The organism is Kitasatospora sp. NPDC085895 (genome assembly GCF_040702125.1).
GTDB lineage: Bacteria > Actinomycetota > Actinomycetes > Streptomycetales > Streptomycetaceae > Kitasatospora > Kitasatospora arboriphila.
Window position 1 is genome coordinate 113472 of the sequence record NZ_JBFBJY010000003.1, and the last position, 100305, is coordinate 213776.

The 100305-nt window shown below is 73.6% G+C and carries 81 protein-coding genes, 1 tRNA gene and 5 pseudogenes (1 of these 87 cut by a window edge); 46 read left to right on the plus strand and 41 right to left on the minus strand.

Features of this window, described 5'->3' with window-relative positions:
• The 7 genes from AB0442_RS03075 to AB0442_RS03105 all read left to right on the plus strand — a co-directional run.
• Positions 1-573, plus strand: the end of a protein-coding gene (locus AB0442_RS03075; RefSeq protein ID WP_366160234.1) for an ROK family transcriptional regulator. The gene continues 621 nt to the left of window position 1, outside the view; the window shows 573 of its 1194 coding nt (coding positions 622-1194); its start codon lies beyond the left edge, outside the window; the stop codon is at positions 571-573.
• 165 nt (positions 574-738) lie between these two features.
• Complete coding sequence (locus tag AB0442_RS03080) at positions 739-1155, plus strand: TOBE domain-containing protein (protein ID WP_359988571.1); 417 nt, start codon at positions 739-741, stop codon at positions 1153-1155.
• Between the two features lie 35 nt (positions 1156-1190).
• Entirely contained in the window at positions 1191-1889 is a 699-nt protein-coding gene (locus tag AB0442_RS03085; protein WP_366160235.1) for a glycerophosphodiester phosphodiesterase, read from the plus strand.
• Positions 1886-2995, plus strand: a complete 1110-nt coding sequence (locus tag AB0442_RS03090) for a winged helix DNA-binding domain-containing protein (protein ID WP_366160237.1) — start codon at positions 1886-1888, stop codon at positions 2993-2995. Before AB0442_RS03085 ends, AB0442_RS03090 begins: the two co-directional genes overlap by 4 nt.
• A gap of 58 nt (positions 2996-3053) precedes the next feature.
• Positions 3054-4796, plus strand: coding sequence for an ABC transporter ATP-binding protein (locus AB0442_RS03095; RefSeq protein WP_366160238.1), 1743 nt, complete (start codon positions 3054-3056; stop codon positions 4794-4796).
• Positions 4793-6520 carry an ABC transporter ATP-binding protein gene (locus AB0442_RS03100; RefSeq protein ID WP_366160240.1) on the plus strand — a complete coding sequence of 576 codons (1728 nt, stop codon included), beginning with the start codon at positions 4793-4795 and terminating at the stop codon, positions 6518-6520. The genes AB0442_RS03095 and AB0442_RS03100 overlap by 4 nt, the downstream gene beginning before the upstream one ends.
• A 187-nt stretch (positions 6521-6707) precedes the next feature.
• Complete coding sequence (locus tag AB0442_RS03105; RefSeq protein WP_366160241.1) at positions 6708-7817, plus strand: AI-2E family transporter; 1110 nt, start codon at positions 6708-6710, stop codon at positions 7815-7817.
• A gap of 15 nt (positions 7818-7832) precedes the next feature.
• Here AB0442_RS03105 and AB0442_RS03110 read toward each other — a convergent pair whose 3' ends face one another.
• On the minus strand, positions 7833-8738 hold the full coding sequence (locus AB0442_RS03110) for a hypothetical protein (RefSeq protein WP_366160243.1): 906 nt from the start codon (positions 8736-8738) through the stop codon (positions 7833-7835).
• A 243-nt stretch (positions 8739-8981) separates the two neighbouring features.
• On the opposite strand from AB0442_RS03110, the gene AB0442_RS03115 reads away from it, so the two are divergent.
• The 7 genes from AB0442_RS03115 (at position 8982) to AB0442_RS03145 (ending at position 15094) form a co-directional block, all read left to right on the plus strand.
• The gene (locus tag AB0442_RS03115; protein WP_363540650.1) at positions 8982-9947 is read left to right on the plus strand and encodes an alpha/beta hydrolase; all 966 of its coding nucleotides are present in this window, start codon (positions 8982-8984) and stop codon (positions 9945-9947) included.
• Positions 9944-10813 carry a fused MFS/spermidine synthase gene (locus AB0442_RS03120; protein ID WP_363540649.1) on the plus strand — a complete coding sequence of 290 codons (870 nt, stop codon included), beginning with the start codon at positions 9944-9946 and terminating at the stop codon, positions 10811-10813. The genes AB0442_RS03115 and AB0442_RS03120 overlap by 4 nt, the downstream gene beginning before the upstream one ends.
• A 137-nt stretch (positions 10814-10950) precedes the next feature.
• Positions 10951-11826, plus strand: coding sequence for a class I SAM-dependent methyltransferase (locus AB0442_RS03125; protein ID WP_363540648.1), 876 nt, complete (start codon positions 10951-10953; stop codon positions 11824-11826).
• 119 nt (positions 11827-11945) lie between these two features.
• On the plus strand, positions 11946-12677 hold the full coding sequence (locus tag AB0442_RS03130) for a DedA family protein (RefSeq protein ID WP_366160245.1): 732 nt from the start codon (positions 11946-11948) through the stop codon (positions 12675-12677).
• Positions 12678-12736: 59 nt separating this feature from the next.
• Complete coding sequence (locus AB0442_RS03135; RefSeq protein ID WP_366160246.1) at positions 12737-13405, plus strand: O-methyltransferase; 669 nt, start codon at positions 12737-12739, stop codon at positions 13403-13405.
• 51 nt (positions 13406-13456) lie between these two features.
• A complete protein-coding gene (locus AB0442_RS03140) occupies positions 13457-14392 on the plus strand; it encodes a Gfo/Idh/MocA family oxidoreductase (RefSeq protein ID WP_366160247.1) in 936 nt (311 codons plus the stop codon).
• A gap of 135 nt (positions 14393-14527) precedes the next feature.
• Positions 14528-15094, plus strand: coding sequence for a GNAT family N-acetyltransferase (locus AB0442_RS03145; RefSeq protein WP_344627515.1), 567 nt, complete (start codon positions 14528-14530; stop codon positions 15092-15094).
• A gap of 18 nt (positions 15095-15112) precedes the next feature.
• Here AB0442_RS03145 and AB0442_RS03150 read toward each other — a convergent pair whose 3' ends face one another.
• Both AB0442_RS03150 and AB0442_RS03155 read right to left on the minus strand, forming a co-directional pair.
• Positions 15113-15481, minus strand: coding sequence for a YkvA family protein (locus AB0442_RS03150; protein ID WP_344627514.1), 369 nt, complete (start codon positions 15479-15481; stop codon positions 15113-15115).
• A gap of 165 nt (positions 15482-15646) precedes the next feature.
• A complete protein-coding gene (locus AB0442_RS03155; RefSeq protein WP_366160249.1) occupies positions 15647-16207 on the minus strand; it encodes a hypothetical protein in 561 nt (186 codons plus the stop codon).
• Positions 16208-16363: 156 nt separating this feature from the next.
• On the opposite strand from AB0442_RS03155, the gene AB0442_RS03160 reads away from it, so the two are divergent.
• Positions 16364-16594 (plus strand): hypothetical protein, encoded by a 231-nt coding sequence (locus AB0442_RS03160; protein WP_030273247.1) that lies wholly within the window; start codon positions 16364-16366, stop codon positions 16592-16594.
• A gap of 15 nt (positions 16595-16609) precedes the next feature.
• On the opposite strand, the gene AB0442_RS03165 is transcribed toward AB0442_RS03160, so the two are convergent.
• Positions 16610-17683 (minus strand): nitronate monooxygenase, encoded by a 1074-nt coding sequence (locus tag AB0442_RS03165; RefSeq protein ID WP_366160250.1) that lies wholly within the window; start codon positions 17681-17683, stop codon positions 16610-16612.
• A 114-nt stretch (positions 17684-17797) separates the two neighbouring features.
• Between AB0442_RS03165 and AB0442_RS03170 the strand changes: the two genes are divergently transcribed.
• From AB0442_RS03170 to AB0442_RS03185, 4 genes are all read left to right on the plus strand, one after another.
• Positions 17798-18424 carry a hypothetical protein gene (locus AB0442_RS03170; protein WP_366160252.1) on the plus strand — a complete coding sequence of 209 codons (627 nt, stop codon included), beginning with the start codon at positions 17798-17800 and terminating at the stop codon, positions 18422-18424.
• Between the two features lie 131 nt (positions 18425-18555).
• A complete protein-coding gene (locus AB0442_RS03175) occupies positions 18556-20487 on the plus strand; it encodes a hypothetical protein (protein WP_366160253.1) in 1932 nt (643 codons plus the stop codon).
• A gap of 91 nt (positions 20488-20578) precedes the next feature.
• Positions 20579-21169: a TetR/AcrR family transcriptional regulator gene (locus tag AB0442_RS03180; RefSeq protein WP_366160255.1), complete on the plus strand. Its 591-nt coding sequence runs from the start codon at positions 20579-20581 to the stop codon at positions 21167-21169.
• A gap of 92 nt (positions 21170-21261) precedes the next feature.
• Positions 21262-22650 carry a hypothetical protein gene (locus AB0442_RS03185; RefSeq protein WP_366160257.1) on the plus strand — a complete coding sequence of 463 codons (1389 nt, stop codon included), beginning with the start codon at positions 21262-21264 and terminating at the stop codon, positions 22648-22650.
• On the opposite strand, the gene AB0442_RS03190 is transcribed toward AB0442_RS03185, so the two are convergent.
• Positions 22613-24703: an amino acid adenylation domain-containing protein gene (locus tag AB0442_RS03190; protein ID WP_366160259.1), complete on the minus strand. Its 2091-nt coding sequence runs from the start codon at positions 24701-24703 to the stop codon at positions 22613-22615. The genes AB0442_RS03185 and AB0442_RS03190 overlap by 38 nt on opposite strands.
• 273 nt (positions 24704-24976) lie before the next feature.
• On the opposite strand from AB0442_RS03190, the gene AB0442_RS03195 reads away from it, so the two are divergent.
• Together AB0442_RS03195 and AB0442_RS03200 are read left to right on the plus strand one after the other, a co-directional pair.
• A complete protein-coding gene (locus AB0442_RS03195) occupies positions 24977-25333 on the plus strand; it encodes a DUF1330 domain-containing protein (protein ID WP_366160260.1) in 357 nt (118 codons plus the stop codon).
• 195 nt (positions 25334-25528) lie between these two features.
• Positions 25529-26173, plus strand: a complete 645-nt coding sequence (locus AB0442_RS03200) for an HNH endonuclease family protein (RefSeq protein WP_366160262.1) — start codon at positions 25529-25531, stop codon at positions 26171-26173.
• 92 nt (positions 26174-26265) lie between these two features.
• Here the strand turns inward: AB0442_RS03200 and AB0442_RS03205 are convergent, their stop codons facing one another.
• A complete protein-coding gene (locus AB0442_RS03205) occupies positions 26266-26754 on the minus strand; it encodes a glutathione peroxidase (RefSeq protein ID WP_344623375.1) in 489 nt (162 codons plus the stop codon).
• Between the two features lie 215 nt (positions 26755-26969).
• On the opposite strand from AB0442_RS03205, the pseudogene AB0442_RS03210 reads away from it, so the two are divergent.
• Positions 26970-27257 (plus strand): annotated as a pseudogene (locus tag AB0442_RS03210) (flavodoxin family protein); the annotation flags it as partial.
• Positions 27258-27535: 278 nt separating this feature from the next.
• Entirely contained in the window at positions 27536-28252 is a 717-nt protein-coding gene (locus AB0442_RS03215) for a flavodoxin family protein (protein WP_366160263.1), read from the plus strand.
• Between the two features lie 126 nt (positions 28253-28378).
• On the opposite strand, the gene AB0442_RS03220 is transcribed toward AB0442_RS03215, so the two are convergent.
• From AB0442_RS03220 to AB0442_RS03240, 5 genes and pseudogenes are all read right to left on the minus strand, one after another.
• Positions 28379-29995, minus strand: coding sequence for a hypothetical protein (locus AB0442_RS03220; protein WP_366160265.1), 1617 nt, complete (start codon positions 29993-29995; stop codon positions 28379-28381).
• Positions 29992-31095, minus strand: a complete 1104-nt coding sequence (locus AB0442_RS03225) for an ATP-binding domain-containing protein (protein WP_366160266.1) — start codon at positions 31093-31095, stop codon at positions 29992-29994. The genes AB0442_RS03220 and AB0442_RS03225 overlap by 4 nt, the downstream gene beginning before the upstream one ends.
• Positions 31096-31130: 35 nt before the next feature.
• Positions 31131-31889: a UvrD-helicase domain-containing protein gene (locus AB0442_RS03230; RefSeq protein ID WP_366160267.1), complete on the minus strand. Its 759-nt coding sequence runs from the start codon at positions 31887-31889 to the stop codon at positions 31131-31133.
• Between the two features lie 93 nt (positions 31890-31982).
• Positions 31983-32414 carry a hypothetical protein gene (locus AB0442_RS03235; protein ID WP_366160268.1) on the minus strand — a complete coding sequence of 144 codons (432 nt, stop codon included), beginning with the start codon at positions 32412-32414 and terminating at the stop codon, positions 31983-31985.
• A gap of 238 nt (positions 32415-32652) precedes the next feature.
• A pseudogene (locus tag AB0442_RS03240) lies at positions 32653-32824 on the minus strand (transposase); the annotation flags it as partial.
• Between the two features lie 706 nt (positions 32825-33530).
• Between AB0442_RS03240 and AB0442_RS03245 the strand changes: the two are divergent.
• Positions 33531-38789 carry a DUF6531 domain-containing protein gene (locus AB0442_RS03245; RefSeq protein WP_366160269.1) on the plus strand — a complete coding sequence of 1753 codons (5259 nt, stop codon included), beginning with the start codon at positions 33531-33533 and terminating at the stop codon, positions 38787-38789.
• Here AB0442_RS03245 and AB0442_RS03250 read toward each other — a convergent pair.
• Positions 38703-40871, minus strand: coding sequence for an IS4 family transposase (locus tag AB0442_RS03250; protein ID WP_366160270.1), 2169 nt, complete (start codon positions 40869-40871; stop codon positions 38703-38705). The two genes, AB0442_RS03245 and AB0442_RS03250, sit on opposite strands and share 87 nt — an antisense overlap.
• Before the next feature lie 133 nt (positions 40872-41004).
• Here AB0442_RS03250 and AB0442_RS03255 point away from each other — a divergent pair.
• Positions 41005-41277: pseudogene (locus AB0442_RS03255) on the plus strand (flavodoxin family protein); the annotation flags it as partial.
• A gap of 46 nt (positions 41278-41323) precedes the next feature.
• Here the strand turns inward: AB0442_RS03255 and msrA are convergent.
• From msrA to AB0442_RS03270, 3 genes are all read right to left on the minus strand, one after another.
• Entirely contained in the window at positions 41324-41830 is a 507-nt protein-coding gene (gene msrA / locus AB0442_RS03260) for a peptide-methionine (S)-S-oxide reductase MsrA (protein ID WP_366160271.1), read from the minus strand.
• A gap of 1108 nt (positions 41831-42938) precedes the next feature.
• Positions 42939-43118 (minus strand): hypothetical protein, encoded by a 180-nt coding sequence (locus AB0442_RS03265; RefSeq protein WP_366160272.1) that lies wholly within the window; start codon positions 43116-43118, stop codon positions 42939-42941.
• A 906-nt stretch (positions 43119-44024) separates the two neighbouring features.
• The gene (locus AB0442_RS03270; RefSeq protein WP_366160273.1) at positions 44025-44471 is read right to left on the minus strand and encodes a hypothetical protein; all 447 of its coding nucleotides are present in this window, start codon (positions 44469-44471) and stop codon (positions 44025-44027) included.
• 259 nt (positions 44472-44730) lie between these two features.
• On the opposite strand from AB0442_RS03270, the gene AB0442_RS03275 reads away from it, so the two are divergent.
• Positions 44731-45150 carry a VOC family protein gene (locus AB0442_RS03275; RefSeq protein ID WP_366160274.1) on the plus strand — a complete coding sequence of 140 codons (420 nt, stop codon included), beginning with the start codon at positions 44731-44733 and terminating at the stop codon, positions 45148-45150.
• 280 nt (positions 45151-45430) lie between these two features.
• Complete coding sequence (locus AB0442_RS03280; RefSeq protein ID WP_366160276.1) at positions 45431-45979, plus strand: GNAT family N-acetyltransferase; 549 nt, start codon at positions 45431-45433, stop codon at positions 45977-45979.
• A gap of 149 nt (positions 45980-46128) precedes the next feature.
• Here the strand turns inward: AB0442_RS03280 and AB0442_RS03285 are convergent, their stop codons facing one another.
• Both AB0442_RS03285 and AB0442_RS03290 read right to left on the minus strand, forming a co-directional pair.
• Positions 46129-48237, minus strand: coding sequence for a cellulose binding domain-containing protein (locus AB0442_RS03285; RefSeq protein WP_366160277.1), 2109 nt, complete (start codon positions 48235-48237; stop codon positions 46129-46131).
• A gap of 320 nt (positions 48238-48557) precedes the next feature.
• Positions 48558-48788 carry a DUF6458 family protein gene (locus AB0442_RS03290; RefSeq protein ID WP_366160279.1) on the minus strand — a complete coding sequence of 77 codons (231 nt, stop codon included), beginning with the start codon at positions 48786-48788 and terminating at the stop codon, positions 48558-48560.
• A gap of 663 nt (positions 48789-49451) precedes the next feature.
• Between AB0442_RS03290 and AB0442_RS03295 the strand changes: the two genes are divergently transcribed.
• Together AB0442_RS03295 and AB0442_RS03300 are read left to right on the plus strand one after the other, a co-directional pair.
• Positions 49452-51137 carry a GAF domain-containing SpoIIE family protein phosphatase gene (locus AB0442_RS03295; RefSeq protein ID WP_366160280.1) on the plus strand — a complete coding sequence of 562 codons (1686 nt, stop codon included), beginning with the start codon at positions 49452-49454 and terminating at the stop codon, positions 51135-51137.
• Between the two features lie 480 nt (positions 51138-51617).
• Positions 51618-52322: a metal-dependent hydrolase gene (locus AB0442_RS03300; protein WP_366160281.1), complete on the plus strand. Its 705-nt coding sequence runs from the start codon at positions 51618-51620 to the stop codon at positions 52320-52322.
• Between the two features lie 60 nt (positions 52323-52382).
• Here the strand turns inward: AB0442_RS03300 and AB0442_RS03305 are convergent, their stop codons facing one another.
• Both AB0442_RS03305 and AB0442_RS03310 read right to left on the minus strand, forming a co-directional pair.
• Positions 52383-52817, minus strand: a complete 435-nt coding sequence (locus tag AB0442_RS03305) for a DUF5959 family protein (protein ID WP_366160282.1) — start codon at positions 52815-52817, stop codon at positions 52383-52385.
• A gap of 142 nt (positions 52818-52959) precedes the next feature.
• On the minus strand, positions 52960-53943 hold the full coding sequence (locus tag AB0442_RS03310; RefSeq protein WP_366160283.1) for a LysR family transcriptional regulator: 984 nt from the start codon (positions 53941-53943) through the stop codon (positions 52960-52962).
• 65 nt (positions 53944-54008) lie between these two features.
• Here AB0442_RS03310 and AB0442_RS03315 point away from each other — a divergent pair, with 65 nt between their 5' ends.
• Entirely contained in the window at positions 54009-55109 is a 1101-nt protein-coding gene (locus AB0442_RS03315; RefSeq protein ID WP_366160284.1) for a putative sulfate exporter family transporter, read from the plus strand.
• An 18-nt stretch (positions 55110-55127) separates the two neighbouring features.
• On the opposite strand, the gene AB0442_RS03320 is transcribed toward AB0442_RS03315, so the two are convergent.
• From AB0442_RS03320 to AB0442_RS03350, 7 genes are all read right to left on the minus strand, one after another.
• On the minus strand, positions 55128-57131 hold the full coding sequence (locus tag AB0442_RS03320; protein WP_366160286.1) for an acetoacetate--CoA ligase: 2004 nt from the start codon (positions 57129-57131) through the stop codon (positions 55128-55130).
• A gap of 97 nt (positions 57132-57228) precedes the next feature.
• Entirely contained in the window at positions 57229-57813 is a 585-nt protein-coding gene (locus AB0442_RS03325; RefSeq protein WP_363540622.1) for an alpha/beta fold hydrolase, read from the minus strand.
• The gene (locus tag AB0442_RS03330; RefSeq protein ID WP_366160287.1) at positions 57810-59144 is read right to left on the minus strand and encodes an MFS transporter; all 1335 of its coding nucleotides are present in this window, start codon (positions 59142-59144) and stop codon (positions 57810-57812) included. The genes AB0442_RS03325 and AB0442_RS03330 overlap by 4 nt, the downstream gene beginning before the upstream one ends.
• Positions 59145-59175: 31 nt before the next feature.
• On the minus strand, positions 59176-60090 hold the full coding sequence (locus AB0442_RS03335) for a TauD/TfdA family dioxygenase (RefSeq protein ID WP_366160288.1): 915 nt from the start codon (positions 60088-60090) through the stop codon (positions 59176-59178).
• 100 nt (positions 60091-60190) lie between these two features.
• On the minus strand, positions 60191-61165 hold the full coding sequence (locus AB0442_RS03340; protein WP_366160289.1) for a quinone oxidoreductase: 975 nt from the start codon (positions 61163-61165) through the stop codon (positions 60191-60193).
• 50 nt (positions 61166-61215) lie between these two features.
• Positions 61216-62274 carry a 3-keto-5-aminohexanoate cleavage protein gene (locus AB0442_RS03345; RefSeq protein WP_366160291.1) on the minus strand — a complete coding sequence of 353 codons (1059 nt, stop codon included), beginning with the start codon at positions 62272-62274 and terminating at the stop codon, positions 61216-61218.
• A 351-nt stretch (positions 62275-62625) separates the two neighbouring features.
• Complete coding sequence (locus tag AB0442_RS03350) at positions 62626-63639, minus strand: AraC family transcriptional regulator ligand-binding domain-containing protein (RefSeq protein WP_366160292.1); 1014 nt, start codon at positions 63637-63639, stop codon at positions 62626-62628.
• A 163-nt stretch (positions 63640-63802) separates the two neighbouring features.
• On the opposite strand from AB0442_RS03350, the gene AB0442_RS03355 reads away from it, so the two are divergent.
• The 5 genes from AB0442_RS03355 (at position 63803) to AB0442_RS03375 (ending at position 70278) form a co-directional block, all read left to right on the plus strand.
• A complete protein-coding gene (locus AB0442_RS03355) occupies positions 63803-64900 on the plus strand; it encodes a TauD/TfdA family dioxygenase (RefSeq protein WP_366160294.1) in 1098 nt (365 codons plus the stop codon).
• Positions 64897-66399, plus strand: coding sequence for a long-chain fatty acid--CoA ligase (locus tag AB0442_RS03360; protein WP_366160296.1), 1503 nt, complete (start codon positions 64897-64899; stop codon positions 66397-66399). The genes AB0442_RS03355 and AB0442_RS03360 overlap by 4 nt, the downstream gene beginning before the upstream one ends.
• Before the next feature lie 339 nt (positions 66400-66738).
• Entirely contained in the window at positions 66739-68451 is a 1713-nt protein-coding gene (locus tag AB0442_RS03365) for a glycosyl hydrolase family 18 protein (RefSeq protein ID WP_366160297.1), read from the plus strand.
• 242 nt (positions 68452-68693) lie between these two features.
• Complete coding sequence (locus tag AB0442_RS03370; RefSeq protein ID WP_366160298.1) at positions 68694-69485, plus strand: maleylpyruvate isomerase family mycothiol-dependent enzyme; 792 nt, start codon at positions 68694-68696, stop codon at positions 69483-69485.
• Between the two features lie 109 nt (positions 69486-69594).
• The gene (locus AB0442_RS03375) at positions 69595-70278 is read left to right on the plus strand and encodes a DUF998 domain-containing protein (RefSeq protein WP_366160299.1); all 684 of its coding nucleotides are present in this window, start codon (positions 69595-69597) and stop codon (positions 70276-70278) included.
• Positions 70279-70359: 81 nt separating this feature from the next.
• Here AB0442_RS03375 and AB0442_RS03380 read toward each other — a convergent pair whose 3' ends face one another.
• A complete protein-coding gene (locus tag AB0442_RS03380) occupies positions 70360-70947 on the minus strand; it encodes a GNAT family protein (protein ID WP_344623332.1) in 588 nt (195 codons plus the stop codon).
• Between the two features lie 232 nt (positions 70948-71179).
• On the opposite strand from AB0442_RS03380, the gene AB0442_RS03385 reads away from it, so the two are divergent.
• Complete coding sequence (locus AB0442_RS03385; protein WP_366160301.1) at positions 71180-72322, plus strand: acyltransferase family protein; 1143 nt, start codon at positions 71180-71182, stop codon at positions 72320-72322.
• A 475-nt stretch (positions 72323-72797) separates the two neighbouring features.
• Here AB0442_RS03385 and AB0442_RS03390 read toward each other — a convergent pair whose 3' ends face one another.
• Positions 72798-73580 carry a hypothetical protein gene (locus tag AB0442_RS03390; protein WP_366160302.1) on the minus strand — a complete coding sequence of 261 codons (783 nt, stop codon included), beginning with the start codon at positions 73578-73580 and terminating at the stop codon, positions 72798-72800.
• A 230-nt stretch (positions 73581-73810) separates the two neighbouring features.
• Positions 73811-75138 (minus strand): annotated as a pseudogene (locus tag AB0442_RS03395) (L-serine ammonia-lyase).
• Positions 75139-75587: 449 nt separating this feature from the next.
• Between AB0442_RS03395 and AB0442_RS03400 the strand changes: the two are divergent.
• From AB0442_RS03400 to AB0442_RS03415, 4 genes are all read left to right on the plus strand, one after another.
• Positions 75588-76484, plus strand: a complete 897-nt coding sequence (locus AB0442_RS03400; protein WP_366160303.1) for an alkaline phosphatase family protein — start codon at positions 75588-75590, stop codon at positions 76482-76484.
• A 339-nt stretch (positions 76485-76823) separates the two neighbouring features.
• The gene (locus AB0442_RS03405; RefSeq protein ID WP_366160304.1) at positions 76824-77855 is read left to right on the plus strand and encodes a glycosyltransferase family 2 protein; all 1032 of its coding nucleotides are present in this window, start codon (positions 76824-76826) and stop codon (positions 77853-77855) included.
• A gap of 128 nt (positions 77856-77983) precedes the next feature.
• Positions 77984-78787: a glycerophosphodiester phosphodiesterase gene (locus AB0442_RS03410; RefSeq protein ID WP_366160332.1), complete on the plus strand. Its 804-nt coding sequence runs from the start codon at positions 77984-77986 to the stop codon at positions 78785-78787.
• Positions 78784-80157: an MFS transporter gene (locus AB0442_RS03415; protein WP_366160306.1), complete on the plus strand. Its 1374-nt coding sequence runs from the start codon at positions 78784-78786 to the stop codon at positions 80155-80157. Before AB0442_RS03410 ends, AB0442_RS03415 begins: the two co-directional genes overlap by 4 nt.
• Positions 80158-80257: 100 nt before the next feature.
• On the opposite strand, the gene katG is transcribed toward AB0442_RS03415, so the two are convergent.
• From katG to AB0442_RS03460, 9 genes and pseudogenes are all read right to left on the minus strand, one after another.
• On the minus strand, positions 80258-82417 hold the full coding sequence (katG, locus tag AB0442_RS03420; protein ID WP_366160333.1) for a catalase/peroxidase HPI: 2160 nt from the start codon (positions 82415-82417) through the stop codon (positions 80258-80260).
• 154 nt (positions 82418-82571) lie between these two features.
• On the minus strand, positions 82572-82784 hold the full coding sequence (locus tag AB0442_RS03425; RefSeq protein WP_366160307.1) for a hypothetical protein: 213 nt from the start codon (positions 82782-82784) through the stop codon (positions 82572-82574).
• A gap of 147 nt (positions 82785-82931) precedes the next feature.
• Positions 82932-84062: a nucleotide disphospho-sugar-binding domain-containing protein gene (locus tag AB0442_RS03430; protein WP_366160309.1), complete on the minus strand. Its 1131-nt coding sequence runs from the start codon at positions 84060-84062 to the stop codon at positions 82932-82934.
• Between the two features lie 151 nt (positions 84063-84213).
• Positions 84214-85187: pseudogene (locus AB0442_RS03435) on the minus strand (ABC transporter substrate-binding protein).
• A gap of 38 nt (positions 85188-85225) precedes the next feature.
• Complete coding sequence (locus AB0442_RS03440; protein WP_366160310.1) at positions 85226-85993, minus strand: amino acid ABC transporter ATP-binding protein; 768 nt, start codon at positions 85991-85993, stop codon at positions 85226-85228.
• Complete coding sequence (locus AB0442_RS03445) at positions 85990-86958, minus strand: amino acid ABC transporter permease (RefSeq protein WP_366160311.1); 969 nt, start codon at positions 86956-86958, stop codon at positions 85990-85992. The genes AB0442_RS03440 and AB0442_RS03445 overlap by 4 nt, the downstream gene beginning before the upstream one ends.
• Before the next feature lie 31 nt (positions 86959-86989).
• Positions 86990-87919: an ABC transporter substrate-binding protein gene (locus AB0442_RS03450; protein ID WP_366160312.1), complete on the minus strand. Its 930-nt coding sequence runs from the start codon at positions 87917-87919 to the stop codon at positions 86990-86992.
• Positions 87916-88437: a GNAT family N-acetyltransferase gene (locus AB0442_RS03455; RefSeq protein WP_366160313.1), complete on the minus strand. Its 522-nt coding sequence runs from the start codon at positions 88435-88437 to the stop codon at positions 87916-87918. Before AB0442_RS03455 ends, AB0442_RS03450 begins: the two co-directional genes overlap by 4 nt.
• On the minus strand, positions 88434-89585 hold the full coding sequence (locus AB0442_RS03460) for an LLM class flavin-dependent oxidoreductase (RefSeq protein WP_366160314.1): 1152 nt from the start codon (positions 89583-89585) through the stop codon (positions 88434-88436). The genes AB0442_RS03455 and AB0442_RS03460 overlap by 4 nt, the downstream gene beginning before the upstream one ends.
• A gap of 563 nt (positions 89586-90148) precedes the next feature.
• Between AB0442_RS03460 and AB0442_RS03465 the strand changes: the two genes are divergently transcribed.
• The 5 genes from AB0442_RS03465 to AB0442_RS03485 all read left to right on the plus strand — a co-directional run bounded on the left by AB0442_RS03465 (position 90149) and on the right by AB0442_RS03485 (position 94979).
• Complete coding sequence (locus AB0442_RS03465; protein WP_366160316.1) at positions 90149-91099, plus strand: amino acid ABC transporter permease; 951 nt, start codon at positions 90149-90151, stop codon at positions 91097-91099.
• On the plus strand, positions 91096-93081 hold the full coding sequence (locus AB0442_RS03470; protein WP_366160318.1) for an FAD/NAD(P)-binding protein: 1986 nt from the start codon (positions 91096-91098) through the stop codon (positions 93079-93081). The genes AB0442_RS03465 and AB0442_RS03470 overlap by 4 nt, the downstream gene beginning before the upstream one ends.
• 104 nt (positions 93082-93185) lie before the next feature.
• Positions 93186-94277 (plus strand): vWA domain-containing protein, encoded by a 1092-nt coding sequence (locus AB0442_RS03475; RefSeq protein WP_366160320.1) that lies wholly within the window; start codon positions 93186-93188, stop codon positions 94275-94277.
• Between the two features lie 96 nt (positions 94278-94373).
• A complete protein-coding gene (locus AB0442_RS03480; RefSeq protein WP_366160321.1) occupies positions 94374-94925 on the plus strand; it encodes a hypothetical protein in 552 nt (183 codons plus the stop codon).
• Positions 94903-94979: transfer RNA gene (locus AB0442_RS03485), tRNA-Met, on the plus strand. The genes AB0442_RS03480 and AB0442_RS03485 overlap by 23 nt, the downstream gene beginning before the upstream one ends.
• A 336-nt stretch (positions 94980-95315) precedes the next feature.
• Here the strand turns inward: AB0442_RS03485 and AB0442_RS03490 are convergent.
• The gene (locus tag AB0442_RS03490; RefSeq protein WP_363540747.1) at positions 95316-96365 is read right to left on the minus strand and encodes a helix-turn-helix domain-containing protein; all 1050 of its coding nucleotides are present in this window, start codon (positions 96363-96365) and stop codon (positions 95316-95318) included.
• Positions 96366-96503: 138 nt separating this feature from the next.
• Here AB0442_RS03490 and AB0442_RS03495 point away from each other — a divergent pair, with 138 nt between their 5' ends.
• Complete coding sequence (locus tag AB0442_RS03495) at positions 96504-97427, plus strand: NADP-dependent oxidoreductase (protein WP_366160322.1); 924 nt, start codon at positions 96504-96506, stop codon at positions 97425-97427.
• A 52-nt stretch (positions 97428-97479) separates the two neighbouring features.
• On the opposite strand, the gene AB0442_RS03500 is transcribed toward AB0442_RS03495, so the two are convergent.
• A complete protein-coding gene (locus AB0442_RS03500) occupies positions 97480-98886 on the minus strand; it encodes a multicopper oxidase domain-containing protein (protein WP_366160324.1) in 1407 nt (468 codons plus the stop codon).
• Between the two features lie 102 nt (positions 98887-98988).
• Entirely contained in the window at positions 98989-99900 is a 912-nt protein-coding gene (locus AB0442_RS03505) for a hypothetical protein (RefSeq protein ID WP_366160326.1), read from the minus strand.
• Positions 99901-100305 lie beyond the last annotated feature (405 nt).

The window sequence follows — 100305 nt, forward strand, 5'->3', positions numbered from 1 at the left end:
TTCGTGCTGATCTGGCTCAGCCACGGCGTCGGCGCCTCCGTCGTCCTCGACGGCCGGCTGCGGCGCGGCGCCACCGGCGGCACCGGCGAGATCGGCTACCTCCCGGTGTACGGCTCCGGACTGCCGAGCGGCGACGGCGGCTGCGACTCCGGCGGCTTCCACACCCTCGTCTCCTCCGCCGCGGTCTGCGACCTCGCCCGCGCCCACGGCCTGCCCGTCCCCGAACCGGCCGGCCCGCCGACCAGCGCCCCGCTCGGCGAGGACGTGGTGCGGCGCGCCGCAGCCGTCGGGGGCCCCGCGGCCGACGCCTTCCTCGACGAGTACGCCCGCCGGATCGCGCTCGGCGCGGCCTCGGTCTGCGCGGTGCTCGACCCCGGCTGCGTGGTGCTCGGCGGCGAGATCGGCCGGGCCGGCGGTGATCGGCTCGCGAGCCGCGTCGAACGCGAGATCGCCCGGCTCGTCCCGCTGCGCACCGGGGTCCGGGCCGGCACCGCGGGCGGCGGCGCCGTCCTCGCCGGCGCCGTGCTCACCGCGGGCGACGCCGTCCGCCGCGACCTCTTCGGCGGCGCCTGACCGGCCCGGGGCCGGGAGGTGCCCCACACGCACCCGAGGTGCTGCCCGCCCGCCCCCGCCGCCGGTTACCCGCAGGGCCTCGGGGTAGGGCAGGATGGCCCGCGGACATCCGGCGCGCACCCCTGTACCGGTGTCACCGCCCGAACCGAACGCCAGGAGAGCCCCATGGCCCAGCCCGACCGGCCGGTCCACCCGTACCGCATCGGCGAGGCCGCCGCGATGCTCGGCGTCAGCGCCGACACCATGCGGCGGTGGGTCGACGCGGGCCGGCTCGACGCGACCAGGGACGACCACGGCCACCGGATCATCCCCGGTGACCGGCTCGCCGCCTTCGCCCGCGAACTCGCCAAGCCCGAGAACGCCGAGGCCGAGGGCCGGCCGTCGTCCGCCCGCAACCGCTTCCCCGGCATCGTCACCGACGTGGTGCTCGGCGACGTCGCCGCGCAGGTGGAGATCCAGGCCGGCCCGTTCCGGGTGGTGTCGCTGATCAGCCGGGAGTCGGCCGAGGAGCTCGCCCTGGTGCCCGGAGCGCCCGCGACCGCCGTCATCAAGTCCACCAACGTGGTGATCGAACGGCGCTGACGCGGCGCCACCCCGTCCGAGGAGACGTCCGCCCCATGAGCCGCCCGCCCGTGCTCGCCGTCGCCCACCGCGGCGACCCCTACCGGTACCGCGAGAACACCCTGCGCTCCGTCGAGTCGGCCGCCGCGGCCGGTGCCGACGCCGTCGAGGTGGACGTCCGGCTGACCCGCGACGGCGTGCCCGTCCTGCTGCACGACCCCACCCTCGAAAGGCTCTGGGAGGACCCGCGGCCGGTGCACCGGCTCACCCTGGACGAGCTCGCCGAGGTCGGCGACCCCGCCGGCCCCCGGGTGCCCACCCTCACCGAGGCGCTGAAGGCGGTCGCCGAGACGCCCGCCACCCGCCTGCTGATCGACCTCGACGAGCCCGGCCCGGCCGCCGCCGCGCACCGCGCCGTCGCCGACCTCGGCGCCGCGCACCGGGTCGCCTACTGCGGGCCGACCGCCGCCATGCTCGCCGTCCGCGCCCTCGACCCGGACGCCGAGATCGCCCTGACCTGGCGTCAGCCGCGGCTGCCCGGCCGCCCGCTCCTCGACGACCTGCGGCCCCGCTACCTCAACCCGCCCTTCGGCATGGTCGAGCCCCGGATCGTCGACGCGGCGCACGACGCCGGCCTGCTCGTCTCCACCTGGACGGTCGACCTGCGCCGCACCGTCCGCCGCATGCTGAGGACCGGCGTCGACTCGGTCACCAGCAACCGCATCGACATGCTCCGCCGGGAGCTCGACGCGTGAGCGCGCCGCTGACCGCCCGCGCCCTCGGCCGGGCACTGCTGGCCCGTCAGCACCTGCTGGAACGCAGCACCCTGGACGCCGCGGCGATGGTCCGCCACCTGGTCGGCCTGCAGGCCCAGGCCGCCCCCGAACCGCCCTACCTCGGCCTGCTCAGCCGGATCGAGGGCTTCCGCCCCGAGCAGCTGACCGCCCTGCTGGAGGAGCGCGCGGCCGTCCGGATCGCCCTGCAGCGCGGCACCATCCACCTGGTCACCGCCGAGGACTGCCTGACCCTGCGGCCGCTGCTGCAGCCGGTGCACGACCGCTGGCTGCGCACCTCGTACGCCGAACGGCTGCCCGACCTCGACCTCGCCGACCCGGCCGGCGACCTCGCCGCGCTCGCCGACCGGGCCCGGGCGCTCGTCGAGGCGGAACCGCTGACCTTCCAGCAGCTCGGCCCGCTGCTCGCCCCGGCGTACCCGGCGAGCGAGCCGGCGGCGCTCGCCCAGGCCGCCCGGTGCGCGCTGCCGCTCGTCCAGGTGCCGCCGCGCGGCCTGTGGGGGCGGGGCGGTCCGGCCGCGCACACCACCGCCGAGCACTGGCTCGGCCGGCCGCTCGACCCGGCACCGGACCTGGACGGGCTGGTGCTGCGCCACCTCGCCGCCTTCGGCCCGGCGACCGCCGCCGACGTGCAGAAGTGGTCCGGCCTCACCCGGATCGGCCCGGTGCTGACCCGGCTCGGCGACCGGCTGGTGCGGCTGCGCGACGATCAGGGCCGCACCCTGTACGACCTGCCCGGGGCGCCCCGCCCGGACGCCTCGGTGCCGGCCCCCGTCCGGCTGCTCGCCCCCTTCGACAACCTGCTGCTCTCGCACGCCGACCGCAGCCGGGTGCTGCCGGAGGAGTACCGCACCCGGGTGATGACGGTGAACGGGATCGTGCTCGGCACCGTGCTGGTGGACGGCCTGGTGGCGGGCAGCTGGAAGACCGAGGACGGGGTGCTGACCGTCCGTCCGTTCGCGCCGCTGCCGCGCGGTGCGCGGGCCGGCGTCGAGGAGGAGGCCGCCCGGGTGCTGGCCTTCACCGGCGCGACGGACGGCCGGACGGTGATCGCACCGGCCGGGTAGGCCCCGTCCCGCCGTTCCCGTCCGACTCCGCGCCGGGGGCAGCACGTATGGTGCGACGGTGCACGATCGACATGACGGTCCGGGGACGCCGGACATCCGCAGCGCCGTCCGCTACCTGTGCTGGCTGACCGCCCGGCAGAAACGGCGGGTGGCCACCGGGGCCGTGCTGAGCATCGTGTGGATGCTCATGCTGACCCTGCAGCCGTACCTGCTGTCCCGCGCCGTGGACGACGGGCTCCGGGCCGGCAGCCCGCGCACCCTGGTCGGCTGGACCGCCGCCATCCTGGTGGCCGGCCTGTTCAACGCCTGGATCAGCATGCTGCGCCACCGGACCATGACCAGGCTGCGGATGGACGCCACCTTCCGCACCGTCCGGCTGGTCGTCCGGCAGTCCGTCCGGCTCGGCGCGGCCCTGCCCCGGCTGGTCACCTCCGGCGAGGTGGTGACCATCGGCATCGGCGACGTCGGACAGATCGCGCGGACCCTGACCTTCGTCGGCCCCGGCGTCGGCTCGCTGATCGCGATCGGCACGGTCGCCGTCCTGCTGCTCTCCGTGTCCCCGCTGCTGGCCGCCGTCGTGCTGCTCGGTGTCCCGCTGATGGCGGTGCTGGTGGGGCCGCTGCTCGGCCGCCTGCGCGGCGCGGAGACCCGCTACCGCGAACGGCAGGGCCGGCTCGCCTCCCGGTTCGAGGACATGGCGGGCGGGCTGCGGGTGCTGAACGGCCTCGGCGGCAAGGAGACCTACGTCGGGCGCTACCGGCGCGACTCGCAGGAGCTGCGCGCCGACGGCTACCGGGTCGGCGCCGTGACCAGCTGGCTGCAGTCCTTCGGCGTCGGCCTGCCCACGCTGTTCCTCGCCGCGGTGACCTGGCTGGCCGCCCGACTCGCCGCCACCGGCGAGATCACGGTGGGTCAACTGATCGCGGTCTACGGCTACGTGGCGGTGCTGGTCTTCCCCGTCCAGTTCCTGCTCGAGAGCGGACAGGACATCAGCCGCGGCCTGGTCGCCGCCGCCCGGGTGGTCCGCTTCCTGGCGCTGGACCCGGGCATCCGCCCGGACGGTGCCGACGCACCCGAGGCGTCCGCCGTGCTGCGCGACCCGGACTCCGGCGTCGAGCTGCTCCCCGGCGGGCTGACCGTCCTGGCCTGCGCCCGGCCGCAGGACGCCGCCGCCGTGGTCGACCGGCTCGGCCGCTTCGCCGAGACCGCCGTCGAGTGGGGCACCGCCCGGCTCGACTCCTTCGCCCTGCCCGCCGTCCGGGACCGGATCCTGGTCGCGGACAACGAGGCCGCCCTCTTCGCCGGCCCGCTGCGCGAGGTCCTCTCCGGCCGCCACCGGACCGACGACGCGGCCCTGCTCGCCGCCCTGGAGGCCGCCGCCGCCCTCGACGTCCTGCGCGGACTGCCGGACGGCCTGGACTCCCCGATCGAGACGGACGGCCGCAACCTGTCCGGCGGCCAGCGGCAGCGCCTGCGGCTGGCCCGGGCGATCGCCGCGGACCCCGAGGTGCTGCTCGCCGTCGAACCGACCTCCGCCGTCGACGCGCACACCGAGGCGGCGATGGCCGCCGGCCTGCGCCGCGCCCGTGCCGGACGGACCACCCTGGTCACCGGCGTCTCGCCGCTCCTGCTGGACCGGGCCGACACCGTGCAGTACCTGGTCGACGGCCGGGTCGCCGCCACCGGGCGCCACCGCGACCTGCTCCGTGACCACCCCGGGTACCGCGCCCTGGTCTCCCGTGCCGACGTCGAGGAGACCGCCGTACCGGCCCCCCGGCACACCGAGGAGACCGTCCGATGAGCGCCCGCCTCCCCGTCGCCGGCCCCGCCGCCGTCCGCCGGGCCACCCGGGCGCTGATCCGCCGGGACGTCCGCGGCTTCACCGCCCTGCTCGCCCTCAACGCGCTGGCCGCGCTCGCCGGGCTGGCCGGCCCGTGGCTGCTCGGCCGGATCATCGACGAGGTGTCGGCCGGCACCGGCACCCGCACCGTCGACCTGCTGGCGCTCGCCATCGTGGCCGGGGCGCTCGCCCAGCTGCTGCTGTCCCGGCAGGCCCGGTACGTCGCCCACCGGTTCGGGGAACGCACCTCGGCCCGGGTCCGCGAGCAGTTCGCCGACCGTGCCCTGGCCCTGCCCCCTGCGACCGTCGAACGGGCGGGCACCGGCGACCTGGCCACGCGCGGCACCACCGACGTCGCCGCCGTCGGCACCGCACTGCGGGACGCCGCCCCGGACGTGTTCGTCTCCCTGGTGCAGATCGTGTTCGTGGTCGGTGCGATCATCGCCGTCCAGCCGCTGCTCGGCGCCTGCGGGACGCTCGGAATGGCCGGCGTCTGGTTCGGCGCCCGCTGGTACCTGCGCCGGGCCCGCTCCGGCTACCTGGACGAGGGCGCCGCCAACTCCGCGCTGGCCGAGGTCCTCGCCGCCACCGTCTCCGGCGCCCGGACGGTGGAGGCGCTCGGCCTGCAGGAGCAGCGGATCGCAGCGGGCGAGGCCGCCGTCGAGGAGTGCCGCCGGACCCGCGAGCGGACCCTGTTCCTGCGCAACGTCTTCTTCCCGATCGTCAGCGCCTCCTACACCGTGCCGGTGGTGGTGGTCCTGCTGACCGGCGGTCTGCTGCACGCGCACGGCATGGTCAGCCTCGGTTCGGCAGTCGCCGCCGCGCTCTTCGTCCGCCAGCTGGAGCCGCCGCTCGACACCATCGTGGTCTGGATCGACCAGTTGCAGAGCAGCGGCGCCGCCTTCGCCCGGGTCGAAGGACTGGCCGACGCCCCGCAGATCCCGGCGGCCCGCTCGGCCGCGCCGGTCGACGACCGGATCGAGCTGACCGACGTCCGCTACGCCTACCACGGCCGGGACGACGTCCTGCACGGGGTCGGACTGACGATCCGTCCGGGCGAGCGGCTGGCCGTGGTCGGCCCGTCCGGCTCGGGCAAGACCACGCTCGGCCGGCTGCTGGCCGGCATGGACGAGCCGCGCACCGGCACGGTGACCGTCGGCGGCGTCCCGATCGCCGGTCTCGCCCCCGACCGGCTGCGGCGCCAGGTCGTCCTGGTCACCCAGGAGCACCACGTCTTCCTCGGCACCCTGCGCGACAACCTGCAGATCGCCGCGCCCGACGCCGGCGACACCGAACTGCTCGCCGCCCTGGCGGCCGTCGGCTGGTCGCACGACCTGCCGGACGGCCTGGACACCGAGCTCGGCGCCGGCGGGCACCGGCTGGACGGCGCCCGGGCACAGCAACTCGCCCTGGCCCGGGTGGTACTGGCCGATCCGCACACGGTGATCCTGGACGAGGCCACCGCGCTGCTCGACCCGACGGCCGCCCGCCGCACCGAGCGCGCCCTGGCCGCCGTCCTGAAGGGCCGCACCGTCATCGCGATCGCCCATCGCCTGCACACCGCCCACGACGCCGACCGCGTCGCCGTGATGGAGGACGGCCGCCTCACCGAGCTGGGCCCGCACGAGGAACTGGTCGCCGAGAACGGCCCCTACGCCGCCCTCTGGCAGTCGTGGAACCGGTAGCGGCGTGAGAGGGACTGCGCCACCGCGCCCCCACCGCCGGGGTGCACGGCCGGTGGCGCGGTCCCTCCCGCCCCTGCGAACCGGCGGTCGTGCGGGGCGCGCCGATCGCAGCCGGGGACCGGCCGATTCATCCGCTCATGTGCTGACATGGGGATGAGCGAGGGTGACCGTCGACCCCGGAGGTGCCATGCCGGCCGAGCCCCCGGAGGACGGCCGACCGGCCGCGCTGCCCCGTCCAGTGCGCCTCGCCGCCGCCTGGTCGGCCACGGTGCTGCTGGTCGTCGCGGTCGCCGCCCTGCTCGTCTGGGCACTGGTCGAACTGCAGGCCGCCACCGTGCCCGTCGTCGTGGCCCTGCTCGGCACCGCCCTGCTCGAACCGGTGATGCCCTGGCTGGTCCGCCGCGGCCTGCGCCGCGCCGCCGCCGCCGGGCTCACCTGCACCGTCCTGGTGCTCGCCGTCAGCGGGGTGATCGCCCTGCTGGTCAACTCGCTGGTGCACAGCGCACCCGACATCGCCGCCGCCCTGAGCGAGGCCGGCCGGCGGATCGCCGACCGGCTCGGCCCGCTCGGCGAGAGACTGCAGTACGCCCTCCAGCAGAGCTCCGGCTCCGGCAGCGACCTGGTCAACTCGCTCGCCAACGGCGTGCTCTCCGGCCTCGGCCTGGCCACCCAGCTGCTCACCGGCGCGGTCCTCACCCTCGCCCTGGTGTTCTTCTTCCTCCGGGACGGCCACCGCACCGCCGACGCCGTCCGCGCCTGGCTGCCGCCCGGCCCGGCCGAGACCGTGATCGCCTGCGCCCGGCAGGCCTTCGCCGCCACCGCCGGCTTCATGCGCGGCACCACCCTGATCGCCCTGATCGACGCACTGTTCATCACGATCGGACTGGTGGTGCTCGGCGTCCCCGGGGCGGCCGGCCTCGGCGCACTGGTCTTCATGGGCGCCTACATCCCGTTCGTCGGCGCCTTCCTCTCCGGCACGGTGGCCGTGCTGGTCGCGCTCGCCGACGGCGGCTTCGCCAAGGCCCTGTGGGTGCTCGGCGTGGTGCTCGCCGTGCAGGCGGTCGAGGGCAACGTGCTGCAGCCCTTCATCCAGAGCCGCACCGTCGCGCTCCACCCGGCCACCATCATGGTCGCGGTGGTGGCCGGGGCCGGCGTGGCCGGGATCATGGGCGCCCTGCTCGCCGTGCCGCTCTGCGCGGCCGGCCTCGGAGTGATCACCGTGCTGCGGCGCCCGGCCGGACCGGACGCGGCAACGGCCGCCGACGCGGGGGACGGGCCGGGCGCCACCCCGCCCTGACTCCCGGCCCGGCCCTCACTCCACCAGCGCCTGGTCCTGCCAGAACGCGAACTGCTGCACCGCGTCGCCGTCCAGCCCCCACGGCCAGATGGTGACCACCCCGTCCAGCGCCCCGAACACCCCCGCCGCCTCGCCGATCCGGCCCGCCTGGCCGAGCGCGTACGCCAGCACGTTCAGGTCCGACAGCGCCGCCGCGTGCCGCAGGAAACCCGGCTCCGGCCAGTCCGCCACCGCCCGGGCCAGCGCCGCCTCGGCGTCCGGCATCGCCCAGCGCCGCCGCGCACCCAGCGAGGTCACCCCGCCGGCCGCCATCGCCGCCCGGTAACGGTCCGTCAGCATCACCAGCTCCAGCCCGGCCACCGGCGACCCCGGCGGGGCCGCGTCCCGCACCGCCGCCACGAAGTCCAGCACCTGCCCGTGCGAACCGCACTCCTCCGGCGACAGGTAGCGCAGCATCTCCAGGTGCGCGACCCGGTTCCAGGCGTCCCGCGCACCGATCTCCCGGCACAGCGGGTACATCTCCTGCTCCGGACGCCGCAGCAACCGGTGCGCCGCCAGCAGCGCCACCCACGGCGCCGGGTCGTCCGGGCGCATCTCGGCCGCCCGGCGGCACCGGTCCACCGTGCCCTGCGGATCCTCCAGCGCCCCCGCCAGCCGGGCCTGCGCCACGTCCACCCAGGCGTGCAGCACCAGCGCGTCCGCCTCCTGCGGCCGCTGCCGCCGCCACACCCGCGCCAGCGCCGGGGACGCCACCTGGGCCAGCACCGCCAGCCGGTGCGTACGGCGGTCCCAGTCCCGGCCGGCGTCCCGCAGCACCTGCTCCACCAAGCCCGCCGACAGGTCCAGCTGGCCCTGCAACTGCGGCCCGGACAGCTGCCGCCGGACCCGGCCGAGTTCGGCGTCGTCGAGCTCAGGAGCCAAGCGCGGTGCGGTACTTCGGCGTCGTCCAAAGATCGGCATGCCCCCGGAGGCTAGCGAAAGGGGCCCCCGCCCACAAAAGCCCGGCGGCACCCCGCGGGCCGCTCCGTGCCACGCCCGGCTGCTCGGTGTACGCCCTGATCAGGGGCGGTGCGCGGCCCGTCCGGCGGGCTGCCCGTCCACCGAGGGCTACCGGGCGGTATGGTCGGGCTCGGAGACCGACCACGAGGGGAACGGGGAAGCGGCATGGACTTCCGGACGGACATCCTGGGCGAGCCGTACGAGGCCGTCGAGCTGCCGCTCGCCGACGACGAGGAGGGCGCCGTCAGCGCGACCCTGGTGCGCCGCCTGGTGCCCGGGTCGACGCGCGCCGTGCTCTACGTGCACGGCTACGTCGACTACTTCTTCCAGACCCACCTCGCCGACCACTACACCGCGGCCGGCTACTCCTTCTACGCCCTCGACCTGCGCAAGTACGGCCGGTCGCTGCGCCCCCACCAGTCGCCCAACTTCGTCCGCGACCTCGGCGCCTACGACGAGGAGCTCGACGAGGCGGTGCGCGTGATCCGCGAGGTCGACGGCCACACCCGGCTGCTCGTCAACGGCCACTCCACCGGCGGTCTGGTCACCGCGCTCTGGGCCGACCGCCGCGCCGGCCGCGGCCTGGTCGACGCGCTCTTCCTCAACAGCCCGTTCCTCTCCATGCCCGCCGCGGCCGCCGTCCGCACCCTCGGCGCCCCCGCCGTCGAGGCCCTCGGCCGGGTCGCCGGCCTGCGCAAGCTGCCCGCCCCGCTCAACCCGCACTACGTGCACAGCCTGCACCGCGCCCACAAGGGCAGCTGGGAGTTCGACCTCTCCCTCAAGCCCGCCGAGGGCTTCCCGCTCTACGCCGGCTGGCTCGCCGCCATCCAGCGCGGCCACCGCGCCGTCCGCCGCGGCCTCGCCGTCGACTGCCCCGTCCTGCTGATGGCCTCCACCGCCTCCACCGTCACCAACCGCTGGGACGACGCCCTGCGCACCACCGACGGCGTGCTGCGCGCCGACGACATCGCCGCGCTCGGCCCCCGCCTCGGCCGCAACGTCACCGTCCTGCGGATCGAGGGCGGCGTGCACGACCTCGTCCTCTCCGGCGAGCAGGCCCGCGACCAGGTCTTCACCGAACTCGACCGCTGGCTCGCCGCCTACCTGCCCGAGCAGGTCGCCGCCGCATGACCCACCACGAGCAGCCGGGCCCGCCCGAGGACGAACCGCTCCCCGTCCACCGGGAGACCGCCCTCGGCACCGCCCGGCTCCTGCCCGACATCGACCGGCCGCAGGCCTGGCTGCTCACCCTCGACGGCACCCCGCAGTCCTACGTCGACCTCGCCGACCCCACCCACCTCGAATTCGAGTACACCCGGCGGATCGGCCACCTCGCCGACACGATCGCCCCCGCCGGGCAGCCGCTCGACGCCCTCCACCTCGGCGGCGGCGCGCTCACCCTGCCCCGCTACCTCGCCGCCACCCGCCCCGGCTCCCGGCAGCACGTCGTCGAGGCCGACGGCCCGCTCGTCGACCTCGTCGCCGACCGCCTGCCCTGGCCGGACGGCATCCGGGTGACCGTCGGCGACGCCCGCACCGCCCTCGCCGCCGCCCCGCCCGCCGCCGCCGACCTCGTCGTCGCCGACGTCTTCCACGGCTCCCGCACCCCCGCCCACCTCACCTCCGTCGAGTTCGTCGCCCTCGCCGCCGCGGCCCTGCGCCCCGGCGGCTGCTACGCCGCCAACCTCGCCGACGGCCCGCCGCTCGCCTTCGCCGCCGCCCAGGCCGCGACCCTGCGCGCCGTCTTCCCGCACACCTGCCTCGCCGCCGAACCCGCCGTGCTCCGCGGCCGCCGTTACGGCAACGTCCTGCTGATCGGCTCCACCGCCCCGCTGCCCACCGCCGAACTCGCCCGGCGCCTCGCCGGCGACCCCTTCCCCGCCCGGCTCGCCGACGGCCCCGACCTGGACGCCCTCACCGGCGCCGCCCGCCCCGTCCACGACACCCACGCCGTCGACTCCCCACCACCCCCCGACGGCGCCTTCAGCGTCGGCTGACCACCGGCCGCCGCCCCGACCCCGCCCCGATCCGGCCGCCCGCCCACGGCGCGTTCAGCGCCGGACGGACCACCGGGCGGGCAGAATGCCAAGCCGGGCCCGGCGACCGCCGCCGGACCGCCGGAGGGAGCCGCACGATGACGGGCCAGCAGCCGCAGAAGATCGGCGCCGCCCTGGGCGCGGTCCCCGAGACCGCCCTGTGGACGCTCTACCACCGGGCCGTCGAGGCCCGCCGGTGGGACACCGTGCTGCCCGACCCGCGGGCCGTCGAACTCGTCGAACGGATCGACTACCCCTTCGAGGAGCGCTTCGGCCCCGACGGCGGCGTCATCGGCCAGATCCAGGCCCTGCGGGTCCGCGCCTTCGACCGCGAGGTCGCCGACTTCCTCGTCCGCCGCCCCCGCGGCACCGTCGTCTGCCTCGGCGAGGGCCTGGAGACCCAGTACTGGCGGGTCGACAACGGCCGCGCCCGGTGGCTCTCCGTGGACCTGCCCGAGGCCGTCGCCCTGCGCGAACGCCTGCTGCCCCCCGCACCCCGGCAGCGGCTGCTCGCCTGCTCCGCCACCGACCCGGCCTGGACCGACGAGGTCGACCCCACCCACGGCGTGCTCATCACCGCCCAGGGCCTCCTGATGTACCTGCGGCCCACCGAGGTCCGCGACCTCATCGCCCGCTGCGCCGAACGCTTCCCCGACGGCACCTTCGTCTTCGACGCCGTACCGCGCTGGTTCAGCCGCGCAGCCTCGCAGGGCAAGCTCCACGACCGCGGCTACACCGCCCCGCCGATGCCCTGGGGCATGGACGCCGACGAGCAGTGGAAGCTCGCCACCGCGCACCCCGCGGTCGCCGAGATCCGCGACGTGCTGCCGACCGGCGGCCGCGGCCCGGTCGGCGCACTGCTGCCCTACGCGGCCCGGCTGCCCGTCCTGGGCGCGTTCAGGCCGTCGGTGGTGGCGCTGCGCTTCTCCGCCCGGGCCGGCCGCGACGGGGCCGCGGGAACTGCCGTCCGATGATCGGCGTATAAGGTAAAGGCCGGGTCAACCCGTTACCCTGCCCTGAGGGCGCCGGGCGCGCCCGCGGCCCAGCCAGTCCGGCCGAGACGCGGTCTCGTCCCGCCACGGAGGTACCCGCCTTGCACATCGACCAGTGGATCGAGAGCGTCCCGCCGACCTCGGTGTACGCCCTCGTCGCCCTGATCATCGGCCTGGAGAGCCTGGGCATCCCGCTGCCCGGCGAGATCGCGCTCGTCTCGGCCTCGCTGCTGTCGGCCCGCGGCGTGGTCAGCCCCTGGTGGGTGGCGGCCTGCGCGATCGCCGGCGCGGTGATCGGCGACTCCATCGGGTACTCCATCGGCCGCCGCGGCGGCAAACCGCTGTTCGAGAAGCTCGGCCGGCGCTTCCCCAAGCACTTCGGGCCCGACCACCTCGCCACCGCCGAACGCTCCTTCCAGAAGTGGGGCATGTGGGCGGTCTTCTTCGGCCGGTTCATCGCCCTGCTGCGGATCTTCGCCGGCCCGCTCGCGGGCGCCCTGCGGATGCCCTACTGGAAGTTCCTGATCGCCAACGTGCTCGGCGGCATCGCCTGGGCCGGCGGCACCACCCTGCTGATCTACCAGGTCGGCAAGGTCGCCGAGCACTGGCTGAAGAGCTTCTCCTGGGCCGGCCTCGTGGTGGCCGCCCTCGCCGGCGCAGGCTCCGCCTGGCTGGTCAAGCGCAGGGCCGCCAAGGCCCGGGCCGAACACCCCGAGCAGTCCGGCGGCAAGAGCGTCCCCGAGGGCGCCACCGACACGCCCGCACCCGCCGTCCTGGCCGCCGGGAACCCGGCCACGGTGACCGCGGCCGCGGCCGAGCCCGCCGCCGACTGACCGTCAGCTCCGTCGGCTAGGCTCGGCACGCGTACACCGACGACGGACCGGGAGACGGCGTGAGCCAGCAGCAGTGGACAGCGGTCGACGACTACTTCACCGACGTCCTGATCGGCGACGACCCGGTGCTGGACGCGGCCCAGCAGGCCGCCGACAAGGCCGGACTGCCCCGGATCGCCGTCTCCGCACCCCAGGGCAAGCAGCTCCAGCTGCTCGCCGAGACGCTCGGCGCCCGCCGCATCCTGGAGGTCGGCACCCTCGGCGGCTACAGCGCCATCTGGATGGCCCGCGCCCTGCCCGCCGGCGGCCGGCTGGTCACCCTGGAGATCGACCCGGTGCACGCCGAGGTCGCCCGCGACAACCTCGCGAACGCCGGGTTCGCGGAGGTCGCCGAGGTCCGCCTCGGCCCCGCCGCGGACACCCTGCAGCAGCTCGCCGACGAGGGCACCGACCCCTTCGACCTGGTCTTCATCGACGCCGACAAGCCCGGCAACCCGGTCTACTTCGCCTGGGCGCTGCGCCTCACCCGGCCCGGCTCGCTGATCGTCGTCGACAACACCGTCCGGGGCGGCAAGGTCGCCGAGGCCGACTCCACCGACCCCGCCGTGGTCGGCGTCCGCCGCCTCCACGACGCGATCGCCGCCGAGCCGCGGGTCTCCGCAACCTCGATCCAGACCGTCGGCTCCAAGGGCTACGACGGCTTCACCCTGATCCGCGTCCGGGCCTGACAGAACCCGGCACGGCGAGCGACCCCACACCGAGAAAGCACAGGGAACACCATGCGGATAGGACTGCTCGGCACCGGTCCCTGGGCACGCGGCGTGCACGCACCCGCACTGGCCGGCCACCCCGGCGTCGAGTTCGCCGGCGTGTGGGGCCGCCGGCCCGAGGCCGCCGCCGAGATCGCCGCCGAGCACGGCGTCCCGGCCTACGAGGACGCCGACAAGCTGATCGCCGACGTCGACGCGGTCGCCGTCGCGCTCGCCCCGCAGGCCCAGGCCGAGCTGGCGCTGCGCGCCGCCGAGGCCGGCCGGCACCTGCTGCTGGACAAGCCCGTCGCGCTCACCGTGCCGCAGGCCCGACGGATCGCCGACACCGTCGCCGCCGGCCGGCTCGCCTCGGTGGTCTTCTTCACCCTCCGGTTCGGCGGCGAACGCGTCGGCTGGCTCGCCGAGCAGGCCGCCCGGGACGGCTGGTTCACCGCCCGCTGCGACTGGCTCGGCGCCGTCTTCACCACCGACAGCCCCTACGCCGCCTCACCCTGGCGGCGCGAGAAGGGCGCACTGTGGGACATCGGCCCGCACGCCCTGTCGCTGCTGCTGCCCGTCCTCGGCGACGCCGCCACCGTGACCGCGGCCGCCGGGCCCGCCGACACCGTGCACCTGGTGATCGGACACACCGGCGGCGCGTCCAGCAGCACGACGGTCAGCCTCACCGCACCCCCGCAGGCCGCCGGCGTGGCGCTCGAACTGCGCGGCGAGGCCGGCGTGCACCGCCTCCCCGAGGCGGGCGTCCCGCCCGTGGAGGCCTTCGGCCACGCCGTCGACGGACTGCTCGCCGCCGCGCGGAGCGGCACGCCGCACCCCTGCGACGCCGCCTTCGGCCTGCGCGTGGTCGAGATCCTCGCCGCAGCCGAACAGTCCCTCACCGAGCGCGCCACCGTCCCGCTGCAGCCCCTCCCCGTCACCCCGCAGCCCCCGACCACCGGGGCCTGACCTCGGGCGCTGCGTTGATGCACCATCAGGCTGCGCCCGGGAGCGCCCGCCCCCGGCCGCGCACGCCCACCCGCCGCCGGCGTACCACCCACCCACCCCGACGCCCTTTCCGTGCGCACACCCGCGCATGGCACGATGGCAGGGACCAGCCCGCCGCCGACCCCGGAGCAGCCCGTGCAGCCCGAACCCGCCTTCCGTGCCGCCGGACCGGCCGACGTACCCGCCGTCGTCGCCCTGGTCGAGTCCGCCTACCGCGGGGAGGCCAGCCGGGCCGGCTGGACCACCGAGGCCGACCTGCTCGACGGGCAGCGCACCGACGAGGCCGGCGTCGCCGAGGTCGTCGCCCGCCCCGGGTCCGTGGTGCTGCTCGCCGAGGCGGAGGGCGACCTGCTCGCCTGCTGCCACCTGGAACGCCGCAGCGCCGCCGCCTACTTCGGCATGTTCTCCGTCCGTCCGGCGATGCAGGGCGGCGGCATCGGCCGTGCCGTCCTCGAGCGCGCCGAGCGGCACGCCCGCGAGGAGTGGGGCATCGACCGGATGGAGATGACCGTCATCGAGCAGCGCGCCGACCTGATCGCCTGGTACGAGCGGCGCGGCTACGTGCGCACCGGCGAGTACGAGCCCTTCCCCTACGGCGACGAGCGCTTCGGCGTCCCGCTCCGCCCCGACCTGCGCTTCGAGCGCCTGGTGAAGGCGCTCTGACGCGGCCGCCGGGCGGACTCAGTCCGCCCGGACCTGCTTCTGCGACCACTCCAGGTAGCGGCCGGACTCCCGGGTCAGGCCGGCCAGGAACCACACCAGCACCGCGGTGTCGTCCGTCCAGCCGACGAACGGGATGATGTCCGGCACCGCGTCGATCGGGCTCAGCAGGTAGACCGCGCACAGCACGGCGAGCGCCGCCAGCTTGCCCGGCCCGACGCCCGGGTAGCGGCCGGTCAGCGCGTCGCGCACCAGCCGGGGCGTGGCCGCGACCCGGGCTCCCAGCCCCGGCGCGCCCGGCCGCTGGGTCTCCCGGTACAGGCCCCACGCCGACCGCGACACCGCGGCCCGGTCGATCCCCTGCAACCGCTTCGGAACGGGCTTGGCCACGGCGTCCTCCTCACTCTCCGGTGGGACGCGCCTGCCGCGCCCGCCGATCCACGGTACGGGACGCCGCCCGTTCCGCCGTAGGGTCTTCTTCCCCCGTGTCAGCCAGGACAACGGGGGAGTCCGGCCGGTTCCCGCGGCCCCTCCTCCCCCGGTGACCGCCGGGGCTCAGCCGCCGTAGAGGTTGCGGCAGATCCTGGCCCGTTCGGAGCCGGGTGCCCACTGGCCCTGGCGTTCCGCCTCGGCGCACACCTTGATCGTGGTGGGGTGTGGTACGACGGCCGTCGCCCGGGGACGGGTGCCCGGGCGGGGGTGGAGGGGTGAGCGGGCCGGGCCCGGTCGGGCCGTCCGGCTCGGGGCGGCGGCCGGGACGTCCTCGGCCGAGGGGGCCGCGCTCGGGTCGGCCGTGGGCGATGCGGCGGCCGTGTCGCCGGTGCCGTCGGGGGAGGGGCCGGCGGGCCTCCCGTTCCAGGGTGGGGCCGGCACGGACGCGGCCGGGGCGGCGGGCGGGGCCGCACTGGCCAGGACGCCGGTGAGCTCACCGGATCCGTCCGGGCCGCCGGGCCCGCAGGTGGCCAGCATCCCGCCGAGCAGGGCCGCCCCGCCCAGTACGGCCGCCGCGGCGCCGACCGCCCTCCGCGGCCGGCGCCGCGCCGGGACCGGGGGAGCGGGCGGCGGCTCCGGGGTCTCCCAGCCGTACGTCCACGGCGCCTTCCACTGTTCGTCCATCCCGGTCTCCCGTCCGCGCGGCGGGCCGCCCCGCGGGTCGCGGCGGGGCCCGCCGTGCCCAACGAGGCGGCCCGCCGGCGCGGAACGGCACCGGGCGGCGGACACGGTGGTGCGGTGCGGGTGCGCGCCCCCGGGCCCCGGACGATGCTGGGGGGCATGAACAGCAACAGCACCACCGAGCCCCTGGTCGAGGTCGCCGAGTTCCGCACCGACAGCCGCTACCGGCTGGTTCACTTCAAGGGCAGCGGCTGGAAGCCGCTCGCCCCCGAGGAGTTCGAGCCCGAGGTCAAGCACGCCTTCCCCGAGCTCGACCCGCACGACCCCGTCCTGGTGCACTGGGTCGACCGTCCGTGGGAGTGGCCCGCCTGGCACCCCGGCGAGGCCTGACCGACCGTCGGCGGGTCAGAGCGGACGGCCGAGCAGCCGCCCGGCCTCCGCCAGCACCCCCGACAGGTAGTCGGCGGCGGCTCCGCCGACCGCGAGCCCGGCGGCCTGCCCGGACCACAGGTTGACCAGATCCGACCTGCCCCGGGCGGCCGCCTCGGCGCGCAGCGGCAGCATCAGCGCGTTCTGCACCGGATAGGGCGGGACGGTCTCCTCGTGTGCGGCCATCTCGCGGACGAAGCGGTTGGCGATGCCGCGCGCCGTCCGGCCGGAGAACAGCCGGGTGAGCACGGTCGTCCGGGCCTCCGGCGAGAGCAGGGCGCGGCGGTGCACCTCGCTCGCCGCGGACTCGGTGCAGGCCAGGAAGCCGGTGCCGATCTGCACCGCGTCCGCACCGAGCAGCAGGGCGGCGGCCAGGCCCCGGCCGTCGGTGATCCCGCCCGCCGCCACCACCGGCACCCGGACCGCGTCCACCACCTGCGGTACCAGTGAGAAGGTGCCGACCAGCGACTCGCGCACCGGCGCCAGGAAGGCGCCGCGGTGCCCGCCGGCGTCGCTGCCGGAGGCGACCACCACGTCGGCACCGGCCCGCTCCAGCGCCTCGGCCTCGGCGACGGTGGTCGCGGTGCCGATCAGCGGGATGCCGCGGCGCCGTGCCCCGGCCACCAGCCGCTCCGGCGGCAGGCCCATCACCAGGCTGATCACCGGCGGAGCCGCCTCCAGCAGGGCGTCGACCTGCTCGTCGAAGTCCGGCCGGCGCAGCTCGGTGGACGGGTCGGGCAGCCCCAGTTCGGCGTAGTACGGGTGCAGCCGCTCGACGTCCTCGGCGGTGGCGCGGGTCTCGCCCTCGCCCGGCTGCGGCACCCAGAGGTTGACCGCGAACGGCCGGGAGGTCGCGGCGCGGAGGTCCTTCACCAGCTGCGTCAGCGCGTCCGGCTGCAGGTGGTGGGCCCCGAACGAGCCGAGTCCGCCGGCCTCCGAGACGGCGGCGGCCAGGGCCACCGACGACGACCCTCCGCCGAACGGGCCCTGCACCACCGGGTGCTCCAGGCCCACCAGCTCGCAGAACCGGCCCACGGCGCGTGTGTTCATGACGATGCGCTCCCTCGCTGTCGACGTTCCCGTCATGCTAGACGACCGGTCAACTATTGGTGGTGACCGCCCCGGACCCGGCCGTGTCGGAGGCGGGCCCTACCGTGTCCGTCCATGGGACTCTCGATCACCGTCGGCCTGCTCGACGACCTCGACCGCCACGACCCGGAGGGCGCCGCCCACCACGCCCGTGAACTCGCCGTGCTCGCCGACGCGCTGCAGGCCAAGGGCGTCGACTGGCAGGAGCCCGCGCCCGCGGGCACCGGTCGCGCCGCCCACAGCGGCGGCTTCCCCTACGGGTACCTGCACCACCTGCGGCGGGCGTTCGTGCTGCGCCGCCGCGGTGCCGTCACCCCCGCCGCGAGCACCGACCCCGAGCAGTACGACTGCGACCGCGGCGAGGTCGAGGAGGAGGCGCTGATGTTCTCCTCGCACCTGCTCTGCCACTCGGACTGCGCCGGCTACTACGTGCCCGCCGACTTCGACGATCCGGTGTTCCTGCCGGAGGAGGCCGCGGTCGCGGGCGGCGGGATGGTCGGTTCCACCGGGCAGCTGCTCGCCGAACTCCGGCGCCTGGCACCGGCGATCGGCATCTGCCCCGAGGCCGCCGACGCCGCCGCGGACACCGGCGCCGCCGGGACGGCCGGCGGTCCGTACGAGGCGGAGCAGTTCGCCTGGTACGTGCTGCACGGTGCCTGCCGGCAGAGCCTGGCCACGGGACGGGCGATCGTCTTCCACTGAGGCCCGCCCGTCGCCGCGCCCGCCGGCCCACCCGCCCGTTCGCGGGCCGTGGCGGTCGGTGGCGGCCGTCGGAGTGACACTCCGTCGAGTCGTGACGGAGTGTCGTCAATGTCCTGCCTAGCGTGACGGGCATGACTGCAGATCGTTCCCTCGCCGCCCCGGACGGGCCGGGCCTCGCCGGGGCGCCCCGGCGAGGGGGGCTCGCGGCGCTCTTCGTCCTGGTCCTGGCCCTGCTCACCGTCGCCGCGGCCATCACACCGGCCGCGGCCGCGCGCCGAGTCGGCGGCACCGTGTCCGTGCAGTTCGAGAACAAGAGCGACCGCGACCTGACGGGCTTCGCCGTCAACGTGCCCGAGGGGTGCCTCATCCCCTTCGCACCGGCGACGATCCCCGCCGGGACCACCGCCACCTGGTCGGTGGGGCCGTGCAACTCCGCGTACGGAACCAGGGGGACGGTCGACTACACCGTGCAGGGGGAGAACGGCGCGACCACCCGGATCGGCTGGGACGTGCCCTTCACCGGGGCCAACGCCTACACCGAGTCGGCGCCCACCGGCTACGTGATCGGCCGCACCGGCGGCACCGATCCGCAGACCCCCGTCCGCTGGACCTTCGACTGCAACTCCAAGACCTGCGACGGCATCCCGGACGCGTGGAAGCTGAACGGCGTCACCCTCGACCCGGGCGACGGCAGCGGCGCCAAGTTCATCGACCTCAAGGCGATGGGCGCCGACGTCAACCGGCCCGACGTCTTCGTCCAGCTGGACTGGATGGCCGGCACCGCGCACAGCCACGCGATCGACCCCGCCGCGATCAAGAAGGTCGTGGACGCCTTCAAGAACGCGCCGTACAACAAGCGGGGGCAGACCGGCACCGGCATCAACCTGCACATCGACGCCGGGCCCACCAGCATCATGAACTTCACCACCAACACCACCTGGGGCACCCTCAGCCGGGCCAGGCAGCTCACCGAGACGGCCAACCTCGGCACCGCCGTCAACGGCCTCTACCAGTGGGACGCCTTCACCACGCTGAAGAACGCCACGGGCGGCTTCCGCAGCACCGCGCGGGGGCCGATCTTCCACTACGCGATCTCCGCCCACAACCTGGAGTCCGGCTCCTCCTCCAGCGGGATCTCGGCCGGCACGCCCGGCAGCGACCTCATCGTCAGCCTGGGCAGCTTCACCGACAACGTCGGCACCGTCGACGAGCAGGCCGGCACGCTGATGCACGAGCTCGGCCACAACCTCGGCCTGCGGCACAGCGGCGACTCCGACGTCCCGAACCACGAGCCGCAGTACTTCAGCGTGATGAACTACAGCTACCAGTTCGGCCTGACCGTGGGGACGACCAAGGGCTTCGTCGACTTCTCGCGGCAGGACCTGTCGCTGAACGAGACCGCCCTGGACGAGCGGGTCTACCCGCCGACCAGCCCGCTCTACGACGTCAGCCACTTCTGCCCCGGCATCGACGGGACGGTCGGCAAGTTCGTCACCGTCCAGTCGAGCAAGGCCACCGTCGACTGGAACTGCGACGGCCGGATCTCCGACACCGAGGTCGCCGTCGACGTCAACGGCGACGGCAGCCGGACCGCGCTCGCCGGGCACGACGACTGGAACGCCCTCGTCCTGCGCGGCGGCGCGGTCGGGCACTCCGGCGCAGAGTCCGCCGGCGTCCCGGCGCCCACCGTCGAGAACGAGGCGACGCCCCAGGACGAGGCGATGGACCTCCCCGTGGACGTCACCCCGCCGGTCACCACCGCCCGGACGAGCGCGCACCCGCACAAGGACGGCGGCCACCAGGGCGAGGGCGGCCACAAGGGCGAGGTGCGGGTCGTCCTCACCGCCACCGACGACCTCTCCGGCGTCGCCATGACCGAGTACAACCTCGACAGCAGGGGCTGGCAGACCTACACCGGCCCGATCGTGGTGACCGGCGAGGGCAAGCACCGGCTGCTCTACCGGTCCGTCGACCACGCGCAGAACCAGGAGACGGACGAGTACCTCGTCCTGCGGGTCGACCGGAACTCCGGGTGGCACCAGGAACCGACCGCCGAACACTGAGCGCACGTACGGACGCCCCGGACCGGGACCTCCCGGTCCGGGGCACCGGCATGCCGCGGGCGGAGTAGTTGACCGACCGTATACTCGCCGCATGGGACGGAGCAGCACGGCACAGGAACGACTGCTCGACGCCGCCGGCGACCTGCTGCACACCCGCGGCTACTCGGCCGTCGGCGTCGCCGAGATCTGCGCCCGGGCCGAGGTCAAGAAGGGCAGCTTCTACCACTTCTTCGCCTCCAAGCAGACGCTGACCCTCGCCGCCGTCGACGCGCACTGGACGCAGCAGCGGCAGGTCTGGCAGACCCTGCTGGGCACCCCCGGACGGCCTCCGCTGGAACGCCTGCGGCACCTGCTGGACGCCCAGGCGGCGGCGCAGCGGGCCGACAAGGCCGGCGGCGGCAGCGTCCGCGGCTGCCTGCTCGGCAACCTCGCCCTCGAACTCAGCGGCCGCGAGCCGGAGATCCAGACCCGGCTCGCCGAGATCTTCGACGAGCAGGCAGCCCTGGTACAGGGCGTCCTCGCCGAAGCGGCCGCCACCGCGCCGGTCGCCGCCGACACCGGGACGGCCCGCGCGGTCGTGGCCCAGCTGGAGGGCGCGGTGCTGTTCGCCAAGCTCGCCGACGACCCGGCCCGGCTCGACGGCCTCTGGCCCGCCGTGCAGCGCCTCGTCCGGTCCGACTGAGCGCGGCCCCGCCGGCTCCGGCTGGGCGGCGCCCCTCCGGCTTCCGCCCGGACACGCCGTGCGAGGTCCGGCCGGGGCCGTAGGCTCGACCGATGGGGACCCGGCAGGTGGACGCATCGCAGTGGCAGCAGGCCTGGACGGACGGCGGACGACGCGCCGTCCACATCGGCGACGTCGCCGACTTCAACGCCCAGTTCGTCCCGCAGAGCCCGGCCGCCCGCCGACAGGCCCACCACTACTCCTGCCTCGCCGCCTTCTACACCCCCGACCCGGCCGCGCTGTTGCTGCCCGGCGAACCCGACGCGGAGTGGACGGCCTGGCTGGCACGGGAGTTGGCCTGGGGTCCGGTCGAGCTGCACACCGGACTCGCAGACGAGCACGGCACCGTCCGCGGCACGCTCGCCGCCCGCCCGGCCCTGCGTGAGGGCGTCGAGCGGCTCGGTCTGCCCGTCCGCCCCTGGGGCCGCACCGCCGGGCCGGGCCTGGAGGCCGTCCACCACTACGAGTCCAAGGCCGCCTCGCACGAGCTCTTCGCCCGCACCGCGGCCGGGCACCCGGGCGTCCTGGTGCCCCGTCAGCGACCGGCCCGCTCGGCCCGGCGGGCCGCCCGGCTGCTCGCCGCCCTGGCCCGCCGCGGCGAGACCGCCGTCCTCAAGGCCCACCACGGCGTCGGCGGGTACGGCACCGCCGTCGTCACCCCGCGGGAGACCGCTGCGGCAGGCGGCGCCCGGGCGCTGCTGCGCGGCCTCGCCGCCGAGGGCGTCCTGCCGCCCGGCGGCGGACTGCTGGTGGAGGAGTACGTCCCCGGGCGGGGCCGGCTGCGGAACCTCACCTTCGACGCGGTGATCGCCGACGACGGCACCGTGCACCCGGTCGGCACCGCCGTGATGCACGTCGACGGCACCAGCTACCGGGGCGCCACCGCAGGCCCCGGCGCGGTGCCGCCGCGGGCGGCCGCCACCGCGGAGGCGTTCGGCCTCGCCGTCGGCGCCGAACTCGCCCGGGCGGGCCACCGCGGCTGGTACGACGTCGACTTCGTCACCGACCCGGCCGGTCGGCTCGCCCCGACCGAGGCCAACCTGCGGCTCACCGGCCCCGCCGTCGCCTTCGTGCTCGCGGCCCGCCTCGACGCGGTGCACGGCCCGGGCCACCGGGTCCGCACCCTGGACATGCTGCCGCTCGGCGCCCGGCTGCCGCAGCAGGCGCTGCTCGCGCACCTGGCCCAACTCGCCGAGCGCTGCGAGCGGTTCGGTGTGCGCCTGCTGCCGACGATCCCCACCGCGAGCTGGGAGGAACTGCCGACCGCGGGGGTGGCCCTGGCCGCCCGTGCCCCCGACACGGTGACGGCCCTGGACGCACTGGACGCGGCGGAGGCGGTCGCCCGGGCGGCCTGCGAGGCCCTCGCCGACCCCTTCGACGCCGTCGCCCCCGGCGTGCCCGGCGTCAGCGCCCGTTCTCCGAGGGGCCGCGCCGCCCGGTGACCGTCCGCGCGGCCGCCGACCCCTGCGAGAGCATGAACGATCCCACGATCGCCGCGGCGACGATCAGCGTGACGTTGAACGTGTAGACCATGAACGCCTGCCGTCCCCAGTCGGTCGGGTTCGTCAGCCGGTACATGTTGTCCTGCGGCCACCAGGCGGCGAGCAGCCAGACGATCGCGAGATGGGTGAACCGGGTGAGCACCGGCCCCCGGCCGAGCCGCGCGACCGCGGGGCGCCCGAAGAGGAGGAACGCCGTTCCCAGGGCGAAGCCCAGCCACTCCGCCCCGTACAGCACCGAGAACGCGAGGGTGTAGCTCCCGGGCACCGCCGAGAGGTCGGTGGAGCCCGGCCAGAGAGTGGAGGTGAGGGACGCACTGCCGAAGAAGGCGAAGACCACGACCAGCACGACCAGGCACCCCCGGGTGAAACCGTCCGCCTCGACCCGGCCGCCACCGCCCTTGACGGAGCCCGAGGTCTTGCCCGAGCTCTTGCCCGCGCCGTCGGCGTGGCCGCGCGGCGCGGGCAGCGGCAGCGCCGCTCGGTCCAGCTTCCCGGCGCGGGTGCGCGGCAGCGCCGGGACGGGGACGACGGCCTCCGGCACGAGCTGCTTCGGCAGCCGCTCGGCGAGGTACTCCCGGACGGCGGAGGCCTCCGGCCGGGTGCCCTCCGCCGCGACCACGTAGGCCACCAACGGTCGCTTCGCGGAACCCTGTTCGGGACCGAGGGCGGTCACCGCGCACTCCCGCACCTCCGGGTGGCCGCGCAGCACCGCCTCCGCCTCGGCCGCGTTCGCGGTGCCCGCCCCGGAGTCCCGGCCGATGTACTCCAGCAGCCCGTCGGCGCGCCGCCGCGCCAGATCGCCGGTGCGGTACGCGCGGTCGTCGATCCCGGGCAGGAAGGCGAAGCGGGACCCGGTCAGGTCGGGCAGGCGCGGGTAGCCGCGGCCGACGCCCGGCCCGGTGAGGCAGATCTCGCCGATGTCGCCGTCCGGGACGGGCCGGTCGTCCGGGCCGATCAGGTGCACGCCGTTGCCGGGGAACGGCCGGCCGATCAGGGAGATCCGCTCGGGCTGCTCCACGTCCCCGCCGAGGTCCGCCGGATCGAAGTACGTGCTGTCGACGCCCGCCTCGGCGACGCCGTACACGTTGATCACCCGGACACCGGGGCCGAGGTAGCGTTGCATCCTCAACTGCTCGTCCAGGTACCACTTCTCGGCGCCCACCGTGAGCAGCCGCAGCGCCCCGAGCTCCAGGCCGCGCGGCTGCAGGTGGTCGAGCAGGCGGCGCGCGGTGTGGACGTTGGTCTCCATCACGGTGATCCGCTCGTCGACCACCAGCCGGTGCAGCTCGGAGAGTTCCGCGGTGCGGTCGAGCGTGAAGTTGCGCTTGGCCATCACCAGGGTGCCGCCGGTGCACAGGGCACGGATCCAGTCCGCGGTGAAGACGTCGAACTCCAGGGTGGCGGTCTGCAGGAAGCGGTCCGCCGGGGTCAGCCCGTACACCTCGCACCAACCCCGGTGCGAGTGCAGCAGATTGCGGTGCTCGACCAGGGCGCCCTTGGGCAGCCCGGTGGAGCCGGAGGTGTAGAAGACGCAGGCCGGGTCGCCGGACGTCAGCCCGACGGCGAGCGGCCCGTCGTCCTCGGCGGCGACCGCGGCCGCCGAGGTGTCCAGGCAGAGCAGCGCACCCTCGCCGGAGTCGGCCAGCCGGACCCGGTGCACCTCCTCGGTCACCACCACGGCCGGAGCCGCGTCCGCCAGCACGTGCCGGATCGTCCGGTCCGGTCCGGTCGGCTCCAACGGCACGTACGCGGCACCGGTCTTGAGCACCGCCAGCAGTGCCGTGATCAGTTCGGTGCTGCGGCCGAGCGCGACCGCGGCGCAGCCGCCCGGGCCGAGCCCGAGGCCGGCCAGGTGCCGGGCCAGCCGGTTCGCCCGCCGGTCCAACTCCCCGTAGGTGAGCCGGACCTCGCCGCAGACCACGGCCGATGCGTCCGGTGCGCGCACCGCCTGCTCCTCGAACAGGCCGTGCACGGTCTGCGCCTCCCCCTGCATGGTCCAACCCCTCCCTCGTCGGCGGTACCGCCCTGAGCCTGCCCGCCCCCACTGACAGTGTGCAGCCAGTACGCCAGGGTGACCGGCCGGGAGCGCCGGGTAGTTGCGGGTCCGTCACCGGATCGGGACGTGCCGCGGACCTGCGTCGGCTACCGGTGGGTGCCGACGGGCTACCGATGGGTGACCGATGCGGCGCCAACTCCCGCCGCCTACGGTGGAGTCCACCGGCAGCCGTCACCGGCGGACCGGACACCGCACCCGAGGGGGACCACCATGACCGCCTACGCCATCGCCCGGATGCGCGCCATCGACTTCGGCCCGGACATCGTCCAGTACCTGCGCCGGATCGACGCCACCCTGGAGCCCTACGGCGGCCGCTTCGTCGTCCACGGCGGCGCCTACCGGGTGCTGGAGGGGGAGTGGTCGGGCGACACCATCGTCATCGCCTTCCCGGACGGCGAGCGCGCCCACGCCTGGTACGACTCACCCGTCTACCGGGAGATCATCGCCCTGCGCACCGACCACTCCACCGCCGACCTGATCATCGTCGAGGGGGTGGGGGAGGGCTACCGCGGTGAGGACGCGCTGGCCAAGCTGCTGCCCGCCCACGAGGGCGACGGAGGAGCCTGACCGGCCGTCCGGTCGAAGCGGACTGACTGTCCATCAGATCTTGGCGGTGGCGTGCGCGCGCGGTGCGCACGCCCGCCGCGAAGAATTAACCTCCTCGGTCTACTCGCGTAAACCCTGGGAGCAGCAAGCTTGTTGAGCGCCCGGAACCAGTCCGTCCGGGTGCTCTTCGCGCTTCCCCCATCCCTGGAGTCACGCATGCGCTCGATACGCCCGCTGCGCCGCACCGCCGCCGCGCTCGGCGCCGCCGCCCTCGCCGCCACCGCGCTGATGACCAGTGCCGGCACCGCCGAGGCCGCACTGCCCACCCCCGTCTCCACCAGCACCGCGAAGACCTACCTGGCGAGCCTCACGGTGGCCGCCGAGTCCCACGAGTCCACCTACGACCGCACCCTCTTCCCCCACTGGATCACCATCTCCGGCACCTGCAACACCCGTGAGACCGTGCTGAAGAGGGACGGCGTCGGCGTCACCACCGACTCCGCCTGCGCCGCCACCGCCGGCACCTGGACCTCCGCCTACGACAACGTGGTGACCACCAGCGCGTCCACCTTCGACATCGACCACCTGGTGCCGCTCGCCGAGGCCTGGCGCTCCGGCGCCTGGGCCTGGACGACCGCCCAGCGCCAGAACCTCGCCAACGACCTCACCCGCCCGCAGCTGATCGCCGTCTCCGCGAGCTCCAACCGTTCCAAGGGCGACCAGGACCCGTCGACCTGGCTGCCGCAGGCCTCCTACCGCTGCACCTACGTCCGCGCCTGGGTGCAGGTGAAGTACTACTACGGCCTGTCCGTCGACAGCGCCGAGAAGTCCGCCCTCACCTCGGTGCTCAACGGCTGCTGAGCCGTCCCCGTCCGCTCCGTGCCCGGAGAGGGCGGACGCCCGGACGCTCCCTCGGGGTGGGAGCGCCCGGGCGTCCGGACGTAGCCGTGGCCTCAGGCCGGCAGCTGCGCCTCGATCGCGGCGACCAGCTCGTCCGCCTCGGGCTCGGTGCGCGGACGGAACCGGCCGACCACCGTGCCGTCCGCGGACAGCAGGAACTTCTCGAAGTTCCACTGCACGTCGCCGGCCGTGCCCTCGGCGTCCGCCACCTCGGTCAGCCGGGCGAACAGCGGGTGCCGCTCCTCGCCGTTCACGTCGATCTTCTCGAACAGGGGGAAGGACACCCCGTAGGTGGTCGAGCAGAAGGTCTGGATCTCCTCGGCGCTGCCCGGCTCCTGCCCCAGGAACTGGTTGCACGGGAAGCCGAGCACCGTGAAGCCGCGGTCGGCGTAGCGCTGCTGCAGCCGCTCCAGCCCGGCGTACTGCGGGGTCAGACCGCACTTCGAGGCGACGTTGACCAGCAGCAGCGCCTTGCCCTTGTGGTCGGCGAGCGAGGTCGGCTCACCGGCGAGGGTGCGCAGGGGGATGTCGTACAGGCTCAACGGAGGGTCCCTTCGGGGCGTTGTCGTGCGGCTTGTCGTGCGGCTTCGGCACGAGGCTTCGGCACGCGGCGCACGGGATGCGTCACAGGGCACAACCCGGCGCGGACCCGATCTGTTCCCGCACCCACCGGCGCGCCGCCGCGGCGACGCGCCCCCGCCACCCGGACGGCGGAGGGTGCTCGGCCGGTCGCCCTACGTGTGCTGTGCTGACCGCCATGACCAACCCCGACGGCGTCGCCCACTACGAGGACCTGCGGGCCCTCTTCGTGAACTGCACCCTCAAGCGCTCCCCGGAGCGCAGCCACACCCAGGGCCTGATCGACATCAGCCGCGGGATCATGGAACGGCAGGGCGTCACCACCGAACTGCCGCGCGCCGTCGACCACGACATCGCCACCGGCGTCTGGCCCGACATGACCGAGCACGGCTGGGAGACCGACCAGTGGCCGGTGATCTACTCCCAGGTGATGTCCGCCGACATCCTGGTGCTGTGCGGCCCGGTCTGAGTCGGGGATACACCTCATGAGTGGGTGACTGGCCGGGGTCTTCGGCCGCCGCCCTCATACCGGTGGTGCTGCACGGTCTTGCGCTCTCCCGGTGCCTTGGACGGTACCCGGCGTTTTCGGCCGGACCAACCGAGTCTGCGGGAGCAGAGCCCATGCTGGCGAGTCGGACGACTCATAGCTGTCTCTTGCAGCTCACACCTGTTCATTGATTCAGCGCTTCAGCGAATCGCAGCACCGTCATGCGACCTGTGAACCTGACCTGGAGGAACACTTCGATGACCGACACCGCCGCGTCCTACGGTGACTTGCGTGCCCTGGTGATCAACTGCACGCTCAAGCGCTCCCCGGAGCGCAGCCACACACAGGGCCTGATCGATATCAGTACCGGGATCATGGAGCGCCAGGGCGTCGAGGTTGAGGTGCTGCGGGCGGTGGACATCGACATCGCGACCGGCGTGTGGCCGGACATGACCGAGCACGGGTGGGAGACGGACGAGTGGCCGGTCATCTACTCGAAGGTGATGTCCGCGGACATCCTTACCTTGGCTGGGCCTGTGTGGCTGGGGGACAACTCCTCGGTGATGAAGCAGGTGGTCGAGCGGCTCTACGCGTGCTCGTCGCTGCTGAACGAGCGGGGCCAGTACGCCTACTACGGCCGGGTCGGCGGCTGTCTGATCACCGGGAACGAGGACGGCGCGAAGCACTGCGCGATGAACGTCCTCTACAGCCTGCAGCACCTCGGCTACGTGATCCCGCCGCAGGCGGACGCGGGTTGGGTGGGCCCGGCCGGTCCCGGCCCGTCGTATCTGGACGAGGGATCGGGCGGCCCGGAGAACGACTTCACCAACCGGAACACCACGTTCATGACGTGGAACCTGCTGCACCTGGCCCGGATGCTCAAGGACGCCGGCGGCATCCCGGCGCATGGCAACCAGCGCTCGGAGTGGGACGCGGGCTGCCGCTTCGACTTCGAGAACCCCGAACACCGCTGAGATCAGCGGAGCCCGGGCTAAGGGACGAAGCCGGTCGATGGGCGGACTTGGCCACCCTAGGCCCGACCGCTCGAGTACCCGAGGCGGAACCTCGCGGTCGGGCGCTCGTACCGGACGACCAGCCGCTCAGTCGTCGGTGGCGGAGGAGCTTCCCGGGCCCTGCCAGCCGCTGGCCGAGGGCCAGAGGACGGAGATGCCGAGGACCCGCTCGACGAGGTCGGGGATCCACGGCTCGTCGGGCGGCGAGGTGAGGACGACATGGAGCCGCTCGGGAGTCCCGCCCACCACTTGTCCGATCTCCCGGACACGTACGGCGCCGGACCGCACGGCGTGGTACGAGGTATGGCCGGCTGGGAGGACCTCGTAGACGATCGGACCCTGCTCTCCGGGCCGGAGGACATCGACGATCGACGAGTCCTGCGGCTTGTGGCCTGCCCCGAAGAGAGCCGCCATGAGCTGGTGGCGTACCGCCTCGTGCTGGAGGCACGTCCGGTCGGTCTCGGCCGCAGCCGCGAGCTCGGCCGTCAGGACGGTGGCTGGCGCGGCCACGGAAGACACCTCAGGAGAGTCCTTGCCCGCGAGCTTTGCCAGGGCGGCGATCGCCCGGTCCAGCCAGCCGCTGCTCTGCAGCACCTCGCCGAGCTGCTCCAGCTCGGTTGCGTCCGCTGACTGCACGGCGTCCGGAAGGTTGCGGGAGATGTCACGCAGTACCGTCAGGTCGGCAGAGGACGGGGATCCCAGGAGCCGCCAGACGGAGAGCCAGTCGGCCTGGTCGCGGCGGAAGCAGCAGCTGACCAGACCGTCGAGTGCCAAGACACTGGCGTGGGGCGGTTCGGTCGGGGAGTCGCCACCGATGGCAGTCAGCACTGTCAGCGCGCTCCTGCACCGCTCGGCCGAGCGTTCGGAGATCTCGTGGCGCCCGAAGTCGCTCGCCGACACGACATATACGCCGGAGCGGCGTCGCACGACCCAGACGTCCAGTTCCTGCCCGGCCCCGGGCACTCGGTCATCGGGCCTCAGCTTCAGGAGGTACCGCCGCTGCCGGTCCTCCGGCACCGGGGTGACCCTCCAGTGGAAGTGGTCGCCATGGGCGAGGGCGCGTACCCGCAGTTCGGTACCGGGTGCGAGTTCGTCCGCCTCTCCCAGACCGACCGCGGCAAGGGTCTCCGCGTCCAACGGGGTGGGCCTGCGGACGAAGAGCACCGAACTGCCGTCCGGTGAGAGGTTCCAGGTGCGAGAGGAGCCGAGGACGAGGTGATTACCTCGTGGCTGGGTCTCGATGTGACCGCCGGACAGGTCTGCCGCGAGCGCGTTGCGGAGCCGGTCCAGGAAGACGTCCGTCTGATCCGGCCGGTCCGAGGTGAGGTCGGCGAATGCGCTTCGGGTTTCGGCGCTCACCTGGATCTGTTCGACCGGCAGGGCGCGTACCGCCGCCACGTCCTGGAGAGCCGGGCCGCGGTCGGTGACAGCGAGCCTGGAGAACCTGTACCGGGACGGGACTCCGGCCAGGTACTGCGCCGGGCTCCGCTCGCCGTGCATGCTCCGGTAGCCGGTCAGGGCCGTTCCGTCGTGGCTCAGGACGAACCGGTAGCCGTTGAGATCGACGAGTCGGTAGCCGTCCGTCTGTTGTGCTTGGCGTCCATCAGTCAGAAACGTGGCGATCACGCCACGGATCTCGGCCTCGGCCTCCTGGTCGCTGCCGCTGTGCGCGGCCACGAAGGCCCGCACAGCGGCTCTGGTCACCCGGAGCCTGCCCAGGAACGCTTCCGTCGCGTCCAGCCCGGCCCCTGGGTCGGCGTCGGCAGGCACCCTGGGCAAGAAGCGAGGTGCCGCCCGGTCCGGAATCGAGCTCGTCCGGAAACCGCCGCAGGAACTGTCACGGCACCAGCCGTCGGCATTCTTCGTGGCAGCTCGCAGCGCTCCCCGTCGAGATGGAAGCGCGAGCAGACACAGCCCTGCGCCGGGTCGGAGGGGGACTCCGGGGCGGCATCGTCCGGTCCAACGGATGGTGACAGATCGGCGGCTGGCAGCATGACCGAAGGCAAGGGAGAGGTGTGCAGCACCATCAGTGTCTGGGTGCTTCTGGTCAGGGCCACGTACAGCTGACGCGGACCCTCGGCCCCGCGAGCCGTGATGGTCGCGGGTTCCAGTACGAGGACGTGGTCGAACTCCATGCCCTTTGCCTCACCGGCGGTCAGGACGGTCACCGCTTCCCGGACCTCGTCTGTCATCGCCTCCGCGGAGTCGACCAGGAGCCGGACCTGCTGGAGCCAATCCGAATCCTCAGGAACGACCAAGGCGATCGAGCGCTGGATGTGACCGTCCGATCCAGCCAGTCGTGCCGCGTGCGCGACCGCCTCGGCGAGGAGCTGCCAAGGCGTCGTCTCCACGATCCGCACGGGCTCCCCGTCCGCTTCCTTCACCGCAGCCGGGAAAGGAACGGAGGGGGCCACTGCCCACGCGAGCGGAGCGACGAACTCCATGATCTGCGCTGGCACCCGATAGCTGGTGGTGAGCTCTTCGAGGTGCCAGCCGCCCTCGCCCGCCAGGATCCGGCCGATCCGCTCCCAACTCGAATAACTGTGCGGTCCGGTGGCCTGCGCGAGGTCGCCGAGCACCGTCATCGACCCCTTCGGATTGCGTCGCCGCAGTGATCGGGCCTGCATGGGAGTCAGGTCCTGGGCCTCGTCCACCACGATGTGAGGGTAACGCTGCGGCGTATCACCCGAGATGAGGGTGCGTAGCTCTTCCAGGCACACCAGGTCGTCCAAGGTCCACGGCTCGTCCTCGGCACGCTCGGCGGCCGGGCGTGAGAGCAGCGCCTGCTCTGCCGCGTCGAACACTTCGGTAGCGCACTCGGCCAGCCTGCCCGACGAGTTCAGCAGGCTCCGCAGGCCTCCTCCGGGCTCAGGGGAGGCCAAGCGCGTTCGACGAGCGCGGCCACTTGGCGATGGCGCTCGATGCCCTGCCGAACGCCCCGGTCACGAGCGCGCTGGGGGAAACCCTGCCGCAGCGCGGCCAGCAGGAGGTCGACCAACACGTCGCGGAAGCGGTCCCGGCGGGCCCGGTAATGGCCGGGCCCGCTGCGGGCGGCCTCGAAGACGCGGCGGACCTCGGATGCCGGAACCCTCAGGGGTGCGCTGCCCAGGACGATGGTGAACATCGGCTCGTGGTGCTCGTCAGTTCCGGCGGTGATGGCGGCATCGACGGCGGCCGGCCGGCAGTTGCTCTCGACCCTGCGTCGCAGCACTTCCGCCATGCGCTCGTCCGACTTGATCCGCCGCACCGGCGGCGCGTCCTCGGCTCGCACCGTCCCATCCCAGAGGAGGGAGAGCTCGACGGCGGTGACGTTGCGCGTGCCCAGGGTGGGGAGGACCCTACCGACGTACTCCAGGAACCTCCGGTGCGGGCCGACTACCAGGATGTCCTGCGCCTGGAAGCGCTTGTTGTCGACGAGCCAGGTGACCCGGTGGAGGCCGACAGCCGACTTCCCGGTGCCCGGACCGCCCTGGACGACCAAGACATCCGTGGACGGGCCGGCCACCAGCGCCATCTGGTCGGGCTGGATGGTTTCGACGATGTCGCGCATGCGGCTGCGGCGGGCGCGATCGAGGTCCCGGAGCAGCAGGTCGTCCACGGCGGGCTGCCGGAGGCCGGAGCCGGGGGGCGAAGACGTCTCCGGGGGTCGGCACACCCGTCCCCGCGCCGGTGGCGGCCGGGACCGGCGGGGCTATCTCGTCGCGATAGTCCCGGACCCTCCGCTGGTCACAGTCCAGCCGCCGCCGCAACCGGACCTCTCCCGGGGCGTCCGGCGTGGCCAGGCGCCACGCAGTGGCGAGCTCGTTTGTCCAGGAGATGACGACGGTGTCGCGGTCTCGGCATCGTGCACTGTCCGACGTCCGATGTAGAAGCCCTCCGGCTCACCCGTCTCGTCCGACCGGGTGTCAACCCGCATCGTGACGAGGTTCTCGTCTTCCAGCCGGAACGCCTCCGCCCTGGCCAAGGACTCCACCCTGGCCGTGATGCCGTCCTTTCCGCTGGCTGCCGCCCGGGCCGACGCGTCGCCGGACAGTTCGGTGAGCTTGGCTTCGTAGCATGCGTACGCACGGTCGACCGCCCGCTGTTCGGTGGCGATGACAGCCAACCTCGATGACGTGCTCATGTGCGCTTCCCCTCCTGCGGGGGCAGCACTACGCGGCCACCCGCCTGCAGCCGCCACCTTGCCTACCAGGGCGTGCACGTACGTCGGGCCGGGAAAGCCACATTCGTTGTGGAAGCGTAGGGTTCCGGCTTCCGCGCCGCTGCAGCGGCTTCGGCTCCCTAAAGTCCCCGCTCACGCGGGGATGCCCCCGGGCGAGACGCCAACGTGTTGCTGGTCCTCGGTCTCCGGTGCCTAGGGTGAAGTACCAGTACACCGTCGGCCAGGGTGGGAAATCCTTCGGCAGCTGCCGCCACGCGCACCCGGTCCGCACCGCGTAGAAGATCGCGTCCACGATCCGCCGCCGCGGGTGCTTCTCCCCGCCGTCCGCCCTTCGGCCCCACCCTGGCTGGTGGCAGCAACGGCTCCACCAGTGCCCACTGCTCGCCTGCCTCATGGCACGGCAGATCTCAAACGCGGTCTGAGACACGAAGGGTCGAATTTCGGCCTGCGTCATTCGTTCCCTTCTCGCGCCGTGACTTCCTAGACGAACATCGCTCAAGCCTTTGGGTGCGTGCAATTTTTCCTACACGGAGCGGGGTTGATGGCGGCGTGAAAGACCATATTCGCCGATTGGTCGTGTCTGTCTTGTTGGCGGCGCTCGTGGCCAGCGGGGGCGCGCCCGCAGCCTCGGCGCGTCCCGGCCTGGGTCTGGCCGGTCCTTCGTCGAGTACTGGCAAGCCGCCCAAGGCAACGCCGGAGCCGCCCGTGCTGACGATGAAGCAGAAGCAGGAACAGGCAGGGAAGCTTGGAGGCGCCTCTGCTCCTGATCGGCCCACGCTTGCAGCGGCAGCACGTGTCGCCGGGCCGAAGACCCCGGGATACCGGCAGTTGACGGAGGCCGAGGTCCGCGTCGGCGGCAAGGGCGCGTCACAGAAGGCGACACCCAAGGCGGTGGCCCCCGCCGCGGCCGAGGCTGTCGCGGCGTGGGGTCCCGGGCATCCGTACATCGCGAATCTGCGTTCCTATGCAGACAATCTGCAGAGCGGCAGCACAGGGCTTTCTTGGTGCGCAACCTGGGATTTCAATCCTGACACTCCTTCCGGAATTCTCGGTGCCGGTCGCGGCGCGGTATCGGTGGTGTTCTACCGCGCGTCGGACAACGCGCAGATCGACGCCGCGCAGTGGTCGGTGTACGAGGCTACCGGCTGGTGCTCGCTGACGGCGCAGATCCAGCGGGACGTCAACTACTACGCGGTCGTCACGTACGCCTACAGTGACGGGACCTCCGATCAGCTCGTTTCGCCGTCGGCTCCGCCGGTGCCGATCTATGGGGTTCCGGCGAACGTGTCGCTGGCGTGCCCGGGTTCGCCGTCGAGTACCGGCATCGTGCTGGAGTTGGTGAAGTACTGCGGTGACCCGGTGAACACCTCCACCGGTGCGTTCGGTGAGGTGTTCACCGATGCGCAGGTGGCGGGGCCCGGTCAGGCGATACAGCTGACCCGGAGCTACTCGTCCGCGCTGGCCACGAGCGGCGTGTTCGGCAAGGGCTGGGCCTTCCCGTACTCGGCGTCGCTGATCGTTGGTCAAGCTGTGGTCACGTTCCGTTCGGAGGACGGCTCGCAGACCGACTACGCCGTCCAGGCGGATGGCTCCCTCGTCCCGACCCGGCCGTACGTCCACTCGAAGCTGCAGAAGACCGCCGGCGGGTACCAGCTGACGACCCCCGATCAGCACCAGGTGCTCTTCGACGCCACCGGGCGGCTGACGGCGATGCGTGATCCGGCCGGGGTCGGGCTGGCACTCGGCTACACCGGCAGTCAGCTGACCTCCGTCACCGACGCGGGCGGACACACCGTCACCTTCTCCTACACCGGCTCACTGCTCACCACCGCGACCCTCCCAGGTGCCCGGACCATCGCCTACGGCTACACCAGCGGCCGGCTGACCAGCGTGAAAGACCTTCGCGGACAGACCACGACCTTCGGCTACGACGCCGGCAGCGGACTGCTGACCACCGTCACCGACCCGCTCGGCAAGACGCGGATCACCAACGTCTACGGCAGCACGGGCCGGGTGACGAGCCAGACCGACGCCCTGGGCGCGAAGACCACGTTCACCTACGACGCGGCGAACCCCGGCACCACCTACGTCACCCACCCTGACGGTGGGATATGGACGCAGAAGTACACCGACGGGGTCATCAGCTGGCAGTCCGACCCGTACGGGAAGACCACCACCTACGGCTATGACAGCTCCCTCAACCGGACCTCGCTGACCGACGCCAACGGCAAGAAGGCCACGTTCACCTACGACGCAGCCGGCAACGTCCTGACCAGCACCTCCCCCGCACCGACGTCCGCCGTGAACACCTGGACCTACGACGCAGCCAACCACGTCAATACGCACAAGGACGCCCGCGGCAACACAACCGCCTACACCTACAACGGAAGCAACCAGCTCACCGCCACGACCGACCCCGCAGGCGGCAAGACCGCCTACACCTACGGCTCGCTCGGCCTGCTCGCCACGCTCACCAGCCCGCGCGGCGGCATCACGACCTACGGCTACGACGCCGCAGGCAACCGCACCTCGGTGACCACACCGCTCGGCGAGAAGACCACCTTCGCCTACGACTCCGCAGGCAGGGTCACCGGTAAGACCGACCCGCGCGGAAACCTCAGCGGCGCGACCCCCGCCGCCTACACCACCACCTACACCTACGAGCCCGGCGGCCGACTCGCCACGGCCAAGGACCCGCTCGGCAACACCACCACCTACACCTACGACGCCGACGGCCGACTCGCCACGGTGAAGGACCCGCTCGGCAACACCACCACGTACGGCTACGACGCGGCCGGCAACCGCACCAGCGTGAAGGACGCCGCGGGCAACACCACCGTCAGCACCTACGACTGGACCGGCAGCCCGACCGCCGGCACCGACGCGCTCGGTAACAAGACCACCTCCAGCTACGACAAGAACGGCCGCCTGGCCAAGGTCGTCACCGCGCGCGGGAACGTGTCCGGGGCCACCCCGGCCACCTACACGACCACGTTCGGGTACGACGCAGGCGGCAACCGCACCTCGGTCACCGACCCCACCGGAGCGGTCTCGGCCACCACCTACGACGAGGTCAACCGGCCCGTCACCGTCACCGACCCACTCGGCAACACCACCACCACGACCTACAGCCCCACCGGCCAGATCCTCACCGTCACCGACCCGACCTCCGCCAAGACCACGTACGGGTACGACACGCTCGGTCGGCTGACCAGTGTCACCGACCCGCTGGGCAAGATCACGAGCTACGGCTACGACGCCGGCAGCAACCGGACCTCGGCCACCACGTCCCTGGGCAACAAGACGACGTGGGCGTTCGACGCCGACGAACGCCTCACAAGCGTCGTCGACCCGCGCGGGAACACCTCCGGAGCCACGCCCGCCACGTACACCACCACCTTCGGCTACGACGCCGCGGGGAACCGCACCACCGTCAGGGACCCGCTCGGCAAGACCACCACGACGGCCTACGACGCCCTGAACCGGCCGACATCCGTCACCGACCCGCTGGGCCGCAGGACCAGCACCGGGTACGACGCCGCCGGGCACGTGACGACCGTGAGCGATCCGACCGGCGCGGTGACCACCAACGCCTGGAACACGGTCAACGACCGCACGTCCCGGACCGACGCGAACAACCACGTCACCACCTATTCCTACGACGCGCTCCACCGCCCCGCGACCGTCACCGACCCGCTGGGCAACAAGGTCAGCTACGGCTACGACCCCGAGGGGCACGCCACCACCTTCACCAACGCCCGCGGCCTGATCACCACCAACAGCTACGACCCGCGCGGCCTGCCGACCGGCACCACCTACTCCGACACCACCCCGGCCACCAGCCGGACCTACGACAGCGCCGGCCGGACGAAAACGATCACCGACGCCACCGGCACGCGCACCCTCACCTACGACAATGCGAACCGGCTGCTGACCACCACCGCACCGGGAGGCGGCACCGGATTCACCTACACCTACGACCCCCGCGGCAGCGTCCTCAGCCGCCAGTACCCCGACGGCGAGAAGCTCACCTACACCTACGACAACGACGGCCGCCGAACCCAGCTCACCGCCGACGGCGCCAGCACCACCTACGGCTACGACCCGGCCGGAAACCTCACCACCACGGCCCTGCCCGGCACCAACGGCTACACCGAGACCCGCACCTACGACCCCGCGGGCCGTATCGCTTCCATCGCCAGCACCAAGGGCACGACGACGCTCGCCTCCTGGCAGCTCACCCGCGACGCGGCCGGCCAGCCCACCAAAGTCGACGTCAACCGCCTCGGCCTCGGGACCGGAGTCCAGAACTACACCTACGACCAGGCCGGCCGCCTGACCTCGGGCTGCCCCGTCTCCCCGACCACCGTCGGCTGCGCTGCCGGCGCCCTCACCTACACCTACGACAAGGTCGGCAACCGCCTCACCCAGACCGACGCCTACGGCACCACCACCTACACCTACGACCCCGCCGACCAGCTCACCAAGAGCACTCTCGGCACCGGCACCGCCACCTACACCTACGACGCGGACGGCAACACCGCCACCGTCGCCACCTCCTTCAACACGACGAAGATCGCCAGCGGCGCCACCCTCGCGCCAGGCGCGATCGTGGCCTCCAACAACGCCCGGCTGATCATGCAGGCCGACGGCAACCTGGTCCTGTACCAGATCGACACCGGCCTCGCCGTCTGGTCCTCCGGCACCGCCGGCCACCCCGGCGCCCACGCCACCCTGCAGACCGACGGCAACTTCGTGGTCGCCGACTCCGCGGGAACCGTGCTGTGGAGCACCAACACCGCCGGCCACCCCGGCGCCATCGGCTGGGTCCGAGACGCAGGTAACTTCTACCTCTGGGACGAAGCCACCAGCACGACACTCTTCAACACCCCCGGCTGGCGCGCGGAGGCCAGCACCCACAGCACCACCTACACCTACGACGCCGCCGGACGCCCGACCACCGTCGCGGGCGCGGACACCTACGCCTTCACCTACGACGCCGACGGCAACCGCGTCACCACCAAGACCAACGGCGCCCCCTCACGCACCCTCGCCTGGGACATCAACAACCCCCTGCCACAGATCGCCACCGAGACCAACGCCACCGGCGCCCTGATCGGCGACTACACCTACGACCCCCTCGGCCAGCCGCAGAGCCAGCACAACCCCGGCGGCACCTACTACCACCACCGCGACTGGCTCGGATCCGTCACCGACGTCACCAGCTCCACGGGCGCCCAGCAGACCCGCACCACCTACGACCCCTACGGACGCTCCGGCACCGTCACCACCACCCCAGGCGCCCCGACCACACCCTTCGGCTTCGCCGGCCAGTACAACGACCCCACCACCCTGGGCAAGCAGTACCTCCGCGCCCGCACCTACGACACCGCCACCGGACGCTTCACCAGCCGCGACCCCATCCCGTCGCCGACCACCGCCCCGTACGGCTCGGCCTACTCCTACGCGGCCGACGCACCCACCATCTACACCGACCCCAGCGGCATGACCCCGCAGGACGCCGACCCCTCCAACATGAGCGTGGGCGAGGCCATCGGCAGCGGACTCGCCACCGGCGCCAAGATGCCCTTCGAATTCGTCGGCGACCTCTACAACGCCTTCACCGGCAACAACGGCGGAGCCGCCGCCTTCGCCGACAAGTACTTCCCCGTCCGCCCCGCCTACGCCTACTACGTCGCCGCCGCCAAACTTCGCGAATTCGGCTGCAACAACGTCGCCGACCAGGTCGAGAAGCACGCCGACGAACTCGCCCAGCAAGTCGCCGTCGCCACCCTGGGCGGTCTCGACGCCTGGGCCCAGCGCCGCTTCACCCCACGTGGCCCCAACGTGACGACCGCTTTGGGCATGAGCGGACTCGGAAGCGAGCTCACCCAGGACATCGCCCAGCACGGCGCAGTTACCGGTATCCCCGAGCTCAACCTCTGGGGACTGAAGATCAGGGACCGGGGACTCGCGTTCGAAGAGAAGATGGGCATGAGCAACCTGCCCGATGGCTTCAAGGGATTCGACCACTTCGACGCCGAGACTCACACCGCTATCAGCCTCAAGTCCCTTGATACCAGTGCTCCCAGCTACCAGACCGCTGCCGCCGTGTTCAACCGGTTGAAGGAAGGGATTGACAACGCTCAGCGCTACGCGGGCGATCACCGGCACCCGGACGTGCTTCCTCCTGGTGACATCAAGAACCGAGTGGTCTACGTGATCGTCAACGGAAAGGATCCACTCACTTCAGCCCAGCTTGGCGGCATGAAGCGTGCGGAAGACTACGCACATAACAATGGTGTCGTGCTGCTGTTCGGCACCTCGACAGGCTGACCGGGGAAGCTGGGAATGGGCTACGACTTTCACATCACTCGCGCGCAGGACTGGACCCAGAGCCCTGAGCATCCGATCAACATCACGGAGTGGGAGGAGCTGGCGGCTAACAGTCCACTGCTTGAGGAAGGCGCTCCATGGGAGTCGACCGACCTGGGCTTGGAAAGGACCTTCAACGTCCCCGGCGAGACCGCGGTGTTCGCATGGTGGCGAGGAAGGATCGACATCAAGGGGTACTTCAGTGACAAGACCGAGGAGGCCGCGAAGGCCATCGCGGAGGCACTCGGCGCGCATGTGCTCGGTGATGACGACTAAAATCTGAGTCAGCTCGTTGGAGAGCCCCTGCCCCGTGCAGGGGCTCTCTGCGTATCCTGGGGAAGCGGGTGATGTCCATCCCCTGGAAACGTAGGGGCCTTCGCCCAAGGCCGGGAAGTTAACGGATTTCCGCTGGTTGCAAGGCCGTTGGTGTCCAAGCTGTCGCTGCGTAGAGGCCAGGCCCGATCTTGTGGATGAGGCCGCTGTCGGCCCATCGGGAGAGCTGCCGATACATGGTGTGCAGGTGACGTCGCCGAAGTGGGCGGCGATCTCTGCGGGTCTCCACAGCCGGGTCGGGTCGTCCTCGAGGAGGGAGAGGATGCGGTGTCGTCGGCGCTGGGCAGGGACGGTGTACCGGTCGTCGCGGGAGGCCGCGGGCAGAGGCAGCTGTTCGGGGTCGGGTTCGAGGACGGTGACGGCAAGGTCGGTGATGGTGCGGCTGCGATCAGGGCGACCGTCGTTGCGTCGCTCGCTGTACCGGGACATCGGGGACTTGACCTTGCGAGTGCTGGTCCGGTGACGGCGGGGCGCAAGGAGGCGGGCCAGCACCCGTCGGCCGATCAGTCCGAGGGGGTAGGGATCAGCGGGGAGGATGCCGGCGGCCTGGACGACTTGGTCGCGGGCGGTCTGGATGGCCACGGTGAAGCAGCAGCGGTCAGGGTCGGTGCTCGGGACGGACTCGGCGGCCTCAACCATCACGGTCCGTAGGGCCTGGTAGAGCGTGAGCAGGGCCCACATCTCCTGTTCGAGGCCGACCCGGTCGCCTGAGCGAAGGTTGCGCCCGGCCAGGATCGTGTGGCGGAGCGCGTAGTACGCGCTCTCGTGTTCCCAGCGCTCGTGGTAGAGGCTGATGAGTGCCGTGGCGGGGTGGCGGCGAGCGTCGGTGAGGGTGGTGACCAGCCGGTAGGAGCCGGTGAAGGCGGTGCCGTCGGCGCAGGTCACCGTGATCTCGGCGTCGATGACCCGGACCGCGACGGTGCCGATCACCGACAGGTAGGAGCCGTCGTGGAGACGGGCAAGGACCGGGGTGCGCCGGTTGCTGCGGAGGCGGCCCGGTACCTTCGCGCCGGTCGCGGTCACCTGGGCGAGGAAGGCGTTGGCGTCGAAGCCCTTGTCCCACAGCACCAGCATGTCCGGCCTCAGAAGGTCCAGCAGCTGGCAGGCGTAGGCGGTCTCGCCCACGTCAGTGGGGCCGAACACCGCGCCGATCAGGGACCTCGTCCCGGTCTCGACCAGCGTCATCAATTCCAGCGTGGGATAGCCGTGATGAGGCGTCCGCCCGAGCCATGCCCGATTGCGCGGCGCATCGGGCACCCGCAGCGAGCTGCAGCCATCGAAGGACACGGTCCGATAGGCACCGAAGCGCACCCCCGACGTCGTCGGGCGGGCCAGGGGACCGGAGAGCACCTCGAACAGTGACCGCACCGGCACGGCCCCCAAGCGACGGCGAAGGTCCCGTAGTGCCTTCGCACTTGGCGAGGCCACCGGCATCCCGGCCAAGCCGGCGGTGAGCTTGTCCCAGACCAGCCGGTAGCCGACCTCGGGGAACAGGCACATCGCCAGTGGGAAGTACATCCCGACCCGGGACGGTAGATCGCGCAGTCGCCGCTGCACCGTCCGCGTCTCCGCCAACACCGCGTCCACGAGCTCGAACGGCACCACGGCGGTCAGCTCTCCCAGGTGGCCAGGCGCGAACCGGCCCGCGGCCACGGTCACCGAACGGGTGATGGTCGTGAGCCCGGAGGACAGGGCAAAATGAACCCGCAACGGAGCTCCTCACGTACAAGCTGTCTTGGTCGACTGCCTGTACCAACGAGCTCCGTTGTGCTTTTGCCTCGAACCCTCAACTGGCTTGCATGACCTGCGAAAACGCTAACTTCCCGGCCTTGGGCGAAGGCCCCTCTACAGCCTGCAGCACCTCGGCTACGTGATCCCGCCGCAGGCCGACGCCGGCTGGGTCGGCCCGGCCGGCCCCGGCCCGTCCTACCTGGACGAGGGCTCCGGAGGGCCGGAGAACGACTTCACCAACCGCAACACCACCTTCATGACCTGGAACCTGATGCACCTCGCCCGGATGCTCAAGGACGCCGGCGGCATCCCCGCCCACGGCAACCAGCGCTCCGAATGGGACGCCGGCTGCCGCTTCGACTTCGAGAACCCCGAACACAGGTGAGATCGGCGCTGCCGGCAACCTCGACCGGATCCTGGGCCGACCCAGGCTAGGCGCCCGCGCGCCGGGGCAGCTTCCAGCCGGGGCGGGGGAAGTGACAGGTGTAGCCGTTGGGGAACTTCTGCAGGTAGTCCTGGTGCTCGGGCTCGGCCTCCCAGAAGTCCCCGGCCGGGGTGACCTCGGTGACGACCTCGCCCGGCCACAGGCCCGAGGCGTCGACGTCGGCGATGGTGTCCTCGGCGACCTGCTTCTGCTCGTCCGTGAGGTAGAAGATCGCCGAGCGGTAGCTGGCACCGATGTCGTTGCCCTGGCGGTCCTTGGTCGACGGGTCGTGGACCTGGAAGAAGAACTCCAGCAGGGCCCGGAAGTCCGTCCGGGCGGTGTCGTAGAGCACCTCGATGGCCTCGGCGTGATTGCCGTGGTTGCGGTAGGTGGCGTGCGGGACCTCCCCGCCGGTGTAGCCCACGCGGGTGGACAGCACCCCGGGCTGGTGGCGGAAGAGCTCCTCCATGCCCCAGAAACAGCCCCCGGCAAGGACGGCCTTCTCGGTCGCCATGGTCTTCTCCCTCAGTGACTGGCATCGGTTTGCGCTGGTACTGACAACCAACGAGGCCACCGTATTCCTGCGTACCCGCCGACAGGCCCTCGTCCGGGTTCCGCAAGGACGCGGAGGACCGGCCGGTTCAGGGCGTGATCGACGTTCCCGGGCGCAGGACGGCGTCGAGGGAGGTTGCCGTCGTCGCGTCGAACCCGGCCGTCAGGGCATCCGGCCGTCGGCGAGCCGGGCCGCGGGTGGGCACAGCGCGTCGCCCCGGGCAGCGGGCAGGGCCGTTGTCCGTCGGCGACCCCCGGATACGGCGGTCGGCGAATGTCGCTACCGCCCACGGCCGGTGCTGCCTGTCCCACCCCGGCCCCTCCGCACCGTCACCGACCGTCGCGCGCTCCGGGCGCGTACGCCCCGGTTGCTGAACGGCGGACCCGACTCCGTGCCTTCGCCGTACGACGCCCGGCCGCTCACGCGGCCGGACCCGGGACGGCCGACGCGCTCCACGATGCGCGCCTCCCGCCGGTCCCGCCCGGGGAGCCCAGGGCCTGGGCAGGGACCTGCTTGGCCGAACCCACCCCGGGGCGCCCGGCCCGGCTGGCTCCCCGGCGCGGCCGGACCGTGGTGCGTCCCCCCGGTCCCCTGACGCCTCGCCGCCGGCCCTCCGGCCTTGCGCGGGCGCAGCCGGTGAGGCGCCCTCCGCCCGAACGGGTTGCCCGGGCGTGGGGTCCAGCCCCGGCGGCATCGTTTCTACCAGGGTTCAGCGATGCCTGAACCGTTCGTTCTGATCCTTCCGGTCCTGGTTCCGCCCCGTTGTGCGACCTGCGGGTGCGACACACAGGGCACGCGGGCCGGGTCGGGCAGCACGGTGCGCCGTACCCGCCGCAGGACGATGCGCAGGGCGCCGACGGGCCGATCGCTGTTCGGGCCGGACGACCCCAGGGCCGCGGTGTCGGTGCGCGGCCCGCGCCCGAGGGCGAACGGACCGCCTCGACCCCGAGGCGGCCTGCCGCACCGACCCGCGGCAACGGCCGCCCGGCAGGCAGCAGGGCCCGCCGGGCCCGCTCGACGCGGGAAGGCACGCAGCGGGCATGAAGGACAGGTTCGCCGCGACCTCGGCCTACACGGTGTTCGTGCTGCAGGGCGGGGCGCTGGCCGGTCTGCGCCGACCGGCCTGGGTGCTGGGGGAGAACCTGGTCTTCGCGGTGGCGAAGGCGCTCGCCCCGGCCCTGTGCGCGGCGCTGGCCGTCGAAGCGGGGATCCTGCTGGCGCGGGCGGGCGGGCTGGTGCTCGCCGTCATGGTGGCGAACGTCGTGCTGTCCGCCCGCGCCCTGCCGGCCTCCCGCCCCGCCCCAGGCAGCGGTGCTCACGCCGCCGGTGCCCGGGCCGGTCGGATGGCCCGCTACGCCGTGGCGGACTACGTCGGCCAGCTCGGCCGGACCGCGGTCTCCAAGTCCCTGCCACTCCTCCTGGGCCTGCTCGGCGCGGAACAGGCCGCCTGCCACTCGCTGGCGTACCTGGCCACCGACACCCTCTACCAGGCCGCCTACGCCATGGGTCAGTCCCTGACCGTGGAGGGCGCCGCCGAACCGCACCGCCTCGCGGAGCACGCCCGCCACATGCTCCGCCACACCGCACTCCTGATCACCCCGCCGCCGTCGTCGCGGTGGCCGCGGCCCCTGGATCCTCGACCTGTCCGGACCGGACTACGCCGAGCACGGCACCACGGTGCTGCGGCTGACGGTGCTGTCCGCGGTGCCGAACGTGCTGTTCGGCGTCGCCGTGCACGTCGCCCGGGTCCGCCAGGCACTCGTCTTCCTGACCGGTCTGCAGCTTGCCTTCGCGGGCCTGCTGCCGGCCCTCACCGTGGTGCTGCTGCCCCGCTACTGCCTCACCGGCATCGGTGTCGCGTGGCTGGCCACCGCCTGCGTCCTCGCGGTAGCCCTGGCGGCCACGGCCCGACGCTGGCTGTCCCCCCGCGCCGTACCGGCCCTGAGCCGGCGTTCCGATGGTCGGCCCGTTCTCCGTCGGTACGTCGGTCGGGCGGGGGGTCAGCGGTGTCCCGGAGACCGCCGGCGCGCCCGGTGGCTGCGCAGGTTCGACCACGTCGAGTGCCGGCCGGCCCGGACACCGTGCGGGGCAGCGGGCGGCACGGGGTGCGAACGCGATGGCGGTGCCGCTGGGTGGTGGGCGCGTTCCGTCGTCGTCATGAGGGGGCCTCCACCGGCAGTCCTTCTTCGAAGCGCAGGTACCGGTCGACCGATCGGGCCAGGACCTCGTTGCCGTCACCCGTGACGACGCGGTCCCACCACGCCCCGTGGATCCGCTCGAAGCGGTAGCCGGTGAGCAGTTCTCCGGCGGCGCGCACGGCGTCGGGGCGCTCCGGGATGTGGTGGGTGTAGCTGTACATGATCGTGATCCGGCGGCGGTCCGGGCAGACGTTGACCACGTCGCCGGTGAACAGCGCGCCCTCCCCGGTGTTCCGGTGCATGACCGTGCTGCCCGGGAAGTGGACGCCGGGGTTGATCAGCGTCAGTTCGTCGGTCAGCCGGTGGGTCCGTCCGCTCCAGAAGTGCAGCGGGGGATCGGGGCGCCCGACCCACCGGCGGTCGGCCTCGTGCAGGTGCACGGGCGCGTCGAAGGCGTGGGCCACTCGACCATGGCGGAGTAGAGGTGCGGGTGGCTGATGACGATCGCGCTGATCCCGCCGGGCTCCTCCACCTCGTGGACCACCGAGTCGTCGAGGTAGGGCACGCAGTCCCACAGCACGTTGCCGTCTGCCGCTTCGACTTCGAGGACCCCGAACACCGCTGAGCCGGGCCGCCGGCAGCCGGCGGCGTCGGGCCGGCCGTGGTGGTGTCGGTGGGGGATGGCAGCATGACGGGCCGGGTTCCGGTTCTCGGGAGGAAGTCATGCGACAGCGACTCAATCTGATCCTGCTCGGTGTGCGCGATGTCGCCGCCTCGGTCGCGTTCTACCGGGCGCTGGGGTGGCGGAGGTCCACGGCGGGATCGGACGAGTTCGCGCTGTTCGAACTGGGCGGGGTCGCGGTCGGGTTCCAGTCCCGGGCGGCCTTCGCGGCCGACGCCGGTCTGCCCGACCGGGAGCCGGGCGGATTCGCCGGCTTCGCCCTGGCGTACGTGGCCCGCAGCGCGGAAGAGGTGTACCGGGTGATGGCCAAGGCCGCCGAGCTGGGCGCCACCGTCACCCGCCCGGCCGGCCCGAATCCCTGGGGACACAGCGGATACTTCACCGATCCCGACGGCCACCTGTTCGAGGTCCTCCACGAGGACGGTTGGATCTTCGACGAGCACGACGACCTGGTGCTCTGACCATCGCGGAAACCGACCGGCTCCCAGGCCGGCCACCCCGACGGCTCGACCCCTCCCGCCGGGGCGACCACGTCGCCGCCGTGCACGAGGACCTGCGCCGGTTCCTCGCTGAACAGGCCGTCGAAGTCGAGTCAGGCCCGTCGAGGAACGGACGGCGCTCCGCCGCCTCGTCCCAGGGGATGCTCTCCCGAGCGGTCGTCAGTTGACGGAACGGCATCCCACTTCCCCAGCCCCGAGGTCGCGAAGAACGAACCCCGGCGGTACCTGTTAGCCTGCGTACATGTCAGACCTGGGGCACATCGCCTGGCCGCCCGAGCCGATCAGGACCGAGAGGCTCGTGCTCCGCGCGCCCGAGGACCGGGACCGGGCGGCGTTCGTCGATCTGCTGGCGTCGCCGGAGGTGCACACCTACCTCGGCGGCGCCCGGCCGCGTGACGAGGTGGAGCGCGGGATCCGTGAGGTGCCCGGGGTGCCCGAGGGGTGGCCCGGGAGTTTCGTCGTCGAGCTCGACGGAGCGATGATCGGTCAGGTCCTGCTCAGGAGGGCGACGGAGCATCGTCGCCCGGCCGCGGTGGGGAAGGCCGATCTGGGGTACCTGTTCCTGCCGCGGGCGTGGGGGTTCGGGTACGCCGCGGAGGCGTGCCGGGCGGCCCTCGGCTGGTTCGACGGTGTCTTCCCCGGCGAGCCGGTGGTGCTCACGACCCAGAGTGCGAACGTCGGTTCGATGCGACTCGCGGCGAAACTGGGGTTCATCGAGGTGGAGCGGTTCCGGGCCTGGGACGCCGAGCAGTGGCTCGGCCTGCGGTCGGCGGTCACGCCGCCGGTGTGAGCCGGAGCCCGTCCGCCGGCGGAGGGGCCGGAAACGGCGGACGAGCCGGAAACGGCGGACGGCCCGACGCCGGACGGGGCCCACGACGGACGGACCCGCGGTGGACGGGCCCGACGAGAAGGGCGCTTCTCGTCGGGCCCGGGCCGGGATCAGGCGACGGTCCGGCAGACCGTTCCGTTCAGCCGGAAGACCGTCGGGGACGGGTTGGCGCCGTTGTTGCCGCCGATGAAGCCGAAGTTGACGGAGTTGCCGCCGTCGGGGGCGAGCCTGGCGTTGTACGCGCCGTTGGTCACGCGGACGTGCTGCCCCTCGGAGGTGATGTCGGCGTTCCACCAGGAGTCGGCGGACTGCCCGGTGGACGGCCAGTCGAAGTCCAGTGTCCAGCCGTTGATGTCCGCCGGGCCGGGGTTGCTCACCACGACGTCGGCGACGAAGCCGTTGCCCCAGCCGGTGGTCACCTGGTACGCGACGGTGCAGGTGCTGTCGTCGGGGGTGCCGGTGGTGAAGGTGAGCGGTTCGGAGGGCCGGGAGAGGTGCCCCGCCTGGTCGCGGGCCAGCACGTTGACCGTGTGCCGGGAGCCCGGCGGCAGGTTGTGGAGCGTGGCGGAGGTGCCGGTGGACGAGCCGAGCAACTGGACGGTGGTGCCGAGCTGCTCGTAGACCTCGTAGCGGTCCACCGCGCCGGTGGCGGCCGGCCAGCTCAGGGAGGCGGTGTCGGCGCCGACCGCGGTGGTCCGGGGCGCACCGGGGGTGCCGACGGTGGCGGCGGACGAGCCGGTGCCGCTCTTCGGGTGCACGGTCAGCACGGTGACGGAGTAGGGGGCCAGGGTCGCCGAGGAGGAGGTGGCGGTGCCGGTCGCGTCCACCAGGCCGTCGTCGCCCGGTGCCCACCGCTGGACGGAGGGAGCTGCGGCACCCGCGGTGAAGCCCGGGTACCGCAGGTCCACGGTGTGCTCGGCGGAGGAGCTCTTGTTGAGCAGCAGGACGCTGAGGTCGCCGTCGGCCCGGAGCACCGCGTGGGAGGAGACCTCGGGGTCGGAGGTGCCGGAGGCCACCATGCTGTCGCCCGGGTCGCCGAGGGCGCCCAGCGCCTTGATGCCCCAGTAGGGCGCGAACGGGGTGTTCACCGCGGGCTCGCAGACGCCGCCGGAGCAGCTGCCGTTCGACAGCATGCCCATGTCGCCGTGGTCGGTCTCACCGCCGACCGTGGTGACGGCGCCCGCGCCGTTGTGGGTGTCCCACCAGTCCACGGTGAAGACGCCGTTCTCCAGCGCCGTCATCACGGCCTCCGCGGCGAACAGGCCGTTGGGGCGGCTGGTGAAGGCGCCGCTGCCGGAGTCGGAGTTCACTTCGGTCATAGCGATGCCGATGCGCGCGGAGTCGGCGCCCGCGTACTGGTCCAGCAGGGTGCGCACCTGGCGGAGCTCGCCGGGGAGTTGCTGCACGGCGGCCAGCGACTGGTCGCCGGTGCCGGTGTCGGGGTACCAGTGGACGCTGACGAAGTCGACGTCGTGGGCGACGGCGGCGAGCACGGTGTGGTTCCAGTCGCCGGTGTCGCCGGCGGCCACGATGCCGTCCGGCCAGTTGCCGGGCATGGTGAGCACCGCGCCGATTTTGACGGTGGGGTCGACGGCCTTCATGGCCGCGGCGTACGCCTTGACCTCCCTGGCGTACTGGTCGGGCGTCTTGTCGGCGTGGACGTCGTTCTCCCAGCCGCTGCCGTAGACGCCGTTGCCGTAGATCTCGTTGCCGATCTCCCAGTACTTCGCCCCGTAGTCCTTGGTGACGTTGGCGTACCGGACCCAGTCCGCGGCCTCCAGGGCCGTGCCGGAGCCGTAGTTGGCGATCAGGATCGGTTGGGCGCCGGTGGCCTTCACGGTGCCCATGAAGGCGTCGAAGTCGGTGCCGGGGGCGACGTACCCGCCCGGTGCGGTGTTGTCGACCCAGTGGTAGATGTCGGAGTAGGAGCCGCCCGGGTAGCGCAGCGCGCCGATCCCGGCGGCCTTGTACAGGGAGACCACCCGGGGGTCGTTCATGTACGAGTCCCAGACGGCGGTGTTCGCGCCGAGCGCGGTGGAGCCGACGGTGCCCAGACCCGCGCTCGCGTTGACCGTGACGGTGGTGCGGCCGGTGGCGGCGGGGTCGGCCGCGACGGCGGGGGCGGACAGCGGCAGTGCCGCGGCCACCACGGCCAGGGCGGCCGAGGCCGTCGCGGCGAGGGGACGACGGGGCCCGTCTGGTCTGCTGCGGAACGGCATGACGTGTTCCTCCCGGGGGATGCGCCGGCCCGGGGGGCACGCCGCGGGCGGGACGGTGGACGGGGGCTGTGCGGCGTGCGGTGCCGCGTCGACCGTCGACGATGCGTGCGGCGGATGGGTCTTGGGAGCGCTCCCATGATGTGAGGGGGCGCCGGGCACGTCAATCTTCCGGACGCATCGGGGGGCACGGTCGCCCGCGCGATCGGGCGGGCGTGATCGCGCGGGCGCGGTCGTCCCCCGGCGGGAACGGCTCGGCGCTGCCGCACGACCCGCGTCCGCCGCCGCCCCGGTGAAGGGTCACCCCCGGGCGGCCGGGATCGTCACAGGCCCCGGTCGCGACGGCGCTCCACCGGGGGCTCGTCGACGATGCGGTCGCGGATCACGTAGTGGGCCCGGTACCGCAGGCCGAGGAAGAGCAGGATTCCCAGCGCTCCGACTGCCATGAGGATGATGCCGACCGTGTCGAGGTCGACCCCCGAGACGTTCCAGCTGACCGCAAAGGCGAGAATGGCACCCGCTGCGAGCAGGAATATGGAAACACCCAGTCCCATTGCTTCTTCTCCTGATCTACCGTCGGGCCCGTGGGCCTTGCCCCTGCGGTGCCGCACGAGCGGCGACCGCGACGGCGGAGCCCACCTGGAACGAGTGCCGGATCCGGTCCGCGCCGCCCGTGGGCCGGGTGCGGTGCCCGCCGGTGGGCGCGTCGCCGGACCGGGTGCCGATCACTCCGAGGAACACCGTCGGCCATCACGGGACCGCCTGCCGTCCGGGAGGGAACGGTCTTGCGATCTCGGACCGCCTCGGGCTGATGAGGGTCCTGCAGGATTCGTCTTTCCTGATACGCGATTCCCAGTCCTCCTTTCGAGTGGCGGTGGGATGTTTTCGTGTCGCCCACGGGCGGGCGCCGCAGAGCGGCCACGGGTCCCGACCGGGAGCGCATCGGCGGGCGTCGCACCGGGCGCCGGAGAGCGCCGGGGATCCGGAGCGCGGCGGGCCGGTCGAACGGCGCGGCATGAAGAGCTCCGGAACGGTCAGAAGCAGACCGCGTCACCGGTGCGACACCGAGCCGGCCGGCATGCGCCGACGGTGTGCGTCGCAGCGGGTCCGTTGACGGCGCCCAGCGGTTCCTGCCAGGCTCCGAGTCTCCGGACGCCCGGGGCCGTGCGGAATCCTCTGCACACACACCACTCGTCCGGGGAAGGAAGGGTGCATCGATGTCAGGGCACGAGCCGGCGCCGACCGCGCCGTCGGAGGTGACCCCGGAGGCGGCGCCCGAGGTCGGCGATCTCGGGGCCTACATGATCGACGACAGCGGGCGGATCACCGCCGTCAACGGTCGCGGCCTTCGGCTGCTGCGGCTGAACCGTACCGACGTGCTCGGCCGCCACCACCACGAGCTGCTGCACCGCAGCGCGGACGGGAGCACGGCTCCGCGGGCGCAGTGCCCGATCATGGACGCCGTCCTGGCCCGTGCCTCCTGCAGCGGGGCGGCGATGTGCTTCGTGCGCGGCGACGGCCTGCTGCTGCCGGTGCACTGGACGGCCACGCCCCTCTCCGGGGAGAACGGCGCGGGCACCCTGGTGCTGTTCCACCCCGGGACGGCCGACGTGACGGCCGCCCCGCCGGGGACGCTGCCGGAACTCGAACGGCTCGCGCTGCTCGCCGAGACCACCACCTCGTTGACGTCGACCATGAACGAGCAGGAGACGGTCGACCGGCTGGCGGAGCTGGTGCTGCCGCGCCTTGCCGACTGGGTCGTGGTCGACCTCATCGACGAGGTCGGGGACATCCGGCGCACCCGGGTGATCGAGTACCGGGAGGGCCGCCCGGTCCGGAACCCGGAGCTGGAGGGCCCGATGCCCGCCGTGCTGGAGCAGTCCCCGATGCCGCTGTCGCGCGCCCTGCGCGGCAGTGCCGCCTCCCTCGCAGGCCCCGAGGTCTACCAGGGCGAACCCGACTCCGGCATCGCCGTCGTGCAGCACGAACTGTTCGCCGCCACCGGCATGCACTCGGCCGTCATCGCGCCGATCCGTGGAGCCCGGGAGGTCCTCGGCGCGCTCACGCTGGGACGCAGCGGCAACCCCGTGCCGTTCGGCACCCGCGACCTGTCCCTGCTCGAGGACATCACCCGCCGGGTGGGCCTGGCGATCTCCAACTCGCGCCTCTACCAGCGTCAGCGCCGGGTCGCCGAGACCATGCAGCGCCACCTCCTGCCCCACCTGCCCGAGCTGCCCGGGGTGCAGCTGCACGCCGACTACCTGTCCGCACCGGACGCCTCCCAGGTCGGGGGCGACTGGTACGACGCCTTCACCCTCTCCGACGGCGCCACCGCCCTGGTCATCGGCGACGTCGTCGGCCACGACCTGGAGGCCGCCGCCGGCATGGCGCAACTGCGCAACATGCTCCGTGCCCTCGCCTGGTCCCACCAGGGCCCGCCCAGCGGTGTCGTCGAGCGGCTCGACCATGCCCTGGGCCGCGTCACCGACCTGACCGGCGCCACCCTCGTCCTGGGCCGCCTCACCCCCGACCCCGGAGCCGGCGGCTGGACGTGGACCTGGAGCAACGCCGGCCATCCGCCGCCCCTCCTGGTCACCCACGACGGCCGCGCCGACTACCTCCAGGCGCCCCGCAGCCTGCTCCTGGGCACCGGCGTCCCCGCCGACCGCGCAGACGCCTCCGTCCGGCTGCCGCCCGGTTCCACCCTCCTCCTCTACACCGACGGCCTCGTCGAATCGCGCGCCGACGGCATCGACCCCGGACTGCTCCGCCTCCGCCGCCACGCCGCAGCCCTCGCCCACCACACCCTCGAAGCCTTCTGCGAGGGTCTCCTCGAACACGTCCGGCCCTCGGACAACGACGACGACGTCGCCCTCCTGGCCCTGCGGATCCCCCGCCGCTGAGGCGAAGGCCGCCCGCCCCAGGGCTCACCACACGCTCCGGTCAACACCCCGGTGCGCGCCACGGGGACGAGGACGTCACCCCAGGAGGTTCCGGGGGGGGGGCAGGCCCGGTGCTCGCCCCCACCGCGCAGCGCCCGCCGGGGCACGGCGGTCCTCGCCCCCGCCCGACCGCTCCGGCGCCGGACGGACCGCGGTACCCGCGCATGGACGGCCGCGCAGCGGGCAGCCGACGGCTGTCGGGTGCCGCGCGGCTCGAAGTCCCCGGTGCCGACGTCCTGGTGGATGCCCGTGGTGCCCGGACACGCGGGGCCTGCGACGGTCGGCTGCGAGCCGGGCAGCCGCCACCCGGACGGCCGGGAGGAGCAGCGCACCCGTACCGGGGGACGACGGAACGCGGCCGCGGACACACCGGCTCCGGGGTCGCCGACAGGAGCACGCCACCGCGGCCACGGACGGAGCGTGCAGAGGGGGGAGACACACATGATGGGCCACTCGCACGCCGTCAGCGGAGCACTCGTGTTCTCGGCGGCGGCACCCTTCCTGCCGTCGTTGGTGATCGGTCGTCCCCTGCAGCCAGGGGAGGTGCTCGTCGGTGCCCTGCTGAGTGCGGGCGCGGCCGTGCTGCCGGACCTCGACCACCACGACGGAACGGTGGCGAACCTCTTCGGGCCGATCACCCGGCTGGTCTGCCGCACGGTGGCCCGGCTGTCGGGAGGGCACCGGCACGCCACCCACTCCCTGGTGTTCGTGGCACTGGCAGGAGCGGGCTGTCGGGCGGGCGTGGCCCGCTGGGAGCGCGGCTTCACCGACGGCCTGACCTTCGCCCTGCTCCTCCTCGCCGTCCAAGCCCTGCGCTCGCACCCCTCCGGGCACCGCGCCCCCGTGCGGGCCACCGCCGTCGGCCTGGCCGCGATCGGCACGGCCTCGGTGCACACCTGGCTCCCCGGGACCGGCACATGGCTGCCCTACGCGTTGGTGCTCGGAACCCTCGCGCACGTCCTGGGCGACTGCCTCACCCGGCGGGGCGCCCCACTGCTGTGGCCGTACGGGCGGCGGTTCGAGATCGTGCTGATCGACCGCACGGGAAACCGCTTCGAAACCCGCATCCTGGTGCCGCTCATGACGGCCGGGGCGTTCGTGCTGGCGTGGACGGCGGCCTTCGCGCCGACCGCCCTCACCGGTTGAGACCGCCGGGGCTGCTCACCCGCCCGGCCGCAGGAAGCAGTTCACCCGCCACCGGCCCGCTCAGCGACCGTCGCCGAGCGCGGCGCGCAACCGGTCCAGCCGGGTGAGGGCGCGGGCCGCCCAGCCGTCGCGCAGGTGCAGCGGCACGCTCACCGTCACCCCGCTCTGGACCGGGTCTCGGACCTCCACCACGAACGGGTCGGCGGCACGCAGCCGCAGGTAGGCGCTGCGGCCCGCCTCCGGCCAGTCGACCGCGGAGCCGTCCGGCAGGGCGCCGTCCTCCTCGGCCGCGGCGCGGGCGGCGAGGTAGCCGGTGAGGTCCGCGAGATCGGCATCGGTGAAGCGCAACGGCAGGTACGCCCGGACGAAGCCGGTCCCGATCTCGATCCCGGCCTCGTGCCACCCTTCGTGGGGGCCGCCGCCCGCTGCGTCCTCCAGCACCACCGCGACGCTCTGCGTCCGGTCCGCGAACCTCACGACATCGAGATCCCCCACCCGCGCCCCTCCTCCTCACGAACTCCGGCCCGGCACCACGACACCGGCCCGCCACCCGCATCCTGCCAGGTCCGACCGACAGCGCCCCCGAACGGGCCCCGGCCCCGGGGCCGGCCCGCGGACACCGGCGGACGGCACCGGGTCACCGGCCGGCCCGTGTGCAGGCGAGCAGTTCGGCGGCCGGTCCGGTCGGGGTACGGCCGGAGGGCCAGACCGCGCGCAGGGACCGCCGCATGTCGATGCCCTCCGTCTCCACCTCCACCAGACGGCCGTCGGCGACGGCCGTCCGTACGGCGAGCTCGCTCATGACGGCGGGGCCCGTCCCGGCGATCACCGCGTTGCGGACGGCCGTCGCCGAGCCGAGCTCCAGCAGACGCCGGGAGTCGCCCGCCCCCGCCCGGCGCAGCGCCCGGTCGAGGGTGTCGCGGGTGCCCGACCCCCGTTCGCGCAGCACCAGCGGGGTGGCGGCGAGCTCGGCGGCGTCCAGCGGCCGGCGCCGTCGGGCCCAGGGGTGGCCGGGGGCGACCACCACCAGCAGCCGGTCGCCCGCCACCTGACGGGTCGACAGCCCGCTCGGCGGCTGCGGCGCCTCGATGAAGCCGAGGCCCGCCGCGCCCGTGCGCACCAGGTCGGGGACGTGCTCGCTGTTGGTGACCTGGAGGCTCACCTGCAGCTCGGGCCGCCTCCGGCGCAGCTCACCCAGCCACGCCGGCAGCAGGTACTCGGCGACGGTCATGCTCGCCGCGACCTTGAGCTCGGCGTCGCGCCGGCTGCGCAGCGCCTGCGCCCCGGTGACCAGCCGGTCGAGCTCGAGCAGGACGCGCTGCGCGCCCTCGACGACCGCCGCGCCGGCGTCGGTGAGCCGGGAGCCGCGGCGGGTCCGGTCGAGCAGGACGAGACCGAGCTGGCGCTCCAACGCGGAGAGCCGCTTGCTCGCCGAGGGCTGGGCGATGCCGAGGCGTGCCGCCGCGCCGCCGAGACTGCCCGTCTCCGCGACGAGGACGAGCAGCCGCAGCGACTCCGGGTCCGGCAGGCGGCCGGACCCGGCGGGGTCGAGCGGACCGGCCCCCGACCCGCTCGTCACCGGCGGACTGACGGCGGTGGCGGTCGTCGGACTCATGCCCATGGGCTATGACCTCCTCTGCAAGTGGGGGCTACGCGGACGTGCGGGCGCCCGGAACAGTCGCGGACATGAGTGATGCCCCCGACTTCCAGTCCGCGGCGCCGACCGCCGCACCTGTGGACCGACGCACGCCGCAGCACGCGGACGTGCCCCGGCCGTCCCGCCGGAGCGTCTGGGGGCCCCGGGTGCCGGGCCTGGCCGCGGCGCTGGCCGTGGCCGCGGCGGGCACCGCGGTCGGCCGGCTGGTGCCGGTCGTCGGCGGCCCGGTGTCCGGGATCGTGCTGGGCGTGCTGGTCGCCCTCCTCGCCGGGCCGCGCCCGCGGCTGCGGTCCGGGATCGACTTCGCCGGCAAGCCGGTGCTGAAGTCCGCGGTCGTCGTCCTCGGCTCCCAGTTGTCGCTGGTGCAGATCGCCAGGGTGGGGGCCGGTTCGCTGCCGGTGATGGTCGGCACCCTGGCGCTGTGCCTGGCCGCCGCGTACGGCCTCGGCCGGTGGCTCGGGGTGGTCGGCGACCTGCGCACCCTGATCGGCGTGGGGACGGGGGTCTGCGGCGCGTCGGCGATCGCCGCGGTGACGCCGGTCATCGGCGCGGCCGGCGCCGAGGTCGCGTACGCGATCTCCACGGTCTTCCTGTTCAACATCGCCGCGGTCCTCGTCTTCCCGGTGGTCGGGCACCTGCTCGGGCTGAGCCAGCACGCCTTCGGGCTGTTCGCCGGGACGGCGGTCAACGACATGTCGTCCGTGGTCGCCGCGGCCGCCACCTACGGCCCGGGCGCGGCCGACTACGGCGTCGTCGTGAAGCTCACCCGCACGCTGATGATCATCCCGATCTGCCTGGTGCTGTCGGCACTGGTCGCCCGTCGGGCCAGCCGCGGGGCGGGCGCCGCCGTCACCCGGGTGCGGGTGGCCGGACTGGTGCCGGGATTCCTGCTGGCCTTCCTCGCCGTGGCCGGGGCGAACACCGCCGGGCTCGTGCCCGCCGGGGCCCGGCACGGCCTCGGCGGGCTCGCGGTCTTCCTGATCACCGTGGCGCTGTCGGCGATCGGGCTCTCCACCGACCTCGGCGGACTGCGCCGCGCCGGGCCCCGGCCGCTCGTCCTCGGCGGCTGCCTGTGGCTCGTCGTGACGGCCGGCAGCCTGGGGCTGCAGTGGCTGACCGGGACGCTCTGACCCGGCTCCCGGGCGGACTCACCGGGTCCGCGACTGCCGGACACCGCGCGCGTACTCGGCGAACCAGGCCAGCATCTCCGGGGCGGTGACGGCCCCCTCGCCGCTCACCTCGGCGACGTCCGCGCCCTGGAGGATGCGCTTGACCGGGACCTCCAGCCGCTTCCCCGTCAGGGTGCGCGGCACCGCGGGCACTGCGGTGACGGTGTCCGGCACGTGCCTGGGCGACAGCTGGTGCCGGATCGCCGAGGTGATCGCGGCCCGCAGCGCGTCGTCGAGGACGGCGCCCTCCGCGAGGACCACGAACAGCGGCATGTGGTAGCCGCCGTCGGGCAGTTCGGCCCCCACGACCAGGCTGTCCGCCACCTCGGGGAGCTGCTCCACCACGGCGTAGATGTCGGCCGACCCCATCCGCACGCCCATCCGGTTGAGCGTGGAGTCGGAGCGTCCGGCGACCACGACGGTGAGGTCGTCCCCGACCGTCACCCAGTCGCCGTGCCGCCACACGCCCGGGTACGTGTCGAAGTAGCTCGCCCGGTAGCGCGAGCCGTCCGGGTCGCCGACGAAGTGCAGCGGCATCGACGGCAGCGGCGCCGTCACCACCAGTTCGCCCTGCCGGCCGGTCAACGGCCGGCCGGACGGGTCCCAGGAGGCGAGGGCGACACCGAGCGCGGGGCACGGGATCCGGCCGACCCGGACGGGCAGCAGGGCGCTGGCACCGGCGAGGACCGAGCAGATGTCGGTGCCGCCGCAGATGGACTGCAGCCACACGTCCGGCCCGAGCCGGTCGTGCACCCAGCGCCAGGTGCTCGGCGGCAGCGTGGACCCGGTCTGCAGGACGGTCCGCAGCGCGCCGAGGTCGTGGCGGGCCGCGGGACGGGAGTCCGCCCGCTCGGCGGCGGTCAGGTAGGCCGCGCCCACCCCGACCACCGTGGCGCCGGTCCGTTCGGCGATCCGCCAGACGCCGTCGGTGTCGGGGTGGGTGGGGCTGCCGTCGTACAGCACCAGGGTGCTGCCGTGCAGCAGGCCGCCGACCATGAAGTTCCACACCATCCAGCCGGTGGTGGTGTGGAAGAAGTACCGGTCCTCGGCGCGCAGGTCGCAGCCGAGGCCGAGCGCCTTGAGCAGTTCGACGACGATGCCGCCGTGGCCCTGCACGATGCCCTTGGGGCGGCCGGTGGTGCCGGAGGACCAGAGGATCCACAGGGGGTGGTCGAAGGGCAGGTCGGCGAAGTCGAGCGGGACGTCCCCGGCCGTCAGCGGGGCCCACCGGTGCTGCCGCACGTCGCCGCGCGGCGACCACGCCGGCGCCGGCGCGGACGCCGCCGGGCGGAGGTGGTCGATCGTGACCAGGTGCCGCAGGGTGGGCAGCCCGGCGGTGATCTCGGCGACGGCCGGGAGCCGGTCGTACTCCTTGCCGCCGTGGCGGTAGCCGTCCACGGCGAGCAGGACGGTCGGTTCGGCCTGCCGGAGCCGGGAGAGCACGCCGGCCGTGCCGAAGTCCGGTGAGCAGACGGTCCACACCGCGCCGACGGCCGCGGAGGCCAGCAGCGCGACCACGGCGTGCGGGGTGTTCGGCAGGTAGCCGGCGACGCGGTCGCCGGGCCGCACGCCCATCTCCCGCAGCCCGGCGGCCAGGGCTGCGACCTGGCGCCGGAGTTCGCGCCAGGAGGTCTCCTCGGGCCCGCCGTCCTCGGTCAGTGCGACGAGGGCGGGCCGCTCGTCGGTGGCCCGGGCGAAGCAGCGCTCGGCGAAGTTCAGCCGCGCCCCGGGGAACCAGTCGGCCCCGGGCATGGCCGCGTCGCCGAGCACCCTCTCGTAGCCGGAGACGGCGTCGAGGCCGTAGTGCTCCCAGACCGCCGACCAGAAGCCGGGCAGGTCGCCGGTGCTCCACCTCCACAGCTCCGCGTAGTCCGGGAAGCGCAGCCCCCGGGTGCGTTCCAGCCGCCTCAGGAAGCCGGCCACGCCGGACCTCTCCGTCGAGGCCGGGCTCGGGGACCACAGCAGGTCGGTATCGGTGCTCATCGTCGCCTTCCGGTGGTGCGGGTGGAAAAACGGGGGCGTGCCCGACGGTCCCGCGTCTGGCGGGAGCCGTCGGACACGCCCCGGTGTGCCGGTGTCGTCAGCCGAACTCGAGTTCGCGCACCAGCTCCGCCGCCTGCGGCCAAGGACCGTAGCCGGAGGCGGGGTTGAGGTGGCCGACCGCTCCGAGCCCGATCAGGCGGCTGCCCCAGGCGGCCGCCATCCCGGCGACCCTCTGCGGGTGGCCGAGCGGGTCGTCGTCGCTCATCGCGACGATGCTGGGGAACGGCAGGGCCGTTCTCGGCGTCGGGGCCCAGCCCTTCTGCCGGAGCGCCTCCGGGGTGGGATAGCCCTCGGGCAGCGGGGTGTCGAAGTCCGGCGGGGTGGCCAGCAGCGCGCCGTGGACCGGGCGTCCGGTCCGCAGCGCCCAGTGGACGGTGGTCATCACCCCGGCGCTGTGGGCGACCAGGATCGGCGGGCCCGGTGCCTCGGCGACCGTCTCCTCGAGGGCGGCGACCCGGGCCTCGCAGTCGATCCGGTCGTCGTCGCCGGCCAGCGGCGGGACGGTGCGGACGTCCCGGCCGGCGGCGGCGAGCCCGTCGGCGAGGACGGTCTGCCAGTGGTCGGCCACGTGGCCGCGCAGGCCGGGGACGATCACGACCGGGGGAGGGAGGGGGGAACTCATGCGGGTGTCTCCGCTTCGTGGGGGGCCGGGGCGAGGCCGTTCAGGCGGCGCAGGTCGGTGCGGTAGCGGCTGCGGCCGACCAGGAAGCAGGCCGAGGCCAGCAGGGCGACCAGGGGGACGAGCTGCAGCGCGCCGAGCAGGCCGGTGCGGTCCGCGATCATCCCGGTGACCGCGGGCCCGGGGGCCAGGCCGAGGAGGCTGTTGGCCAGGGTGAGGGTGCCGAAGGCGGTCGCCGGGATCGCGTCCGGGGTCAGGTTGGCGACCATGGCGGCCGCCGGGCCGGCCGTCGCGCCGGAGAGCAGCGCGCCGGCACCGAGCAGGAGGAGCTGGGGCGCCCCCGTCGGGATCCGGAACGCGGCCGTCAGCAGCACCAGTGATCCCAGGCTGCAGGCGAGGGCGACGAGCCACTTGCGGGCCGGGTCGGACCGGCTGATCCGGTCGGACGCCATGCCGCCGCCGATCATTCCGACGCCGATGAGCAGGGCGTAGAGCCCCGCCGTGCCGCCGGCCTCGGCCGTGGGCATCCCGTAGTAGCGGTTGAAGAAGCTGGGCAGCCAGGCGATCAGCGCTCCGGGGATGAACAGCTGGAGTCCGCTGCCGACGTACGCGCCGACCACCGAGACCGAGGAGAACAGCTTGGGCAGCAGGGCGCGCAGCGGTGCCGCCGCGGCCCGCTCCGCCCGGCTCGGGCGCGGCCCGGGGTGCAGCCGCTTCTCCGTGACCACCAGGGCGAAGACCACCGCCAGGGCCAGCCCGAAGATCCCCATGGTGCCGAACGCCCAGCGCCAGCCGAGGTGTTGGCCGACGGCGCCGCCGATCGCGACGCCGAGGACGGAGCCGAACGCGCCGCCGGCGATGAACGCCCCCGAGAGGGTGGCCCGCATGCCGATCGGGAAGACGCTGAGCACCACGGCGATGCCCACACTGCCGTAGGCGGCCTCGCCGATGCCGACGAGGAGACGGCCGACGAACATCTGGCCGTAGTCCGCCGCCACCGCGCAGCCGAGGGTCGCCACGCTCCACGTGATCGCGGCGGCCACCAGGCTCCGCACCCGGCCCCAGCGGTCGGCGAGCAGCGACATCGGGAAGGCCAGCACGCCGACCGCCAGGGCGACGACGCCGCTGAGCGATCCCAACTCGGCATCCGTCAGGAGCCATTCGGCCTTCAGCAACGGGAAGACCGCGTTGAGCACCTGCCGTGACATGTAGTCCGAGAGGAGCAGTCCGAAACTCAGTGCGAAGACCACCCAGGCGTAGCGCCTGAACACGGCCGGCGCCTGGGCAGCGGCGGCCGGAGCCGCCGCCGGCTCCGCATCGGTGTGAAACGCCATTGTTACCACCTCACCTGTTGCTGGGACGGGCTCAGAAGGGTCTGTCTCCGACGATTCCGGCGCGCTCCATCCGGCGGACGGCGGGCCAGTAGTCCTGCACGGCGTAGTGCTGGGTGGAGCGGTTGTCCCAGATCGCGACGCTGTTCGGCTGCCAGCGCCAGCGCACCTGGTACTCGGGGATCGCCGCCTGGCTGATCAGGTACGTCAGCAGGTTGGCGGCGCCCGGGGCGTAGTCCAGGCCGAAGCGGACGTTCTCCGGGGTGTGGTAGTTGACGAAGTGCGTGGTGAAGCCGTTGACGAAGAGGATCTTCTCGCCGGTCTCAGGGTGGGTGCGCACCACCGGGTGCTCGGCGTCCGGGTACTGGGCCTTCAGCCGGTGGCGCGCCTCGGTCGGCATCACCGCGCCGAACGTCGCCTCGATGCTGTGCCGGGCCCGCAGGCCCTCGATCTGCTCCTTGACGTGGTCCGGCAGCCGGCGGTACGCCTCGGCCATGTCGACCCAGAGCGTGTCGCCGCCGACCGGCGGGGTCACGACGCAGCGCAGGACCGCGCCCATCGCCGGGGTCTCCCGCCAGGTGCCGTCGGTGTGCAGGGCGTTCTCGTAGTGCTCGGGCGGGCTGTCGAGCTCCTTGTAGATGCGCACCAGCCCGGGGTGGTCGGGGTCGCTGCCGGCCACCGGGTGGTCCTCCAGCGGGCCGAACCGCTGCGCGAAGGCGACGTGTTCGGCCCGGGTGATGTCCTGGTCCCGCAGGAACAGGACCTTGTGCCGGAGCAGGAGTTCCTTGATCTCGGCGAACAGGTCGGCGTCGCGGGAGGCGTCGCCGAGGTTCACCCCGGACAGTTCGGCGCCGATGGTGCAGGTCAGCGGCTCGACCTTGATCGAGCGGCGGACGGAGGGGCGCACCAGGGCCGGTGCGGCCGGGCCGGGGAGGGCGGTCTGGTTCATGTGGATCCTCCGGGGGAGGCGGTGGGGTCCGCGGCGGGCGCGGGCGCGGGCGCGGGCGCGGGTGCGGGGTCCGCGGTGCGGGTGGGGTCCGCGGTGCGGGTCAGAGGACGAAGACGGAGGAGCCGGTGGTCCGGCCGCCCTCCAGGTCGCGGTGCGCCTGTGCGGCGTCCTTGAGCGAGTAGCGCTGGTTGATCTCGATCCTGATCCGGCCGGCGGCGACGTGGCCGAAGAGCTCGCCCGCGAGCTCGGCGCGTTCGGCCGGGTCCGCGATGTAGTCGGCGAGTGCCGGCCTGGTCACGAACACCGACCCGTGCAGGGCGAGTTGCATGGCGTCGATCGGCGGGACGGGTCCGGAGGCGGTGCCGAAGCAGACCAGCAGTCCGCGTCGCCGCAGCGAGGCGAGCGACCCGGCGAAGGTGGTCCGCCCGACGCTGTCGAAGACGACCGGCACGCCCTCGCCGCCGGTGAGCTCCCGCACCCGGGCGGCGACGTCCTCCTCGCGGTAGTAGACGACGTGGTCGCAGCCGTGGGCGCGGGCGAGTTCGGCCTTCTCGGTGCTGGAGACCGTGCCGATCACGGTGAGGCCGAGGAGCTTGGCCCACTGGCAGAGGATCAGGCCGACGCCGCCCGCCGCCGCGTGCAGCAGCACCGTGTCGCCGGCCTTCAGCGGGTGGATCCGGCGCAGCAGGTAGGCGGAGGTGAGGCCGCGCATGGTCATGGCGGCGGCCGTCTCGAAGCCGATCGCGTCGGGCAGCTTGATCAACGAGCCGGTGGGCATGACCCGTTCGGTGCTGTAGGCGCCGAGCGGGCTGCCGGTGTAGGTGACCCGGTCGCCCTCGGCGAAGCCGGTGACGCCGGGGCCGACGGCCTCCACCGTGCCGGCCCCCTCCACGCCGAGTCCGGCGGGCAGCGGGGCGGGGTAGAGCCCCGTCCGGAAGTAGGTGTCGGCGAAGTTGAGGCCGACCGCCGCGTGGCGGATCCGGACCTCGCCCGGGCCCGGCGCCCCGACCTCGACCTCCTCCCAGCGCAGGACGTCGGGGCCGCCGGTCTCGTGGAAGCGGATGGCGTGGGCCATGGGGTGCTCCGTTGCTCTGGTCTCGGGCTGGTCGTGGTGTGCCGCGGGGGTCAGTGCTTGACGTCGCGGAGCATGAAGCCGCGCTGCCCGGGGCGGCGGTTCGGCACCATGCCGAGCTGCGCCAGGGTCTCCTCGGTGTCCGCGTAGTACTCGCCGAGGTGGTAGATCTCCCTCGCCTCGGCGCCGGTCGCGACGTCGCGGCCGAGGGCGTCGGCGATCGTGACCATCTGCTCGACCTGCTGCACCGAGGTCATCCGCTCGCCCTTGCGGCCCCACAGGTTGTCCTCGTTGCCGACGCGCACGTGGCAGCCGAGGGCGATGCCGATGGTGTTCATCGGGGCGACGGCGCGCATCGAGCTCTCGATGGTGAGCACCGCGCCGTCCGGCGTGCGGCGGACGAACTCGATCAGGTCGGCGGGGTGCCGGCCGGCGAAACCGCCGCCGATGGCCACGTAGTTGAGCACCAGCGGCCCGGTGTACACGCCGGAGCGGATCAGCCGCTCGACGGTCTCCAGCTGGGCGATGGTGGCCAGCTGGAAGTGCGGCTGGATGCCCTTGTCCCGCAGCCGCGCCAGGTGCTCCAGGTAGAACTCCGGCCCGGCCTCCAGGTACATGTCGCGGTACGCGCGGTAGTACTCGGGCTTGGCGATCGAGGTGCCCTCCAGGTCGTCCGCCGTCATGATCTCGACGATGTTCATCTGGCTGGTGTTGATCGCGATGGTGACCTGGTCCGGCTTGGGGTCCAGCTCCGCGAGCATGTGCCGGGTGTCGTAGGACAGCCACTCGGCGTCCGCGCCCTCGCCCTCGGGGGCGAAGGAGATCGAGCCGCCGATCTGCAGCACCATGTCGGGCACCGCCTGGCGCAGCCGGCCGACCAGCTCGTTGAACATCGACAGCCGCTTGGAGCCCTTGCCGTCCAGCTCGCGGACGTGGATGTGCAGGACGGTGGCGCCCGCGTTGTAGCAGTCGACGGCCGCCTGCACGTGCTCGTCCATGGTGAGCGGCAGGTCGGGGGCGTCGCCGGGCAGCCACTCGGGCCCGTAGGGTGCGGCCTGGATGACCAGCTTCTGCTGGTTCTCGGGCAGCAGGGAGTCGTCGAGGAAGTGCACGGTCCGTCTCCTTCGTCGGATGGGGTGGGCGCCGGTGCGGCGAGGGACACCGCGGTACGGGGCGCCGTGGCGCGAGCCGCTTCAGTGCTGAGCGCTGCGGTGCGGGGCGCTGCGGTGCGGGGCGGTGCGGTGCGGGGCGGTGCGGGTCCGGCCCGGCGGACGGGGCCCGGACGGCGTGGCGCTCCCGGCCGGCGGGGCGGAGGCTGAGGGTGGGCCCCCGCCCGGCCCGTTGTCGCGGGGCCGGCGGTCTCTCGCGGTGCAGCAAAGGTAGGGCGCGCCGGGCGGCCGTGCTTGACCGTGGGTGACAGTGGACTTTCCATTTGGGGACACCGTCCCCGGGCGCCGACGCGGTCAGTGCTCCGCGGTCTGCCCCCGGCGCTCGCGCCACTCCCGGGCGGTGCAGCCGAACTGCTCGCGGAACCAGCGGGAGAACGCGCTGGGCGCCGAGAACCCCAACAGGTCGGCGATCTCGGTGAGCGACCGCCGGCCGTTGGCCACGAACTGCTCGGCGAGCTGTACCCGCGTCGCGTTGAGCAGCGAGGAGAAGGTCTCGCCCGACTGCGCGAGATGGCGGTGCACCGTGCGCCGGTCCACGCCCAGGCTGCGGGCGACCTGCTCGATCGAGCAGCGCCCGGTCGGCAGCAGCACCTCGATCAGCTCGCGCACCCGGTCCGGCACGGTGGTGTCCCGGGGGACGGCGATGGCCTCGAAGTACTGCCGGGCGTACGTCCGCAGCTGCGGGTCGGACATCGCGTTGGGCGAGTCGAGGTCGCCCGCGTAGAAGACGATGCCGTCGAACTCCCGGCCGAACTCCACCGTCGAACCGAAGACCCGCCGGTGGGTGCCGGTGTCCGCCGGGGCGGGATGGGCGAAGCAGACGGACAGCGGACGCCAGTGGGCGCCGAGGAAGCCGAGCAGGACGCGGTGGAAGGCCCCCACGGCCAGTTCGGTCGCCTGGCGGTGCTCCATCGGTTCGCCGAGGTCCAGCCCGACCTTGATCGTCGCCAGGCCGTCGCGCTCGGAGAGCCGGGTGTGCAGCACCTCGTTGTACATGTGCTCGTGCCGGAGCATGAGCCCGAGCGCGCTGCGCACGTCCGGCTCCTCGCGCAGGACGAGGCTGATCGGGCCGAGGCTGGAGAACCGCCGGAACTCGGACATCCGCAGGCCGAAGTCCTCGTGCCGGGCGGCGGCGGCCGAGAGCTCCAGCAGGTGGACCACGGCCGCGCCGGAGATCCACCGGTCCTGCACCGCGAGGCCGGCGGCATCCAGACCGACCCGCTTCATCAGCGGCTGCGGGTCGAGGCCGAGCGACCGGCTCAGCTCGACGTATCCGCTCAACGCGGCGGTGCGGACCAGTGGCCTCACGGGATCAACTCCCTCGGAGAATGTCCCCAAGTGGTAAGCCAACTGTCACGTGAAGTCAAGCAGCGCGACGGGCCGACTCCTAGCGTTGCACCACCGCCGAGCAGGTCGGCAGCCCGGCCCCCTGGCGGCGGCCGGCCGCCCGGCGGGGGAAGGAGCCCACGGAATGCTGCAGGAGCACCTCACCGGACCGGCCGCCTGGCACGGCCCCGACCTGGCGGGCCGCGACGCGTGGACCGTCCGGCTGTCGCCGGCGCACCTCGCCGAGCTGGACGCCGCACTGCACACCGCACGCAGTCGCGGAACCACCCTGCTGAGGTCGACCGCGGCGGACTTCCCGCTGCCGACCCTGGCCGCCGAACTAGGCGGCATCGCGGATGAGTTGGAGAACGGTCGGGGCTTCGTCCTGGTGAAGGGCCTGCCGGTCGACCGGTACGGCGCGGGCGCGGCGGCCAACGTCCTCTGGGGGATCGGCCGGCACCTCGGCACCCCGGTCTCCCAGAACGCCGCCGGCCACCTGCTCGGCCACGTCCGCGACACCGGCCGGACGCCGGCCGATCCCGCGACCCGCGGCTACCAGACCCGCAACGCCCTCGGGTTCCACACCGACGGCTCCGACGTCCTCGCCCTGCTCTGCCTGCGCCCGGCCGCCGCGGGCGGACGGATCGGCCTGGCCAGCTCCGCCGCCGTCCACAACGCCGTCCTGGCGCACCGCCCCGACCTGGCACGCCGCCTCTACCGCCGGTACGCCGTGGACCGCAGGGAGGAGCACGGCCCGGGCGAGCGCCCCTACGACACCGTGCCCCTCGCCTGCTGGCACGCCGGCCGACTCAGCCTGCGCTACCACCGGTGCCACCTGGAGTCCGCGCAGCGGTTCCCCGACGCGCCGCGGCTGGAGCCGGCCGACACCGAACTGTTCGACCTGATCGACGGGGCGGCCTCCTCCCCGGCGGCCCGCCTCGACCTCGACCTGGAGGCCGGCGACCTGCTGCTGGTCAACAACCTCGCCGTCCTGCACTCCCGCTCCGCCTACCGGGACGGTCCCGGACACCGCCGCCACCTGCTGCGGCTCTGGCTCGCCCTGCGCCAGGGCCGGCCGCTGCCGCCCGCCCTGTGGACGGACCCGTACCGGGCCGACACCGCCCCCGGCCGCGGCGGCGTCCCGCCCCGCGACGTGATCACCCCGCAGCACCGGGCGGACCGCACGGTCCGCCTCCCGTACCGGAGCCACCACCGGCTCGCCCCGAAGGAGACCACGCCATGACCAACCTCGCCTCGCTCCTGGTGACCTCGGCCCGGGAGCACGGGGAACGGACCGCCGTCCGGCAGGACGGGACCGTCCTGAGCTACGCCCGGCTGGAGGACGCCAGTGCCCGGCTGGCCGCCCTGCTGCACGCCGACGGCGTCCGGCCCGGCGACCGGGTGGCCCTGGTCCTGCCCAACGTCGCGCTCTTCCCCGTCGCCTACTACGCCGTGCTGCGCGCCGGCGCCGTCGTGGTGCCGATGAACCCGCTGCTGAAGGCCCGTGAGATGGCCTTCGTCCTGCGGGATTCCGGGGCCCGCACCGTCCTGACCGCCCCGCCCTTCGCCTACGAGGTCGCCGAGGCCGCCGCGGACGCCGGGGTCGGCAGCCTGGTCGTCGAGGCCACCGCCTTCGACGCCCTGCTCGGCAGCATCCCGCCGCTGCACGGGGTCGCCGAGCGGGCCGCCGAGGACACCGCGGTGATCCTCTACACCTCGGGCACCACGGGTACGCCGAAGGGCGCCGAGCTCACCCACCGCAACCTGCTCGGCAACGCCGTGACCTGCGTCGAGACGCTCTTCGAACTCGGCCCGGAGGACGTCCTGTTCGGCGGCCTCCCGCTGTTCCACGCCTTCGGGCAGACCTGCGCGATGAACGCCGCCGTCGCGGCCGGCGCCGCCCTCACCCTGCTGCCGCGCTTCGACCCCCGGCAGGCCCTGGAGATCCTCCGGCGGGACGGCGTCACCGTCTTCCTCGGCGTTCCCACCATGTACACCGCGCTGCTCAACACCGTCGCCCCGGACGGCCGGGACCTCCCGCAGGTGCGGCTGGCCGTGTCCGGCGGCGCCGCGCTGCCCGTCGAGGTGCTGCACACCTTCGAGCGCTCGTTCGGCACCGTCGTGCTGGAGGGGTACGGACTCTCCGAGACCGCCCCGGTGGCCTCGTTCAACCACCCCGGCCGGCCCCGCCGGGCCGGCTCGATCGGTCTCCCGGTCCGCGGTGTGGAACTCAGGCTCGTGGCCGCCGACCGCAGCCCGGCCGGGCCCGGCGAGGTCGGCGAGATCGCGATCCGCGGCGAGAACGTGATGAAGGGGTACTGGAACCGGCCGGAGGCGACCGAGGAGGCCTTCCAGGACGGCTGGTTCCACAGCGGCGACCTGGCCCGGGTCGACGAGGACGGCTACTACTACATCGTCGACCGCAAGAAGGACCTGATCATCCGCGGCGGGTACAACGTCTACCCGAGGGAGGTCGAGGAGGTGCTGTACGAGCACCCGGCGGTGGCCGAGGCGGCGGTCGTCGGTGTCCCGCACGAGCACCACGGGGAGGAGATCGCCGCCGTGATCGTCCTCCGGGAGGGTGCGCACGCCACCGCCGACCTGATCCGCGAGCACGTCAAGCGCCGGGTCGCCGCCTACAAGTACCCCCGGATCGTCACCTTCGTCGAGCAGCTCCCCAAGGGCGCCACCGGCAAGATCCTCAAGCGCGAGATCGTGGTCGAGCAGCCCGCCGCGACCTGACCCGGCTCCGCTCCGCCGCGGGCCGCAGCGGCAGGTCGACCGTACGACGGCGTTCCGGGCAGGTCGCGTTGAAGGATGCGTCGGTTCGGGTCGACCTGCCCGCGGTGGCCGAGGAGTACTCATCGGTCTTCCCGCACGCCGAACTTGCGGGCATCGCCCCTGCTCGGCCGGACCGCAGCCCGCGCTATTGGTCCAGACCTATTGACCGCGCCTCGCCGCCCCTCCTACGATCCGGACCGGCACGGCCCCCACATGTCCCCACCTCACCCGCAGCCGGACGTCACACCCCCACGTACTGGTCATGTCCATGACTGACGTCCGGCGGGAAGGGAGCACAGCATGTTCCGTCGAAGGTCGCGGCCCCCGCGTCCCCCGGGCGACGTCCGCCCCTGTCCGGAGCCCGGCTTCGAACGCGCCCCGCAGGTGCACCGCGCCCGCCACGCCGCGCACGGTTCGACCGTCCTGAGGCGCGCCGTCGCCGGGGTGAGCGCCGCCGCCGTCATCGGTGGCGGCATCGCGGTGGCCGGCTCCGTCACGGCCGGGGCCGCCACCACCAACCTGGTCGCCAACCCCGGATTCGAGAGCGGGCTCTCCGGCTGGACCTGCTCCGGCGGCTCCGGCACGGCCGTCGGCAGCCCGGTCCACGCCGGCACCTCCGCGCTCAAGGCCACGCCGACCGGCCAGGACACCGCCGAGTGCGCGCAGACCGTCAGCGTGCAGCCCAACTCCCAGTACACGCTGAGCGCCTACGTCCAGGGCAGCTACGTCTACCTCGGCGCCACCGGCACCGGCCTCACCACCGCCCCCTCCACCTGGACGCCGAACAACGCGTCGTACGGCCAGCTGAGCGTCAGCTTCACCACCGGGGCGACCACCACTTCGGTGACCGTCTACGTGCACGGCTGGTACGGGCAGCCCGCGTACTACGCGGACGACGTGTCGCTCACCGGCCCCGGCGGCAGCAGCCCCTCGCCGAGCTCCAGCACCAGCCCGTCGACCAGCGCCTCGCCGAGCACCAGCACCTCTCCCTCCACCAGCACCGGCCCGTCCGGCAGCCCGACCACCAGCGCCTCGCCCAGCGGCAGTTCGACGGGCGACACCTGCCCCACGAAGCCGAAGCCGTCCGGCAAGGTCCTGCAGGGCTACTGGGAGAACTGGGACGGCGCCTCCAACGGCGTCCACCCCGGCATGGGGTGGGTGCCGATCACGGACAGCCGGATCGCCGCGCACGGCTACAACGTCGTCAACGCCGCCTTCCCGGTGATCCTCTCGGACGGCACCGTCCTGTGGCAGGACGGCATGGACGCGGGCGTCAAGGTCTCGACGCCCGCCGAGATGTGCCAGGCCAAGGCGGCCGGGGCGACGATCCTGATGTCCATCGGCGGTGCCGCCGCGGGCATCGACCTGAGCTCCAGCGCCGTCGCCGACAGGTTCGTCGCGACCGTCGTCCCGATCCTCAAGAAGTACAACTTCGACGGGATCGACATCGACATCGAGACCGGCCTCTCCGGCAGCGGCAGCATCACCACCCTCTCCGCCTCCCAGGCCAACCTGGTGCGCATCATCGACGGCGTGCTGGCCCAGATGCCCGCGGGCTTCGGCCTGACCATGGCCCCCGAGACCGCGTACGTCACCGGCGGAAGCGTCACCTACGGCTCGATCTGGGGCGCCTACCTGCCGATCATCAAGAAGTACGTCGACAACGGCCGCCTCTGGTGGCTGAACATGCAGTACTACAACGGCAGCATGTACGGCTGCTCCGGCGACTCCTACCAGGCCGGCACCGTCCAGGGCTTCACCGCGCAGACCACCTGCCTGAACAACGGCCTGGTCATCCAGGGCACCACCGTGAAGGTGCCCTACGACAAGCAGGTGCCCGGCCTGCCGGCCCAGTCCGGCGCGGGCGGCGGCTACATGGCGCCGAGCCTGGTCGGCCAGTCGTGGAACGCCTTCGGCGGCTCGCTGAAGGGACTCATGACCTGGTCGATCAACTGGGACGGCTCGAAGGGCTGGACCTTCGGCGACAACGTCAAGGCCCTCCAGGGTCGCTGACTCCCGTTGACGTCCCGCTGAATCCCGCGCCCCGGTGCACGGCCCCGAGCCGCAGTCGGTCACCGACCGACCTGCCCTCCGGTCCGGGCCCGGGGCGCGGGCCGTCGGGCGTCGGCCGGAACGGGGCAATGGTTGACCACCTGAATAATTGAGTCTACGGTTCTATCGGCGCACGAGGTTCGCATCCGCAGCAGCCTTCGATCCACCGGGAGCGCCGTTCCCTCCAGAGAGGCGCAACTGGTATGACGACGTCCGGCCTCCGGGTCCCCGGGACCGCCCCGATCGACCACCGTGCGGCCGTCGCCGCGGAGACCGCCCGCTTCGCGGCGGCCCTCGACGGCGCCGACTTCGCGACCCCGGTGCCGAGTTGCCCCGGCTGGACGCTGGCCGACCTGGTCCGGCACGCGGGCAGCGTGCACCGCTGGTTCTCGGTGCTGCTGCACGGGCGCATCCAGGAGCCGCCGCGCAGCCGCGACGTCGACCTGCAGCTGCCCGCCGGCGACGACGGGTGGGCCGACTGGCTGGCCGGGAGCGCGGCGGTCGCGGCGGACGCCTTCCGGGCCACCGACCCGGACGCCCCGATGTGGGCCTGGGGCGCCGACCAGCACGCCCGGTTCTGGGCACGCCGGATGCTGTTCGAGACCCTGGTGCACCGGGTCGACGCGGAGCTGGCCCTCGGGGTGCGGCCGGAGGTCGACCGCGCGCTCGCCGCCGACGGCGTGGACGAGTTCCTGACCAACCTCCCGTTCGCCGGTCTGTTCGCCCCCGAGGTGGCCGAGCTCCGTGCGGACGACCGCACGATCCGCTTCCGCGCGACCGACGGCAACGAGAGCTGGCTGGTCCGCCTGCGGCCGGACGGCTTCGGCCTCGACCCCGCCGACGACGGATCGGCCCCCGCCGACGCGACCGTCCGGGGCGACGCCGTCGACCTGCTGCTGCTCGTGTACGGACGGCCCTCCCTCGGTGCGGACGCCGTCGCCCGGGAGGGGGACGCGGAGCTGCTGGCGCACTGGTTCGCCCACTCCGCTTTCTGAGTCCGCAGGGATGGCGTGAATTCGACGTGCGCGTGGCGCGGTTTCGAGGTACACGGGTCCGGGAAAATCGGGAGGTACTGAGCATTCCGGGTGGCTGAGGGAGCGTCTCATGACCCACCGTGACTCCGGATTCGACCCGCAGGACCAGGACCCCCAGACCGTTCAGCGCCTCCGCTTCGGCGTCGGCGTCATCGGGTTCCTCCTGCCGATCGTCCTCCTCGTCGGAAACATCATCACGTCGGCGCGGCTCACGCTGCTCGCCTCCATGAGCGCGTCGTACTACACGCACATGCGCAACGTCTTCGTCGGCAGTCTGTGCGCCATCGGCGTCTTCCTGATCTGCTACCGCCACGACCGACGCGAGGACCGGCTGAGCTCACTGGCCGGGGTGTTCGCGATCCTGGTGGCGATGTTCCCCACCCTGCCGCCGACGGCCGTCACCCCGCACCCCACCCAGGTGCAGACGACGGTCGGCATCCTCCACCTCTGCTTCGCCGCAGGGCTGTTCGGCCTGCTCGCGTTCTTCTGCCTCCGGCTGTTCGGCGACAGCCGGGGCCGGCCGGGACACCGCATCCACAACGCGGTCTACCTGGTGTGCGGTTGGGTCGTCGTCGGCTGCACCGTCATGATCGCCGCGGCCGGTGTGCTGCACTTCGCGTGGGACCTCCCGCTGACCCTGACCTACGTCGGCGAGGCGGTGTCGGTGTTCGCGTTCGGTGTCGCGTGGCTCGTCAAGAGCGCGGCGATCGGCGCGGTCGCGTCCACGGCCTCACCCGGTCCGGCTCCGGCCTGATTCCGGACATCCCCGGGCGCGGACCGCGCCTCCGTCGCCCCGCGCTCCCCGGGACCGTTCCCGGGGAGCGCGGGGCCGCGTTCAGAGCAGCCCCGCGCGGAGGCCGTCCCGCCACTCCGTGGCGAGCACCGCGTAGACGAGGGTGTCGCGCCAGGTGCCGTCCGAGCGCCGCGCGTGGCGGCGCAGCGGCCCCTCCCGGACGGCGCCGAGGCCGGACAGCGTGAGCTGGGTGCGCACGTCGAGGTGGTCGACCTGCCACTGGACACGGCCGAAGCCCAGGTCGTCGAAGGCGTGGCGGAGCAGGAGGAAGTGGGCCTCGGCGGTCATCGGGGTCTCCCAGGTGTTCCGCGCGGCCCAGTGCCAGCCGATGTCCAGGCGCTCGTCGACGACCGCGATGTCGGTGTACGCGATCCAGCCGGCGGCCCGGGTGGAGCCCGCCGGGACGATCGCGAACATCACCGCGTTCCCCGCCGACTGCTGGGCGAGCCGCTGTTCGACCAGCATGTGCATCTCGCCGAGCGTGTAGGGAGTGACCACCGGGAGCCACTGCCAGAGGCCGTCGTCGCGGCTGCCCGCGAGGTGCAGGTCGGGTACGTGCGCCGTGGTCAGCGGCTCCAGCCGGACGTACCGGCCGTGCAGGACGACGGGCGCGAGGGGCCGTGGTGCCATGCGGAGCAGGCTAACCCCGCCCCGCGATTCCTGACAGGGGTGTGCCGGAGCCCGGCCCGCACCCGGCGGCCCGCATCCGGCAGGACCGGGTGACCCGCACCCCGCAGGCCCGGGCGGCGTCCGGCCGCCGGTGCCGCCCGGGGCGGCCCGGGCCACCCCGCCGGTCGGCGGGTGACGGCGTCCGCCGATCGCCCGATGCACCTCCTCGGGCCGGCCCGGCAGAGTGGACGGCATGTCAGAAACCGCCGGGACGGCGACCGCCGCGGAGCGCCGCGACCAGCAGCCGGGGCCGCGTCCCGCCCGCCTGGCCGGACTCGACCTGGCCCGGGGCCTCGCCGTGTTCGGGATGTTCGCCGCGCACCTCGGGCCCGACCCGGAGACGGGAGGCCCGGTCGGCGCCGCCATGGGCCTCGCCCACGGGCGGGCCTCCGCGCTGTTCGCCGTGCTGGCCGGCTGCTCGCTGGTCCTGCTCGCCGGCCGCCGCCCGGGGACGGGCCGGGACGCCCGGCGGTCGGCCGCCCGGATCGCCGTCCGAGCCGTCCTGCTGATCGCCCTCGGCACCGCCCTGGACGCCCTCGACCCGCCGATCAGCCTCATCCTCACCGCGTACGGCGCCTACTTCCTGCTGGCCCTGCCGCTGATCCGGCTGCCCGCCGGCGCCCTCGCCGGCCTCGCCGCCGCCTGGGCCCTGCTCGCCCCCCAGCTGTCGTACGCGCTGCGGACGGCCGGGGCGGCCGGCCTCCTGCCGCAGCGCCTCGCCGAGCCGTTGCTCACCGGAGCCTACCCGGCCGCCACCTGGATGCCGTTCGTGCTCGCCGGGATGGCCCTGGCCCGCCTCGACCCGTCCGGGCCGGCCGTCCGGCGCCGGGCCGCGGCCGTCGGCGCGGGACTGCTGGCCCTCGGGTACGGGGGCTCCTGGCTCGCGGTGCGGCTGCTGGGTGCGGCGGTGCCGCAGGAGGGGTCCGGCGCCGTCGACCCCGGGGACGCGGCCGGGCTGCTGGGTGCCGCGCCGCACACCGGGACGAGCTTCGAGGTGCTGGGCGCCCTGGGGTTCGCCCTGCTGCTGGTCGCCGGCTGCCTGGAACTCACCGCCCGGCCCGCCGGGAGGACCGGCCCGGCGGTGACCGGCGCGGGCACGGCCGTGGTGGCGGCGGTGGCCGCGGTGGGACGGCTGTCGCTGACGGCGTACGTGGCGCACGTCCTGGTGGTCGTGCTGCTCGGGATCCGGCTGGATCCGGGGCCGCCGCTGCCGCTGTTCACCGCGTTCGTCGCCGGGACGCTGGTGGCGGCCGGGCTGTGGACGGCACGCTTCGCCCGCGGTCCGCTGGAGGCGCTGATGCACCGGGCGACCGGGGTGGCCTGGTTGGTGCCGTAGCACCGGCGGGCCGCCCCGCCCGCTCCCGCCCGGCCACTGCCCGACCGGGTGACGGCGGCGATCGCCCGGCAGCGGCCGGCGCCGTGATCTGTCCGCAGGAAGCCCGTCCGGTCGCCCGTCGATGCCGACGGCGGGAACGGGCGTTCCCGCCGGACGTCGTGAGGGATGGTCAATGCTCCTGGCCGGCGGCATGCTTCGGGTCGGGGTGCCGTAGGCCCTCGCCTCGGCCGACGGCCCGCCGCCCCTGCAGCCGCCGCCGAAGTCACCGTCAATGGCTCGGCCGTGCCGGCGCCCCGGTGGCGCTACCTTCGTCGGCCGATCCGCAGACGCCGAGGCGCGCCCTTCCGAGCCGGTTACTGACCGGTAAGTCCGGTCCGTGTTGAATTTTCATGATCATCACCGGTACGTTCCCGGACAATCGGAGCGACCGCTGACCGGTGCGGTCCCTGTGCGAGGTAGGTGCATCCTGACCCGTTCATCCTCCCGGCAGACCTCCCCGGCACCGTCGGCCGAACTCCTCCACACGCTGCGCACGGGGCCCTTCGACCTCGCGCTGCGCACGGCCATCCGCGAGAGCGGACTCGGCCTCGAAGGGATCCAGCGCCGACTGGCCGGCCGCGGACTGCAGGTCAGCGTCTCCAGCCTGAGCTACTGGCAGCGCGGCCGCAGCCGGCCCGAACGCGCCGAATCGCTCACCGTCGTCCGGGCGTTGGAGGAGGTGCTGGCGCTGCGACCGGACTCCCTGATCGTGCTGCTCGGACCGCGGCGCCCCCGCGGCCGCTGGATCAACCACATACCCGGATCGATCGACTACGCCAGCACCTTCGGCGACCCCGAGGTCGGCGGCGTCCTCGCCGACTTCGACCCGCGGAACAACGCCCGCCTGGAGAACCTCCACACCCGGATCGACGTCCACATCGGGGAACAGCGCGAGGAGCAGCGCGTCGACGTGCTGCAGATCCTCCGCGCCCTGGACGACGGCGCCGACCGGCTGGTCCTGCTCACCCGCGCCGACTCCTCCACCGACGGCGCGCCCGGCGTCACCGACCTGGTGGGATGCCGGCTCGGCCGGCGGCGCACGGCGGCCGGCAAGGAGGGCTTCGCCGCCGCCGAGCTCCTCTTCGACCTGCCGCTGCGCCGCGGCCAGGCCACGGTGATCGAGTACAGCTACGCCTACCCGTCGTCCGAGGTGGAGACGCAGTACGAGCGGATGGTGCGCTTCCCCAGCAAGAACCTGGTGCTGCGGGCGCGATTCCACCAGCGGATGCTGCCGGCGGGCTGCGAGCTCGCCTGGCGGCCCAGCCACGACGCTCCGCTGCAGACCTGGAGGAGGTGCGGATCTCGTCGACGGGCCAGGCCTGCGGGGTCGTCCCCGAGGCCGGCCCCGGCGTCTACGGGCTGTACTGGGAGTGGGGGACGAGCCGCAGAACGGATCCGCCCCCGTGAACGGCCCGGCCTCCTAGGGCCGTCGGCCGTTGCGCCGTTCCGTCAGCACCGGGGGAAGTTGACGGCGAGGCCGCCGCGCGCGGTCTCCTTGTACTTGCTGCTCATGTCGGCCCCGGTGTCGCGCAGGGTGCGGACGGCGGTGTCGAGCGGGACGAGGTGCCGCCCGTCGCCGTTCAGGGCGAGCCGGGCCGCGGCGACGGCCTTGAGCGCGCCGACGGCGTTGCGTTCGATGCAGGGGATCTGGACGAGGCCGGCGACCGGGTCGCAGGTCAGGCCGAGGTGGTGCTCCAGGGCGATCTCCGCGGCGTTCTCCACCTGCCCGGGGCTGCCGCCCATGACTTCCGTCAGACCGGCGGCGGCCATGGCGGCGGCGGTGCCGACCTCCCCCTGACAGCCGACCTCGGCACCGGAGATCGAGGCGTTGCGCTTGACGACGATGCCGACGGCGGCGGCCGAGAGGAGGAAGCGCACGGTGCCGTCCTCGTCGGCGCCGGGGACGAACCGGTGGTAGTGGTGCAGCACCGCGGGGAGGACACCCGCCGCGCCGTTGGTCGGCGCCGTGACGACCCGGCCCCCGGCGGCGTTCTCCTCGTTCACCGCCAGCGCCCAGAGCGCCACCCAGTCCATGGCCTGCAGCGGGTCGGCGGAGGCGCCGTGCTGCTGGAGCCGGCGGTGCAGTGCCGGGGCACGACGGGGGACGTCGAGTCCGCCGGGCAAGGTCCCCTCCGCGCGGCAGCCGCGGTCGACGCAGTCGCGCATGACGTCCCACAGGTGCAGCAGCCGGCTGCGGACCTCGCTCTCGGGCCGGCGGGCGGTCTCGTTCGCCAGCATCACGTCGCTGATCCGGCCGTTCCCGGCCAGGCGGAGGAGCTGTCCGGCATCGGTGAAGGGGTGGGGGACGTCCTGCGGGGCGTCCTCGGCCTCGTGGAGCAGGAAGCCGCCCCCGACGGAGTAGAAGGTCCGGCTGTCCAGGACGGCGCCGTTCCGGCCGAACGCCGTGAAGGTCATGGCGTTCGGGTGGGCGGCCGGCCGGAACCGGTGGCGGAGGACCAGGGTGAAGTCGACGGCGGCCGGCGATCCCGGCAGCCGGACCCGGTGCTCGGCGCTGAGCCGGCGGAACCGCTCGTCGGCGGTGGTGACGTCGACCGATTCCGGCTGCTCGCCGGCGAGTCCGAGCAGCACGGCCTTGTCGGTGCCGTGGCCGACGCCGGTGGCGGCCAGTGAGCCGAACAGTTCGATCTCGACGGTCGCGACCTCGGTCAGCACGCCGTCCTCGCCGAGCGTCCGGACGAAGCGGTGCGCATCGGCGCCACCGTGTGGGAGCTGGACGGTCCGATGCCGATGCGGAACAGGTCGAACACGCTGATCACAGTGGACTCCAGGAACGGCCGGTCAGGGGCTGCCGGTCTACCGCCGACCGGTCCCGCGCGGTGGCGCGCGACCGTCACTGGCGCGAACGGGCGCGCCCGGCCCCCGCACCCCGCACGAGGCATACCAGGGACAGTTCATGACGCACCGTCATCGACGTGGACGATCGGAGGCGGTGCCGCCGCCCGAACCGGCCCCCGTCCGAGCCCGATTGGCCAACACAGTTTTGGCGGTGCTCGCGGGGGCGTCGACCCGGCGGTGCCCCGGCCCCGCACGGCCAGGGCCGTTCAAGGATTTGATCCGGTTTCGACAGAGCGGAGGACGCCGGTCGACGGGCGCTTGACGCACCCCGGCCGGTGGAGAACTGTCGAGTCCGGTTCGGACCGGTGGCCGGGCGCCGCCGCCGACGCACCGGGCCACCCCCCATCCTCCCCTCACACAGGAGACAGGCATGCCCATCAGCACCCCCGGCCGCCATCGCCGCAGCCGGAAGAAGATCGCGCTCGCCGTCGCCGTGCCGACGGCCGTGGCCGCCGGCCTCGCCACCACCCTGACCGGCACCGGTGCGGCCTCGGCCGCGGCGACCGTGCCGAAGCCGGACCACGTGGTCGTGGTCGTGATGGAGAACCACGCGTACAACCAGATCATCGGCAGCAAGGACGCGCCCTACATCAACCAGCTCGCCAAGGGCGGCGCCGTGCTGAAGGCCTCGTACGGCATCACCCACCCCAGCCAGCCGAACTACTTCGCGCTGTTCTCCGGCGGCACCCAGGGCATCAGCGGCGACGGCTGCTACAAGGCCGGCTCCATGACCGCCGCGAACCTGGGCTCCGAGCTGATCGCGGCGAAGAAGACCTGGGGCAGCTACAACGAGGGGCTGCCCAGCGAGGGCTCCACCACCTGCAAGAGCGGCAAGTACGCGCAGAAGCACAACCCCTGGTTCGCCTTCAAGAACGTGCCCGCCAGCACGGGCCACACCTTCGGGCAGTTCCCGTCCGACTTCTCGAAGCTGCCCACGGTCTCCTTCGTCGTCCCGAACCTCTGCTCCGACATGCACGACTGCTCGATCGGCACCGGCGACGGCTGGCTCAAGAAGAACCTCGACCCCTACGCCTCCTGGGCCAAGACCCACAACAGCCTGCTCGTCATCACCTACGACGAGGACAACAAGCACAGCGGCAACCAGATCCCCACCGTCCTCTACGGACAGCCCGTGAAGGCCGGCTCCCAGCCGACCACCAAGTACAACCACTACGACGTGCTCCGCACCCTGGAGGACCTCGCCGGGGTCGGCAGCCACGCAGGCAAGGCCGCCGGCGCCTCCGACATCAGCGGCGTCTGGAACTGACGGCACACCGAGCGGACCACCGTCGCCCCGGCCGGCCCGGCCGGGGCGACGGTGGTCCGGGTGACGGCGTTCCGCGGCACCGGGGTGCGCCCTCCTCGGCGTTCCGGGCGTTCGGGCCGCGTCGTCTCCGGGCCGGTCCGTGCCCCCGGCGAAGGCCGGGTGACCCGGCCCGGCCGGCCGGGGCCGCCGCACCGAGTCGCACGCCGACCGCCAACCGCCGTTCATCCGCCGGTCGTGCGCGTTCCCTACGCTCGGCCGCTACCGGTGGCGACCAGTCACTTGCGGTGATCGGTGGCCGCGCCCGCCCGGCGCGGCCACCCCTGAGCGAAAGGCCGTTGGATGGCCCCGCGCCTCTCCGTCGTCGTTCCGATCCACAACGTCGAGCGCTACCTCCGGGAGTGCCTCGACTCGATCGCGGCCCAGACCTTCGAGGACTTCGAGTGCGTCATGGTCGACGACGGCTCGACCGACGGCGGGGCCGCCATCGCCGAGGCCCGCGCCGCCGAGGACCCCCGCTTCCGGCTGGTCCGGCAGGAGAACAAGGGCCTCGGCGCCGCCCGCAACACCGGCTGGCGCCACCTCACCCCCGGCACCGAGTACCTGGCCTTCGTGGACAGCGACGACACCCTGCCGCCGCACGCGTACCAGCTGATGATCCGTACGCTGGACGAGACCGGTTCCGACTTCGCCTCCGGCAACGCCGTGCGGCTGCGGCGCGACGGCCTCACCCCCTCGCACGCGCACCGCCGCCCGTTCCGCGAGACCCGGCTGCGCACCCACGTCAGCGAACTGCCGGCCCTGGTCACCGACCGCACCGCCTGGAACAAGGTCTACCGGCGCTCGTTCTTCGACGTCGCGGGCATCCTCTACCCCGAGGGCATCCTGTACGAGGACGCGCCGGTCAGCGTGCCGCACCACTTCCTGGCCGAGCGGGTCGACGTGCTCGCCGATCCGGTCTACCACTGGCGGGTCCGCGAGGACGGCGAGCTGTCGATCACGCAGAAGAAGACCGACCCGCGCGGCCTGGCCGACCGGGTCCGCTCGATGGAGCTCGTCCGGGAGTGGCTGCTCGGCCGCCCCGAGCCGGTGTTCGCCGAGCACCTGCGCGCCTACGACCGGAACTGCCTGGTCGAGGAGATCCCGATGTTCTTCTGGTCCGTCCCGGACGGCGACCGCGCCTACCGGGAGGCCTACCAGCGGCACGTCAGCCGGCTGGTCCGGGCGATCGGCCCCGAGCGGCTGGCCGGGCTGAACACCCAGCTGTGGCTCAAGTACCGGCTGACGCTGGCCGATCGGATGCGCCGCTTCGTCGCCGTGCAGCGTCTGCACCGCCTCGCCCGGCGCACCCGGCAGGCCGTCGCCCGGGGCTGAGCCCGCGGACCGTGCGCGTTACTGCTTGACACCTTGCGTCATACTGTAACGCGCGCGGTCCGAGGCGGCTCGGAGCGGCCAGCAGCACCCGGCCCCGCGTGGGCCCCTCCCACACCCCGGAGCACGCCATGCACCCCTTCCTCGACCACCCGGGGCCGCTCGCCTTCGCGCACCGGGGCGGCGACCTCGGCCGCCCGGAGAACTCGTTCGCCGCCTTCGAGGCCGCCGTCGCCCTCGGATACCGCTACCTCGAGACGGACGTGCACGCCACCCGCGACGGCGTCCTGGTGGCCTTCCACGACTCCCGCCTGGACCGGGTCACCGACAGCTCCGGTGCGGTGGCCGAACTGCCCTGGGACACCGTCCGGCAGGCCCGGATCGGCGGCACCGAACCCGTGCCGCTGCTGGAGGACCTGCTCGACGCCTTCCCCGGCGCCCGCTTCAACATCGACGTCAAGGTGGCGCAGGCCGTCGGACCGCTGGTCGAGGCGGTCCGCCGGACCGACGCCTGGGACCGGGTCTGCGTCGGCGGCTTCTCCGACAGCCGCCTCGCCGCCGTCCGCGCCGCCGCCGGCTCCCGGCTGGCCACCTCGCTCGGCCCGCGCGAGGTGGCCCGGCTGCGGCTGCGCTCACTGGCCGGCCCGCTGCTGCGGGGCCGCGGGACGCCGTTCGCCGGGATCTGCGCGCAGGTCCCGGAGCGTCACCGGGGCGTACCGGTCGTCGACCGGGCCTTCGTCCGCGCCGCCCACCAGCTCGGCCTCCAGGTGCACGTCTGGACGGTCGACGATCCGGTACGGATCAGGGCTCTCCTCGACCTCGGCGTGGATGGCATCATGGCCGATCACATCGACGTCCTGCGGGACGTCCTCGGTGAGCGCGGCTGCTGGACCGACGGCAGCACCGGCTCCAGCACGGAGACAGGAGCCCCATGAACACAGCGGCCCGACTGCCGGACCACCTCGACACCTCCACCGACGGCCGGATCCTGCGCCGGATGCAGTTCGGCTGGTACGTCAACGACTGGGCCAACGCGGCCTTCTCGGCCACCGTGCTGACGGTGTTCCTCGGACCGTACCTGACCTCCGTCGCCAAGAACGCCGCCGACGCGGCCGGCGACGTGCACCCGCTCGGACTGACGATCCGCGCGGGCTCGTTCTTCCCGTACACGGTCTCCTTCTCCGTGCTGGTGTCCGTCGCGGTGATGCTGCTGACCGGCACGGTCGCGGACCGCACCGGGCGGCACAAGGAACTGATGTGCGGCTTCGCCTACGTCGGCGCGATCGCGACCATGGCGATGTTCTTCCTCGGCGGCGACCGCTACCTGCTCGGCGGCGGCCTACTGGTGGTCGCCAACATCGCGTACGCCGTGTCGGTCGCGCTCTCCTACGCCTACCTCCCGCGCCTCGCCACCCCCGACGAGCGCGACGCGGTCTCCTCCAAGGGCTGGGCCTACGGCTACGCAGGCGGCGGACTCCTGCTGATCGCCAACCTGGCGCTGTTCGAGGGCCACGACGCGCTCGGCCTGTCCTCCGGCACCGCCGTGCGGATCTGCCTCGCCTCGGCCGGCCTGTGGTGGGCGCTGTTCACGGTCGTCCCGATGCTGCGGCTGCCCTCCCGGGCCGGCGCCGCCCCCGACCCCGCCGCGGCCGACCGGCCCGCCGGCGGCAGCCTGCGCGAACTCGCCCGCACCCTGCGCGGCATGCGCCGGTACCCGCTCACCCTGCTCTACCTCGCCGCCTTCCTCTGCTACAACGACGGCATCCAGACCGTCGTCTCGCAGGCCTCGCTCTACGGCAGCGAGGAACTCGGCATGGACCAGACCTCGCTGGTCGCCGCCGTGCTGCTGGTCCAGATCGTGGCGATCGGCGGCGCCCTGCTGCTCGGCCGCATCGCGGGCCGGTACGGCGCCAAGCGGACCGTCCTCGGCTCGTTGGTCGCCTGGGTGTTCACCCTCGCCCTCGGCTACGTCATGCCCGCCCACAAGCCGATCTGGTTCTTCGCCCTGGCCTGCATGATCGGCCTCGTCCTCGGCGGCAGCCAGGCGCTCTCCCGCTCGCTCTTCTCCCACCTGATCCCGGCCGGCAAGGAGGCCGAGTACTTCAGCTTCTACAAGGTCAGCGACCGCGGCACCAGCTGGATGGGCCCGCTGGTCTTCGGCCTCGCGTACCAGATCACCGGCAGCTACCGCTCGGCGATCATCTCCCTGCTGGTGTTCTTCGTGATCGGTTTCGCCGTGCTGGTGAAGGTCCCGCTCCGCCGCGCCGTCGAGGCCGTCGGCAACCCCGTTCCCGAGCGGCTCTGACGGCGGGTCCGCGCACGGCGGATCCGCGCACGGCGGTGCCCGGTCGGCCCACAGGGCCGGCCGGGCACCGCCGTTCGACGGCTCGGCGCCGTTCGAGGGCTCAGTGAAGGTCGAACCGGTCGAGGTCCATCACCTTGCTCCACGCCGCCACGAAGTCGCGCACGAACTTCTCGGCCGCGTCCCCGGAGGCGTAGACCTCGGCGATGGCGCGCAGCTGGGAGTGCGACCCGAAGACCAGGTCGACGGCGGTGGCCGTCCACTTCACCTCGCCGGTCGCGCGGTCCCGTCCCTCGAAGACGTTCGCCTCCGACTCCGACGCCCGCCACTCCGTGCGCATGTCGAGCAGGTTGACGAAGAAGTCCGTGGTCAGTGCCTCCGGGCGCTCGGTGAGGACGCCGCGCCGGGATCCCCGGAAGCCGGCGTCCAGCGCCCGCATGCCGCCGACCAGGACCGTCATCTCGGGCGCGGTCAGCGTCAGCAGGTTCGCCCGGTCGAGCAGCAGGGTCTCCGGCGACAGCTTCTCGCCGTCCCGCAGGTAGTTGCGGAACCCGTCCGCCCGCGGTTCGAGCACGGCGAACGACTCGACGTCGGTGTGCTCCTGCGAGGCGTCCGTGCGTCCCGGCGAGAACGGTACGGTGACGGTGTGCCCCGCGTTCCGCGCGGCCCGCTCGACCGCCGCGCAGCCGCCCAGGACGATCAGGTCGGCGAGCGAGACCTTCTTGCCGCCGGTCTGCGCGCCGTTGAACTCCCGCTGGATCTCCTCCAGCCGCCGGACCGTCCCGGAGATCTCGGGCAGGTCGTTGACCTCCCAGTCCTTCTGCGGCGCCAGCCGGATCCGCGCCCCGTTGGCCCCGCCGCGCTTGTCGGTGCCGCGGAAGCTCGCCGCCGCCGCCCACGCCGTGGTGACCAGCTGCGGAATGCCCGGGCCGGAGTCGAGGATCCGCTCCTTGAGCGCGGCGACGTCCTCGTCCCCGACCAGCTCGTGGTCGACCGCGGGGACCGGGTCCTGCCAGAGCTGCGGTTCGGGGACCCACGGGCCCAGGTACCGGGACACCGGACCCATGTCGCGGTGCAGCAGCTTGTACCAGGCCTTGGCGAACGCCTCGGCGAGCTGGTCCGGGTTCTCGTGGAAGCGGCGGCAGATCGGCCCGTAGACCGGGTCCTCCCGCAGGGCGAGGTCCGTCGTCAGCATCATCGGGGCGTGCCGCTTCGAGGGGTCGTGCGCGTCCGGCACGGTGTCCTGCGCCGCCGGGTCGGTGGGCTTCCACTGGTGGGCCCCGGCGGGGCTGGAGGTCAGCTCCCAGTCGTACCGGAACAGGTTGTCCAGGTAGCCGTTGTCCCACCTCGTCGGCTCGTTGGTCCAGGCGCCCTCGAGCCCGCTGGTGAGCGTGTCGGCGCCCTTGCCGCTGCCGTAGGTGTTGTGCCAGCCCAGTCCCTGCTGCTCGACGGGAGCGGCCTCGGGCTCCGGCCCCAGGTACGACGGGTCGACGGCGCCGTGGCACTTGCCGAAGGTGTGGCCGCCGATGATCAGCGCGGCGGTCTCCTCGTCGTTCATGGCCATCCGCGCGAAGGTCTCCCGGATGTCGCGGGCCGCGGCCAGCGGGTCCGGGGTGCCGTTGGGGCCCTCCGGGTTCACGTAGATGAGGCCCATCTGCACGGCGCCGAACGGATCGGCGAGCTCACGGTCGCCGCTGTAGCGCTCGTCGCCGAGCCAGGTGTCCTCGGGGCCCCAGAAGATCTCCTCGGGCTCCCAGACGTCCTCGCGTCCGAAGCCGAAGCCGAACGTGCTGAACCCCATGGACTCCATGGCGCAGTTGCCGGCGAACACCAGGAGATCGGCCCAGGAGATCTTCCGGCCGTACTTCTGCTTGACCGGCCACAGCAGCCGTCGCGCCTTGTCCAGGCTGGCGTTGTCGGGCCAGCTGTTGAGCGGCGCGAAGCGCTGGGCTCCGCTGCCGCCGCCGCCCCGGCCGTCCGCGATGCGGTACGTGCCGGCCGCGTGCCAGCTCATCCGGATGAACAGCGGTCCGTAGTGGCCGTAGTCGGCGGGCCACCAGTCCTGCGACTGCGTCATCAGTGCGATGACGTCCTGCTTCAGCGCGGCCACGTCCAGGGTGGCGAACTCCGCCGCGTAGTCGAAGTCCTCGTCCATCGGACCGGAACCGGGCGAGTGCTGGCGCAGCACCTGGAGGTCCAGCCGGTCGGGCCACCAGTCCCGGTTCGTCCGGGGCCGGGTCGATGCGGGGGTGGGGGAGGGGATTGCTGGGTTCTCGCTCTCGCTGCCGGACACGTCCGCCCCTTCTTCCTTCCTCGGGTTTGTTCGGATTTGCCCGTATCGTCTCCCACCTCGGTCCGCGCGGGTGAAAGGAACACGCAGAGCGTCCGATTTCGTCGACGCCGAGCCGGGTGCCCGGTCAGCCGCGCAGGGCGGACGCGAGCAGGCCGGGCAGCCGGCGGGCGGCGGGGGCGGCGGTGTGGTGGGCCGGGCGTTCCAGGGCGGCGCGGCCGGAGCGGTGGGTGACGAAGTGGGGCGGGCGCGGCGCGAGGGAGGGCGAGCAGGTGAACAGGCCGCGCGGTGCCGGGGGCGATGGGGCACGGAGCGCGGTCTTCTCGACGTCGTCGAGCATCCGGCATGGACGGCCAGTGCCGGTCGCGGCGGCCGACCGGCCCCGACCGGCCCCGACCGGCCCCGACCGGCCCCGGTCGGCGCCCGCCGCTGCAGGTGCCGACGCGCCGGTGGTTTGCGGCGCCGGGGCCGTCCGGTCCCGCCCCGGTCAGCGGCGGGCGGTCACGAGCGCCTCGACGTCGGGGACGAGGGCGGCGGGGGTGGGCAGGGCGTCGTTCTCCGCCCGGAGGCGCACGGCGGCCGTCCGGAGCGCCGGATCGGTGACGAGCCGGTCGAGCAGCCCGGAGTCCACGTCCTCGGAGCCGCTGCGCAGGGCGGCGCCGGTGGCGGTGAGGACGTCGGCGACGGTGAAGTTGTCGGCGCCCTGGGGGAGGAGCAGCTGCGGCACACCGGCCTGCAACGCGGTCAGCGCGCTGCCGGCACCGCCGTGGTGGACGACCGCGTCGCAGACGCGCAGCAGCTCGGCCAGCGGCACCCACGGCAGCGGCCGGACATTGGCCGGAAGGGTACCGAGCGGGGTGAGATCCGCGTCACCCACGGCGAGCAGGAACTCCGCGTCGACCGCCGCGGCCGCCCCGATCAGTCGGGTGATCGCCTGCAGGCCGTCGATCCGGGTGATCACCGTGCCGAGGGTCACCGCGACCCGCGGCCGGTCGCCCCGGCGCAGCAGCTCCACGGGCACGGCGCCACCGCCGTTGTAGGGCACGTAGCGCATCCGCAGGCCGCCCGGATCGCCGCCCAGCGCGGCGGGGACGATGTTCAGCGGGGTGGACGGGGCCGGGGCGGACACGCCGTACCGCTCGTAGAGGTCGGTGACCCGGCGGGCCAGCCGCGCGGCCATGTCCAGGCCGGAGCTGAAACCGAAGTTCTGCAGCGCCGCCGGGATCTTCAGCCGGGCGGCGACCAGCTGCGCGGAGGCCAGGCAGGAGTCGTGGACCAGCAGGTCGGCCCCCCACCCGCGGGCGGTCTCCAGCAGGTCGTCGACGGTGGGACGCGAGGCGTACGCGAAGGCGGCCGCGGCCCGTTCGAGGATCTGGTCCTGGGTCAGGTCGGGCTTGGCGTAACTCACCGCCTCCTCGCCGCTGAAGGCCTCGAACGCCTCCTGCAGGGACGTCCCGTCGCCGATCCCGACCATCGGGAAGCCCGCCAGGCCGAGCTGCTCCATCGGCCTCGGGACGGCGAACAGCACGTCGTGTCCCGCGGCCCGCAGGGCCTGCGCGGTGGGCACCATCGGGTACAGGTGGCTCGGCGCTGCCGGGCCGGTGAAGAGGATGCGCACGGTGTGTCTCCCGGGTGTCGCGTGGCTCGGACGATTCCGGGGCCGACCCGCGGGCCGGCCCCGCCCGGACGAACTGATGGGCCGTCAGTACGTGTTCCCGCCACCGTCGACAATCGGCCGTTCCGCCCGGCCCGCGCGCGGCGCGCCGCTGTCAGCCCGTCTTCGGCAGGCCGGGCGGGTTGATCTCGGAGGTCCGCACGGTCTCCTCGTCCAGGCCCCACCGCTTGAGGACCTGTCCGTAGGTGCCGTTCCGGATGATCTCGTTGACGGCTGCGTTCACCGCCCTGACCAGCCCGTTGTCCTTCCTGGTGGTGGCGGCGATCTTGCCGAGGACGTCGGCGCCGCCGCCGGAGTACGTGCCGATGACCTCGGTCTCGCCGGTCTGCACGGCGTGGAAGGCCTCGGTCGGGTCGGGGCCGAGCCAGGCGTCGATCCGGCCCGAGGAGAGCGCCAGGTAGTAGTCGGAGGAGTTCTGGTAGTACGTGATGTCGACCGGCTTGAGGCCGGCCCGGACGTTCTGCTCGTTCCAGGCGACGAGCAGCTTCTCCTGGTTGGTGCCGGAGGAGGTGCCGATGGTGTGCCCGGCGACGTCCTTCGGCCCGGCGACCCGCCAGCTGCCGCCCTTCCTCGCCTCGAAGCCGAGGACGTCGAGCCGGTAGGTGGCGAAGTCGTACTTCTCCTTGCGGGCCTCGGTGACGGTGATGTTGGTGATGCCGAGGTCGTACTTGCCGCTGTCGAGGCCGACGAAGACGTTCTCCCAGGAGACCGGGTTGAGTTCGACCTTCAGGCCGAGGACGTTGCCGATCAGGTGCGCGAGGTCGGGTTCCGCGCCGATGATCGTCCGGTCGTCGGTGGCGTGGAAGTCGAGCGGCGGGACCGTCCCCAGCGAGTCGACCACCCGGAGGGTCCCTCTTCGGCGGATCTCCTCCGGAACGAGGGCGGCGATCGCGGCACCTCGGGCGTGGTGACGCGGTTCTGGTCCGGGGTCAGGTTGATCGTGACGCCGTTGGGGGCGGTGCCCGACCTCGCTCCGGCGAGGTCGGCGGAGGCGCCGGTGGAGGCGGAGCCGCAGGCGGTGAGGAGGAGGGCGGCAGCGGCGGCGAGGGTGCGGCGGGGCAGGGACACGGCGGGCTCCTGTGCGGGTGCGCTGGACCGTGCGGGATTCAGAGGACCTTGGAGAGGAAGGCGCGGGTGCGTTCGTGCTGCGGATGGTCGAGGACGGCCTCGGGGGGGCCCTGCTCGACGACCACGCCGCCGTCCATGAAGACGACGGTGTCGGCGACCTCGCGGGCGAAGCCGATCTCGTGGGTGACGACGATCATGGTGGTGCCGGCCGCGGCGAGGTGCCGGATCACGTCCAGCACCTCGCCGACCAGTTCGGGGTCGAGCGCCGAGGTGGGTTCGTCGAAGAGCAGCACCTTGGGCTCCAGGGCGAGTGCCCGGGCGATCGCGACCCGCTGCTGCTGACCGCCGGAGAGCCGGCGCGGGTACTCCCCGGCCTTGTCGGCGAGGCCGACCCGGGCGAGCAGGTCCAGGGCGGTGGCCCGGGCCTCGGCCCTGGACCTGCCGAGGGCGCTCACCGGTGCCTCGGTCAGGTTCTCCAGCACCGTGAGGTGCGGGAAGAGGTTGAAGCCCTGGAAGACGAAGCCGATCCGGGTGCGCTGGCGCAGCACCTCGCGCTCCTTCAGCTCGTACAGCCGGCCGCCGGAGCGGCGGTAGCCGATGAGTTCGCCGTCGACGGCGACGGTGCCCCGGTCCAGCTTCTCCAGGTGGTTGACGGCCCGCAGCAGGGTGGACTTGCCCGACCCGGACGGGCCGAGGACGACGGTGACGGAGCCGGGCGCGGCCTGCAGGTCGACTCCGCGCAGCACCTCCAGCCGTCCGAAGCTCTTGTGGACGCCCCGGACGTCCACCATGGCGGTCGCGGTCATCGCGGGCCTCCCGAGGGGTTAGGCCGGTTCTCGGTGATCCGGCGGACGAGGTCCCGGGCCCGCTGCAGCGGGCCGGGCGGCGGGGTGCGGTCGGCGCCGCGGGCGAAGTGCCGCTCGATCCAGTACCGGCCGATCGACAGCAGGGTGGTGAGCAGCACGTACCAGGCGGTGGCGACCATGAGCAGCGGGACGACCCGGCCGGTGCGGCCGTAGACGGCCTGGACCTGGTGGAAGAGTTCGCCGATCGCCATCACGTGGACCACCGAGGTGGCCTTGAACAGCGAGACGATCTCGTTGGCGGCGTTGGGCAGGATGCCGCGCATGGCCTGCGGCAGGACGATCCGCCGGGCCTGCCGCAGCCGGGGGACACCGAGCGCCGCGGCGGCCTCCGACTGGCCGGTGTCGACGGCGAGTACCCCGGCGCGGACGATCTCCGCGGCGAAGGCGGCCTGGTGCAGGGCGAGGCCGAGGACGGCCGCGCCGAAGGCGCCGAGCGCGTGCACGGTGTCGAACTCCCACAGCACCGGCCCGAACGGGATGCCGAGGCCGAACCGCCGGTACAGGTAGGAGAGGTTGAACCAGAAGACCAGCTGGACGATGAGCGGGATCGAGCGGAACGCCCAGACGTAGGTCCAGCCGATGGCCCGCAGGATCGCGCTGCGGGAGAGCCGCAGTGCGGCGACCGCGGCACCGAGCGCGAAGCCCAGCAGGGTGGCCCAGAAGGTGAGCCGGAGCGTGATGCCGACGGCCCGGAGGATGGTGTCGGTGGCGAAGTGGTCCCGGAAGGTGGGCCAGTCCCAGCCGGGGTTGGTGGCGAGGCCGTGCAGGAACTGCGCGACCAGGACGAGTGCGGCGGCGCCGGCCGCCCAGCGCCACGGACGGCGCGCGGGGACGACCGGGAGGCCGGCGTCGCCGGGCGGCCCGGTTCCGGGCCCGGCGGTCCGCTCGGGTGCGGCGGTGGTCATGGCGGGACCCCTCTGCGGGGCGGACACGGGATCACGGGTGCTCGGGCGGGCTGATCCGCGAGGTGGTGACGGCGGAGTCCTGGGTGCCCCATTTCTGCAGGATGCGCGCGTACGTGCCGTCCTCGATCAACCGGTTGACGGCGGCCTGGAAGGCTGGGGTGAGCGGCGAGCCCTTCTTGAACGCGAAGCCGACGTCGAGGCGGTGGAACTCGCCGAGGAAGCGGGTGCCGGCGGCGGGCTGGGCGGCCTGGTGGCGCAGCCCGTTGATGGTGGACATCACGACGTCGATCCGGCCCTGCTGCAGCCCGGTGAGGACGGCGCCGCTGTCGGAGAACGCCCTGACCTCGTAGGGCTTGCGGCCGGCCGCGGCGCAGACGTCCTTCTTCGCGTTCAGCGTGGTCTCGAAGGTGGTGCCGGCGCCGGTGCCGATGACCAGGCCGCAGAGCTGGACGAGGTCGGTGACCTGCTGCAGCCGGGTGTCGTCCTTGCGGACGGCGAAGCCCTGGCCGTCGTCGACGTAGGTGACGAAGTCGATCGTCCTCAGCCGGGCGGTGGTGACGCCGAAGTTGCCGGTGCCGACGTCGTACTTGCCGCTGCCGAGGGCGGGCAGGATGGTCTCGAAGGCGGCGTCCTCGCGCTGCACGGTGAGGCCGAGGACCTCGGCGACGGCGTCGGCGACGTCGACGTCCAGCCCGGCCGGGGTCCTCTTCGCCGGGTCGGGGTAGAAGGCGCTCGGCGGGGTGCCGACGGCGCCGCCGAGCCGGATCGTGCCGGCCCTCCTGACCTCCTCGGGCAGCAGCGCGGCCACCGCGTCGACCTTCCGCACGCCGGAGACCACGTCGTGCGAGGCGGCCTCGACCGCGGAGGCTCCGACGGCGGGCCGGGCCGGTGCCGGGTCCGCGCCGCAGCCGGCCAGCAGGAACACTGCGGCGGCTGCGACAACGGCGGGTGTGCGTCTCACGGTTCGGGGGCCTCTCTCGGTTCGGCGGCCGCCGGGCGGCGGTCCGTCAGGTGCTTCTCGAAGGGCAGCGGGTGCAGCGCGCCCGGGGGCGCGTCCAGGTCGAACAGCGGGGTGTAGCCGGCCGCCAGGTAGAGCTGCCTGGCCTCCGGCTGCCGGGAGCCCGTGGTGAGGAGGATCCGCCGGTAGCCCCCGGCGGTCGCGGCCCGCTCCAGTTCGCCGAGGACCCGCCGGGCGAGGCCGCGGCGCCGGTGCGCCGAGTGCGTCCACATCCGCTTCACCTCGGCGGTGCCGGGATCGCCGTGGCGCCGGTACGCACCGCCGGCGACCGGCGCGCCCCGCTCCAGCAGGAGCAGCAGCAGACCGCCCGGCGGGGTGAACTCCTCGGGCGGGTGGCGGGCCATCTCCTCGTACCCGCCGGGTCCGTAGCGGCTGAGGTACTCGTGGGTGAGCTCGCGCACCAGCGGCTCGGCGACCGGGTCGTCCAGCCGGACGGCCCGGATCTCGACGGTGGTGCTCACGCCCGGGCCGCGACCGGCTGCCGCCGGTCGCGCTCCTCCGCCGCGGCCAGGGCGGCCGCCTTCGCGGCGTCCCGCTTGGCGACCTCCTCCCGGACGATCGGGATGACGTACCGGCCGAAGTCGACGGCGTCGTCCACGTGGTCGTAGCCGCGGGCGGAGATGATGTCCACGCCCAGGTCGTAGTAGTCGAGCAGCGCCTCGGCCACCGTCTCGGGAGTGCCCACCAGGGCATTGGAGTTGCCGGCGCCGCCGGTGGCGGCGGCGGTCGGGGTCCACAGCGCACGGTCGTAGCGCTCGCCGGCCTCGGCGATGGCGATCAGCCGCTGCGAGCCGGTGTTCTCCGGCGCGTCCGCGGACCTCCGCCGCACCAGGTCGCCACCGGCCCGCCGGGCCCGGATCGCGCCGACCGTCCGGTGCGCCTTCTCCCAGGCGAGTTCCTCGGTGGCGGCGATGATCGGCCGGAACGCGACCTGGATCCGCGGGATGTCGGTGCGGCCCGCGGCGCGGGCGGCCCGCTCGACCTCCTCGATCTGCTCGGCGGTGCGGGCCAGCGGCTCGCCCCACAGGCAGTAGACGTCCGCCTCGGCCCCGCCGGCCGCGTACGCCGCCGCCGAGGAGCCGCCGAAGGACACGCCCGGCCGGGGCTGCTGCACGGGGAAGACGTCGGAGACGAAGTCCTCGAACCGGTAGTGGGTGCCGTGGTGGTCGAACGGCTCGTGCGAGGTCCAGGCCTTCTTGACGATGCCGATGTACTCGCGGGTGCGCTCGTAGCGTTCGTCCTTGGTGAGGTAGTCGCCCTCGCGGCGCTGCTCGTGGTCGTTGCCGCCGGTGATGAAGTGGACGGTCAGCCGGCCGTCGCTGATCCGGTCCAGGGTGGCGAAGGTCTTCGCCGCGAACGTCGGGTACGAGACGTTCGGGCGGTGCGCCAGCAGGATCTGCAGCCGGTCCAGCTTCGAGGCGAGGAAGGCGGCGGCCGCGGCGGGCTCCGGGGAGCCGGCGCCGTAGGCGAACAGCACGCGGTCCCAGCCGTTGTCCTCGTGGGCGCGGGCGAGCCGCAGGGTGTACTCGCGGTCGAACGCGGCGGTGGTGCGGGGCGTGGTCTCCGAGCCGTCGCCGGTGGCGGCGATGCCGAGGAACTCGACGGGCATGGGGCAGGCCTCTCTACGGTGGGCGGGCACGGCGGAGCACGCGCGCGGCGGGGCGCGCGGCATCGGCCGCCCGGGAGTACGGGTGGTGGACGGACGGGTGCGCGACGGACGCCGACGGTGCATCGGCGGGAGCGGGTGCGCGGGAGGGCAGCGGCAGCGTGCCGGGAGTCCGCAGCGGCGGACGGGAGGCCGGCCCCGCACGGCGGGGCGGACGAGGGAGTGCCGCCCGCAGGGACGGCGGGCCGGTCAGCCGGCCTGCTGCCGGGTCAGCCGCAACACGCCGCGGACCACACCCGACCGAAGTCGATGTGGCCGCGCGTGACCAGGGGCTGCTCGGCGTACATGCGGCAAGTTGAGCAGTGAACCGTGGAGTTCGTCAACCTCCGTCCGGATCCGGGGCAGCCGGACCGCCCTTGACACCCGCCGATCGGGCACGCGTACGATCGACCCCGAGCGAGGTGCCCAGGAGCCGGCCGAAGTCCCGTCGGCTCCCGCCGTGTTGAGGGACGCGGCGTGCGTGACGGACCAGCAGACCCCTGCCCGCGTCCGCCCCTGGAGCCCCCATGACCACGTCGCACGACGTCCTGCCCGCCGCCCTCGCCCCACCGCCCGCCGACACCGACCTGCCGATCGTCGCCCGCCGCCGCCCCGGCCGGACGGCCGCCGCCGTGCTCGCCCTACTCGCCGTCGGACTGCTGCTGAACTCGGCCGCGCACAACCGCGCCTTCCAGTGGGACGTGGTCGGCCAGTACCTCACCTCGACCGCGATCCTGCACGGACTGGTGCTCACCCTCTGGCTGACGGCTGCCGTCACGGCGCTCGGCTTCGCCCTCGGCACCCTGCTCGCGGCCGCCCGGCTGTCCGGCAACCCGGTGCTCGCCGCCCTGAGCCGCGGCTACGTCTGGGTCTTCCGTGCCACGCCCGTCCTCGTCCAACTGCTCTTCTGGTTCAACATCGGCGCGCTCTACCCGACGCTCTCGCTCGGCGTCCCGTACGGGCCGGAGCTGCTCAGCGTGAAAACGGTGAACCTGCTCGGCCCGACCGCCACCGCGATCGTCGGACTCACCCTGCACGAAGCCGCGTTCGCCGCCGAGGTCGTCCGGGCCGGCATCCTCTCCGTCGACCAGGGCCAGCTGGAGGCCGCCCAGTCGCTCGGACTGCGCCCCGCCCGCGTCCTGCGCCGGATCGTCCTGCCGCAGGCGATGCGCTCGATCGTGCCGACCGCCGGCAACATGCTGATCGGCACCCTCAAGGGCACCAGCATCGTCAGCGTGCTGGCCGTGCACGACCTGCTGTTCTCCGCGCAGCTGATCTACAACCAGACCTACCAGGTGATCCCGCTGCTGGTGGTGGCCACCCTCTGGTACGTCGCGGTGACCAGCGTGCTCTCCGCGGGCCAGTACCACGTCGAGCGGTACTACGCCCGTGGCGCCGACCGCGCCGCGCCCCCGCCGACCCCGCTCGCCCGGCTGCGGACGGCACTCGGCACCGTACGGCGGGAGCCGGCCCGGTGAGCGTGCTGGTGATCGTCGGCGCCGGGCCCCGCGGCACCGGACTGCTGGAGCGGATCGCCGCCAACGCACCCGAACTCCTGCCCGCGAACGGGCCGTTGCACATCCACCTGGTGGACCCGCACCCGCCCGGCGGCGGCCGGATCTGGCGGCACGAGCAGTCCCCGCTGCTGCGGATGAACTCGATGGCCGAGGACGTCACCATGTTCACCGACGAACGGTCCACCGTCACCGGACCCGTCCGGCCCGGACCGTCCCTCGCCGAGTGGGCCGCCCGTCCCGAGGCCCACCCGCCGTACCGGCCGCCGGCCGACCCATCCCTCGCCGAGGAACTGCGCACCCTCGCCCCGTCCGACTTCCCGACCCGCCGCGCCCAGAGCGCCTACCTGGACTGGGTGTTCCGGCGCGCCGTGGCCGAGCTGCCCCCGCACGTCACCGTCACCGTGCACCGGGACACCGCGCACGCCGTCACCGGCCCCGCCGACGGCCCGCAGTCCGTCCGGCTCACCGACCGGGTGCTCACCGCCGACCGGGTCGTCCTCGCCCTCGGCCACCTCGACTCGGCACCCGAGCCGCAGCACCGCGCGAACGCCGCCTTCGCCGCCCGGCACGGCCGCTTCCACCTGCCGCCCGCCTACTCCGCCGACGCGGACCTCTCCGCGCTGCGGCCCGGCGAGCACGTCCTGCTGCGCGGCATGGGCCTGGCCGCCGTCGACCTGGTCTCGCTGCTCACCGAGGGGCGCGGCGGCCGCTTCGAGCACGCCGCCGACGGGCTGCGCTACCTGCCCTCGGGCCGTGAACCGGTGGTCCACCTCGGCTCCCGCCGCGGGGTGCCGTACCACTCCAAGACCCACTACCGGCTGCAGGGGCCGCCCGCCCCGCTGCCGCGCCACTTCGGTGCGGCCGCCGTCGACGCCCTCGTCGCCCGGCCCGGCCGGCTCGAACTGCGCCGCGACGTCTGGCCGCTGATGGCCAAGGAGATCGGCTTCGGCCACTACCACGAGCTGTTCCACGCCCACCCGGAACGCACCGCGCTGCCCTGGCCGGAGTTCCTCGCCGCCTACGACCGGCTCGACTGGTACGGACCGGAGCGGGAGGCGTTCGTCGCCGCGGCCGTGCCCGACCCGGCCGACCGGCTGGACTTCGAGCACCTGGACCGGCCGCTCACCGGCGTGCGCCTGCCCGACGGCGAATCCCTGCAGCGGCACCTGCGGGCCCACGTCCGCGCCGACGCCGACCGCCGGGCCGACCCCGCGCACAGCGCCGACCTCGGCGCCTTCCTCGCCCTGCTGTCGCTCCACGGACAGCTGCCGAGGCTGCTGGCCTCCGGCCGGCTCTCCGCCCGCTCGGTCGCCGAGGACCTCGACGGCTGGTGGACGGGGTTCTTCAGCCACCTCGCCTCCGGGCCGCCCGGCTTCCGACTGCGGCAACTGCTCGCCCTCTCCGAGGCCGGCGTCGTGCGCTTCCTCGGCGCCGACACCGCGATCGACCGGGACGAGAGCGACGGCACCTTCGTCGCCCGCAGCCCCACCGTGCCCGGGCGCCGGGTCCGGGCCACCGCCCTGATCGAGGCCCGCCTGCCGAGGCACTCCGCCGACCGCACCGCCGACCCGGTGCTGCGGGGCCTGCTGCGCGCCGGCCGGATCCGCGAGGAGGTGCTCGCCGACGCCGGGCACACCCACCGCTCCGGCCTGGTCGAGGTCGCCGCCGACGGCGGCCTGCTGGACCCGGCCCTCGGCGGCGCCCCGCACCCCCGGCGGCTCGCCCTCGGCCCGCACACCAACGCCCGCAGCTACGCGGCCTTCGCGCGGCCGCGGACCGACGCCCCCGCCTTCCGCCAGAACGACACCGCGGCCCGGGCCCTGCTGCGGGCCCTGGCCGGACCGCTCGGAGAATCCCCGGCCGGAATTCCGCGGCAGGATCCTCCCCGTGAGCATGTGTCAGTACACGCTCTTCCGGAAAGGGCCGGGTCGGAACCTGCATGATCCCAGGTCAGGAGGGACTGTCAGTGCTCGCCCGTACTGTGGAACCAACGTCGGAGGGGGCGCCGGGAACGGCGCCGGAATTGCGTTGGAAAAGGGGCGGAACCATGTCTGCGAACAGGATCAAGCACAAGGTCAACCACGTCTCACTGGTGGTCGACAAGTCCGGCTCGATGCGTCAGCACGAGGCGCAGCTCGTCCGCGTCGTCGACGAGTTCGTGAAGGGCCTCCAGGAGGAGTCCGACCGGCTCGGTCACGAGACCCGCATCAGCCTCTACGCCTTCGACCACGAGGTGGAGAACCTGGTCTGGGACATGGACGTGAAGCACCTGCCGTCCCTGCGGGGCCTCTACGCGGTCGACGGCGGTGCGACGGCGCTGATCGAGGCGGCCGTGAAGTCGGTCGACGACCTGAAGAACATCTGGGAGGGGTACGGCGAGCACTCCTTCCTCCAGGTCGTCGTCACCGACGGCGAGGAGAACGCCTCCGGCTGGTCGGAGACCGGCCGGATGCACACCCGCGTCGGCGGCGACCGCGGCGCCGCCACCCTGCGCACCTGGATGAACCGGATCAAGGGTGCCATGGACGACCTCCCCGACCACTGGACGTCGGCGATCCTCGTCCCCAACTCCCTGGCCAAGCGCACCGCCCAGGAGTACGGCTTCCCGGCGGGCAACATCGCGATCTGGGACGCCGACTCCAGCAAGGGCGTCGAGGAGGCCATCGGCACCGTCAAGTCCGCCGCCACCAGCTTCCTCCGCGGCCGCGAGCAGGGCGTCCGCGGGACCAGGAACCTCTTCGCCATGGGCCAGGACCTGAGCACCGACGAGGTGAAGGCCAACCTCGACGCGCTGGACACCGGCAAGTACATCCTCGTCCCGGTCGACCAGCAGCTGCCGATCCGCGAGTTCGTCACCAGCGCCGGCCACGCCTACACGACCGGCTGCGCCTTCTACGAGCTCTCCAAGCGGGAGAAGATCCAGGGCACCAAGCAGCTCGCCGTGGCGGAGAAGGACCCGGCTACCGGCCGGATGACGGGCAGGGTGTTCTCCGGCCCGGCGGCCCGTCAACTCCTGGGCCTGCCGGCCTCGGAGGCCACCGTCAAGCCGGGCGAGAACCCCTCGTACACCGTCTTCGTCCAGTCGACCTCCGTGAACCGGAAGCTGGTGCCGGGCACCAAGCTGCTCGTCCTCCTCTGACGGGGCGACGGCCACCGCGCCGACCCCCACCACCACGACCGCACCCGAGCCCGCACCGGGACCGGGCGCCCTGCCGCCAGGACGGACCGACCGACCGTGAGCCCCCAGCTGCGCACCGAGAACCCGAGCGCCCTCGCCCTGTCCACCACCGACCGCGGCCGCACCGCCCCCTGCCGTCTGGCCTGCTGGTTCGACGAGGACGCCCCGCGGCGGCAGACCTACACGATCCGGGCCGACGGCCCCTGGGGGCACGTCGAGGGCACCGGATGGGACGGCTTCGGCGCCCTCCTCGACGCCCGCCGCCGACTGGAGCCGCTCGGCTGGCTGCTCGCCGTCGCCGGCGCCCGCCGCGACGCGTGGCCCAGCGGGTTCCTGCGCGAGAGCGGTGGCGAGGAGGCCTACCTGCTCCTGTCGCCCGCCGCCGGCACCGAGCTTCCCGCCCTGCCGATCCTCGCCCCCGCCCCCGCGCACCTGGCGGCCACCGCCGCCGACCAGGAGGCCGCCCACCGCCGCTGGCTGGAGACGCCGCCGACGGCGATCGCCGCCCCCGCGCGGGCCGGCGCGCCGACCCGGCGGAAGTGGTTCGCGTTCCGCGGCCCCCGTGCCGTAGAGTCTGGGACGCCGACGCGGGGTGGAGCAGCTCGGTAGCTCGCTGGGCTCATAACCCAGAGGTCGCAGGTTCAAATCCTGTCCCCGCTACCAACCGACCGGGCCCGGTGCGCATCAGCGCACCGGGCCCGGTCGCTCGCCGTGCACCGAGGGCCCCGACCGCACTCCCGTCCGGCGCGGCCGCCCGTACGGCAGTGGGCGGGAGCGACGCATCGAAGGTGTCCATCGCGCGGTCCGGTGACAGCGGCGCCGACCGGCTCTAACATCGGCGCACAGCCGCGGTCGTCGCGACGAACGGGCGGCCGGCCGAGCAGTGGCCGGCCGCCTCGCGGGTCCCGGGGCGCGCCCCACCGCTGCCCCGGGGCCGTCCGCGCGGATCGCCGCCGGCGTGCCACCCGCCCGGGCGGGGCGGTGCCGCCCGCCGGACCGTCAGCGGCGCGCCCCGGCGGCGGGGACGGCGGTGACGGTGTCGTGGGGGCTGAAGGTGCGGCGGTAGGCGGCGGGTGAGACCCCGAAGGCCGTCCGCATGTGGGTGCGCAGCGAGTTGCCCGAGCCGAGGCCGGCCCGGTGCGCGACCAGGTCGATCGGCAGGTCGGTGGTCTCCAGCAGGTGCTTGGCGAGTTCCAGGCGCTGGGCGGTCAGCCACTGCACCGGGGTCATGCCGACCTCGTCGCGGAACCGCCGGGTGAAGGAGCGCAGGCTCATCCGCGCGTGCTCGGCGAGCCGGTCGAGGGGCAGCGGCTCGCCGAGGTGCTCCAGGGCCCAGGCGCGGGTGGCGGTGGTGCTGGCGACGGTGGGCTCCGGGACGGGCCGGTCGATGTACTGCGCCTGCCCGCCGTCCCGCCACGGCGGCACGACGCACATGCGGGCGGCCCGGTTGGCGACGGCCGCGCCGTGGTCGCGGCGGATCATGTGCAGGCACAGGTCGACGCCGGCGGCGACACCGGCGGAGGTCAGCACGTCGCCGTCGTCGACGAACAGGACGTCCTCGTCGACCTTGACGTCCGGGTAGGCCCGGCGGAACTCCGGGGCGAGGTTCCAGTGCGTGGTGGCCGGCCGGCCGTCGAGCAGGCCGGCCGCGGCGAGCACGTACGAGCCGGTGCAGATCGACACCAGCCGGGTGCCGGGCCGGATCCCGGCGATGGCCGCCGAGACCTCGGGCGGCAGGGGACCGCCGTGGCCGAGCTCGGGCATGGCGTGCGTCGGCGGGACGATCACGGTGTCCGCGGCGGCCAGCGCCTCGGGGCCGGCGGCCGGCTGCACGGTGAAGCCGGCGTCGCTGAGGACGGGGGCGCCGTCGGCCGTGCAGACGGTGACCTCGTAGAGCGGGCGCCGCTCGGCGTCCTCGGCGCTGCCGAAGACGCGGGACGGGATGCCGAGCTCGAAGGGCGGGACCCCGGGCAGGGCGAGCACGGCGATCCGGTGCGGCCGGCCCGGTGCACCCGGCGTCCGCTTCCGCTCGCTCTCCGTCATGTCCATCCGCGATCCGGCCATGGCCAGATCCTGTCACATGGTGACCGAACGGCCAACACCGCGCCGGGCCCGGGTGCCGGATCGTTGACTGCGTCGCCGGGGAGCCCGGCGCACGGGAACGCGAACGAAGGACGAGGAACAGACATGCGTGCGGTGGTCGTGGAGCAGTGGGGCGGGCCCGAGAACCTGGTCGAGCGCGAGGTCGAGCGGCCCGAGCCCGGGCTGAACGAGGTCCTGGTGCGGGTGCACGCGGCCGGGGTGAACCCGGTGGACTGGAAGACCCGGGCCGGCGGCGCCCTCATCGAGTGGGGCGCGGTGCCGGCGGTCGGCTGGGACGTGTCCGGCACGGTCGAGGCCGTCGGCCCCGGCGTCGGGATCTTCCGCCCCGGCGACGAGGTCTACGGGATGCCGCTCTTCCCCCGCCAGGCCGGCGGGTACGCCGAGTACGTGGTCGCACCGGCCCGCCACCTCGCGCCCAAGCCCGCCAACCTGACGCACGTGGAGGCCGCGGCGCTGCCGCTGGCCGCGCTGACCGCCTGGCAGGCCCTGGTGGACGCGGCCGACGTCCGCCCCGGGGAGCGGGTGCTGGTGCACGCGGCGGCCGGCGGCGTCGGCCACTTCGCCGTGCAGATCGCCAAGGCCCGCGGCGCGTACGTCATCGGCACGGCCAGTGCCGGCAAGCACGACCTGCTGCGGGAGCTGGGCGCGGACGAGGTGGTCGACTACCGCGCGGTCCGGTTCGAGGACGTGGTCTCCGACGTCGACGTGGTGCTGGACGGCCTCGGCGGCGAGACCGCCGAACGCTCCCTGAAGGTGCTCAGGACCGGCGGCCGGCTGATCACCCTGCCCGGCCCGGACGACGTCCCGGCCGCTCCGGACGGCGTGCGGGCGGCGTGGGTCCTGGTCGAGCCGGACCACCTCGGCCTGCGCGAGATCGCCGCCCTGGCGGAGCGCGGCGCACTGAAGCCCGTGGTCGAGACCGTCCTGCCGCTGGCGCAGGCGGCCGAGGCGCACGAGATCGGCGAGCAGGGCCGCACCACCGGCAAGATCGTCCTCACCGTCGACTGATCCGCCGACACCCGGGAGCGGGGGCGCCGCCGCCCCCGCCCGGGGGGAGTGCTCAGCCCGTCCGCCCGCCCTTCCCGACGACCACGAACTGGCCCATCATGCCGTCGTCCTCGTGGCGCATCAGATGGCAGTGGTACATGTACGGGCTCCGCGGGTCCGCGTAGTCGCGGAAGACCACGGCGAGGCGCACCGAACCGGACGGCGGCACGGAGACGGTGTCCTTCCAGCCGGCGAGTTCCGGCGGGGGAGGGCCGCCGTTGACGTCGAGGACCTGGAAGTGGTTGTCGTGGACGTGGAAGTTGTGCACCCGGTTGTGGGTGTTCGTCACCGTCCAGACCTCCGGGACGTCGACGGTGGCGGTGACGTCGATCCGCTCCATGTCCATCGGCAGGCCGTTGATGGTGTTGCCGTCGAGCTCGAAGGTGCGCGCCACCGCGGACGCCGTCACCGGCGGGGGGATCACGGCCAGCGCCGGGGGCGTCGCCACGCCCGCGCGGAGCTGCGGTCCCGGGTCCAGGCGCAGGAGCTCGAACTCCTCGCCCTGGGCGGCTCCGGCGGACGGGCCGCGGCCCTTCCTGGCGGGCAGCGGGGCGGGGAAGGACCGCAGGGTGCGCGGCCGGCCCGCCTGCAGGCCGACGACGACCTCCGCCCGCTCCCCGGGGGTCAGGACGAGGCGGCGGAGCCGGACGGGTGCGGCGAGCAGCCCGCCGTCGGAGCCCACCATCTCGAACTCGCCGTCGTCGTCCAGACCGAGGTTGTAGACCCGCATCGTCGAGCCGTTGAGGATGCGCAGCCGCACCCGGTCGGTGGCCACCGGTGCGTACGCGCCCGCGATCCCGTTCACCGTCACCGTCGGGCCGGTCAGTCCCGTCCCGGTGTCGTTGCGCTCGTCCAGGGTGCCGTCGGCGTTGAGCTTCTTGTCCTGCAGGATGACGGGGAGGTCGTCGACGCCGTACTCGTGCGGCAGGGCGGCGCCCGCGCCCGTCCCGTCGTCGACGAGGAACAGGCCGGCCAGACCGCGGTAGGCGTGCAGCTGGGTCGAGCCGTGCGGGTGCGGGTGGTACCAGAGGGTCGCCGCGGGCTGGGCGATCGTCCACGACGGCTCCCAGGCGGCGTCCGGGGCGATCGTCTGGTGCGGGCCGCCGTCGCACGCCGCGGGCAGGTGCATGCCGTGCCAGTGGACGGACGTCGGCTCGGGCAGCCGGTTGCGGACCCGCACGCCCACCGTCTCACCGGTGCGGGCGCGCAGCGTCGGACCGAGCAGGTCCTGCGAGTAGCCCCAGGTCGGCGTGGACCTCCCCGGCACGATCTCCGCCCGGCCGGTCCGCGCCTCCAGCGTGAACCACCGCACGCCGTCCTCCGTACGGGACTCCGCGAGCGGCGGGACGGGCAACCGCCGGTAGCCGGCGGGCCCCGGGTCCTCCGACGCCGCCCCGCTGCCCGACTCGCCGTCAGGCACCGCCCTGCCGGCCCTACCGGCGACACAACCCGCCGTCAGGACCGGCGCGGAGACGAGGCCGGCCAGCACCGCACGCCGCGACCACACAGCCACCCGGCCACCTCACGACGCCGATCGGACAGGGAACCGCTCGACGGACGCGCAGTCCGCGCGCCGTCGGCCGGCGCCGGCCCGACCCGACGAGGAGTTCGAAACTAACACCCGCCGAAGGCACCGGACGTGGTCGAACCGGGCCGGGCCCGCCGCTTGCCACGGTAGATCACTCGTTCGTACGAGGGTCGCCGCCTGCCCGGCAGGAACCACCGGTGGCGGACCGTCAGCCGTCGGCCCGCGCCGCCTGCCAGGCCTCGCGGAGGGGGACGGGATCCTGCCGCGGTCGTTGACCGCGTGGCCGTTGCGCCGCGCCCAGGCCCGGACGGCCCCGTCGTCCGGGCCCTGCCGGCCCCGGACGTCCGGACCGTCCCCCGTCGCGGCGGGCACTCCTTCGAGCTCGTCCGCGGCCGCGCGCAGGAAGGCGGACAGCGAAGGGTGGAGGCCCTCCGACGGGAGCTCCCCCTCGCTCCACGCCCCGACCGCGCCGGTGCGGGTGTCGAGGAAACGCCCGGAGAACCCGTCGCGCTCGGCGGTGATCGGCACCCACCAGCCGCGCCAGCCGACGTGGTCGCCGTCCGGCGGGTCGGACTCCTCCAGGGACTGCTTGAACCCGTGGACCCGCTCGACGTCCGTGAGGCCGAGCAGCAGCCCCCCGGTCGGCAGGACCCCGTCGTGTCCGAACGCCACCAGCGTGTTGCGGCCGCCGTCCGTCCGGGGCCTGCCGAGGCCGCTCGTCGCCAGCCAGGCCCGCAACTCCGGCGGGAGGACGACGCCCATGCGGCGCTGCGCCGCCTCGATCGCCACCGGGTCCCCCGGGCCGTCGAGCCCGGCGAGCGCCTCCGGCGCGTGCCGCCGGACCCGGCGGACGATCCGCTCCCACTCCCGCAGGACGTCCCCCGGTTCCGATCCGCCCTCGTCCATGTCGCCCCCGTTCCTCCCGTCCTGACCACCGATCTGGTCAGAGCAGGAGGCACGGTAGCCCACGACTCCGACACGTGATGGCGCGAGCGCGCCCGCTGAATCGCCCCCGAGTGCCCGTTGAAGACTCCTGGGTCCTCTTTCGGATCGCGCCGGGCGTCCGCCGCCGAGGCACGCACTCCAACGACGCCCGCTGATCCGACGTGATCCGAAGGAGGGCCCAGGGTCCGTCTTCAAAGATCAAATCCAGAGCAGGACGGATGCGATGGTGACGATGCCCTGGTAGGACTCGCGGGTCCTGTCGTAGCGGGTGGGTGCGCCACGAGGCGCCGTGGAGTCGAGTGAGGTGAGAGACCTGCACCGCCGGGTTGTCGCAGCAACCTGGTTGAAGCTGAGGGCAGCTCGTCT

What these genes read in the sequence shown, in the direction of transcription:
- AB0442_RS03365 (WP_366160297.1), top strand. Translation starts at nt 66,739, where the DNA reads ATGTTCCGTCGAAGGTCGCGGCCCCCGCGTCCCCCGGGCGACGTCCGC.
- AB0442_RS03355 (WP_366160294.1), top strand. Translation starts at nt 63,803, where the DNA reads ATGCTGCAGGAGCACCTCACCGGACCGGCCGCCTGGCACGGCCCCGAC.
- AB0442_RS03495 (WP_366160322.1), top strand. Translation starts at nt 96,504, where the DNA reads ATGCGTGCGGTGGTCGTGGAGCAGTGGGGCGGGCCCGAGAACCTGGTC.
- AB0442_RS03175 (WP_366160253.1), top strand. Translation starts at nt 18,556, where the DNA reads ATGACTGCAGATCGTTCCCTCGCCGCCCCGGACGGGCCGGGCCTCGCC.
- AB0442_RS03375 (WP_366160299.1), top strand. Translation starts at nt 69,595, where the DNA reads ATGACCCACCGTGACTCCGGATTCGACCCGCAGGACCAGGACCCCCAG.
- AB0442_RS03155 (WP_366160249.1), bottom strand. Translation starts at nt 16,207, where the DNA reads ATGGACGAACAGTGGAAGGCGCCGTGGACGTACGGCTGGGAGACCCCG.
- AB0442_RS03335 (WP_366160288.1), bottom strand. Translation starts at nt 60,090, where the DNA reads ATGAACCAGACCGCCCTCCCCGGCCCGGCCGCACCGGCCCTGGTGCGC.
- AB0442_RS03445 (WP_366160311.1), bottom strand. Translation starts at nt 86,958, where the DNA reads ATGACCACCGCCGCACCCGAGCGGACCGCCGGGCCCGGAACCGGGCCG.
- AB0442_RS03235 (WP_366160268.1), bottom strand. Translation starts at nt 32,414, where the DNA reads ATGAGCACGTCATCGAGGTTGGCTGTCATCGCCACCGAACAGCGGGCG.
- AB0442_RS03265 (WP_366160272.1), bottom strand. Translation starts at nt 43,118, where the DNA reads ATGACGGCGAGCACCAGCCCGCCCGCCCGCGCCAGCAGGATCCCCGCT.
- AB0442_RS03330 (WP_366160287.1), bottom strand. Translation starts at nt 59,144, where the DNA reads ATGGCGTTTCACACCGATGCGGAGCCGGCGGCGGCTCCGGCCGCCGCT.
- AB0442_RS03295 (WP_366160280.1), top strand. Translation starts at nt 49,452, where the DNA reads ATGTCAGGGCACGAGCCGGCGCCGACCGCGCCGTCGGAGGTGACCCCG.
- msrA (WP_366160271.1), bottom strand. Translation starts at nt 41,830, where the DNA reads ATGGCGACCGAGAAGGCCGTCCTTGCCGGGGGCTGTTTCTGGGGCATG.
- AB0442_RS03440 (WP_366160310.1), bottom strand. Translation starts at nt 85,993, where the DNA reads ATGACCGCGACCGCCATGGTGGACGTCCGGGGCGTCCACAAGAGCTTC.
- AB0442_RS03120 (WP_363540649.1), top strand. Translation starts at nt 9,944, where the DNA reads ATGACCCACCACGAGCAGCCGGGCCCGCCCGAGGACGAACCGCTCCCC.
- AB0442_RS03200 (WP_366160262.1), top strand. Translation starts at nt 25,529, where the DNA reads ATGCGCTCGATACGCCCGCTGCGCCGCACCGCCGCCGCGCTCGGCGCC.
- AB0442_RS03145 (WP_344627515.1), top strand. Translation starts at nt 14,528, where the DNA reads ATGGCAGGGACCAGCCCGCCGCCGACCCCGGAGCAGCCCGTGCAGCCC.
- AB0442_RS03190 (WP_366160259.1), bottom strand. Translation starts at nt 24,703, where the DNA reads ATGCAGGGGGAGGCGCAGACCGTGCACGGCCTGTTCGAGGAGCAGGCG.
- AB0442_RS03275 (WP_366160274.1), top strand. Translation starts at nt 44,731, where the DNA reads ATGCGACAGCGACTCAATCTGATCCTGCTCGGTGTGCGCGATGTCGCC.
- AB0442_RS03370 (WP_366160298.1), top strand. Translation starts at nt 68,694, where the DNA reads ATGACGACGTCCGGCCTCCGGGTCCCCGGGACCGCCCCGATCGACCAC.
- AB0442_RS03125 (WP_363540648.1), top strand. Translation starts at nt 10,951, where the DNA reads ATGACGGGCCAGCAGCCGCAGAAGATCGGCGCCGCCCTGGGCGCGGTC.
- AB0442_RS03405 (WP_366160304.1), top strand. Translation starts at nt 76,824, where the DNA reads ATGGCCCCGCGCCTCTCCGTCGTCGTTCCGATCCACAACGTCGAGCGC.
- AB0442_RS03140 (WP_366160247.1), top strand. Translation starts at nt 13,457, where the DNA reads ATGCGGATAGGACTGCTCGGCACCGGTCCCTGGGCACGCGGCGTGCAC.
- AB0442_RS03280 (WP_366160276.1), top strand. Translation starts at nt 45,431, where the DNA reads ATGTCAGACCTGGGGCACATCGCCTGGCCGCCCGAGCCGATCAGGACC.
- AB0442_RS03085 (WP_366160235.1), top strand. Translation starts at nt 1,191, where the DNA reads ATGAGCCGCCCGCCCGTGCTCGCCGTCGCCCACCGCGGCGACCCCTAC.
- AB0442_RS03400 (WP_366160303.1), top strand. Translation starts at nt 75,588, where the DNA reads ATGCCCATCAGCACCCCCGGCCGCCATCGCCGCAGCCGGAAGAAGATC.
- AB0442_RS03165 (WP_366160250.1), bottom strand. Translation starts at nt 17,683, where the DNA reads ATGAACACACGCGCCGTGGGCCGGTTCTGCGAGCTGGTGGGCCTGGAG.
- AB0442_RS03505 (WP_366160326.1), bottom strand. Translation starts at nt 99,900, where the DNA reads ATGGACGAGGGCGGATCGGAACCGGGGGACGTCCTGCGGGAGTGGGAG.
- AB0442_RS03100 (WP_366160240.1), top strand. Translation starts at nt 4,793, where the DNA reads ATGAGCGCCCGCCTCCCCGTCGCCGGCCCCGCCGCCGTCCGCCGGGCC.
- AB0442_RS03080 (WP_359988571.1), top strand. Translation starts at nt 739, where the DNA reads ATGGCCCAGCCCGACCGGCCGGTCCACCCGTACCGCATCGGCGAGGCC.
- AB0442_RS03410 (WP_366160332.1), top strand. Translation starts at nt 77,984, where the DNA reads ATGCACCCCTTCCTCGACCACCCGGGGCCGCTCGCCTTCGCGCACCGG.
- AB0442_RS03460 (WP_366160314.1), bottom strand. Translation starts at nt 89,585, where the DNA reads ATGCCCGTCGAGTTCCTCGGCATCGCCGCCACCGGCGACGGCTCGGAG.
- AB0442_RS03490 (WP_363540747.1), bottom strand. Translation starts at nt 96,365, where the DNA reads ATGGACATGACGGAGAGCGAGCGGAAGCGGACGCCGGGTGCACCGGGC.
- AB0442_RS03340 (WP_366160289.1), bottom strand. Translation starts at nt 61,165, where the DNA reads ATGGCCCACGCCATCCGCTTCCACGAGACCGGCGGCCCCGACGTCCTG.
- AB0442_RS03320 (WP_366160286.1), bottom strand. Translation starts at nt 57,131, where the DNA reads ATGAGCACCGATACCGACCTGCTGTGGTCCCCGAGCCCGGCCTCGACG.
- AB0442_RS03195 (WP_366160260.1), top strand. Translation starts at nt 24,977, where the DNA reads ATGACCGCCTACGCCATCGCCCGGATGCGCGCCATCGACTTCGGCCCG.
- AB0442_RS03185 (WP_366160257.1), top strand. Translation starts at nt 21,262, where the DNA reads ATGGGGACCCGGCAGGTGGACGCATCGCAGTGGCAGCAGGCCTGGACG.
- AB0442_RS03290 (WP_366160279.1), bottom strand. Translation starts at nt 48,788, where the DNA reads ATGGGACTGGGTGTTTCCATATTCCTGCTCGCAGCGGGTGCCATTCTC.
- AB0442_RS03380 (WP_344623332.1), bottom strand. Translation starts at nt 70,947, where the DNA reads ATGGCACCACGGCCCCTCGCGCCCGTCGTCCTGCACGGCCGGTACGTC.
- AB0442_RS03300 (WP_366160281.1), top strand. Translation starts at nt 51,618, where the DNA reads ATGATGGGCCACTCGCACGCCGTCAGCGGAGCACTCGTGTTCTCGGCG.
- AB0442_RS03215 (WP_366160263.1), top strand. Translation starts at nt 27,536, where the DNA reads ATGACCGACACCGCCGCGTCCTACGGTGACTTGCGTGCCCTGGTGATC.
- AB0442_RS03360 (WP_366160296.1), top strand. Translation starts at nt 64,897, where the DNA reads ATGACCAACCTCGCCTCGCTCCTGGTGACCTCGGCCCGGGAGCACGGG.
- AB0442_RS03475 (WP_366160320.1), top strand. Translation starts at nt 93,186, where the DNA reads ATGTCTGCGAACAGGATCAAGCACAAGGTCAACCACGTCTCACTGGTG.
- AB0442_RS03385 (WP_366160301.1), top strand. Translation starts at nt 71,180, where the DNA reads ATGTCAGAAACCGCCGGGACGGCGACCGCCGCGGAGCGCCGCGACCAG.
- AB0442_RS03180 (WP_366160255.1), top strand. Translation starts at nt 20,579, where the DNA reads ATGGGACGGAGCAGCACGGCACAGGAACGACTGCTCGACGCCGCCGGC.
- AB0442_RS03170 (WP_366160252.1), top strand. Translation starts at nt 17,798, where the DNA reads ATGGGACTCTCGATCACCGTCGGCCTGCTCGACGACCTCGACCGCCAC.
- AB0442_RS03115 (WP_363540650.1), top strand. Translation starts at nt 8,982, where the DNA reads ATGGACTTCCGGACGGACATCCTGGGCGAGCCGTACGAGGCCGTCGAG.
- AB0442_RS03425 (WP_366160307.1), bottom strand. Translation starts at nt 82,784, where the DNA reads ATGCTCGACGACGTCGAGAAGACCGCGCTCCGTGCCCCATCGCCCCCG.
- AB0442_RS03105 (WP_366160241.1), top strand. Translation starts at nt 6,708, where the DNA reads ATGCCGGCCGAGCCCCCGGAGGACGGCCGACCGGCCGCGCTGCCCCGT.
- AB0442_RS03285 (WP_366160277.1), bottom strand. Translation starts at nt 48,237, where the DNA reads ATGCCGTTCCGCAGCAGACCAGACGGGCCCCGTCGTCCCCTCGCCGCG.
- AB0442_RS03315 (WP_366160284.1), top strand. Translation starts at nt 54,009, where the DNA reads ATGAGTGATGCCCCCGACTTCCAGTCCGCGGCGCCGACCGCCGCACCT.
- AB0442_RS03325 (WP_363540622.1), bottom strand. Translation starts at nt 57,813, where the DNA reads ATGAGTTCCCCCCTCCCTCCCCCGGTCGTGATCGTCCCCGGCCTGCGC.
- AB0442_RS03160 (WP_030273247.1), top strand. Translation starts at nt 16,364, where the DNA reads ATGAACAGCAACAGCACCACCGAGCCCCTGGTCGAGGTCGCCGAGTTC.
- AB0442_RS03310 (WP_366160283.1), bottom strand. Translation starts at nt 53,943, where the DNA reads ATGGGCATGAGTCCGACGACCGCCACCGCCGTCAGTCCGCCGGTGACG.
- AB0442_RS03465 (WP_366160316.1), top strand. Translation starts at nt 90,149, where the DNA reads ATGACCACGTCGCACGACGTCCTGCCCGCCGCCCTCGCCCCACCGCCC.
- AB0442_RS03415 (WP_366160306.1), top strand. Translation starts at nt 78,784, where the DNA reads ATGAACACAGCGGCCCGACTGCCGGACCACCTCGACACCTCCACCGAC.